The sequence below is a fragment of the Mesorhizobium sp. M0174 genome (genome assembly GCF_040322275.1).
Taxonomy (GTDB): Bacteria; Pseudomonadota; Alphaproteobacteria; order Rhizobiales; family Rhizobiaceae; genus Mesorhizobium.
In genome coordinates, this window is record NZ_JAMYTB010000003.1 from 168,206 (window position 1) to 280,992 (window position 112,787).

Below are 112,787 nucleotides of genomic sequence, written 5' to 3' on the forward strand. Positions count from 1 at the left end.
CGGTGAAGCGCCACGCCAACCCGGCCAGTATGCCGATGATCAGCGGATTGATGAATACCCTCCTGAGAAAGCTCCTGACGACGCGGAGCGGATGCACAGGCTCGCTGCCGCCGCGGCCGAACATCTCGAACAGGATGATCGAGGCCATCATCATCACCGGCAAGTGAATGGAGACGAGCAGTGACAGCACTTCGAACCCGGCCGGCCCGAACACGCCGATGATGAAGGGCGCGCCGAGCAGGACAACGTTGGAGAAGGACGACGATACGCCGCCGACGACGCCGGCGCGGGCGTCCCGCCCGAAGATGCGCGTAATAACCAGATGGCCGGTGGCCCAGGTGAGCGCGACCGCCGCGAAATAAGCGCCCCATAGCGGCCACGGCGCCACGCCGTGGAAATCGGCCTTTACCATGGTCTGGAACAGCAAAAGCGGCATTGCCACGTTGATGGCGAATTCGGATACGCCCTCGCCGCTCGCCGGCTTCAAATAGCCGGTCAACCCGGCAAGATAGCCGAGCCCGACGAGACTGAAGACGAAGAGGACGGTTTCGGTAAGCGGAGACATTTTTCCCGTGATAGGCGAGGCCGGGCGGCGGCGCAATCGCCCTTCCCTCGCGAATGTACCGGCCAACAATCCGGCTGCTCGGATCTTGCCCGAATTTGCTCATGGTTGGATGCCAGCGCTATACAGGGTTGTCGGGGGACACGCGGCGAATGGGCCTTGTCGGAAATCAGTACTTCTTCAAGCAGGCGTGGCTGACGGCTTTCGTCGGCGCCATGCTTTGCCTCGTGGTGACCTCGGCTCATGCCGCGGAGCCGGAGAGCCTCAAGGGCGTGGCGCTGATTGTCGGCCAGTCGAAATACCGACACATAGCGGCTCTTCCCAACCCCGCCAACGACGCCCGCGACATCGCCAAGATGCTGACCGATCTGGGCTTCGACGCGCGCAGCGTCACCGACCGCGACGCGGCAAAGCTGAAGCGCGACCTCGAGCGTTTCGCTGAGGATGCCGAGGACGCCGACGTCGCCTTGATCTACTATTCCGGCCACGGCATCGAGGCCGGCGGCGAAAACTATCTGGTGCCGGTCGACGCCGACGTTTCTTCATTGAAGGACGCCGATCAGGCCCTGGTGCCGATCTCCGCCGTCATGGACGAACTGAAGAAGACCGTGCCGGTAACGATCATGCTGCTCGATGCCTGCCGCACCAACCCGTTTCCGGCCGACGCGGTGCTGCGCCGGGCGCCCACCGCCTCGGCCTCGCCGATCGGCGCCGGCGGGCTGGAGCCGATGCGCGGCGCCAGGGCACTGGCGAACGTTACCGCGACGGAAAATCTGGGGACGGTGATCGGCATGAGCCTGATCAATCTCGGCAATCTCGAACGGACCGGCAAATATCTGGACGAAGCCGAAGCCGCCTTCGAGGCGACGCTCAAGGTCTTCACCCGCGAAGGCCAGCCGATGCAATGGGCCTTCGAGCAGAACAATCTCGGCGACGTCCACTGGAACCGCGGCAGCTATGGCGGCGGCAATGCCGAATACCAAAAGGCGATCGAATTCTTCGAGAACGCCAAGCAAGGCTTTACCGAAGCCGGCTACACACTCCCCATCCTGCTGACCGACCGCAAGATCGATCTGGTGAAGAAGCAGATAGCGAAGAAATAGGCGTCTCGGCCACAGGTTGCACTCGGCTTGTCTTTCAGCCGGCTTTGCCGTCCCTATATGCCGGTCACCGGGGACCTGCCTGCCGGTCACCCGAAAAGGATGTCTGATGCTTCGATTTGTGCTGGCGCTGCTGCTGCTTGCCGTTTCCGCCACAGCCCATGCGACGGAAGCCGGCTGGGCGCTGCTCCGCGACGGCGGGCATGTGGTCCTGCTTCGCCATGCCATGGTCACCGGCACCACCGATGCGGCCAATTTCGACCTCGGCAAATGCGCGACCCAGGTCAATCTCTCTGAGCGCGGCAAGCAACAGGCGCGCAAGATCGGCGCGCTGTTTGGCGCCCGCGCCGCACCGGTCGAGCGCGTGCTGTCCAGCCGCTATTGCCGCTGCCTCGAGACCGCCCGCATCGCTTTCGAAAGCGAGCCGGAGCCGTTCGCACCGCTTGACCTGCTGAAGACCGACGAAAAGGAAAAGGCCGACCAGATTGCCGCGATCCTTGCCGAGATCCGCGGCTATTCCGGCTCCGACAATCTGGTCATGGTCACGCATCTCGAAAACATCAAGGAATTGACCGGGATCTCGCCGCGTGAAGGCGAGGCCGTGGTCGTCGAGCCGCAGGGCGACGGCCTGCGAGTACTCGGCCGCGTCACTTTCTGACTGCGCCGGAGCCGGTTGAAGCGTTCGCTAGTAGTGAAATCTAGCGTTTGGTACCTTAAGCGGAATACTGGTTCCGACCCGCGATGAGGTCTTGATCGAGTCCAAGGTCGACATTGACCCTTGGTCAGAACCAACGAGTGCTTTCAACGAAAGCGAATGCGATGGTACGTCTCATCAGGACTTCCGAGCCGTGACAACGGGGGAGGTTTTCGTCCTCTACTTTGCCGGCCGGAGCCTCAGCGGCTGAAAAAAGGCCCGGATGTCCTCGACCAGGAGTTCGGGTTGCTCAATCGCCGCGAAATGTCCTCCTTTCGGCATGTCGGTCCAGCGCTCGACACGGAAGACTCGCTCGACCCAGGAGCGAGGTGGCATAGGAAGCTCTCGGGGGAAGACTGCAACGCCGAGGGGCGGTGTTATTCGCTCCCTTGGCCCGAAGATCAGGGGGCAGAGCCGGTTCTCTTTGTAAATCCGGAGCGAGGCCTCGATCGTGTTACCGAACCAGTAGAGCGAGATGTCGGTAAGCAGCGTGTCTAGAGGGATGGCGCGTTCGAGTTCGCCTTCGCAGTCGCTCCAACTGCGGAACTTCTCGGCAATCCATGCGGCCAGCCCGATTGGGGAATCTGTCAGTGCAAAGGCTAGCGTCTGGGGCTTGGTCCCCTGCAGAAAAGCGTAGGCCCCCTCCGTCGCGGCGAAATTCGCCGCACTGTCGAGGAATGCCTTCTCCTCCGGCGTGACAGGTGGGTCGCCGCGACCGAGGGTCGGGCGGAAACTGCCTGGAATGTAATTCAGGTGCAATCCGATAAGGTCCTCTGGGTAAAGCCGTGCGAGCCAGGTCGAGACTCCGGCGCCGATGTCGCCACCTTGTGCGGCGAAGCGATCATGTCCCAGTTCGCGCATCAGCCCCCGCCACAGCTTCGCGACATGCTTTGAGCTAACGCCGGCCTGACGCGGCGGGGACGAGAAGCCGAAACCCGGAAGCGACGGTGCGACGACATCGAAGGCGTCATCGGCATCCCCGCCGTATTTGGCAGGATCCGTGAGCAGCGGAATGACATGCTCGAACTCGGCGAAGGAGCCGGGCCAGCCATGAGTGAGGATCAACGGCAAGGGCGCTGACCCCTTTCCTTTCTGGTGAACGAAATGGATGTCGCACCCGTCTATCGTGACCCTAAACTGAGGCAAGAGGTTCAGACGTTTTTCGTGATCGCGCCACCTGAAATCGTATCCCCAGTAACGTGAAAGCTTTCTGAGGAAATCAACGTCAGTACCGTCCTCCCATCCGTATGCGAAGATCGACGACGGCCATCTTGTCGCTTGGATACGACGCTGTAGGTACTCGATCTGTTCATCCGGGATGTGGATGTGGAAGGAATGCATGGCCACGGGTGTTGCTCCGATCAGCGGCGAAGAATTGTCCCATCAAGGCACAGAACGAAGGAAAACTCACTGAGCGACCGCTTTGTCCGCTACTTGCTCGTTCCCATCTACGAGACGAAGGTAACATTCCACCTGGTGGCAATTCGTTTAAGTTACCTGGCGTCAGATTTTCACCGCTACCAGCCAAGCGTCGACACGGAGCTTCCATCCCTCGATCATGTCCGCGAACGCGTCCTCCGTCAGTTCGGACAGATACGATGCTCCTGCCGGGCTCAAGGCCGTGAACGCATAGGTAATCGACGCCTCCGTGCCTCCGTTAGTGTCGGTCGGCAGGCCACCTCGACAAATCCGAAACGCGAATCCGGCGTAACGCGAACATAGCGGATGCGATGCGCCAGCCGTCCACCCAGGCTCATGTCGCGATGCTCAGCCAAGGCCTTGAGCACCTTCGCCAATCGTTTTTCCAGGCGCACCCGGTCTGCGAGCGTTTCTGTAGTCATAGATCTTCGTGGTACATTGGTACACGCAATGACCAGAGATGGGACGGTTTGGGCATATCGCCGGGAGGGGTTGCCAGCGACCCCTATTGCTCTGCCAGAACATCAATCCCAGCTGCGGTCGGCGCATCAGGCCTTTTCCTGCCCGGAAAAACCGATTAGACAGCGCCAAACACATGCGGACAGATTCCGCCCGCAATCGAAGGAAAAGCCCTTGTCCACCACGTTCGACAACGTCGCCAAGATCATCGCCGACACCAGCGAGATCGATATCGAGACGATCACGCCCGAAAGCCACACCATCGACGATCTCGGCATCGACAGCCTCGACTTCCTCGACATCGTCTTTGCCATCGACAAGGAATTCGGCATCAAGGTGCCGCTGGAAAAGTGGACGCAGGAGGTCAACGACGGCAAGGCTTCGACCGACGACTATTTCGTCATGAAGAACCTGTGCGCCAAGATCGACGCGCTCGTCGCCGCCAAGAACGCCGCGTGAACACAGCGCCTGACGCGCCCGACCCACAACAGCCCCCAATGAACCCCCACGACGTCGTCATATCAGGCATCGGCCTTGTCTCGTCGCTGGGCGAGGGTCCGGATGCGCATTGGCAAAAGCTTGTCCAGCCGCGCCTTGAGCCGGTTCTGGAGGCCTCGCGCTTCTCGCCCTATACGGTCCATCCGCTACCGGAGATCGACTGGAACCTGCAGATCGCCAAGCGCGGCGACCAGCGGCAGATGGAGACCTGGCAGAGGCTCGGCACCTATGCGGCCGGCCTTGCGCTCGACGATGCCGGCATCAAGGGCAATGACGAACTCTGCGCGACCATGGACATGGTGGTGGCCGCCGGCGGCGGCGAGCGCGACGAGGCGGTCGATGCGGCCATTCTCGCGGCATCGGAAAGCCGCAATGACCGCGACGTGCTGCTTAACGAGAAGCTGACCACGGAATTGCGCCCGACGCTGTTTCTGGCACAGCTTTCCAACCTGCTCGCCGGCAACATCTCGATCGTCCACAAGGTGACAGGCTCCTCTCGCACCTTCATGGGCGAGGAAGGTGCGGGCGTTGCCGCGGTCGAGACGGCGGCCGCGCGCATCCGCTCCGGCCAGTCGACGCATATACTGGTCGGCGGCGCTTTCCAGACCGAACATTCCGACATGCTGCTCGGCTATGAATTGGCCGGCTACCTGCATCGCGGCGCGTGGCGGCCGGTCTGGCAGAGGCAAGGCGCCGAAGGCGGCGGTGTGGTGACCGGATCCGGCGGCGCGTTTCTCGTCCTGGAGCAGCGCGAGCACGCGGAAAGCCGTGGCCGGAAGATCTACGCGGAACTCGGCCCGGTCCTGTCCGGTCGCGCCAGGCGACGGCGGGGCGAACTCGCCGGTGAGATCGCCGCGCTGTTGAAGCAAGCCGCATTGCCGGACGGCGAACTGCTGGCGATCTCCGGCGCTTCGGGCGCCCATGCCGCGACCGCCGCCGAGAAATCGGCACTCGAGGCCAATCCGGCGATCGCCGCACGCGGCTTTTCGACGCTGACCGGCCACATGAAGGAAGCGCAGTTCCCCTTTGCCGTTGCGCTGGCGGCCCTGGCTGTCGACCGCAAGGCGGCCTACCCTGTCTTCGACGCCACAGTCGAAAAACCGTTTTCCGGCGTCCCGAAGACCGTCCTTGCAACGGCGATCGGCTATCACCAATTCGAGGGCATGGCGCTGATCAAAGCCGCCTAGAGCATCGGACCGAAAAGTGTGATGCGGTTTCGGGCGATCCGATTGCTGCAAGAGAAACAGGTTTTTGGACAACAAATGGCCAATCTGAACGACCATATGGGCAGGCCTATCGTCGCGGTCACCGGCATCGGCGTGGTGACGTCGCTCGGTGTCGGCAAAGCCGACAATTGGGCGGCACTTACGTCAGGCAAATCCGGCATCCATCCGATCACCCGCTTCCCGGTCGATCATCTCAACACCCGCATCTCCGGCATGGTCGATTTCCTGCCGTCGAGTTCCAAGGGCGCCAGTCTTCTCACCTATGAGCTTGCCGAAACCGCCGCCCAGGAAGCGATGTCGGAGGCCGGCCTCGATGCCGGCGATTTCGGCGGACCGCTCTTCCTCGCTTCGCCGCCGGTCGAGCTCGACTGGAGCGAGCGCTTTTCGCTCTACAATTCCGACACGCACGACACCGGTGCAGAGAGGCTGCTGCGGGTAGCGCGCGGCCTCAGGGAACTCGACATCTTCGAGACCACCCAGTTCGGCTCGATCGCCGACCGGCTTGCCGACCGTTTCGGCACGCGTGGCCTGCCGATCACGCTGTCGACCGCCTGCGCTTCGGGCGCCACGGCGATCCAGCTCGGTGTCGAGGCGATCCGCCGCGGCGAATGCGACAGGGCGCTGTCGATCGGCGCCGACGGCTCGGCGACCGCCGAGGCGCTGATCCGCTTCTCGCTTCTGTCCGCGCTCTCCACCCATAACGACATCCCCGAAAAGGCCTCAAAACCCTTCTCCAAGGACCGCGACGGCTTCGTGCTGGCCGAAGGCTCGGGCGCCCTTGTGCTGGAATCGCTGGAGGCAGCACTGGCCCGCGGCGCCACCGTTCTCGGCATATTGCGCGGCTGCGGCGAAAAGGCCGACGACTTCCATCGCACCCGCTCCAAGCCGGACGGTTCGCCGGCGATCGCGGCGGTGCGCGCCGCTCTTGCCGATGCCGGCTTGAGCGAGGACGGGATCGATTATGTCAATGCCCATGGCACCTCGACGCCGGAAAACGACAAGATGGAGCACTTGTCGCTGTCGACGGTATTCGGCGAGCGGATCTCATCAATGCCGGTCTCGTCGAACAAGTCGATGATCGGCCATACCCTATCGGCTGCCGGTGCCGTCGAGGCCGCATTTTCGCTGATGACGATGCGCGAAAGCGTCATTCCGCCGACCATCAACTATGACAATCCCGACCCGGCGATCGTGCTCGACGTGGTGCCGAACACCAAGCGCAACGCCGAGGTCGGCACCGTCCTGTCGAACTCCTTCGGCTTCGGCGGCCAGAACACCTGCCTTGTCATGGCGCGGGAACCGGTCTAAGCGACCGTTCCGCTCTAGCACTTTTGTCGTGCGCATGGTCCTTTCCGAAACGGTTCTCGGTCCTGCGCAACCTGGGATCTGGCATGCGCGCATTGCAACTTATCGAGGATCGCCGGCTTGAAACGGTGGACCTGCCGCCACCGCCGCCGCCGTCGCTCGGCGAGGTGACGCTGCGCATCAAGGCCGTGGCGCTGAACCATATCGACGTCTGGGGCTGGCGCGGCATGGCTTTCGCCAAGCGCAAGCTGCCGCTGGTCGTCGGCGCCGAAGCCTCAGGCGAGGTCGAGGCGGTCGGCCCCGGCGTTTCCAGCCTCCTGCCCGGACAGTTGGTGTCGATCTATGGCGCCCGCACCTGCGGGCTTTGCCGCGCCTGCCGCGAAGGCCGTGACAATCTCTGCGAGCATGTTTCGGGCGTCCACGGCTTCCATCTCGACGGCTTTGCGCAGGAAAAGATCAACTTGCCGGCGCGCCTTCTGGTCCCCGCCCCGCCAGGCGTGAGCGAAATCGGCGCGGCGGTGGCGCCTGTCACCTTCGGCACGGTCGAGCACATGCTGTTCGACAATGCCCGGCTGCAGCCCGGCGAGACGATACTGGTCCATGCCGGCGGCTCCGGCATCGGCTCCGCCGCTATTCAGCTGGCCAAGAAGATGGGCTGCACGGTCATCACCACCGTCGGCTCGAACGACAAGATCGACAAGGCCAAGGCGCTCGGCGCCGACCACGTCATCAATTACCGCGACGACCGCTTCGAGGGCGTCGTGCGCAAGCTGACCAAGAAGAAGGGCGTCGACGTGGTGTTCGAGCATGTCGGCGCCGACACCTTTGCCGCGTCCATGCTGTGCCTCAAACGCGGCGGCCGGCTGGTCACCTGCGGCTCGACCTCCGGCGTGTCGACGCAGATCAATTTGATGCAGTTGTTCCAGCAGCAGCTGAAGCTGCTCGGCTCGTTCGGCTGCCGCATGGAAAACATGGCCGACGCCATGCAGAAGATGGCGGCGGGCCTGGTCGCGCCGGTGATCGACACCGAGGTCGGCTTCGACGGCATCGATGCGGCGCTGAAACGCATGGAAGGCCGCGACGTCTTCGGCAAGATCATCCTGCGCGTCGGCTGAGAATGATCGGCAACGCCTTCAAGAAGATCCGCAGGGACCTGGGATTCCGCTATGGCAGGCGGCTTCGCCAGTTCAATTACTGGCTGGTCGCGCGGGTCGCGATGATCATCATCTCCGCGCTGCGCCTGCTGCCGCCCGACAGCGCGCTCAATTTTGCCGACCGCGCCGCCCGCCGCATCGGCCCTTGGGTGGCGCGCCATCAGGTTGCGGTCGACAATCTGCGCCAGGCCTATCCGGAAAAAAGCGATGCCGAGATCGAAGCGATCGCTTCCGACATGTGGGGCAACATGGCCCGCCTGGCCGCCGAATACATTTTTCTCGATGCTTTGTTCGACTACGATCCCACTGCGACGAAGCCAGGCCGCGTCGAGGTCAAGGGCGTGGAGCATTTCGTGCGCATCGCGGGCGAGGACAAGCCGCATATCGTCTTCACCGGGCATCTCGGCAATTTCGAACTGCTGCCGGTGGCGGCGGCGACTTTCGGCATGAATATCACGGCGCTGTTTCGCCCGCCCAACAACCCTTACCTCGCCGACTACATCCTCTCGACCCGCCGCTCGAGCATGGGATCGCTGCTGCCGTCTTCGACCGGTGCCTCGTTCGCGCTTGCGGCCGTCCTGGAGAAGGGCGGCAATATCGGCGTGCTAGTCGACCAGAAATTCACCGGCGGGCTCGAGACGACATTCTTCGGCCGCCCCTGCGAGAGCAACCGGGTCCTCGGCACCCTGGCGCGGCACTACGATTGCGATGTCTACCCGGCGCGCTGCGTGCGCTTGCCGAACAATCGTTTCCGGCTAGAGATCGAGGACAAGCTCACCTTGCCGCGCACCGCCGGCGGCAGTGTCGACGTCCCCGCCACCACCCAGCTTCTCAACGACGTGGTCGAGCGCTGGGTGCGCGAAGACCCCGGCCAGTGGATGTGGTTCCACAAGCGCTGGGAGATCAGCGGCCGCAAAAAGCGTCGGCCGGCGACAATGCGCTACAAAGCCGCCTGAGCGCACCATCTTTTTCGGGCACAAGCCTTATTTTGTTCTTGCTTTGTGCCGGCAGCTATGCTACTAATTTCGCTATGGTGCTATTTGGCTCCGACGAACCCGCCGCTCCGGCGGGTTTTTTGTTGCGGGCCGAGGAGCAGACCCTAATTCGTCACGAGGATCCGCGTATTGCCGAAGCCGGCTTTGCGCACCATCGAATAGAATGCGGCCGCGTTGCTGGGGTGAAGACGCACACAGCCATGCGATGCCGGGCGCCCCAATTGCCGGATCGCGCCGGTGCCGTGGATGGCATAGCCGCCGCGGAAGAACACCGAATAGGGCATCGGCGACATGTCGTATTTGCGCGAATACCACATCCGGGCCGTCCGCTGTGGACGATAGCTGCCGCGTGGCGTGATGTAGCCTTTGCGGGCGGTGGAAACGCTCCACCGGTAATACGACAGCCCGTATCTTACCGTCATCGTCTGCGAGGAAATATCGATGTTCGCGACCAGGCTGGCCGCACGGCTCTCGAACGACGAACCGAACAGCATCGCTACTAATGCAGCTGCCATGAGAACAGTGTTTTTCATGCAATCAAACCCCTTTGATGCCCCTTGCCTGCCTGCCCTCACGCTGTTCCCCAGCGTTTTGATGGCAAGCCAGCGAGCTAACACTTACTCCCTGACGATTTCACCAATCCCAAGCAGCGAATTTGAACGATTTCCCGCAATAGTTGCCGTAACGACACGCAATCGCCTGGCAATTCGCCATCGGGCTTGCAAAACCCCCTCATCCGCTGCTCAATTCGCCGAATGAACGAACCGAACGAACGGCTCCTCAAGGCTATCGATGACCGAGCCGATGATCTGGTTGCACTGACTGCGGATCTGATCCGCTTTCCGACCATCAATCCGCCCGGCGAAGCCTATCGGCCATGTGCCGAATATATCGGCGCGCGGCTGAAGAAGCGTGGTTTTGAGACGGAATTCATCCGTGCCGAGGGCACGCCTGGCGACACTGACCATTACCCGCGCGTCAATGTCGTCGCCCGCTTCGATGGCCGGGCGCCGGGTGCTTGCGTGCACTTCAATTCGCATATCGACGTCGTCGAGCCCGGCGACGGCTGGAGTCTCGATCCATTCGCCGGCATCGTCAGGGATGGCAAGGTCTATGGCCGCGGCGCTTGCGACATGAAAGGCGGGCTTGCCGCCTCGATCATCGCCGCTGAAGCCTTCATGGAGGTCTTTCCCGATTTTCCCGGCGCCATCGAGATTTCAGGCACGGTCGACGAGGAGTCCGGCGGCTTTGGCGGCGTCGCGCATCTGGCCAAGCTCGGCTATTTCTCCAGGCCGAAGGTCGACCACGTCATCATTCCCGAACCGCTCAACAAGGATCGCATCTGCCTTGGCCATCGCGGCGTCTGGTGGGCGGAGATCGAGACCAGGGGCGAGATCGCGCACGGCTCGATGCCGTTCCTCGGCGACAATGCGGTGCGCCATATGGGCGCCGTGCTGCGCGCCTTCGAGGACGAATTGTTTCCGGCGCTCGACCGCAAGATGACGTGCATGCCGGTCGTGCCCGAAGGCGCAAAACGCTCAACCATGAACATCAACTCGGTCCATGGCGGCCAGACGGAGGATTTCCGGCCCGGCCTGCCCTCGCCCAACGTGCCCGATTCCTGCCGGCTGACCATCGACCGCCGCTTCCTGCTCGAAGAGGATCTCGCTACGGTCAAGAGCGAGGTGACCGATATCCTCGAACGGCTGAAGCGCGAGCGCAAAAAGTTCGACTACGAAATCCGCGATCTGATGGAGGTGCTGCCGCTGATGACCGAGCGCGACGCGCCGGTGGTTAAGGCGGTCGCGCAAGGCATCATGGAGATATTCGACCGCGAACCGGATTACGTGATTTCGCCCGGCACTTACGACCAGAAGCACATCGCCCGTATCGGCCACATCTATGACTGCATCGCCTATGGCCCGGGCATCCTCGATCTCGCCCACCGGCCCGATGAATGGGTCGGCATTGCCGATATGCTGGACTCGGCAAAGGTGATGGCGATCGGCCTCGACGTTCTGCTGAGGGACGCCGGCCCGCGATGATCCGGCCTTGGGCGAAAAAACATTCCTCCCGGCGACCGCCGACGGGACGAAACGCAATTTACTCGGCGGCGAATTCACGCTTCTATCCGGCCGGGTTTGAGCACGTGTTTTAGACATGGGGAGTTGCACGATGAAATTGTGGAAAACCATTCTGGCCGCCGCGGCGCTGGCGTTGGCCGCCGGAACCTCGGCGATGGCCGCGCGCACCGACCTGGTCATCGGCATTACGCTCGAACCCCCGCATCTCGACCCGACCGCGGGTGCCGCCGCGGCAATCGACGAGGTACTCTATGCCAATGTCTTCGAGGGCCTGACCCGCATCGGCCCGAACGGCGAGGTGCTGCCCGATCTCGCGGAAAGCTGGAGCATTTCCGACGACGGCAAGGTCTACATTTTCAAGCTGCATACCGGCGTGAAATTCCATGACGGCACCGACTTCAACGCCGACGACGTGAAATTCTCGCTCGACCGTGCCCGCGCCGAAAATTCTGTCAACGCGCAAAAGGGCCTGTTTGCCGCCATCGACAAGGTCGAGGTTGTCGATCCCGCGACGGTAAAGGTCACGCTGAAGAACCCGCAAGGCTCGTTCCTCTACAATATGGGCTGGGGCGACGCGGTTATCGTGGCGCCTGAGACAGCCGACACCAACAAGGAAAAGCCTGTTGGCACCGGCCCATTCAAGTTCCAGAACTGGGCCAAGGGCTCATCGATCACGCTGGTCAAGTCGGACAGTTACTGGGGCGCCCCGGTATTCCTCGACAAGGCCGAGTTCCGCATCATTCCGGATGCCGCCGCCGCCGTTCCGGCGCTGCTTTCCGGCGACGTTCAGGCCTTTCCGTTCTTCGACCCCGACAGCGTCGCCCAGGTGAAGGACGACCCACGCTTCAAGGTGGTGATCGGCTCGACCGAGGGTGAAACCATCCTGTCGATCAACAACAAGAAGCCGCCCTTCGACAAGCTGCAGGTCAGGCAGGCGATTTCCTTTGCGCTCGATCGCAAGGCGATCATCGACGGCGCCTCGGCCGGCCTCGGCGTGCCGATCGGCTCGCACATGTCGCCCGCCAGCAAAGCCTATGTCGACCTCACCGGCCTCTATCCTCACAATGTGGAGAAGGCCAAGGAATTGCTGAAGGAAGCCGGCCTGGAGAATGGCTTCAAGGCGACGCTCAAGCTGCCGCCGCCCTCCTACGCGCGGCTCGGTGGCGAGATCATCGCCTCCGAGCTTCGCGAAATCGGCATCGATCTCGAGATCATACCGGTTGAATGGGCGCAATGGCTGGACCAGGTCTTCACCAAGAAGGATTACGACCTGACCATCGTTTCCCATACCGAGCCTAACGACATCGATATCTATTCGCGTAAGGACTATTACTTCAATTACGACAATCCGGCCTTCGACAAGATCATCGAGGAGCTGAACCTTACCTCCGATGAGGCCAAGCGCACGACGCTGCTCGGCGAGGCGCAGAAGGTCCTGGCAGATGACGCCGTGGTCGGCTTCCTGTACGAATTGCCGAAGGTCGGCGTCTGGGACGCCAAACTGCAGGGCCTGTGGGAAAACGCCCCGATCCAGGCCAACGACCTGACCAAGGTGAAGTGGACGGATTGAGGCGCTGACAGAAGGGGCGAAAGTTGCACTCCGTCACACCCCCCTCTGTGCCGGACATCTCCCCCTCAAGCGGGGAGACTGGCCGTTTCCGCGCTGGCACTGCCCTGGCAACGCCAGTGGTTAGCGAAAGCGGCGATGAGGGCTCAATCTCCCCGCTTGAGGGGGAGATGTCCGGCACAAAGGGTGGGCGGGAACGCAAGCTTCGCCCGGTTTTTGCGTTCGCCAACACAGCGGTTCCTCAACGTCCATGACCGCCTACCTCCTCAAGCGGCTCGCCATCGCCGTCGTCACGCTGGTTCTGGCCTCGATGGTGGTCTTTGCCGTGCTGGAGATCATTCCCGGCGACCCGGCGCGGCTGATGCTTGGCCTGAACGCCAGCGCCGACCAGATCGAATTGCTGCGCAACCAGATGGGTCTCAACGCTCCCGTCGTGCTGCGCTATCTGCATTGGGCCGGCGGCTTGCTGAGCCTCGATTTCGGCCGTTCCTACACCTATTCGGTACCGGTCATCGATCTGGTCCGTGAGCGCCTCGTCGTCTCGCTGCCGCTGGCACTGATGGCGCTGGCGCTGTCCACCGTCATTGCCATTCCGGTCGGACTGTTTTCCGCCAGCAGGCACGGCCGGGCCGGCGACACGATCGCGATGGGTGCCGCCCAGCTTGGCGTCGCCGTGCCCAATTTCTGGTTTGCGCTGATGCTGATTTATCTGTTCGCTGTCTGGCTGCGGCTGGTGCCGGGCGGCGGCTTTCCCGGCTGGAGCGCCGGCGTCTGGCCGGCACTGAAATCGCTGCTTCTGCCGGCGGTCGCCCTCGCTCTGCCACAGGCGGCGATCCTCGCCCGGGTCACCCGCTCGGCGCTGATCGAAGTGCTGAACGAGGACTACATCCGAACCGCCCGCGCCAAGGGCCTGCCCTATCGCCTTGTCTTGTGGCGGCATGCGCTGCGCAACGCCATGATCCCGGTGGTCACCATTCTAGGCCTGCAATTCGCTTTCCTGCTTGCCGGCACCATCATCATCGAGAACGTCTTCTACTTGCCCGGCCTCGGCCGGCTGGTGTTCCAGGCGATCACTCAGCGTGACCTGATCGTGGTCGAGAGCGTCGTCATGTTGCTGGTCGCCGCGGTCATAATCGTCAATTTCGTTGTCGATCTCTCCTATGCGGTGGTCGATCCGCGCCTGAGAGGCCGGCAATGACGCTGCACATCGACATCCCCGACGAGAACCTTGCCGGCATCCTGGCCAAGGCGTTTCGAAACCGTTCGTTCCTCGCCGGCTTCTTCATCACCGCACTGGTGGCGGCGGTCGCGATCATGTCCTTCTTCTGGACGCCTTACGATGTCACCAGGCTGGTCATTTCCGACAAGACCCAGGCGCCGTCGCTGGCGCACTGGTTCGGCACCGACCATTTCGGTCGCGACATCCTGTCGATGATCATGGTTGGCGCCCGCAACTCGATTGCCGTGGCGCTGGTGGCGGTCGGCATCGGCATGGGCGTCGGCGTACCGCTCGGCGCCTTTGCCGCGGCGCGCGGCGGCTTCGCCGACGACGTGCTGATGCGGTTGAACGATTTGGTCTTCGCCTTTCCGGCGCTGCTTTCGGCAATTATGATCACCGCCATCTTCGGGCCGGGCGCGTTCAACGCCATCATTGCCATTGGCATCTTCAACATCCCGGTGTTCGCGCGCGTCGCCCGGGCGGGCGCCCTGGCGATCTGGCCGCGCGAATTCATCCTCGCCGCCCGCGCCGCCGGCAAGAGCAGGACGCTGATCAGCATCGAACATGTGCTGCCCAACATCGCCACGCTGCTGCTGGTGCAAGGCACCATCCAGTTCGCGCTGGGCATACTGGCCGAAGCCGGGCTTTCCTATGTCGGGCTGGGCACCCAGCCGCCAATGCCGAGTTGGGGCCGCATGCTGTTTGACGCCCAGACCCGCATGGTGGTGTCGCCTTGGATGGCGATCTTTCCAGGCATGGCGATCGTCGTCACCGTGCTTGGCCTGAACCTGCTTGGCGACGGCATTGCCGACATTCTCGATCCGAAATCGCGGCGGCAGCGATGAGCCTGCTCGAAATCGAGAAGCTGTCGCTGACCATCGGCAGCACCCGTATCCTCAGAGACATCGAACTTTCCGTCGCGCCGGGCGAAGTGATGGGGCTGGTTGGCGAATCCGGCTCCGGCAAGTCGATGACAGCGCTCACGGTGATGCAGCTTCTGCCCTGGGCGGCGCATACCAGCGGACGCATCACCTTCGACGGCATCGACATCCTTGCCGCCAGCGAGGACCAGATGTGCGCGCTGCGCGGCGACGACATCGGCATGGTGTTCCAGGAGCCAATGACAGCGCTCAATCCGGTCAAAACCATCGGCGAGCAGGTCGCCGAGGGTATTCGCTGGCACACCAGGGCGAGCCGCGCCGACGCCGAGGAACGGGCGCGAAAAATGCTGGACCGGGTCGGCCTGCCGGCAGCACAATTCCCGCTCTCGCGTTATCCGCACGAACTCTCCGGCGGCCAGCGCCAGCGCGTCGTCATCGCCATCGCCTGTGCGCTGAAGCCCAAGCTGCTGATTGCCGACGAGCCGACGACCGCGCTCGACGTGGTGCTGCAGGCGCAGATTCTCGACCTGCTGCGCGACCTCGTAGCGGAAAACCGCATGGGTCTTCTGCTGATCTCGCACGACCTCGCAGTGGTGACCGAGATGGCGGACCGCATCATCATCCTGCGCCATGGCGAGGTGATGGAGGCCGGCGATACCGCGCGCACGCTGTCCGAACAGCTTCATCCCTACACGCGACAGCTGGCGCAGGCCTCCATGCATGTGCCGGCGCGGGCCCGCGCACATGACAGCGGATCGGCCAAACCGCTGCTTCAGGTAGAGAACGTAACGCGGGATTATCCGGGACGGCGCACATCCCTGTTGAAACGCGCGGCTCCAATCCGCGCCGTCGACGATGTCTCGTTCTCGATGGCGCCCGGCCAGTCGGTGGCGCTCGTCGGCCGTTCCGGCTGCGGCAAGTCGACGCTCGCCCGCATGGTCCTGGCGCTGGACGGGCCGACATCGGGAGCGATCCGCTTCCGCGGCGATACCCTCACCGGCAAGAGCGAGGCGGAGCTGAAGCCGGCACGGCGCGACATGCAGGTCGTGTTCCAGGACCCGTACGGTTCGTTCGACCCACGCCAGAAGGTCGAGGGATTGGTGGCCGAGCCGCTGCATGTGCTGGAGAAGAAGCCGGTGCCCGCCGCGCGACGCGAGATGGTGGCGCATGCGCTACACGAGGTCGGCCTCTCACCAGGCGACATGGACAAGTATCCGCATGAGTTTTCGGGTGGCCAGCGTCAGCGCCTTTCGATCGCCCGCGCCATCATCATGCGGCCGAAGCTGGTCGTCGCCGACGAGCCGGTCTCGGCGCTCGATGTCTCGATCCGCGCCCAGATCCTCGACCTGTTCGCCGACCTCAACCAGAAGCTCGGCATCGCCTATCTGTTCATCACCCATGATCTGACCGTCGCCCGCGCCATCACCGACGAAGTGATGGTCATGCATGACGGCAAGATCGTCGAGCGCGGCAGGACGAGCGACGTGCTCGACCACCCGCAATCCGCAGCGGCCAAGGCGTTGGTCGCCGCCGCTCCAGATTTGCACCGGGCGATCGCGAAACGACTGCAGGAACAAGGGTGAGCGGCGACCGTTAGCCTTGCGGCTTGACCACATCGGCAGGGCTGATTTCAAGCAGGTCGAGGGTGCGGCGTAGCAGCTGCATCTCACTCCCGGCAAGTTGCGAATCGGCCTTGGCGATTTCCGCCATGTGGCGGGCGAGCAGCTTGCGCCGCTCGACATCGAGGTCGCGGAATTGCGCGATGGCCTGGGAGCCGTTGGTCTCGTAGCCGAATTCGTTGAGGTATTCGATGACGCTGTCGACGCTGGTTTCGGGAATGCCGAAGGCGTCCCGGCAGATACGCCTGAAGGCGGTCATTTCGCTTTCGCTGATCGAACCATCGGCCAGGATCATGCGGAACAGCATCAGTAGCTCCGCCGACAGCACCGGATCGTCCGCCACCTTGCGCACGCCGGGGTCGCCGTCGAAAATCGAGCGTATCTGGTCCAGCAATCCCATCGCCATCAGCCCCTTCCGATTCGTTCGGAAGGTAGCGCGGAATCGGCCTGGCGCAAACGGGGGTGCGCGTTCTGGAGCCGCCTGTTTTCTCGCCGGAAAGCTGCCGGCCAATCCGGCAAGCCGCTGCGCTCATTGGTGTGTGACCGTGCGACTGATACTATGCCGCTGTACGAATCATGTTGAGGAGGGACGGACATGAATCTCAGTGCACCTACCCAGCTTATTTTTATCATATCCCTTGTCATCGCCATCATCGGCGTTCTCGCCGCGCTTGGCGTTCTTGCGTTTATCCCTTTGCCTTCCGTGTGGATTGTCGTCATCGCCTACATCGTGCTGGCCGCCGGCTGTCTGATGCGCGGCGCTTAAACACGTCCAGACAATTCGGAATCTCAGGCAACTCGGAGCGCCCGGCCAAAAAGCCGGGCGCTTTTGATTCTGCAGAATGGTCTGTTAGAATCCCTGGACCAGGGAAAGCACATGCCCACCAGCGAAGACGGCGGCCGCCACGACAGCCCGGAGCTCGATCGGTTCGAGATGGTGCGGCGCGCGCCGAGCCATCGGCTTCAGGGGGCCGTCACTGACATGTGCGGCTTTCGCGAAACCATGCCAGGCCATTTCCGCGCGATCGAATATGCCTCGCTGACCGTGCCGCTGGTCATCAGCTTTGCCGAACCCTTTGCCATCGGGCTCGGCAGGAACCCCAGCGACAATGACCGCTTCGCCAGTTTTGCCGCCGGCCTTTATGCCGGGCCGGTGGTGATCGAATCCTTCGGCGGCGCCTGCTGTGTGCAGATCAATTTCACTCCGCTCGGCGCTCGTCGCTTCTTCGCCGCCCGATGAGCGAACTGACCGACCGCATGGTCGGCCTGGATGACGTGCTCGGCGTCGAAGGCATCGCGCTTCGCGAAAGGCTTGGCAATGCGCCGGATTGGAGCTCACGCTTTGCCATCGCCGAGGCCTTCGTCGGCGATCGGTTGGCAACCGCAGACCGCACTCAGGCCGAAATGGTCTGGGCCTATGAGAAGATCGTCTCGACGCGTGGGCGGACCCGCATCTCGACGCTGGCCGAAAAGCTTGGCTGGAGCCGCAAGCATCTTGCCGGAAAATTTTCGGACGCAGTCGGCACCGGCCCAAAAACGCTGTCGCGCATCGTCCGTTTCAACCATGCGCTTGGCCTGTCGAGACAGGCCAACAGTGATTGGGCCGACATCGCCGCCGACTGCGGCTATGCCGACCAGGCGCATCTGGTGCGCGAGTTCCGCGACCTCGCAGGCGTCACGCCGACCACTGTCGCCGCGAGGTAACATTTCTTCAAGACGCGCAACCAGCCTTCGCCCAGACTGGGTTGATCGACCAACCCGCTGAAGGAGATCAGTCATGCCGAACATCACCGAGCCACCGCGGTTTTATCCGGCGCTGCGCTACAGGAATGCCGGCAGGATGATCGATTGGCTGTGCGAGGCCTTCGGCTTCAGCGTTCGCGCCCGCTATGGCGAAGGCGACGTGGTGCACCATGCCGAACTCGCTTTCGGCTCCTCGATCATCATGCTCGGCACGGCCCGCGACGATGCCTATGGCAAGATGGTCGGCGCGCCCGGTTCGGGCGGTGGCAAGTCGATCTACGTTGCGGTCGCTGACGCAGATGCGGCATACGCGCGGGCAAAGACCGCTGGCGCCCAGATTCTGGAAGAACTCACCGACCGCGACTATGGCAGCCGCGAATTCATCTGCCGCGATCCGGAAGGCAATGTCTGGTCGTTCGGCACCTACTGGCCGAAGGCTGACGAAGCTGCCAGCTAACGCGCCAGCCCAAAAATCGCGTCGCAGTCGAGGTGGGTTTCCAGCTCGGCGGCGATCTCGTCCAGTGCCCGTTCGACCTCGGCGCGGTAGTCGATGCCGCCGCCCTTGACGCCGAGGCTTTCGAGGAATTTCGCCCGGAAGGCATCGGCGGAAAACAGCCCGTGCATATAGGTGCCCAGCACCTTGCCGTCGGCCGAGATAGCGCCGTCATCGATGCCGTTGATAACGGCGGACGGCCGCAGCGTGTCCGGACCGGTGGTGCGGCCGAGATGGATCTCGTAGCCCTCGAGCGGCAGATCGAACGGCACCGAGCGCGCGCTGACATTGCGCACCGTCTTTTCCGGCTCCATCACCGTTTGGACGTCGAGCAGCCCGAGACCTTGCGTCTCAGTAACGCTGCCCTCGATACCATCGGGATCGCGCACGACATGGCCGAGCATCTGGAAGCCGCCGCAGATGCCGACGATATGGCCACCGCTTTTCCTATGCGCGGCAAGGTCGCGGTCCCAGCCGTTCTCGCGAAATTTCAGGAGATCGCCGATCGTCGACTTCGAGCCGGGAATGACCACCAGCCCTGCATCCTGCGGCAGGCGCTGGCCAGGCGGCACGAACACCACCTCGACCTGCGGTTCGGCCTTGAGCGGGTCGAGATCGTCGAAATTGGCGATGCGCGAAAGCACCGGCACGGCGATCTTCAGCGCGCGCTTCTCACCGGACGCCAACCGTTCGAGCACGACGGAGTCTTCCGACGGCAGCCGCGCCGCCGCCTTCAGCCACGGCACCACGCCAAAGCAGCGCCAGCCGGTGAATTTTTCGATCGCCTCGATGCCATCGTCGAACAGCGAGACATCGCCGCGGAACTTGTTGATGAGATAGCCGACGATCATGCGCCGGTCCTCGTCCGGCAGGATCAGGTGGGTGCCGGCGACCGAGGCGATGACGCCACCGCGATCGATATCGCCGACCAGGATCACCGGCACGCCGGCGCGCGTCGCAAAGCCCATATTGGCAATGTCGCGGCTCCTGAGGTTGATCTCGGCCGGCGATCCCGCGCCTTCGACAATGACCAGGTCCGCGCCCTCGCCGACCGTCGCCCAGGAGTCCAGCACCGCATCCATCAGCCGGCCCTTCAGCGCCTGATAGTCGCGCGCCCGCGCCTCGCCGAACACCTTGCCCTGTACGACGACTTGAGCGCCGACATCGGTTTGCGGCTTGAGGAGCACCGGGTTCATGTGGATGGTCGGCGCCACGCCGCAGGCGATCGCCTGCAGCCATTGGGCGCGGCCGATCTCACCGCCGCCTGAAACGCCTGGAATATCGGCGACAGCGGCGTTGTTCGACATGTTCTGCGGCTTGAACGGCCGCACTTTCAAGCCGCGCTTCTTCGCCGCGCGGCAGAGGCCGGCGACGAGCACCGTCTTGCCGACATCGGAACCCGTGCCCTGCAGCATGATCGCCTTGGCCATATCAGTCCCTGCCCTGCGCAACGGTTGCGGTGATCGTCGACTTGGCTGCCAGTGGCCCGCCGCGCCAGAGATAGAGCGCCAGCAGCGGCTCCTTGCCGGTGCGCATGGCGTGGCTGACGCCAGAGGCATGGTGGATCACCTCGCCCGGCGCTCGAAGGCGAAAACCGCCATCGCCCATGCGCCATTCGGTGCCGCCGGTCAGCGGGATGTAGATCTCCTCCGCGACATGGTGGTGATCGGGGTAGACGATGTCGGGTCCAAGGATCAGCAGGCCGGCCGCGACCTCTTCATTGACGAAATGGCCGCGCGTACCGAACACCTCCAGCCAGCCGTAATTGTCGATGAAAACCTTGCCGAAATCCGCTTCGCCATAGGTCTGGCCCCAGCGCAGATCGCCGCGACGCTCCGCAACCAGCCGCGCCAGCGGCCTGGCCGCAGCGGGAGCGAGTTCGACGATACGGTCGAGCTGGACGAGACAAGGCAGTGCATGCGGTTCGAGCGGCCGGCTTGGCATATCCCAGCCGATCCGGGCCACGGCGTCGCGCACCAGCGCAGCATCGAACGTCTGGAGATAGGCATGGAAGCATCCAAGCAGTTCGTCGAATTTTGTCGTCACACTTTGCTCCAAAGCGCATTCGCGCACAGCGGCTGCGCAGACGGGTCGGGTTGCGCGGCGGCATCATTGGTCTAGATTGGGCGGCGCGCAAAGCCAAAAACGACAGGCCAGCAGGCCGGAAACGTCAGGGAGCACGCCATGGACGCCGCTGTCGATGCTGGCACCGGCCAGTTCGAACTCAACGAGGACCAGCGCGCCATCCAGGAGATGGCCGAGGCCTTCGCCGCCGACCGTGTGGCGCCGAACGCACTCGACTGGGATCGCAACAAGTATTTCCCCGCCGACGTGATCCGCGAGACGGGCCCGCTCGGCCTTGGAGGCATATATGTCCGCGAGGATGTCGGCGGCTCGGGGCTCGGCCGGCTCGACGCCGTGCTGATCTTCGAGGCGCTTTCGCGGGCCGATCCGGCGTTTTCCGCCTTCATCTCTATCCACAATATGGCGGCATCGATGATCGACCGCTTCGGCAGCGACGAACAGCGCCGGCGCTTCCTGCCGAAGCTGACCTCAATGGAATGGCTGGCAAGCTATTGCCTGACCGAACCCGGCTCGGGCTCGGATGCGGCGGCGCTGAAGACGCGCGCGACAAAGAGCGGCGGCGACTATGTGCTGAACGGCGCCAAGCAGTTTATCTCCGGTGCTGGCGACAGCGACCTCTATGTCGTCATGGCGCGCACCGGCGCCGACGGGCCGAAAGGCGTTTCCACCTTCGTCGTGCCGAACGATGCGCCGGGCCTTTCTTTCGGCGCCAACGAGCACAAGATGGGCTGGCACATGCAGTCGACGCGCCAGGTCGTCTTCGAGGACTGCAAGGTGCCGGCGGAAAACCTTCTGTCGGCAGAAGGCGCCGGCTTCGGCATCGCCATGGCCGGGCTCGACGGCGGCCGGTTGAACATCGCCGCCTGCTCGCTCGGGGGCGCGCAATCGGCACTCGACAAGGCGCTCGCTTACACGGCCGAGCGCAAGGCTTTCGGCTCGAAGATCAACCAGTTCCAGGCGCTGCAGTTCAAGCTTGCGGACATGGAGACCGAATTGCAGGCAGCGCGCGTCTTCCTCTACACCGCCGCCTCGAAGCTCGACCGCAACACGCCGGATGCCTCAAAATGGTCGGCGATGGCGAAGCGCTTCGTCACCGACACCGGCTTCAATGTCGCCAACGACGCCCTGCAGCTGCACGGCGGCTATGGTTATCTGCACGATTACGGCATCGAGAAGCTGGTGCGCGACCTGCGTGTCCACCAGATCCTCGAAGGCACCAACGAGATCATGCGCGTCATTATCGCACGCGCGCTGATTGGACGGTAGAGAATTTAGTGAGTAGTGAGTAGTGAGTAGTGAGTAGTTAATAGTGAATGGGTGAATAACTCATATAGAACACGACTAACCCATGATCCCTGATGACTATTCACTATTCACTATTCAATATTCACCACCCCACCCACGGAGCGCCATCATGACCACCATCGCCTTCATCGGCCTCGGCAATATGGGCAATCCGATGGCCGCCAACCTGGTCAAGGCCGGTTATGCCGTGCACGGCTTCGACCTGGTGCCGGAGAACCTCGTCATCGCCAGGGAACACGGCGTCGTCATCATGGCCAACGCCGTTGCGGCGGTGAAAGACGCCGATGCGGTCATCACCATGCTGCCAGCCGGTAAGCATGTTCTGTCGGTTTACGCAGACATAGTGTCCAAGGCAAAAAAAGGCGCGCTGTTCATCGATTCCTCGACCATCGATGTCGAGTCGGCTCGAAAGGCCCATACCATCGCCGCCAAGCACGGGTTGCTGTCGATCGACGCGCCAGTCTCCGGCGGCACGGGCGGTGCGGCGGCCGGCACGCTGACCTTCATGGCCGGCGGTTCGAAGGATGCCTTCGCCAAGGCCGAACCAATCCTCAAGCCGATGGCCGGCCGCATAGTTCATTGCGGCGACGACGGCGCCGGACAGGCGGCGAAGATCTGCAACAACATGATTTTGGGCATTTCGATGATCGGTGTTGCCGAGGCCTTCGTGCTGGCGGAAAAGCTCGGCCTGTCGCACCAGGCGCTGTTCGACGTCGCCTCGACCTCGTCCGGCCAGTGCTGGTCGCTGACCACCTATTGCCCGGTGCCCGGCCCGGTGCCGACATCGCCCGCCAACAATGGCTATAAGCCTGGCTTCGCGGCGGCACTGATGCTGAAGGACTTGAAACTGTCGCAGGAGGCCGCACAGAGCGTCGGTGCAGCAACGCCGCTCGGCGCCGAGGCAGCTCAGCTCTATGCGCTGTTCAACGCACAAGGGAATGCCGGTGCGGATTTTTCCGGCATCATTAATTTCCTCCGTGGTAACCCGGCGTAAGCTCCAAGTTCACAGGTTTTCGATCTGCCCAAAGCGGAAAGTCGGCAAATTTAGGTTTGCTTAAGCTCTTGCTAACCCTGCAGTAACGATATGCGTTTAAAACGGATTGCGAGGCGGACATCCGCCCGGCGCTCCGGATCAGGTCTCGCGTACCGGAGCCCGTAAGTTTCGCCTTCAGTTTCGCAAGTGTATTGTTGGCGAAGCGCCGTGCGTATCTGGCAAAGCCGCGTTCCGATGGAGCGCGGTTTTTGCGTTTCGCTTCCTCGCCCGGCAAGCGCTCGGTCGATCGCCGGGCGCCCGACATGGAGCGCCCGGCGGTCGTTCACCGCTTGCGCAGATCTGCTTCGGCCAGATCGAGCGCCCCGGCGATACGATCGCAGGCCATGTCGATCGTCTCGCGCGTCCAGATCAGCGGCGGCGACAGGATCATCGTGTCGCCGGTGGCGCGTAGCATCATGCCCTGGGCAATTGCGTGGTCGCGAACGGTCACCGCCGCGTTGCCGGCCGGCAGGAAGCGCTCCTTGGTTGCCTTGTCCTTGACGATCTCGATCGCTCCCATCAGCCCGAACGAGCGCACCTCGCCGACCAGATCGTGCCCGCCGAGACGTTCCTGCAAAGCCCTGGCGAAGTAAGGCCCGGTGTCGTTCCTGACGCGCTCGACCAGCCCCTCGCGCTCGATGATCTCGAGGTTCTTCAGCGCCACCGCGCAGGCCACCGGGTGCCCGGCATAGGTGTAGCCGTGATAGAATTCGCCGCCCTTTTCGACCAGCGTCGCCGCGATGCGGTCGCCGACCAGCAGCGCCGACAGCGGCTGATAGCCAGAGGTGAGCGCCTTGGCCGTGGTGATGGTGTCGGGCTCGACATCGAAGGCTTGTGCCGCGAACCACTCGCCGGTGCGGCCGTAGCCGGTGATGACCTCGTCCAGCATAAGCAGGACGTCGTATTTGCGGCAGATGCACTGCACTTCCGGCCAATAGCTCATCGGCGGGATCTTCACCCCGCCTGCCCCCATCACCGGTTCGCCGATGAAGGCGGCCACCTTGTCGGCGCCAGCTTCGAGGATCGCGTCCTCGACCGCTTTTGCCGCGCGCAGGCCGAAATCATGGTCGCTTTCGCCGGGCAGTGCGAGCTCATAGGCATAGGGCATCATTACATGGACGATGTTGGGCACGGCGCCGCCGAGCTGCTTGTGCATCAAATCCATGCCGCCGAGCGAGGCGCCGGCGATGGTCGAGCCGTGATAGCCCATCTTGCGCGAGATGATGCGGTTCTTCTCCGGTTTGCCTTCCAGCACCCAATAGTGACGGACCAGGCGCAGCGCCGTGTCGTTGGCCTCCGAACCGGATGAGCCGTAGAACACCTGGTTGATGTGCCTTGGCGCGATCTCCGCCAGCTTTTTCGACAGCAGAACCGGCGTCGGCGTCGAGCATTTGAAGAAGGAGTTGTAGTAGGGCAATTCCTTCATCTGGGCGTAGGCGGCGTCGGCCAGCTCGTCGCGGCCATAGCCGACATTGACGCACCACAGCCCTGCCATGCCGTCGAGGATTTCCGTCCCTTCGGAATTGTAGATGAACGGCCCGTTGGCGCGAGTGATGATCCGCGAGCCGGTCTCGCGCATCTCTTTGTGGTCGGTGAACGGATGAAGGTGATGCGCGGCATCGATCTGCTGAAGCTGCTTCAGCGAATAATTCTGGTAGGTCATGTCTGATCTTTCCTCTTGAACCAATCCGGCAGCTTTTGCGCCGGGGCGGATTCGTCAGAGGACAGCGGGCGGCGAATAGCCGATGCGGGCGCACAGCCGCAACAGCTCGGCGCGAAGCGTGCGCGGCGACGGCGTCACCGCGACCCCAAATGCGCAACCCGATTTCGCCAGCCGAGCCATGCATGTACCTTAGGCTGCCTCGAGCCCTCAGTTCAAGCCGTGCCGGTCAAGCGACGCCGGTCAATTGGTGCCAGTCAATTGGTGCCAGTCAGGGCCCGCTGCAGGAAGACGTACTTCATTGCCGCCTGTGCGGCCTGCGGCCGCCGATCGCCGCGTCCGCCATGGCCGCCCTCGGTCTCCTCGAAGAACAGCGTCTTGCCGTGGCCGGCCGCCTGCAGCCGTGCCGCCATTTTGCGCGCATGCCCGGGATGGACGCGATCGTCGGCGGTCGAGGTCATCAGCAACACCGGCGGATAGGCTGCGTCCGTGTCTACATGCTGGTAGGGCGAATAGGCGGCGAGCCAGGCTGCCTCTTCCGGCTTCGCCGGATCGCCATACTCGGCCATCCATGACGCGCCGGGCGGCAGTTCGGTGTAGCGCAGCATATCGAGCAGCGGCACGTCGATGATCACTGCGCCGAACAATTCCGGTTGCTGGGTCAGCGAGACGCCGGTCAGCAAGCCACCATTCGATCCGCCCTGGATGCCCAGCGTGGCGGGCGTAGCGATGCCGCGTTTGACCAGATCTTGCGCCACCGCGGCGAAGTCGTCGAAGGCATTCTGGCGATTGGCCTTGAGCGCGGCCTGATGCCAGTTCGGGCCGAACTCGCCGCCGCCGCGGATGTTGGCCTGCACATAGGCATAGCCTTCTCCAGCCACAGCCTGCCGCGCACGCCGGCATAGCCGGGCAGCAGCGGCACTTCGAAGCCGCCATAGCCGTAAAGCAATGTCGGCACGGGTCCATGCAGGTCGCGCCTCCTGACGACGAAGTACGGGATCATCGTGCCATCCTTCGAGCGCGCTTCGAACTGGTCGGAGACCAGCGACGACGCATCGAAACGCGCCGGCTGCGACTTCACCGTTGCCAGGCCCGCGGCGTTGTCGTCCGACCAGATGATCGAGCTCGGCGTCAGGAAATCGGTGAAGGAGAAGGAGACGCTGGAACCGAAATGCTCGGCATGGCTGATGCCGACATTGCCGTTTTCGGGCAAAGCCACGGGCTTGAACTCCCAGCCGCTGTCGCTGCGCTTGCCGGCGACGACCTTGCCGCGCACATTGTCCATCAAATTGATGAACAGCCGGTCCTGCGTGCGGGCAATACCGGCGATCGAGACACGGTGCGCCGGCTCGAGCACGGTATCGAGGGATCCGAATAGCCCGGTTTCGATCCAGCGCTCGAAATCGAGTGAATACAGCCCGTCGGGCTTGCACAGCGTGCCGTCCGGCGCCATCCATGGGGTACGCACGCCGAAGACAAGCTGGCCCTTGAACAGCGCTGTATCGGTGACGTCGTCCGGCAGCGGGATGCGCCTGTTTTCGCCCGATGGCAGCCGCAGGAAACTGTGCGAGGCGAAGAAGTCGATGGTCCGGGCGAGGAAGACATGACGCTTGTCGCCGTCGAATTCGACGGACCCGCCGGCGGCAAGATCCTGCTTCAGCGCCTCGAAGATCGGCGTCGCCGCTTCCAGTGGCGTGCCGCGCCGCCAAAGCTTGACCACGCGCGGATAACCGGACTGGGTCGTGTCGTCCTCCTCGAAAGCGGCGGAAACGATAACCGTGTCCTCGTCCAGCCAGCTAAAGCTCGACTTCGAGGCAGGAGCGCGAAAGCCGCCATCGACGAACGATCTGCTTTCGATATCGAATTCGCGCATCTCGCTGGCATCGCCGCCATCCGGCGACAGGTTGAGCAGGCAGCGGCTGAAGTCGGGGTAGAGCCGACTGGCGCCGCTGAACACCCATTTCACCCCCTCTTGCGCCGCCAGATTATCGAAGTCGATGATTGTCTGCCATTCCGGCTTATCGGTCTTGTAGGAGGCGACCGTGGTGCGCCGCCAGAGGCCGAGTAGGTTCGTCCGGTCCTGCCAGAAATTATAGACATAGCCGTTGATAGCGGCTCCGACGGCGATGTTATCCTCGGCCGTCATCAGGTCGAGCGCCGTCTCGAACGACGTCTGATAGGACGGATCACCCTGCAGCTCCCCGACGGTGATCGCATTTTGGCGATGCACCCAGTCGAGCGCCTGCTTGCCCCTCCTGTCCTCCAGCCAGAGAAACGGGTCTTCGGCCGCCGAACCCGGCTGGCCCTTGGTATTCGATTTGGTCATGAGGTCTCCGGTTGAGTCGGGCGGCGGCATAGCCAAGATCGACATGGGGCCGCTTATATTCAAGTCGTTCGTCAGAAACGGCGGCTTTCTGGCATTCACGCCATCCGTCTTCGAATGACCGTTACAACTGCCAGCGCCAGGCAAATGGCACCGAACGTCATTGGCAGGCCGCCGGCGCCAACAACATCCATGGCGCTGCCCGCCAGCGGCGGTACGGCGATGCCGCCGATGCCCCACATCAAAGAGAAGGCGGCATTGCCGGCGACCAGTGCCGAGCCGGTGAACCGCTCGCCGAGCTCGATGATCGACATCGTGTAGATACCGTACGAAACCGCACCCCAGACGAAGACGCACGGCCAGATCAGCGGCGTCTCGATGAGAACCGGCAGCAGCGCGCATCCCAGCACCGTCATCGAAACACAGATGAACCGCACCAGCCGCGCTGTCAGTCGTTCCGCCAACAAGCCGAGCGGCACCTGCATAGCGATATTGCCGGCGATCATCACTGACAGCAGCGCCGACATGCGCGCTTCCGCAATGCCATAATGTGTTCCGTAGACCGGCAGCAAGGCGAGCACCGCCTGTTCGAAACCGGCGGCCACAATCACCGCCGATAACAGCAGCCACGCCTGCGGCACGAACCCCAGCACCGAAACCCGGTGCCCGCTCTCGTCGACCTTGGGCAGCCGTGCCAGCACCGAGGCGAGGCAGGCGCCGCAAAACAGGAATGCGCCGATGCCGACCAGAAACGGCGGCCATCCCACGGTGCCGACCGCAAGCAGGCACAGCGGCCCCGCCGCAAAGCCCGCCGAAATGATGGTCGAATAGATGCCCATGACGCGGCCGCGGCGTGCCGGCGGGGCCAGTGCGATCACCCAGACTTCGCTCAGCACGTAGAGCGGGTTGGTGACGGCGCCGATCAAAAAACGCAGCGGAAACCACAGATAGACATTTTGGGTCCAGCCGATCAGCGCCAGCACCAGCGCGGAAAGTGCCGCGCACGTAAGCGCGGTGCGCCCTGCCCCGAAACGCCGCGCCAGCGCCGGAACCAGCGGCGACGAGACGATGAAGCCGATCGGCGTCATTGCCGCCGACAGGCCGATTATGGCCGGCGAGACGGCCTGGCGCTGCAGGATGAAGCTCAACAGCGGATAGCTCAGCCCTTGCGCGATGGCGAACACCGAGACGGTGGCGATCACGCCGGTGATCGCCGCCCATTGCGCTATTTCGCCGCTGCTTTGTTCCGCCCGGTCCATGATGCAGGATTAGCGTTTCGGTTCCGTCGCGGTAAGCACCGGCAACGAAAACCGCTTGCGCCAGCCGGAACGCGATCAAGAGGCTGGCGATCCCGCCGGCTGCCCCCAGGGCATGTCGCTTCCCTCGCCCTAGTGGTCGCCGCCTCCGCAATGGCCGGACGGCCGGCGGTCCATTATGCCGCCGCATTGCCGCAGCGTACGAGGACTATCATGACCGCCGCCCTTCAGCCCGCCGAACCGGCACTGGCAAACGACCGCGCCCGTCGCGGCGGCCGCGCGGGGAAGCGTGCCGGCGGCTCGACGGTGTTTGAGCAGCCGCCGTTTCGGCAGTTGAAGAACCCGCTGACGCCGACCCGGCTGGTTTCCGACGACGAGCTGGAATCAATTCACCTCGCCTCTCTGCGCGTGCTGCGGGAAATCGGCGTCGACGTGCTGCATGACGAAGCCCGGCGCATCATGAAGGCGCATGGCGCCGATGTCCGCGAGGGCAGTGAGCGGGTGCGCTTCGACAGCGACATGATCCTGGAACTGGTTGCCCATTGCCCGCCGGAATTCACCATCCACGCCCGCAACCCGGCGCACAATGTGCGCTTTGGTGGCGATAATCTGATCATCTCGATGATGGCGTCGGCACCCAATTGCTCAGACGTCGACCGCGGCCGTCGGCCAGGCAACCAGCAGGACTACCGCAACTTCCTCAAGCTTGCGCAGATGCACAACATATTGAACTGCACGGGCGGGTACCCGGTCGAGCCGATCGACATCCATCCGTCCGTGCGCCACCTCGAATGCATCCGTGACCTCGCCACGCTGACCGACAAGATGTTCCACATCTATTCGCTCGGTAAGGAGCGCAACGTCGACGGCATCGAGATCACCAGGATCGCGCGCGGCATCAGCCATGAGCAGTTGCTCGCAGAGCCGTCGGTATTCACCATCATCAACACCAATTCGCCGCTCAAGCTCGACGTGCCGATGATGGAAGGTATCATCCAGATGTCGAGCAAGGGCCAGGTGGTCATCGTGACGCCCTTCACCCTGTCCGGCGCCATGGCGCCGGTGACGATTGCCGGCGCGCTGGTGCAACAGAATGCCGAGGCGCTGTCCGGCATCGCCTTTGCGCAGATGGTGCGCAAGGGCGCGCCTGTCGGCTACGGCGGCTTCACCTCGAATGTCGATATGAAGTCCGGCGCGCCGGCCTTCGGCACGCCGGAATATATGAAGGCGCAGCTGGTCGGCGGGCAGCTCGCCCGCCGCTACAACATCCCCTACCGCACCTCCAACACCTGCGCCGCTAACACGGTCGACGCGCAAGCCGCCTATGAAAGCGTGTTCTCGCTGTGGGGCGCCATTCAGGGTGGCGGCAATCTGATGATGCATGCGGCCGGCTGGCTCGAAGGCGGCCTGCGCTGTTCCTACGAAAAGACCATCCTCGATATAGACCTGTTGCAGATGGTCGCCGAGTTCCTGACGCCGCTCGATCTTTCCGAGGAAGCGCTCGGTTTCGACGCCATCCAGTCGGTCGGCCCCGGCGGCCATTTCTTCGGCACCCAGCACACGCAGGACCGCTACAAGACCGCGTTTTACGCGCCAATCATTTCCGACTGGCGCAATTTCGAGAGTTGGGTTGAGGCCGGATCGCCGACCGCACTCGAAAAGGCCAATCGCGTATGGAAGGAACGGCTGGCGTCCTATGAAGAGCCTTATATGGACCCGGCAATCCGCGAGGAGCTCAACGCTTTCGTCGACAAGCGCCGGGCCGAAGGCGGCGCGCCGACCGATTTCTGATCATCTGATGAGTAGTCGACCCCCACTCCGTCTTGATGGCAGGCTGGCCGAAAACATCGCTGTATTCGACCTCCGCTTTGTTTTCGCGCCCCGCTCACTCGATTCAATCTCTTCAAAAACGGAACTATCTTCATGAAATCTCATGCAAAAGCGGTTGTCATCGGCGGCGGGGTCGTTGGCTGCTCGGTGCTCTATCATCTGGCCAAGGCTGGCTGGACCGACATCCTGCTGATCGAGCGTTCGGAGCTCACCTCCGGCTCGTCCTGGCATGCGGCGGGCGGCTTCCATACGCTGAACGGCGATCCCAACGTCGCGAAGCTGCAGGCCTATACGGTGCAGCTTTACAAGGAGATCGAGGAGATTTCCGGCCAATCCTGCTCGCTGCACCTGACCGGCGGCGTGATGATGGCCGACACGCCCGAGCGCATGGACTTCTTGCGGCTCGCCCACGCCAAGGGCCGCTATCTCGGCATGGACACAGAACTGATCACGCCGTCCGAGGCGAAGGCGATGTTCCCGCTGATGGACGAGACGAATTTCGTCGGCGCCATGTGGGATCCGGTCGAGGGCCATCTCGATCCTTCAGGCACCACCCACGCCTATGCCAAGGCCGCCAGGAAGCTGGGCGCCGAGATCGTGCTGCGCAACCGCGTCGTCGAACTGACGCAGGAGGTCGACGGCACCTGGAACGTCGTCACCGAGCAAGGCACGGTCAAAGCCGAGCATGTCGTCAACTGCGGCGGCCTGTGGGCGCGTGAGATCGGTCGCATGGTCGGCGTCGAACTGCCGGTGCTGGCCATGGAGCACATGTATCTCCTGACCGAGCAGATGCCGGAGGTCGAGGAATTCAACAAGTCGACCGGCCGCGAGATGATCGGCGTGCTCGATTTCAAGGGCGAGATCTATACCCGCCAGGAGCGCAACGGCATCCTGCTCGGCACCTATGAAAAGGCCTGCAAGCCGTGGTCGCCGGTCAACACGCCGTGGGATTTCGGCCACGAGCTGCTGCAGCCCGACATCGACCGCATCGCGCCGTCGCTCGAGATCGGCTTCAAGCATTTCCCCGGCATCGAGAAGGCCGGCATCAAGCAGATCATCAATGGTCCCTTCACCTTCGCGCTGGACGGCAACCCGCTGGTCGGCCCGGTGCAGGGCCTGACCAATTTCTGGTGCGCCTGCGCCGTCATGGCCGGCTTCAGCCAGGGTGGCGGCGTCGGTCTCGCACTGTCCAACTGGATGGTCCATGGCGATCCGGGCTTCGACGTCTGGGGCATGGACGTGGCCCGCTTCGGCGAATGGGCAACGCTGCGCTACACCAACGCAAAGGTGCGCGAAAACTATTCGCGCCGTTTCTCCATCCGCTTTCCCAACGAGGAATTGCCGGCGGCAAGACCAGCGCAGACAACCCCGCTCTACGACACGATGCTCGCCAACAACGCCGTCATGGGCGATAGCTGGGGGCTCGAAACCCCGCTCTGGTTCGCGCCGAAAGGCTCTGAGCCGAAGGACATCGTGTCCTTCCACCGTTCCAATGATTTTGGCCCGATCGGCGAGGAAGTGCGAGCCACCCGCGAGAGGGTCGGCGTCACCGAGATCGCCAACTTCGCCAAATACGAAGTCTCCGGACCAGGGGCCGAGGATTTCCTCAACCGGCTGATGACCAATCGCATGCCAAAGACCGGCCGCATCGTGCTGACGCCGATGCTGAACGAGTTCGGCCGGCTGATCGGCGACTTCACCATCGCCAAGGCGGGCGAAGAACGCTTCATGATCTGGGGTTCTTCGGCAGCGCAGAAATACCACATGCGCTGGTTCGAGAAGCATCTGCCCAAGGACGGCCCAAGGGCGTCAGAGGTGCGCATCCACCGCTTCGACCAGACGCTGGTCGGCCTCTCCATCGCCGGGCCGAAATCGCGTGACCTGCTGCAGAAACTGGTCGATGTCGACATCTCGACCAAGGCCTTCCGCTTCATGGATTTCCGCGAGATGGCGGTCGGCGGCGCGCCCTGCATGGTCAACCGCATCACCTACACCGGCGACCTCGGCTATGAGATCTGGATGGCGCCCGCCTACCAGCGCCTGGTCTACAAGGCGATCAAGGAGGCTGGCGAAGAGTTTGGCCTTATCGATTTCGGCATGCGGGCTTTGCTCTCGATGCGCCTTGAGAAGAACTTCCCGACCTGGTTCCGCGAGCTACGTCCAATCTACGGACCATTCGAAGGCTCGATGGACCGCTTCATCAAGCTGGAGAAGAACGATTTCATCGGCCGGGAGGCGGCAGCCAGGGAACAGGCGGCAGGGCCGAAGCTGCGCCGCGTTTCCTTCATCGTCGATGCCGCGGATGCCGACGTCATGGGCGACGAGCCGATCTGGGCCAAAGTCGGCGGCAAGGATTACGGCACGGTGGAAAAGCCGCATGGCTACGGTGCACCGCGCTTCGACGCGGGCGGCAAGGAAGTGCGCGGCTCGAACGCCGCCGAAGGCGCGTCTGCCGTGCGCGGCATTGTCGACGGCGACTGGCGCGTGGTCGGCTGGGTCACCTCCGGCGGCTATGCGCATTATGTCGAGAAGTCGATGGCGCAAGGCTATGTACCGGCAGCGCTTGCCGAGAACGAGAGCGCCGGCCTGTTCGAGATCGAAATCCTTGGCCACCGGCGTCCCGCACGCATCAATGTCGAACCGCCGTTCGATCCGAGCGGCGAAAAGATGAGGACGTAGGCGCAGCCAGCCGGTCGCATTGTGCGGAGCATGCTCTTCATGCTAGCGCAGCCGGCAACACTCTGCTGGCAAGGGCGATGAGATTTCATTGAAGTACAATCTGAGATGGGCCGAGTGGCTGGCCGAGGGACGGATCGGCCCGTTCCCGGCGGCGATCGTCATGGTCGCGGCTTACTTCGCCTTGCAGACCATCATACTGTCCCTGTTGAGCTCTTGGGCGGGAACCGGCGTCGGCATCGATGATGCGGAGCAGCTGATCTATATACCGTATCTCTGGGCTGGATATGGCGGCTCGCAACCACCCCTCTACACCTGGATCAACTGGCTGGCCGCGCATGTTTTCGGCACCAGTATCTTCACGCTGAAGCTCGTCAAATACTCCGTGCTGTTCCTCGCCGCCTGCAGCGTGTTCGCCGCCATGCGGCGGTTTGGCTACACCAAAGCGACAGCGGCGGCGGCCATGTTCGGCCTGTTTACGATCCCGCAGATCGTCTGGGAATCGCAGCGCGCCTTGTCGCATTCCGTCGCCGTCGTCGCCTTCTGCTCGCTGCTCCTGCTTGCCATGGCCTATCTTCTCGAGCGGCGAAGCATGGTCGCCTATGCGGCGTTTGGCTTGGCCACGGCGGCCGCAATTCTTGCCAAATATAATGATGTCTTCCTCGTGGTGGCCCTTGTTGCTGCAGTGCTGTCGCTGCGCGAATGGCGCAGCGTAATCCTCGATCCGAAGTTCGCCATCAGCATAGCGGTCGCGATACTGGTGCTGGCGCCAACCACCTATTGGAGCCTCATGCATCCCGCCGATTTATTGTCGAGAGGCGAGAAGTTCGGAATAGACTCGCAACGAGGGCGCATGGCGGCGGCTTTTGTCGGTGCCGGCAAGTTTATCATGGGAACCTTCAATTTCGCGGTCTTGCCGGTGCTCGTTTCCGCGCTGGCTTTCGGGCTGGCCGGGTTTCGTTTCTCCGAGTGGCACCCGAAAGGTCCGCCTCGGGAAATTCTGTTGCGGCGTACCTTGGCGCTCGGCCTGGCCATGCTTGCAATACTGGTACTGGCCACCGGCGTGACGGTGGTCAAAGACCGTTGGCTGCTACCGGTCCTGTTCATGTTGCCGCTGGCCATCGTCGCCACTATGGAACGGCTGGCACCGCACGGCAGGAATGCGCAGCTCCTGGTAATCGCGGCTGGAGCGATCATCGCCGTGCTCCTCGCGCCCGCCACCTGGTACGTCCAGATAAACGGGACCAGTGGTCTGTCGCGGATGATCCGCGTGGATTACCCCGCCCTCTATCGCCAACTGACTGCGGACGGACCGGTCAAAACCGCAATATCTGATGGTGCATGGGTCGGAAACCTGCGGCTGGTCGACGAAAAACTGGTCGCACTTGACCAGGAAGTGCCTAATTTCGAAATGCTGATGCAGGAGCCGGCCGTACTCGTCTGGCTTGACCGCGACGATCCGCGTCCGGTCATTTTGGAGCAGCTCAAAGCGGCCGGCTATGAGCCGGACGGCCAGCCGCGGCAAATGATGGTTCCGCTGTTGCGTGGAACCGACAAGTCCACCCGTCCCGGCGCCTATGTAAGATTGAAGAGAATGGCGGTGGGAGGAGCCACAGCGCCAAAAGAAAGCGTTAGCGGAGGAGCCGAGGGTGGACAGGAACCCGACTGACCGGCCCCGTCATCACCGCAAGATCATGCCGTTCGAGCCGGACGGCTCGAACGATGTGCTGCGCAAAAAATCGCGGCTGAAGGCCGCTGAACTCAACCAGCATGTGCTGGGCTATGGAGCGCTGGCGGAAGCCGAATGGCAGGCGGCGGGAATTGCTGCTCCTGACCTGCTCGCCATGCGCCGATACCGGCTCGAGCGCATCCGCGCCGAGCTGAAGCGCCGCGACTATGCGGGAGCCTTGCTCTACGATCCGGTCAACATCCGCTATGCGACGGATGCGACCAACATGCAGCTCTGGGTCGCACACAATCGGACCAGGCATTGTTTCGTCGCCACCGATGGCCCGGTGGTGCTGTTCGACTATTTCTCCTGCGAGCACCTTTCCGATCATTCCGGGGTCGTCGACGAGGTGCGGCCGGCAGTGTCGTGGGCTTATCTGTACAGCGGCGAGCTGACCGGTCAAAAAGTCCGCCGCTGGGCAGCCGGCATTGCCGAGCTGGTATTGGAACACGGCGGCGGCAATCGCCGTATCGCGATCGACCACATCAATCCCGAGGGCATCGAAGAGCTCGCCCGTCTCGGCATTTCGACCGGCAATGGCGAGGCGGTGATGGAAAATGCGCGGCTGATCAAATCGCCCGACGAGATCCTTGCCATGCGCCGGGCGATCGTCGCTTGCGAGGCAGCGATGAGTGAGATGGAGCAGGCGCTGAGGCCTGGCATCTCGGAGAATGAATTGTGGGCCGAACTCCATCGTGGCAACATCGCGCGCGGCGGCGAATGGATCGAAACCCGGCTCCTGTCGTCAGGTCCGCGCACCAATCCATGGTTTCAGGAGTGTTCGTCGCGGACGATCGAGGCCGGCGAGCTCGTCGCTTTCGACACCGACCTGATCGGTCCTTACGGCTTCTGCGCCGACCTTTCGCGCACTTGGCTTTGCGGTGACGCGCCGCCCTCGCAGGAGCAGCGCGACCTGTTCCGAATCGCCGCCGACCAGATCGCCCACAACACGGAGCTGATGCGGCCGGGCGTATCGTTCCGCGACCTCGTCGAGCGCTCGTCAGTGCCGCCCGGGGACTGCTTCCCGGCCCGTTACGGGGTGCTCTATCACGGCGTCGGTCTTGCCGACGAATACCCGACCTTGCCGCATGCTAGCGACTGGACCGACGACACACCCGACGGAGTGCTCGAACCTGGCATGGTGCTGTGCGTCGAGAGCTATATCGGCCGGCTTGGCTGCTACGAAGGCGTCAAGATCGAGGAACAGATCCTGATCACCGAAACCGGCAATGAGAAGCTTTCGACCTACCCGCTCGACAATCGGCTGCTTGGCGGCTGAGCGACGCTAATGCATGTCGCGTAAAAGCATGCCCCCGGGCTTGACCCGAGGGTGTGCAGCGGTTCTGCGATAACGACATGCATAAACAGGAATCTAAAGTGCTCGCATGAGGCCGACCGAACGCGACGCGGTTATGTGAGCGCTGCGATCGCCTCGCGCATCGTGGTGACGATCGTTTCCGGCGTTGTCCTTGCCGTGATGAACGGCAAGCCTTTGCGACGCCTTGTCCAGCCGACCACCGTCACCTTCTGGGCCGCAGGCTCGAAACGCTGCGCCAGCGCCCAGCTCTCGCAGTCGATCGCCGCGACGTCGGCCCTGCCCTCGGCAACAGCAACGATCGAAGCACGGTGCCCACAGCTTTCGCTCAACGCGGAAAAGATGTCCAGACTCTCGCCCAATGCTTGCAGGTCGCGAGTTGGCGCGATGATGCCCGACATGGAATCCAAGCTGTTAAAGGTGAAACGCTGGCCGCGCAGCAGATCGAGCGGAATGACGGCACCGCCGTCGGCCGGCGACCTTGCCTGCGGTGCCTCGCCCGCTCTCATGATGATGGCGCTCGAATAGAGTTCGCCCTGTCCACCCTCGAAGGCATCATAACGCGGCTGACCGACGAGCTGGACACGTTGCGACAGGCCGAGTTCCATCGGTCCCCAACAGGTTTGCGCAAGGAGCAGCGCCGGGTGCAGCCAGAGCCGGTGAAAATCCAGCTCGTCCGGCGGCAATGTCGCCGGATCTGGCGCGACGGGTTTTCCCTGATCGTCTCGGATACCGCCAGGCACTGGAGGCAAATCGCCATTGCGGCGGATAATCGTCTCCGGCGCATCGATGCCTCTTTGTCTGAAGGTATCGCGCAACCGCGCCCATTGCGCGTCGACCTCGTCCCGCGCTTCCGGCCAGTCATACATCGGCAAAGCCGCAATGAATTCGCTCATGCCGGGGATTTGACCGTTATGCGAGGAAATTGACAAGTTCAGGAAAGCGTCGTCCGCGCGGAACCGCCTGCAACAACGCAAAATTCACTCTTTCGGCGGCTCGGCGGGTACCGGTGCGCTGCCAAGCCCATTGAGGCTGCGTGCCCTGACACGCGGCTTGAATGCGCGTCCCGGTTCCGGCATGCGCCGCAGCACGGGATGGACGACCGGCTCCTTCGCCTTGAAGGCATAGGCCTTGAGCAACGCGAAATAGTTCGGATAGGCGTAGCCATTGTTCATCCGCAGCCACTCGTCGCGGCGGTCGCGAAACAGTTTCGGCAGCCTGTACCAGGCCACCGTCGGGCTCTTATGATGGACGAAATGTAGATTGTTGTTGAGGAACAGGAAGGACAGCGGCGAGCGCTCGACGATGATCGTGCGGCCTTCCGGATGTTCCGACCATTGGTGCTCGGCGTAGGTGCGGATCGAAATCAGCGATTGTCCCAGCCATACCGGCACCAGAACGTAAAGCCACAATGGCATGCCGAAGCCGAACTGCACGATGGGCAGCACGATGGCGAGGCCGATAGCGTGCAGCAGCCAGGCCTTGCGGACGACCTTGTCGCCCGCGGCAACCTGCCTGGCGTCGTCGATGAAGAAGCCTATGCAGGACAGCCAAGGGCCCAGCACGAAACGGCCGAGCATTGTGTTGTTGATCTTCAGCAGGAATTTCATCGCCGACGGCAGTCCCTCGTGCTGCCAGAGCGCCTTGTAATAGCTTTCGGGATCGTCGAGCGGATCGGTCAGGCGCTCGTCTGCATGGTGGCGCAGGTGAATGGTCTTGAACCGGCGAAACGGCCAGACAAGGCCAATCGGCAGGAACACAAACGCTTCGTTGAGCCGCGCGTTCCGGGTTGGGTGGCCGTGCAGGACCTCGTGCATCAGCGAGGATTGCAGCGTCGCAATCAGGGTCAGAAAGGCGAGCGCCAGCAGCGGGTAGGATGGCCAGAGCAGAAAGCCGGCAGCGAGCCAGCCGCCGTAGCAGAGAAGTGCGAGAAATACGGTCGGCCATTCGATGGCTGCTGCGCCGTGTCGCCTATTGCCCATGCTCGTCATGCTATCGACCACTGCCTTCCAGTCGCCGGAACCCGTTTGATTCCTGACAGCATTGTGTCAGGAGTGTTGCATCGAGGCAACGCGATAAAGCGCACAAACTGTTGCGATTGCGCATTTTCAGCTGCATATGTTATGCATTGTAAACAACGAGCCGGATTCATTTACGCCTGAAGCCCGCGTTCGCAGGTTTCAGCGCAAATTTTTCCTCCTATCGAGTGGGACGGCGATTTGGACAAGCGCGACCTGTCGACGATCTTTCGCGAGCGCCTGAAAACGCTCTTGACAAGGTCCGATTTGAACCAATCAGCGTTCGCCGGTGCGGTTGGCATCGACCGTTCGGCACTGTCGCAGCTGCTCTCCGGCGGCTCGACCCGCCTTCCCCGTGCTGAAACGCTGCTTAACATCGCCGCCGAATTCAAAGTCTCGCTCGACTGGCTGCTCGGCCTCAGCCACGACGAGGGCGTCACCGGTGAAATCCGCGAGAGCCTTGAGATCGAGGAGGCGCCGGACGGCTTCGACCGCACGCTGCTGGCTCGCTGGCATGCCGAGGCGGCGGGAACGAAAATCCGCTACGTGCCGGCCGGCATTCCCGATCTTCTGCGCACCGAGGCGCTTGTCGACTATGAAGCCGTCATCGCCAACAAGAGCCGCGAGGCACAGGCCGGCGAAACGCAGTATCGCATTGACTATAACCGACGGCCCGAAACCGACATGGAAGTCTGTATGCCGCGCCACACGCTGGAGATCTTCGCGCGCGGGCTGGGCGTGTGGGACCGCTTTCCGGAAGCCGACCGCCACCAGCAACTCCTCCACATGGCGACACTGCTCGACGACCTCTATCCCACCTTCCGCCTGTTTCTCTATGACGGGCGGATGCGCTATTCGATCCCCTACACGATCTTCGGACCTTATCGCGCTGCCATTTACGTCGGCGACATGTATCTGGTGCTGAACGCCACGCAGCCGATCCGCATCCTGACCAGCCATTTCGACAATCTGATCCGTGCCGCGGACGTCAACGCGCATGAGGCGGCCAGCTTCACACGAAAGCTGGCGGAGATGCGATTTTGACCGGCTGTTTCCCGCGCCGACATTGACGTCACATAAAGAATTCTTTATATCGTTATCTCAATAATTCTCCGGGAAGGCGTATTCCACAATGACCAATCCAATCGACGCGCTGCTTGCCGAAAGGGGCGTCCTGCTCGCCGATGGCGCCACCGGCACCAATCTGTTCGCCATGGGCCTTGAGGCCGGCGAGGCTCCCGAGCTCTTGAACGAGACCGCACCCGATACCATCACCAGCCTGCACCAGAACTTTGTCGATGCCGGCGCCGACATCATCCTGACCAACTCTTTTGGCGGCACCCGCCATCGGCTCAAGCTGCATCATGCGCAGGACCGGGTCTATGCACTGAACAAGCGCGCCGCCGAGATCGCAAGTGCCGTTGCAAAAAAGGCCGGCCGCAAGGTGATCGTGGCCGGCTCAGTCGGCCCGACCGGCGAGTTGCTGGTACCGCTCGGCGCCATGACCTATGATGAGGCGGTCGAGGCCTTTGCCGAACAGATCGAAGGCCTGAAGGCCGGCGGCGCCGAAGTCGCCTGGATCGAGACCATGTCGGCGCCCGACGAGATCCGCGCCGCCGCCGAAGCCGCCATCCGCGTCGGCCTGCCGTATACCTATACCGGTTCCTTCGACACCGCCGGGCGTACCATGATGGGGTTGCTGCCAAAGGACATTCACGGCGTTGTCGATGGCCTGTCGCAGACACCGCTCGGTGTCGGCGCCAATTGCGGTGTCGGCGCCTCCGATATTCTCGCCTCGCTGCTCGACATGACCGAGGCGAAGCCGGAAGCAACGGTGATCGTCAAGGGCAATTGCGGCATCCCCGAATTTCGCGGTGCCGAGATCTACTATTCGGGCACGCCCGAGCTGATGGCCGATTATGTGCGCCTAGCCGTCGATGCCGGCGCCAAGATCGTCGGCGGCTGCTGCGGTACCTCGTTCCAGCACCTTGCCGCCATGCGCAAGGCGCTCGATGCGCACACCAGGTCGGATCGCCCGACCATCGAGCAGATCGTCGAACGCATCGGTCCGATGCGTAACAAGCAGGCGACGGTCAACGTCGCCGAGACCAGCGAAGCCCGCCGCGAACGGCGCCGCGGACGCGCCTGACGCTTTCGTCTGCGACATCGTCCGCGCGAAGCAGTGCGGCCGCGAAAAAAGGCCGGCAAGGTTTCCCTCGCCGGCCTGCCTCACCCGCCCGTAGGCCGGCTCCCCCTATCAGAACGATCCCATCTGAAAGAAACCGGCCGTCATTGCCACTACCGGTTACCGCCGAGCGCCGAGGCAAGGCGCACAAGCGAGAGGAACTCGGACCGGTATCCAAACGGGTCGGCTCCTCTGGCGGCGATGGCAATCTGCATGATCTTGTCGTAGCCGAACTTCGCGGTCGCATCCTCGTCGCGCAGCTTCTGGCCGAAGGCAGCAACGGCAACGGAGAAACGCTGGTCGGTGCTGGCCTGGTCGAACGACGCCACTTCGTTGGCTGACGTCACTGGCGTGGTGATCAGCTTCGAAGTGTCCTCGTTCGGCAGCTTGTAGCGGATCTTGACGAAGGCATATTCGTCGGCATTGGCAACACCGCCATTGTTCACCGAGGCCTGGCCATAGCGCAGTTGATCAATCTGTTCGCCGCCGCTGCCCTTAGGCGTGATTTCGTAGATCGCTGTGACCGAATGGCCTGAGCCGATCTCGCCGGCGTCGACCCGGTCATTGTTGAAATCCTCGCGATTCATGGCGCGGGTCTCGTAGCCGATCAGCCGGTACTCCGAAACCTTGTTCGGGTTGAACTCGACCTGGATCTTCACGTCCTTGGCGATGGTGAACAGTGTCGAGGAGGCATCCTCGACCAGTACCTTCTCGGCCTCCGCCAACGTATCGATATAGGCAGCGGTGCCATTGCCGTTCTGGGCGATGGTCTGCATCATCTGATCGTTCAGATTGTCGCGGCCGAAGCCGAACACCGACAGGAATACGCCTGTCTTGCGCTCCTTTTCGATCAGCCGCTTCAGATCGTCATCGTCGGTCTGGCCGACATTGAAATCACCGTCGGTGGCGAGCATCACCCGATTGATGCCGTCCTTGACGAAGGATTTCTGCGCCAGCCGGTAGGCTTGCCTGATGCCGGCCTCGCCTGCCGTCGAGCCGCCCGATGTCAGATTGTCGATGGCAGCGAGGATCTTGTCCTTTTCCGAAGCCTTGGTGGGCTCCAGCACGGTACCGGCATCGCCCGCATAGGTGACGATCGAGACGGTGTCGTCAGGTCTCAGCTTGTTGACCAGCAGTCGGAAGGCCGACTGCAGGAGCGGCAGCTTGTCCTGCTCGTTCATCGAGCCCGACACATCGATCAGGAAGACCAGATTGGCCTTGGGCTGCTCGGCCGGCTTCACGTCGAAGCCCTTGATGGCGACATGCATCAGCCTGGTGTGCTCGTTCCACGGGGTCGGCATGACGCTGACGGTCGAGTTGAACGGCGCCGAGGCGGAGCCCGGTCCCTTCCACTCATAGGGGAAGTAGTTGACCATCTCCTCGACGCGCACCGTATCGGCTTGCGGAATAAAACCTTCCTTCAGCGAGCGCCGCACGAAGGAATAGGAAGCGGTGTCGACATCGATAGAGAACGTCGAGACCGGATCTTCCAGCGCGGCATGCACCGGATTGGTCTTGAAATTCTCGATGCGATCGCGGTTTTCCTCTTGCGGCAGCATCTGGTCGGCCGGCGCAGCGGCAGGCTGCTGTGCCATCAGCTTGGGCTCGGCAACCGTGCCAGGCATACGTCCGACCCGCGCGCCGCCATCGACCGCCGGAGCCGCGGTGCTGGTGCCGCCATTCAGCGCAAACTCGCCACTCTGCGCCGGTTCGGGAGCATTGCGGGTGAGCACGTCCTGCTGCGTCAACCCACCGACTGCCGTCGATTCCGCTTTCGGCGGCGATGTCGGCGCCACAAGCGCCTCGCCGACGTCGCGATTTTCACTGTCAGCATCCGCCTTCTTCTGCTTGTCCGCTTCGGCCACGACCGGCGGTTTGACGGTCGCCGGCTTGTCGGCCAGCGTTTCGGTGATCTTATCGTCCCCGCCGAATTCGGGCCCGCTGAATGTGGATTCCCCAAGCATGTACATGGCAGCGTATCCGGCGATCGGCAGGGCAACGAGCCCGGCGAGGGCCGGCGTGGCGAAGAGTTTCTTTTGCATGATTTCGCTCCAGAGCCTTTGTGCTCGCTCTGTGAGACGAAGCCCGCTCACCGATCCTTGGGCGGCCGGTAAAGTTCTTTCTTCCATGTCATAGGCGCGCAGCGCGGCCTGGAGGGCACGCGCCTTTGCGTCCGCGTCCGGCGCCGGTGCCGCGATGTCGCGCAGTCTCTTGAGTTCGTTGTCGTCGACCATGGTCACACTTCCCCGGCTGAACGCATCAGCGTCTTCAGCCGTTTCTTCGCTTCATGGATGTGCCAGGAAACCGTCGTCTCCGAGATCGCCATCGCCTCGGCGGCGGCTGCATGGCTCAGCCCTTCGCCATAGACCAGCAGCACCGCGTCGCGCTGCTTGTCCGGCAGCTTGCGCACCGCCGCCCAGAGCGCCTCGGCCGGGTCTTCCGGCTCAGCCGAGATTTCCCCCAAAATCAGGACATAGGCGCCATAGGCATCGGTCTTGACCGTCTCGCGGGCGGTCTTGCGCATCATGTCGCGCGCCGCATTCAGCGTCATGGCGTAGAGCCATGTCGTGAAGGCGCCGCTGCCATGATAGTCGCGGATCGCCCGGCCAAGCCGGACGCAGACTTCCTGGGCGATATCCTCGGCGTCGGCCTTTTTCCCGCACCAGCGATAGGCGGCGCGATAGACGAAACCGTAGTGCCTTCCGAGCAACTTGCCGAAAGCACCCCGATCTCCGCCCTTCGCCCGCCCGATCAGTTCAGCGTCGGAGGCTTCGCTTTCGTCCAGCATCATCGCCATCATTGCCTGTTGGACGAAGGCTAATGGCTGTTCCTTGGGGCGATGGAAAGAATTTTCTGGCGCGCCGTCACGTCGTAACGGTTGGCGTGCCCTGACCGAGCGTCTCCGCGAACAGCGTCGTCAGCCGCTTCCAGTGGCGCTCGCCGCCGGCTGCATCGAAGGCGCTGTGGTCCGGCACGCACCAGCCGTGCGCCATGCCGGCATAGTTCTCGATGACATGGTCGACCTCGGCCGCGCGCAGCGCTTCAGCCAGCCGCGCCGTTTGCGCGGGCGGAAAGCTGCGATCTGTGCCGGCCGTACCGATATAAACCCTTGCCTTGAGCGAAGCGGCCTTCCGGTGCGGACTGTTGGCAGCGTCACCAGCCAGATTGCCGCCGTGGAAACTGGCCGCCGCGACGATGCGGCCGGGATAGCTGGCCGCTGCGTTCAGCGCCCGCGCTCCACCCATGCAGTAGCCGACAATGCCGACCGGCCCGGCGTGCGATAGATACCCGCGGTGACCGTCGCGGCAAGCTGTAGTGAGGCGATCTGCTTCAAGATTTCGTGCGGCATCGGCGACGCTACAGACGCGCGAATGCTGCCATGTGAAAGGCCTGAACTTCGGCCGGATAGCGATAGTCGGTGCCGTAAGGACAGGCGTTGCGATCAAGGCAGCCGCCGGTGCGGCAGGGCGCGCCGTTTTGCCCGCGCACATGGGCCAGACAGGTTTCATGTGCAAAACCATCCGCAGAATAAGCCTTTACCGGACAGGATTTCAGGCAAGGTTTTTCCAGACATGTATCGCAAAGGTGAATTATGTCGCGGGGTTCTTGGAGCGCAATTTCGTCTTCGAACAGCAGCGCGCCGCGATAGGCATGCCAGAGCCCATATTGCGGATGCATGAGAATGCCGAGCGGTGACGGCTTCAGCCCCTCCGCACGCATCGCCCATTGCTGGAATGGCAGATAAGGCCTGTCGGACGGCGACACCGCGCGCGCCCCGAATTTTCCGGCCACCGCGCCGATCACTTCGCGCGACCATCTGTCGAGCGGATCGTCGATCGGCTGTGACTGTTTCTCCAGCCAGCGCATGAAGTGCGGCCAAGGTGCGGCACCCGCCTGCCCCACCAGCAGGATGGATTTGGCGGCAGCGCCGGAGAGATCGGAAGGCGCCTTCTCAGCGCCTGCAAAATTGAAGCCGCCGCAAAGCACGAGACCGTGTGCGGAAAGTGCCGCCGCGATGGTTTCGACCATGCTGCGCTCGAGGATCATCCCTTCTTGTCCGGGTCGGAGAAGGCGCTCCGCCAGACTTCCTTGTGGATGATGTTGGCGACTTTAGCCCCGCCTGATTCGGGCTCCTTTCAGGTGAAGGCGTCGGCCATCGACGCCTTCTTCCTGGCAATGAAGTCCTTCAGCCCGTCGTCGATACCCGGATCGAGATGCGGCGCCTCGTAGCTTTCCAGCCAGCGGCGGGCGAGCTCGTTGGCGCGCTGCGGCGCGGTTTTTTCGCCTTCGGCCAGCCATTGCTCGTAAGAATTGTTGTCGGCGATGTTGGAACGGTAGAACGCGGTCTGGAAATTCGCCTGGGTGTGGTCGCAGCCGAGATAGTGGCTGCCCGGGCCAACCTGGCGGATGGCGTCCATCGCCTGGCCGTTTTCCGACAGGTCGACGCCTTCGGAGAACTTCTGCGTCATGCCGAGCTGGTCGATATCCATCATGAACTTTTCGTAGCAGGAGGCGAGACCGCCCTCGAGCCAGCCGGCCGAATGCAGCACGAAATTGGTGCCGGCCAGGATCGTCGAGTTCAGCGTGTTGGCGCTCTCGTAGGCGGCCTGCGCATCGGGGATTTTTGAAGCACAGAGCGAACCGCCGGTGCGGAACGGCAGGCCGAGCCTGCGGGCAAGCTGTGCGGCGCCATACGAGACCAGCGACGGCTCCGGCGTGCCGAAAGTCGGCGCGCCCGACTGCATCGAGATCGACGAGGCGAAGGTGCCGAACAGAACCGGCGCACCCGGCCGGATCAGTTGTGTGAACGATGCCCCGGCCAGAACCTCGGCCAAAACCTGTGTCAGCGTGCCGGCGACCGTCACCGGGCTCATCGCACCGGCAAGGATGAACGGCGTGACGATACAGGCCTGATTGTGGCGCGAATAGACCTTCAGCGCTCCCAGCATGGTCTCGTCGAAGACCATCGGCGAGTTGGCATTGATCAGGCTGGTCAGCACCGTGTTGTTCTCGACGAAATCGTCACCAAACACGATCTTGGCCATCGCCACCGTGTCTTCAGCGCGCTCGGGCGCGGTCACCGAGCCCATGAACGGCTTGTCCGAATATTTGATATGGCTGTAGACCATATCGAGATGCCGTTTGTTGACCGGCACATCGACCGGCTCGCAAACCGTGCCGCCCGAATGGTGGATCGACGGCGCCATATAGGCGAGTTTTACGAAATTCCGGAAATCCTCGATCGTCGCATAGCGCCTGACGCCGTCGAGATCGCGCACGAAGGGCGGTCCATAGACCGGCGCGAACACTGTCGCGTTGCCGCCGATCTGCACCGAGCGCTCGCCGTTGCGGGCGTGCTGGGTATACACGGACGGAGCGGTCTTCAACAGCGAGCGGCAGAGGCCCTTGGGGAAATGCACCCGCTCGCCCTTGACGTCGGCGCCCGCCTCTTTCCAAAGCTTTAGCGCCTCGGCGTCGTCGCGGAAGATGATGCCGATCTCCTCCAGCACCGTGTCGGTGTTCTTTTCGATCAGCGCCAGCCCTTCCTCGTCCAGCACTTCATAGACGTTGATCTTGCGCTTGATATAGGTGAGCTGTGTGCCGGGGCCGCCGCCCGAACGTGCAGCCCGTCGGGCTGCGGCGCCACCGCTGGCAGCGCGCCCGCGCCGCGCGTTTGACGCTTCCTGATCGACCGGCGCGTTCTCACTCATAATCGTTCTTCCCTGGCTTTCGTTCTGGCCTTGATTTACTCCGGCCGGGCTCTTGTACCGGCCTGAAATCCGTTTGCGGCCGCATATTGCGGTCTCTGGCCGGATCGTAGCCATGCACCCTATTCGAAACGGCCCGCCAGCGCCAACGCCTGTCGCAAAATCGACAAGAATTCCAAGAGATTTACGGTCGCTTTCGTTTTGCGGGAAGTCGCAAATCGGCTATGGACAACCGGCCCATGCGGGTTAGGTATTGGCGCGATATTTTTAAGCTGCCGCGATAGTTGTAGCCGGCAAGGAGCCTGAGAAAAAATGGCCGACGACGAGATCATCCTTTCGGAACTCTCCGACGACGAGTTGGTGCAGCAGATGCACGACGATCTTTATGACGGGTTGAAGGAAGAAATCGAGGAAGGCACCAATATCCTTCTCGAACGCGGCTGGGCGCCTTACAAGGTGTTGACCGAGGCTCTGGTCGAAGGCATGCGCATCGTCGGTGAGGACTTCCGCGATGGCATCCTGTTCGTTCCCGAAGTGCTGCTGTCGGCCAACGCGATGAAGGCCGGCATGTTCATCCTGCGTCCGCTGCTTGTCGCCACTGGCGCACCAAAGCAGGGTAAGATGGTGATCGGCACCGTCAAGGGCGACATCCACGATATCGGCAAGAACCTGGTCGGCATGATGATGGAAGGCGCCGGCTTCGATGTCATTGACCTCGGCATCAACAATGCGGTCGAAAAATATCTCGATGCCATCGAAAAGCACCAGCCCGACATTATCGGCATGTCAGCGCTACTGACGACGACCATGCCTTACATGAAGGTCGTCATCGATACGATGAAGGAAAAGGGCATTCGCGACGACTATGTTGTGCTGGTCGGCGGTGCGCCGCTCAACGAGGAATTCGGCAAAGCCGTCGGTGCCGACGCCTATTGCCGCGACGCCGCGGTGGCGGTCGAGACCGCCAAGGACTTCATGAAGCGCAAGCACAACGTCCGCGCTTCGGCCTGAGGTCAATAAGTCCGGCACCAACGAGAAAAGCCGCGCCTTGCAGTGCGGCTTTTTTATTCCCAAATGTTTAGAGCCGTGCGGATCAGGGTTTCTTGACGGTATCGTCAACAGCTTTAGCAGTGGATTTGATATCCTTACCGACGCCGCGCACCGTGTTGGCGCAGGCCGAAACAGCCAAGGCGCAGGCGAGAATAGCGATTGGCGCAACGCGGAACAATTTCATGAATGGTGTCTCCCTCAGCATATAAATTCGCTGGACAGCAACGAAGATGGATTAGACTGGTTCCATGACTACCGCGCGAAAACAACAATCCGATCAGGGCGACAGGCTGCTCGTCATCGCCTGCGGGATGATTGCGCGCGAGGTTTTGGCGGTCAAGGAGCAGCTTGGGCTCGACCATCTCGACCTGACCTGCCTGCCAGCGGAGTTCCACTTCTATCCGGACCGCATCGCGCCGGCCATGGACAAGGCAATCGAGAAGGCCAAGACCGACGGCTACAGACACATCTTCGTCGGCTATGCCGATTGCGGCACGGGTGGCTTGCTCGATCGGATCTGCGAGAAGCATGGCGTCGAGCGCATGGCCGGGCCGCATTGCTTTGCTTTCTACCAGGGCATGGATACCTATGCGAAGGTCGCCGATGATGACATGATGTCGTTCTACATGACCGATTTCCTCTGCCGGCAATTCGATGCCTTCTTCATGAAGCCGCTCGGCCTGGACAAGCACCCGGAGCTGATCAAGGACTATTTCGGCAACTACGAGAAGCTGATCTATATCGCTCAGACTGACGACCCGGAACTCGACAAGGTCGCCGAAAAGGCGGCGAAAATGCTCGGTCTCGCCTATGAGCGGCGCTCGACCGGCTATGGTGACCTGACGAAGGAACTGGCCAGCGCTGCAATCCTGGCTTGACGGTACTTCTAGGCAAGGCCTTCTTCAGCTTCGAGCCCGGCGAGCACATCGGCAAAGCTCGTCTTGCAGACGAAACCCAGCCGGTCCCTCGCTCGCGACGCATCGTAGACCCGGTCGATCGACGAAAAAATCGTCCAGCCTTTCTTCGCGTAGAGTGCCGGATAATCCGGAAAATAGCGTGCGACGACCGAGGGTGCATCGGCGATCAATGCCGCGCAATCCTCGGGCTGGAACGGTGTCGGTGCCGAAATGATGAAGATGTCGAAGCCCAATTGCGGTGCTTTCTCCAAGGCAGCGATATGGGCATCGGCAGCATCCTCCACCGTCAGCCGGCGAAACAAAAGCTCATTGGCTTTGGTGTTGGCGTCCGACTGTTCGATCACGTGCGCCATATCGTCTGCTTCGGGAAAGAACCGAGCGGTGCGCAGTACGATCGACGGAAGGCCGAACTGGAGCTGGTAAAGGCGACAAAGATGTTCCGCGGCAAGCTTGGTGACGCCATAGATGTTGCGTGGCTCCGGCGACATGTCTTCCGTCAGCCATGCCGCCTTGCGCGCGCCTCCCGTGAAACCGGCGCGTATGGCCTCGGAAATCATCAGCGATGTCGTCGACGTAAACACGAAGCGCTGAACCGCGAATGCAGCGGCCGCATCGAGCAGGTTGAGCGTGCCGCGCACATTCGTCTCGACGAAATCCTCGTTGCGATAACGTTCGATGTCGGGCTTGTGCAGCGCGCCGCTGTGGATGATGGCCTCGATGCGGTTCTCCTCGACCGCCTGCATGACCAGGTCGCGATCGGCGACTGAGCCGACGATTGGAGTTTCCGAAGACGGAACGGGATCGAGGCCGGTGACGTCATGGCCGAGGGCCCGCAGGCGCGGTGCCAAGGCGCTGCCCAGCCAGCCCGACGATCCCGTCAGCAAGATCCGCATTCTTTCCACCTCGTTTCCGCTGTCGATGCCCAAGCACGGATGACAGAACGTGGCGAAACATTAAGGTATGCGCCAGACAAGAAAACGGGCTGCTCTAGCCATCAACAGGGAAACGCCACCGATGATCGCTCGCCTCATGTTTGCCGCAGCAACTGTCCTCTGCTTGACCATGCCCGCGTTCGCCGACGGCGAGGTGCAGAAGTTGATAACGGCTGCCGACAAGGCGCGGCTCGACAAATATGGCGAGACGCGCAAGGCAGCGCTTGACGAGGCGAAGGCCGGCGATCCAGCCGAGGTCAAGCAGCTCGACGCCTTGCTGGCAAAGCCGCTGGTTTCCTTCTCCGACAACGACCTGACCGGCAACTGGCAATGCCGCACCATCAAGGCCGGCGGATTGAGCCCGCTCGTCATCTATGGCTGGTTCAAATGCAAGGTGAGCGACGATGGTTCCGGCTGGAGACTGGAAAAGATCACCGGCTCGCAGCGCACCAAGGGCCGCTTCTTCGACGATGGCGAGAAACGCGCCATCTATCTTGGTTCCTTCTACGTCAACGACGATCCGGCAAAGCCCTACGGCAGCGGCCCGGAAAGCGATCAGGTCGGCTATGCCTTCCGCAACAGCGCCAGCGAATGGCGCATCGAGTTCCCGGCGCCCTATTACGAATCGAAGCTCGACATCCTCGAACTCAAGCGCTGAGCCCCGATCACCAAGGGTTAACCCGGTCAGCCTAGCATTCGCGCGCAAAGAACAGGTCTTTGCGGAGGTCGCGAACCATGGCACGGTCGAAACCAAACCAACGACCGATCGTCGTCGTTACCGAAGGCGGCTCGCATATCTGGGCGATCGTCAACGCGGTCGCCGATCAACTCGGGCCGGTCAGTGTTATCCTCGAAGCACCTGAATCCAAAAAGCAATTGCTTCTCGGACGGGCGCGACGGCAAGGCTGGGCCTCGGCCATCGGTCAACTCGGCACGATGATGCTGACCCGGCAAAACCGCAGCCGGGCGACACAATTTCAAGCTACGCGTTGCGGCAGGCGGCGTTCTCGCGCGACATCTGCGTCGAGGCGGTCAGAGATGCGCTGGCCGGCAAGCTCGGCACGGTCGAGCCCGGCCTGCCTTCGAAACAATGGTATCACCCGACGGTCTGGTCCTATTTCTGGACCGGGATAACGAACGGCGTCTGGTGACGCGCCGATTTACCGGATGCCCACCCGCCGCTAACATTGCATCATGAGCGACATCGATCACCGCACCATCATTGCCGGCCTTTCGGTCGAGGACCGTCGCGACCTCACCGCCAGGCTTGACCGGCCAGGCATTTTCCGGCTGGCCGCCCATGGCGGGCTGGTTATCCTGCTGGGCGCGTTGATCGCCGCCCGCATCCCGTTCTGGCCGCTTCTCGTCTTGCCGCAGGGAATCCTGATCGTCTTCTTCTTCACGCCGCTGCACGAGACCATCCATGAAACGGCGTTCAGGACGGCGTGGCTCAATCGCGCTGTTGCCGCCGTGGCCGGCTTCCTGATCCTGCTGCCGCCGGCATGGTTCCGCTATTTCCATTTCGCCCATCACCGCCATACGCACGACCCCGAAAACGACCCCGAACTGAGGGCGCCGAAGCCGGAGACCGTCAGCCAATATCTGCGCTATCTGTCGGGCGGCCCCTATTGGATCGCCATGGGCCGCGTGGTCGCAACCAATGCGGCTGGCCGCAATCGCGACGGCTTCGTACCGGAAAAGAGTCGCGGCAAGGTGGTTGCCGAAGCACGGCTGTTCCTTATCGGTTATGCGGTGTTGCTGGCCGCATCTCTCACCATACAGTCGGCGCTGCTGTTGTGGGTCTGGATCGTGCCGGTGCTGGTAGGACAGCCGTTTTTGCGGGCCTACCTGCTGGCCGAGCACGCGTTGTGCCCGCATGTCGCCAACATGCTCGAGAACACCCGCACCACCTTCACCAACAGGCTGGTGCGCTTCGTGGCCTGGAACATGCCATACCATTCGGAGCACCATTCCTATCCGGCCGTTCCCTTCCACCGCCTGCCGCGCTTCCATGAGATCGTCGCGGAGCATCTAGGCACGACCGAACGAGGTTACGTGCGTTTCCACAGGAAGCTGGTCGGCAGCTTCGATGGCCGCGCCGGCTGACCTGTGCTGAAAGACTCCGCTTTCAACCGCGGCCGTCGATTGCGTCGCTTTTGAAGGCCCCCGCGTCGTCCCATAACAAGCAGCCCAACAGCGCTTCCGGCAATGCTCGAAACCACTGCATTGGCCCAAAACATCGGAATCGATCTTTGGAGGGCACGATGCAGCGGAGTTAGATGGTAGAGCATCGTTTGTGCGTTCGATTGGACGCGCGGCGCTCTGCAGGAGCAGGAATTCATGGCCGATCTGATCGTCGTCTACTGGCGCGACATCCCCGCCCAGGTCATCGTCAAAAAGGGCCGGCAGAACGCCAAGCGCGAACTGCCGCTGCGCTTCACCGAGGCGATCGACATGTGCGCCATGCGCACCGGCGCCGGCGGCACCGACGACTATCTTGCCGAATGGCGCAAGGCAGAACCCATCCTAGTCGGTGACGATCTTGAAGCCGAGGCGGAGAAGGCTCTTCAGGAAATCGATGCGAAATACGACCGCGAGCGGCTGATAGCTCTGGTCAAGGCGGGCGGCAAAGAAAATGTCTGATCCCCAATCAATGCCGGCGACGACGGCTCAGACCGGCCTGACGCAGGCGACCATCGTCAGGAAGGCGGCGCCGAAATCCGACTACAAGCCGGCCGACGTGTCGCCGCAGCGGCGCGTGCAGCGTTCGTTTGCAGTGCGGCTTTGGTCGGTCCGGCATTCGCGGTTGCTCGAATGGTTTTACGCCAAATTCGCCGACATGTTTCTGCTCCTCCACCCGCTTTGGAAGGGCATCGGCTACAGCCGCGTCGAAGGACCGGTGAAATTCGTCGAAAAGCGCGTCAAGGGTTTCATGTTCGACTGCCGCATGTGCGGCCAGTGCATCCTTTCCTCGACCGGCATGTCGTGCCCGATGAACTGCCCTAAGCAATTGCGCAACGGCCCTTGTGGCGGTGTCCGCGCCAACGGCAATTGCGAGGTCGAGCCTGATATGCCCTGCGTCTGGGTTAAGGCCTGGGAAGGCTCGCGGAACATGGTGCATGGCGACAGGATTTTGGAGGTGCAGAAACCGGTCGACCAATCCTTGCGCGAGACCTCCGCGTGGCTGCGCGTCACCGCGCAGGCGGCGGCCGCCCGCGATGCGGCCCGGAACATTACCAACACTGGAGCGTCGGCATGATTGGCCGCCAGCCCGACGAGAATCCGGCCGGCATCCATTTGCCGCTCGATCCCCTGCCCGGCCACACCTCGCGTGGTCGCCTGGAGCGCGTATTGAGACGCGGCGAATTCGCAGTGACGACCGAGCTCAATCCGCCCGACAGCGCCGATCCGGAAGACGTCTACAACCGCGCCAGGATTTTCGACGGCTGGGTCGACGCCATCAATGCCGTCGACGCTTCCGGCGCCAACTGCCACATGTCGTCGGTCGGCATCTGCGCCCTCCTGACCCGCATGGGCTATGCCCCGATCATGCAGATCGCCTGCCGCGACCGGAACCGCATCGCCATCCAGGGCGACGTGCTTGGGGGTGCTGCGATGGGCGTCGCCAATATGCTCTGCCTGACCGGCGACGGCGTGCAGGCCGGCGACCAGCCCGGCGCCAAGCCGGTGTTCGATCTCGACTGCATGTCGCTGCTCGAAACCTGCCGTATCATGCGCGACAACGGAAAATTCCTGTCCGGCCGCAAATTGACGACCCCGCCGCAGCTTTTCCTTGGCGCGGCCATCAACCCGTTCGCGCCGCCGATCGATTTCCGGCCCTATCGGCTTGGCAAGAAGATCGCTGCCGGCGCGCAGTTCGTGCAGAGCCAGTATTGCTTCGACGTGCCGATGTTCCGTACCTACATGCAGAAGGTCCGCGATCTCGGCTATACCGAGAAATGCTTCATCCTGTGCGGCGTCGGGCCGCTGGCCTCGGCCAAGACGGCCAAATGGATCCGCTCCAACGTGCCGGGCATTCACATTCCCGATCAGATCGTCAAGCGCCTGGAAGGCGCTCAGGATCAGAAGAAGGAAGGTAAGCAGCTCTGCATCGACATCATCAATGAGGTGAAGGAAATTCCCGGTGTGTCCGGCGTTCATGTGATGGCCTATCGCCAGGAAGAATACGTCGCCGAGATCGTCGACGAATCCGGCGTGCTGAAGGGTCGCCGGCCATGGAAGCGCGAAATCCGCCGCGACGACCAGCTCGTTGCCGACCGGCTCGACCACATACTGCATGACGACCTCACCGAAACCCAGGTCGACATGGTCAAAACCGCGCATTGACAGCGCGAATCGTCAGCATTCGCTTGATCACAAACAGATAACGATATAAAGAACTCTTTATATCACGATGGAGAGATTTCATGACCCGCACCATCGTCGCCTCGGCGACACGAGAAATCATCATCGGCTTCGATCAGCCCTTCTGCGTGATCGGCGAGCGCATTAATCCGACCGGCCGCAAAAAGCTCGCCGCCGAAATGATCGCCGGCAATTTTGAGACCGTCATCAAGGATGCGCTGGAGCAGGCCGCCTGCGGCGCGGCCATGCTCGACGTCAACGCCGGCGTCACCGCAGTCGACCCCAACGCCACCGAGCCGGCGCTGCTGGTGCAGACGCTGGAGATCGTGCAGGGCCTGGTCGATCTGCCGCTGTCGATCGACTCCTCGGTGACCGCCGCGATCGAAGCGGCGCTGAAGGTCGCCAAGGGCCGGCCGCTGGTCAATTCCGTCACCGGCGAGGAGGAAAAGCTCGAAGCCATCCTGCCGCTGATCAAGAAATACAACGTTCCGGTCGTCGCCATTTCCAACGACGAGACCGGTATTTCGATGGACCCCGATGTGCGCTTTGCCGTCGCCAAGAAGATCGTTCAGCGCTGCGCCGACTTCGGCATTCCGGCGCATGACGTGGTCGTCGACCCGCTGGTCATGCCGATCGGCGCGCTGGGCGATGCCGGCCGCCAGGTATTTGCCCTGCTACGCCGGCTGCGCGAGGAGCTCAAGGTCAACACCACCTGTGGCCTCTCCAACATCTCATTCGGCCTGCCGCACCGTCATGGCATCAACGCCGCCTTCATCCCGATGGTGATCGGCGCCGGCATGACCTCGGCGATCATGAACCCGGTGCGGCCGCAGGAAATGGAAGCGGTGCGCGGCGCCAACGTGCTGAACGGCACCGACGAGAACTGCACCAACTGGATCAGGACATACAAGGACTACAAGCCTGCTGAAGGCGGCCAGGCCGTTGCCGCCCGGACGCAGGTCAACGCGCCGGGCGATGGCAATGGCAATGGCGGACGCAGGCGCGGCGGCCGCGAAGCGCGGATGGCCCGGGGTTGAGCCATGGCTTGGCCGACACGATATGGGTTTACGACTGGGAGGAACCGAAACACAGCGGCATCGCTGCCGTGGCCAAGACCCGAGCAGCGTAGAACGTAAAGTCTGGAACGAATGAACTCTCCCGTCAACATCACTGATCCGCTCGTGCTGTTCATGCCGTCGGGCAAGCGCGGGCGGTTTCCGGTCGGCACACCGGTTCTGGATGCCGCGCGCCAGCTTGGTGTCTACGTCGAGAGCGTGTGCGGCGGGCGTGCCACTTGCGGGCGTTGCCAGATCGAGGTGCAGGAAGGCAATTTCGCCAAGCACAAGATCGTCTCCTCCAACGATCACCTCTCGCCCAAGGGCGCCAAGGAAGAGCGCTACGAGCGCGTTCGCGGGCTCCCCGAGCGGCGCCGCTTGTCCTGCTCGGCACAGATCCTCGGCGATCTCGTCGTCGACGTGCCGCAGGACACCGTTATTAACGCGCAGACTATCCGCAAGGACGCCGATACCAGGGTCATCGCCCGCGATGCGGCTATCCGCATGTGCTATGTCGAGATCGAAGAACCCGACATGCACAAGCCGCTCGGCGACCTCGACCGCCTGAAGATCGCGCTGATGAAGGACTGGGGCCTCAAGAGCCTAGATTTCGATTTCCATCTGTTGCCGCAGGTGCAAGGCATTTTGCGCAAAGGCAACTGGACCGCGACGGCCGCCATCCACAAGGACACCGACAGCGAGACCGCGCGGGTCATCGCTCTGTGGCCTGGCCTGAAGAACGAGGCATACGGGCTTGCCTGCGATATCGGCTCGACCACGATCGCCATGCATCTGGTGTCGTTGCTGTCGGGTCGGGTCGCCGCCTCGTCGGGCACCTCCAATCCGCAGATCCGCTTCGGCGAGGATCTGATGAGCCGCGTCTCTTACGTGATGATGAACCCGGACGGCCGCGAAGGCATGACGGTCGCCGTGCGCGAGGCCATTTCGGGCCTCGTCGACAAGGTCTGCGCCGAAGGCAACGTCCAGCGTAACGATATCCTGGATTCCGTTTTCGTCGGTAATCCGATCATGCATCATCTGTTCCTCGGCATCGATCCGACCGAACTCGGCGGCGCTCCCTTCGCGCTAGCCGTCTCCGGCGCCGTGCACATCAAGGCATCGGATATCGGCTTGAAACTCAACCAGGGCGCCAGGCTTTACATGCTGCCTTGCATTGCCGGCCATGTCGGCGCTGATGCGGCTGCAGTGACGCTGTCGGAAGGCCCGCATCGGCAGGACGAGATGATGCTGATCGTCGATGTCGGTACCAATGCCGAGATCGTGCTCGGCAATCGCCAGCGGGTCGTGGCGGCCTCCTCGCCAACCGGCCCGGCCTTCGAGGGTGCGGAAATCTCCGGTGGCCAGCGCGCCGCACCGGGTGCAATCGAACGCGTCCGTATCGATCCCGAAACGCTGGAGCCGAAATACCGCGTTATCGGCTCGGAACTCTGGTCCGACGAGCCGGGCTTCCTCGACAGCGTGCAGGCGACCGGCGTCACCGGCATTTGCGGCTCCGGCATCATCGAGGTGGTAGCCGAGATGTACCTCGCCGGCATCATTTCCGAGGACGGCGTCGTCGATGGATCGCTGAGCGGCCACTCGCCTCGCGTCGTCGCCAATGGCCGCACCTTCTCCTATGTGCTGAAGGAAGGCGAGCCCAAAATCACCATTACCCAGACCGACGTGCGCGCCATCCAGCTTGCCAAGGCGGCGCTTTATGCCGGAACCAAGCTTTTGATGGAAAAGCAGCACACCGAACATGTCGACCGTATCCATTTTGCCGGCGCGTTCGGCTCGTTCATCGATCCGAAATACGCAATGGTGCTGGGCCTGATCCCGGACTGCGACCTCGACAAGGTCTCGGCCGTCGGCAATGCGGCCGGCGCCGGCGCCCGCATGGCGCTCCTGAACCGCGGCTATCGCCGCGAGATCGAGGAAACCGTCAGCAGGATCGAGAAGATCGAGACGGCGCTGGAGCCGAAATTCCAGGAACATTTCGTTTATGCCATGGCGCTCCCAAATAAGATCGACCCGTTCCCCAAGCTGTCGGCGGCGGTGAAACTGCCGCCGCGCAAGACGGTGAGCGAAGACGGCATTGCCGGCGACGCTGCCCCGCGACGGCGTTCGCGCGAAGGCCACGCCGCGCGGCGCGGGCGGGGATGACTCGCCTCCGCTCGGCTGTCAGCCTTTCTATTTTCATTTGTATGCAAATGTTTCCAGATCGCGCCGATCTGGAAACGAAATCGCGTTTTCGTGAAATCCGCCAGATACATGTGCGGAGCATTTAACCGGCATCGAACGGCAGGCAGAAACAGTTGTCGGCCACCGCAACGCTCCAAAGGAGATCAAGATGTCGATGTTCGGAAGCCTCGGCCGCTATGGTGCGGCCTTCAAGAAAACACGCGAAGCGCGCAAGTCGCTGCGCATCCTCAACAGCTTGCCGCCTGAGATCCAGAAGGACATTGGCTGGCCGGTGTCGCCGCGTTCGAGCGAAAGGCAGCTTTCGGTCGGCTGGGGCATGCAGCGCGGATGAACTTCATCGACAAATGCAAGCTGCTTGGTATTCGCCGGGGCCGCAATGCGGCTCCGGCTGCACCCAGCAATTGGCTGCGCGCCGCACTGCCGCCCGCGGCGCTGAGCTGCCCAGGTGGGCTAGCGACTTCATGGACCTGAGGCTTTATCGCCAGCTGGAGTCAAACCACCGTGTTGAGATTGCATAAATATTGACTTTTTTGGTGGCGACACAATCTTCAAAATAGTCGGGGGTTCTCTTAGTCGGCTCAGCCGAAGTCCGTGTATCTGCATGCCCAGTCTCAAAAGCCACGTCGTTTCGTTCGTGCTCAGGTACAGCCGTAAGAAGGCGTTTTCCAGCCCGGAGAACCTGCAGCGCTGGATCGCCTATGCGCGCAAGACGGAAAACCATCGGCCGCCTGCGTCGCTGCGGTCGCGCCTGGAGATCACAACCCGCACGATCAACGGCTTTCCCGTCTACGAGATCGCGCCCAAGGCTGGTGAGCGGAGGCGGATTCTCTACCTGCACGGCGGCGCTTACGTCTTTGAAATCACCCCCTATCATTGGCGGCTGATCGCCGACATGGCCGACCGCCTCGGGTTCGGTATCACCGTGCCGATCTATCCCATTGCTCCCGAACACGATTTCCACGCCATGTTCGGTATGGTCGGCGCCGTCTACCGCCAGATGTTTGGCGAAACCAGGGCAAATGACATCATCTTCATGGGCGATTCCGCCGGCGGAAACATGGCTGTCGTGCTGACCATGATGGCTGCGCAAGACGGCCTGCCCTTGCCATCGCGCCACGTGCTGATTTCGCCCGGCCTTGACGTGTCGCTCGCCAACCCAGAAATGTATGAGGCCGAACGCAACGATCCATGGCTGGGCATTGCCGGCGGCCGCGAGGCGATCCGGCTTTACAGCGCCGGCATAGATCCCACCGACTGGCGCATCAGCCCGGTTTACGGCGACCTGTCGGTGCTGCCCAAAACGCTGCTGCTGACCGGTTCACGCGATCTGCTTACACCCGACAATCTGATCTTCGCGGAAAAGGCACGCGCGGCCGGCGTCGACATTGAGGTCGTCCACGAGCAAGGCATGTTCCATGTCTGGCCGTTGATCGACATGCCGGAGGCGCGACGCGCGCGGGACAGCATAGTGGCTTTCTTGACCAACGAAACTGACAGTTATCATGCCAAGGCAGGAGAGTTGTCGCTGCAAAGGGCAGACCGCGACGGAACCCCTCGCGATCTGGTTGCGCCGCTCAGGTCGTAGTTTGGCTCAGAACTTCCCAGTTTCCCTGAACATCTCAAACGTCGCTCGGATATGGTCGGCGACTGCCTTCACCGGCGCGCTGGCGTCCGGCGTCACCACCATGGCGAGGTTGTAGGTGCCTATGTCTGGCATGCCGTCCTTCGGGCACAGCTCGACCATGTCACTGCCGAGGAAGGATTTCGGCAGCGGCGCGACTGCAAGATCCGCCATGATCGCGGCGCGCTGGCCGGCCGTGTGCGCGCTCATATAGGCGATACGGTAGTTGCGGCCCTCGCGGCCAAGCGCCTCCAATGCACCCGCCCGCCAGGCGCAGCCTTCTTCCCACAAGGAGACCGGCAGCGGCTCGCGCAGATGCGCACAGCCCCCCTTGGCGCCGGCCCAGACGATAGGCTCGGTGAGCAGTACTTCGGCGCCGATCGCGCTGGTCTTGTATGAGTTGGTGAGCAGCGTGATGTCGAGTGCCCGATCGTCCATGCGACGGCGCAGGTTGACGCTCTGGTCGATGGTGACGTCGACCGCGATGGAAGGATGCGACTGTGCGAATCGCTTCAGCACATGCGGCAGCACACGTTCGCCATAATCGTCCGGCGAGCCGAGCCGCACCACCCCGACAATGTCTGGAATGATGAACTTCGACACCACCTCGCGATTGATCGACAGCAGCCGGCGCGCATAGCCGAGCAGCATCTCGCCATCGGTGGTCAGCGTCACCGAACGGGCGTCGCGCGCGAACACCGAGCGGCCGAGAATGTCCTCCAGCTTCTTGATCTGCATGGAGACGGCCGACGGCGTGCGGAAGACCGCATTGGCCGCAGTGGTGAAGCTGCCGGTCTCGGCGATTGCGACGAAAGTGCGCAGAACGTCGAGATCGAGCAGCGGCAGCGGATGATTGAGTGGGGCGTTCATGGCAAGCGACCTTCAATTTTTCTGATGCAAACCATCATTCCATTTCGTTTGATTGAACATCAGTTTGGGAGGATAGTCAACTCCATCGAAGGCAGGACGCATCGAAGTGGTCCCGAAACAACTATGACACGGACCTGCAATCGACACGAAATGAAGCTGAAACAAACCCGGTGTACCGCCTGACGCTGCAAGCGCCGGGACATCCCGGCCAACGCGAAGGAGAATGAGATGTCTATCCTGTCATCCATCGGTCGGATCGCGACCGAGTTCAGCGAGGCCCGTGCCCGCTACCAGACGGAACGCGCCATCCGCGCGCTGCCGATTGAACTGCAGAAGGATATCGGCTGGCCCGAAGCTGCCGATGCCAAGACCGGCACTCGCCATGGTGTGGGATCTTGGGCTGGAGCAAAGTAAACCGTGTGTATCAACAGCTGAAGGCCTGCCGCGCAGATCAGCCCGGCAGGCCTTTTTGTTTGTATTCAAATGATTTTCCCGAGCCATGTCGCCGTCGCATGCCGCATATGAGCAAGTCGCATAGCAGCCCGCACTGGCAATCAACACATTGTAAATAATCGAAAATCCTAGGCAGATTGCCCAAATTTGTCGCATTCGGTGTCGCTTTTCATATCAAGTGCTTCGCTTTTGCGATTTAGTTTCCCCTCACGTAAGCCTATATCATCATCAACAAACGAGCTGCCCCACTCCATCAAGCGAAGGCGACCCGTCTGAGCAACCGAATGGAGATGATCATGAAGCTTTTTGCCCGCCTCTTTGCCCGCCGCGAAATGAACCTGACGACCGCGCTCGAGCGCCAGCGCCTGGCCAACACCATGCCCGGCCAGACCGGGGCCATGGCTGCCGCGCGCCTCGGCTTCGTCGCCTGAGACAGCAATCCTGGCGGAAGCAGCCCAGCGCTGCTTCGAAGTCGATCCAGCGCCGCCTTGGTTTTGCCGAGGCGGCGTTTTCGTGTGCGCAGACTGCGTAGGCTCGTTGGTCGATCCGGCGGCCTGTCACGTCCTTCGCCGCACAGCGATTGCCCATTTGCGACCCGTGTCGCAAATAAAGTCGCTCCGTTGCCATCTAGCCAATTGACAGGAAACGTCTTTCCTGATGTCGCTATGCTGATCGCGACATCCTGTTCGCGCCATTGCAGCGTGAGGATCTACCCGTGAACGTCGTAAAGCACCCGATCCGGCGATCGTTCGTATTCTTCCTGGTCCCCGATTTCACCATGATCGCCTTCGCGACGGCGCTCGATCCGTTGCGTTCGGCCAACCGCATGCTCGGCTATGAAGCCTATCGCTGGCGGCTCGCCAGCATCGACGGCAAGCCGGTGCGCGCCTCGAACGGCGTCGAATGCGCCGTCAACACCTCGCTGGAGGAAGAGCGCAAGAAAATGTCCGGACCGGACCGGCCGAACATGGCCATCGTCTGCAGCGGCATCAATGTCGAGCGCTACCAGAACAAATCGGCCTTTGCCTGGTTGCGCGAAGAGTACAATCGTGGCGTTGCCGTCGGCGGCCTGTGCACCGGCGCGCATATCCTGGCCGCAGCAGGCCTGTTGTCCAACAAGCGCTGCGCCATCCATTGGGAGAACCTGCCGGGCTTTTCCGAGGCGTTCCCCAAGGCCAATGTCTTCGCCGACCTCTTCGAGATCGACCAGAACATCTACACCTGCGCCGGCGGCACCGCCGCCCTCGATATGATGCTGAAGCTGATCGGCGACGATTTCGACGAGAGCCTCGTCAACCGCGTCTGCGAGCAGGTGCTGACCGATCGCGTGCGCAGCCCGACCGACCGCCAGCGCCTGCCGCTGCGCGCCCGCCTTGGCGTGCAGAATTCCAAGGTGCTGACCATTATCGAGCTGATGGAAGCCAATCTCTCCGAGCCGCTCTCGCTGATCGAGATCGCTGACCATGTCGACCTGTCGCGCCGGCAGATTGAGCGCCTGTTCCGCACCGAGATGGGGCGCTCCCCTGCCCGTTACTATCTGGAGATCCGCCTCGACCGCGCCCGGCACCTGCTGATCCAGTCGTCGTTGCCGGTGGTCGAAGTGGCGGTCGCCTGCGGCTTTGTTTCCGCCTCGCATTTCTCCAAATGCTATCGCGAGTTGTACGCCCGCTCGCCGCAACAGGAACGCGTCGACCGCAAGCAGCTTCTGGCGGCTTGATCGGGCCATCGGCTGAACGAAGCCCGCCGAGTCAATGCACTTCGGCCGTGCGCATCGCCTCGACGCGGATATCTTCGGTCAGCCGCGCCTTCAGTGCCGAAAACTCCGGGCTGGTCTTCAGCGTGTAGTGGCGCGGATGCGGCAGGTCGACGGCAACGTCCGACTTGATGCGGCCGGGGCGCGCCGTCATCACCACCACGCGCGACGCCATGAAGATCGCCTCCTCGATGTCATGGGTGACGAACAGCACCGTTTTTTGCCGGCGCTCCCATATGCCGAGAAGCAGCTCCTGCATCAGCCCTCGGGTCTGGTTGTCGAGTGCTCCGAACGGCTCGTCGAGCAGCAGGATCTCCGGATCGTTGGCCAGTGCCCTGGCAATCGCGGTGCGCTGCTGCATGCCGCCGGAAAGCTGCTTCGGCCAATGGTTTTCAAAACCTCTCAGCCCGACGAGATCGACGTAAGAAGCGACGATTTCGCTGCGCTCGTGCTCGGCCATTCCACGTTCGCGCAGGCCGAAGCCGATGTTCTCGGCGACCGTCAGCCACGGAAACAGCGTATAGGACTGGAAAACCATGCCGCGGTCTGGACCGGGCCGGTCCACCACCCTGCCGTCGAGCATAACACGTCCCCCACTCGGCGCTTCGAGGCCGGCGACGATCCTGAGCAGCGTCGACTTTCCACAGCCGGATGGCCCCAGGATGGTGATGAAGTCGTTGGCGGCGACCGCCAGATCGATCGGCATCAGCGCCTTGACCGGCTGCCCACCGCCGACACCGGCGAAGGTGCGCGAGACGCCTTCGATGACCAGCTTGCTCACGCCAGGCTCCATGGAAACAGCCAACGGTTGAGCGCCTTGAAGGCGAAATCGGACAACAGCCCGATCAGGCCGATGACGATGATGCCGAAGATGATCTGCCCTGTCGCCAGCCGCGACTGGCTGTTGATGATCATGTAGCCGATGCCCGACGACGAGCCGATCAGCTCGGCGACGATGACATAGGTCCAGGCCCAGCCGAGCACCAGCCGCAGGGTCTCGGCAATCTCCGGCGCATTGGCCGGCATGATCACGCGCCGCACGATGCCGTTGTCGGACGAGCCAAGCGTGTAGGCCGCCTCGACCAGGTCGCGCCGTGTGCCGCCGACCTTGACCGCGATGATCAGGATGATCTGGAACACCGAGCCGACGAAGATCACCAGCAGTTTTTCGAGCTCGCCAACGCCCGCCCACAGAATGAGCAGCGGGATGAAGGCCGATGCCGGCAGATAGCGGGCGAAGGAGACGAACGGCTCCAGGAACGCCTCCACGGGCTTCCAGGCACCCATCACGATGCCAAGCGGCACGGCAACGATGGCCGCCATCAGGAACCCGCCGAAGACGCGCCAGATGGTGATAAGGATGTCGAGCCAGAAGCGGTCCTCGACCAGCAGCCGCCAACCGTCTCTCACCATCGACAGCGGATCGGCAAGGAAAATGCGATTGACGTGGCCGCCAAGCGTGATCCACGCCCAGAACGCCACGGACAGCACGAAGAACGAAATGCCGAGCACGGTTCGAATGCCCGGCGAGACCGGATGCAAGGGGCGCGGCATCTTCGACCGTCCTCTGATCGGAATGAAAAAGCGGCGGCGCGCGCGCCGCCGCCGGGCGACAATCCTGCCGATTAGTCGGCGACGGCGCTGGTGTCGGCCAATGTCGATACGTCGGGCGCTTCCTTGATCAAGCCCATCTGCAGCAGAAGCTCGCCGGCGGTCTTGGAAAAGTCCTGGAATTCCTTGGTGAAGAACTGCTTGTTTTCAGCCTTGTCGGCCCATTTCAGGTATTTTGCCGACTCTTCGAACTCCTTGGCCGACTGCTTCACGTCGGCGCCCATGGTCTCATAGGATTTCGCCGGGTCGCTCTTGATCAGGTCAAGTGCCTCGAAATAGCTGTCGGCAAGCGCCTTGGCCGCATCCGGATTGGCCTTGAGGAACTCCGGCGTGCAGCCGACCGTGTCGAGCACCATCGGATAATCGAGAGTGGTCACAAGGATATGGCCCTGGTCGGACTTTTCGCGCACCGCCGAGATGAACGGCTCATAGGTGACCGCCGCATCGTTCTGTCCGGCGAGAAACGCCTGCGCCGCCGCGTCCGGCTCCAGGTTGACGACCGTCACGTCCTTGGTCGACATGCCGTTCTTGTTGAGCACCCAGGCCAGCATGAAATAGGGCGACGTGCCCGGCGCCGAGGACGCGACCGACTTACCCTTGAGATCGGCGACGGTCTTGATGTCGTTGCGGGCGACGATGCCGTCGGCCCCGTAGGACTTGTCGAGCTGGAATATCTGCTTGGTCGTCACGCCGTTAGCGTTCCAGACCAGCCAGGTCTCGACTGTAGTGGCGGCGCATTGCAGGTCGCCGCTGGCGATGGCGAGGGGCCGACTGGCTTGCGGCACCTTCTTCAAGGTGACGTCGAGGCCGTGCTTTTCGAAGATGCCGGCCTGCTTGGCGAGCGTCAGCGGCGCAAAGCCGGTCCATCCACTGATGCCGATGCTGACCGATGTAGCGGCGGTGGCCGGCGCGGACAATCCGACGGCAAGCGTCAAGCTTGCTGCAAGAATTCCGATCTTGTTCATGTCGGTTCCCCTTTTTTGTTCGGATGGAGAATTGTGTCACAGACGCGCACAGGCTTGTCAATGAAGCAGATGCTGCACTGCGGTATGTCACCACCGGCAGCAAACTTCGCCATTAGCGGGTGTTGTACATCCAGCTGCGGTCGCGCCACATTTTTTCGCCGACCAGGCAGTCGGTGACGGGGATGTCCTGTGCCAGCACCAATGGCGGATGCGCCGCCTCTTCCGCCGCTCGCTGCGGCGAGGCCGGACCGGCAAGCTCCAGCACCAGCTTGCGGCGGATGGCCTCCGGAAACTGCGTCCAGTCATTGACCGGGATCATGAAGGAGCCCGGCCCGCCGATGACGCAGTCGCTGTAGTAGCGGTCGAGATTGTTGACATCGTAGGCGCTGGTGAACCCGCCCCTGGTCATCAGCGGCAGGCCGTTGACGGTGATGCCCTGCTTGATCACGGCGTCGCGGGTGATATCGACAGGTGCGCCCTGGTTGTTGGGGCCGTCACCCGAAATGTCGATCACCCGCTTGACGCCCTGGAAGCCGCTTTCGGCAAAGAGATCGCTGGCGAATTCCAGCGCGCCGGAGATCGAGGTGCGCCTGGCACTGGCCGGCGGATGAGCGGAAAGCTGCGCTGCCAGCCGTTCGGCGTCGGCACGATTGGCGATCACCGTCCACGGCACGACGACCTGCTGCCAGGTCGCGCCAGCCCATTCGACATAGGTGACGGCAATCTTGCCATGAGCGCCTTCGCCGATTGCCTGCAGGACATCGTCATGCGTCAGCGCCGCCGCATAGCCATGACGCTGGATTTCGAGCTCGTCCGGCGACATGGACAAGGATACGTCGACTGCCAGCACCAGTTCGACATCGACCGGCTCGGCGGCGCGGGAGATTGCCGCTGGCCATAGCACCGACGCCAGCGCGGCGGCACCCGAGACGAAATGTCTTGCACTGGCAAAACCAGACATGCCGCACGTTAAGCGAAAATCGCCGATCGACAAAGAGAAAGCCCGGTGGAGAGCCGGGCTCATTCGGTCACATTTTTGCGACCGTCCCAATGCTTAGCTGCGCGGATTGAGGTTCTCCGGGTCATAGAGCGGCCTGTAGCCGACGGCGGCCACTTCGACCGGGTATTTCTCGCCGAAATATTCGACGTTCAGCTTGCGGCCCTCCTGGCAATACGCCCAGGGCAGGTAGGCGAGCGCGATGTTCTTGCCGAGGGTCGGACCATAGGCCACCGAGGTCGTGAAGGAGCGGCGGCCGAGCTCGTCGACGAGCGTCTCACCGGTTTGCGGGTCCATCACCGGCATCGTGCCGACCGGATAGCGCGGAACGCCGTTGGAATCGGTATTGTCTGTCATGATAAGCGTGCAAAGCATGGCCGGCTGGTGCACCCGGGCGCGATATTCCAGATGCTTTGCCTTGCCGCAGAAATCGGCCTCCTTGACCTTCGGTCGGGCAAGGTCGGCTTCCAGCAGATTATATTCGGTCAACAGATCCGCGTTTTGCAGACGCAGGCTCTTCTCCATACGGCGGCTGTTGGCATAGGTCTCGACGCCAAAGGCCATCACGCCGGTCGACCGCAGCGCGTCCCAGACGGCGAGGCCGTCCTCGTAGCGCATGTGCAGTTCCCAGCCTTGCTCGCCGACATAGGAGATGCGGAAGGCGGTCACGTCCTTGCCGGCGATCCTGACGGGCTTGATCGCGGCAAAGGGAAAATTCTCCGGCGTCAGCCCGTCGGGGTTTTCCACGCACTTGCCCAATGTCGCCCGCGCGTTCGGACCCCAGATGCCGATGGTCACGTACTTCTCGGTCACGTCGGTGACGGTAACGTCGAAGCCTTTGTCTTTTGCCGTCCGGCGCATGTACTGGAAGTCGCGCGGCCCGGCATCAGCGCCGTCGATGACGCGGCAGCGGTCGGCCATGCGGATGACGGTCAGGTCGGCGCGCACCATGCCTGCCTCGTCGAGGAAATGGGTATAGATGCCCTTGCCGATATTGCCGTCACCGCCGATCTTTGCCGCGCACAGCCATTCCATCAGCGCGACATGGTCCGGGCCTTCGACGTCGTACATGGCGAAATGCGACAGGTTGACGATGCCGCAATCCTCGCTCATGGCTAGATGCTCGGCGTTCGAGACGCGCCAGAAGTGGCGGTTATCCCATTCGTTTTGGCGCACCGGCACCCGGTTGCCGTATTTCTCGAGCAGATGCTCGTTGGCGGCGTAGCCATGGGCGCGCTCCCAGCCGCCGAGCTCCATGAAATAGCCGCCGAGTTCCTTCTCGCGCTCCCAGAACGGCGAGCGGCGGACATTGCGAGCCTTGGAGAAGGGCTCGCGCGGATGGACCGCCGGATTGTAGACCTTCATCGCCGTTTCAGTGCAGCGGTCCCAGATGAACTGCTCTTTCGTCTGGTGCGGATAGAAGCGCGAATAGTCGATGGCGTGATGGTCGATCGCCGTGCGGCCGTCTGTCATCCAGTCAGCGATGAGCTTGCCCATGCCGGGACCGTCCTTGACCCAGATCGCCACGGCATACCAGAGGCCCCTCACCTTCTGGCTTTCGCCCATCGAAGGGCCGCCGTCCGCCGTCACCTGCAGCAGCCCGTTGAAGGAATGGCTCTCATTGTAGCCCAGCTCGCCCAGGATCGGCGTCAGTTCCATGGCCCGCTCGAGCGGCGCCAGGATCTGCTCCATGTCGAGATCGCGCTGCGACGGCGAAAGCCGTGCCTCGTTTTTCTCGAGAATATCGCGCGGATGGCAAAGGCGCGGATTGGTCTCTTCGTAATAACCCCATTCGATCTGCCCGCCTTCGGCGGTCTTGGGATCGCCGGTATCGCGCATATAGGCCGAATTACCCTGGTCGCGCAGCAGCGGCCAGCCGATCTCCTTGCCGGTGCCGGCGAACTCGGTGTACGGCCCGAAGAAGGTGAGCGGGTGGTCGATCGGCATGACCGGCAGGTCCTCGCCCGCCATTTCCGCGATCAGCCGCCCCCAAATGCCCGTGCAGACCACGACGTAGTCGGCCTGGATGGTGCCGCGGTCGGTCACCACGCCCTTGATGCGGCCGTTCTCGATGACGAGCGACCTGGCCGAGGTGTTGGCAAACGCCTTGAGTTTGCCCGAGGCTTCCGCCTGGTCGACCAGCTTGCCGGCGACTGTCTGCGAACGCGGGATGACGAGGCCGGCATCGGGATCCCACAGGCCGCCCTGTACCATCTGTTCTTCGATCAGCGGGAATTTTTCCTTGATCTCGGCGGGATCGATCAGGCGGGCGCGTGTGCCGAAGGCCTTCGCCGAGGCGATCTTGCGCTTGATTTCCGCCATGCGGGCGTCGTCGCCGACGCGTGCGACCTCGAGGCCGCCGATGCGGGCGTAATGACCCATCTTTTCGTAGAAATCGATGGAATAGAGCGTCGTCCAGCACGAAAGGAAATCATGGCTGGTCGTGTAGCAGAAGTCGGAGGCATGCGCCGTCGAGCCGATATCCGTCGGGATGCCCGATTTGTCGATGCCGACAATATCGTCCCATCCGCGCTCGATCAGGTGATGGGCGACCGATGCGCCGACGATGCCGCCCAGCCCGACGATGACGACCTTCGCCTTTTCCGGAAACCCTGCCATTGCCCGCGACTCCAAGATGCTATTGCGAGCAGACTATAGGTCGGCGCGGCGGCGCGCTTGCAGCCTGTTTGCGACATCGCCAAAAAAGCCCGCGCCACCAGCTCGTCGAATGCAGTTGGACCTACGCCTTCACCCTGCTCGGTACGAAAGCGCTGCTAGAGCCCGTTCTGCGCAGCTTCGAAGAAAAGTGAATACCTTCATCGCCGATTACTGGAAGTAAATAAAAGGCCGGGCGTTTGCCCGGCCTTCAAAAATCATGGCGTCGACTTTACTTGATGCGCGCGACGCCGCCCGAGATCTCGACGGTTTCCGAACCCGTCAGCGCCTCGAGGTCGCCATTCGGCAAGGTAACAAAACAGCCGCTCGGGCAAAATTCCACGGTTTCGCCGGCGGCCAGCGCCAGCTCGGTCTTGCCGCCGCCTTCCGTCACGATCAGCGTGCGGGTCTCGGCGTCCTTGTTGACCGCGCTGGCGGCATGGGCCGAACCGCCCACGGCCAGAAAAGCGATGGCGGCGACGAGAGACTTCCACATTTTGCAGTATCGGTGTTGCCACCGCCTCTGTTGCATTTCGCAAGGCATTCTCGCCGTTTGCAGGTGAGCTTATATGCAATGCAAGCTGAACAGCAACTGAATGCCGCATTCATGCCGCAATTGATTTCCGAAGCTTGAAGGCAAGCTCCAAACGCTAGTCAGGATCGGGCTTGCGTACCTTGCGTCCCGACTTGGCGAGACGTTTCGCCTCGACCGCCGCTAGAGCTTTTGCTTGTTCCCGTTCGGCGAATTCGACTTCGATCTTGTCGTCGTCGATCGGCCACGCCTCGTGCTTTTTGGTCTCGACGACGGCGCGCGGTGTCGACGGAATTTCGATATGCTGGTCGGCGAACACATCGAAGATGGCAAAGCGGATGTCGTTCTGGACGATATTGCCACTAAGAACGTCTGCCAGGAACACGCGGATCTCGAATTCGAGCGCGGCCGGGCCGAAATTGGAAAACAACACAAAGGGTTCCGGGTTCTTCAGCACCAGCGGATGGCTGCGTGCGATCTCCAACAGGACGCCATGCACGTGCTTGACGTCGCTGCCATAGGCAACGCCGACCTTGATGTCGATGCGGCCGAGCTTGTTGCGGTGCGTCCAGTTGCCGACCGCATTGTTGATCAGGTTTGAATTGGGCAGGATCACCGATTGCCGTTGAAACGTTTCGATCTCGGTGGCGCGCACGCTGATCTTCTTGACCGTGCCGCTGATGTCGCCGGCGACGATCCAGTCGCCGACCTTGAACGGCCGCTCGGCCAGCAGGATCAGGCCCGACACGAAATTCGAGACGACATTTTGCAGGCCGAAACCGATGCCGAGGGACAGGGCGCCGGCGACCAGCGCAAGATTGGAGAGGTCAATACCAGCCGCCGAGATGCCGACCAGTGCCGCGACCGCGACGCCGGCATAACCGACCGCCAGCCGGATCGAATTGCGCACGCCGGTGTCGACCCGGCCGCGCGCCATCACCGAGCCGTCGAGCCAGCCCTGGAACCAGCGCGTGAGGAAATAGCCGATAATGAAGACGACGACGCCGGTGAGAATGCCGGTGACCGAGATCGTCACCGAACCGATGGTGAGGCCGGTCGCCAGCTTGTAGGCCCAGGCCTGGATGTCGCCGGGCTGGAAACCCCACATCAACAGGATCAGCGGCAGGAACACCAGCACAATCATGATGTTGATGGCGGCGCTGACGACAAGCCCGAGCTGGTCGAGGGCGGTCTCTTCGTAGCTTGAATTGGCCGCTAGCCAGCGCCCGATCGAAGTTTTGGCGAACCCGCCTTCCTCGCCGATCGCCCGCGCCGACAGGAAACCGATATAGGCGGTGACCAGGATCGTGCCGGTGACTACGACCTGCAGCGAGACGAAAATTGCAAGGCCGATATAGCCAAGCAGTGCCGATGCGATGGTGAAAAGGCCTAGCGCGATGGCGGTGTAGCGCAGCCACGCCGGCCATGGGCGCCAGCTTCCGTCGGGAGCCTTGAACGGCTTCAGCAAGCCCATCAGGATCAGGATGATGCCGACGATGATGGTGGCGATGAAGCTTCTGGCGATGGTCAGCGACAGTGGCGAGCCCATCTTGTCGTTCACGACCGACAGGAAATAGTTGATGCCGATGGCGACGGCCATAGCGGTCGTCAGCCGCACCAGCCAGCGCGCCGGGCCGGTTTCGACCGGGATCAGACGCCAGTTCGGCAGTCGGGGCTCGAGCGCTGCGTTGGTCAGGCGGTTGACGCAGAACACCACCGCGACAACGGCAACCAGCGAATTCAGGAAGATGCCGATGTCACCGCGTAAAACGTTGTAATAATTGAAGAAGAAGATCGTCGAGACAAGGAAGGCGCCGACCGCCAGCGTCGGCAGCAATGTCGACCAGAACGCCACCGACAGCCGGCTGAGATAGGAGGGGTCCTCGACGGAGGGATCCGCTTCGAAGACGCGGCCGAACAGGCGTCGGCCGCCGATAAAAAGCACTGCAGCGAATGCGAGCGCCATCAAAGTCGCGGCAAGAATGGCCTGGAACTTGAACTTGAAGGCGAAGCTCAGCCAGGACGAGACCGCCTTATAGAAGCCGGAAAACTCAGCGTTGGCGTCGGAAAAGACTTCGGGGCTGAGCGCATCGGACAGCACGTAGCGCTTGGTAAGCACATTGCGAAACAGCTCGCTGCGCATGTTGCCGATCTTCTCGATCAGCCCACTGATGCGGATCGACAGGTTCTGCGCGCTGGCAATAACGGCGTTGATCTCGGCTTTTTCGGAAGCCAAGGCCTGGCGTTCACCGGTTACGATGTCTGGCTCGGCCGGCTGGCCCGCGGCCGGCGGAGGTCCCAGCACCTCAATCCGATCGTTGATATCGCCGAGACGCGAGCGGAACGCTAGCGCGCTGGTGAGCGCCGCCCGCGACAGATCCTCCAATTGCAGACGGATTTCCACCAGGGTGGCATCGTCTTGGCCGTCCTGCTGTATCTTCTTCTCGAGACCGTCGGTTTTGGCGGTCAGACTCTGGATGACCTTCTGCTGGTCTGCGATCAACCCGGCGGCGCCCTGCCCGAGTGCCTGCGCCATTGCAACGAACGACGGCGGCGCCGAGACGACAAGCGCAAGAATCAAGACCAGGCGGAGTAAACGAAAGAACATGTTTTTTCTGGTGACTCGCGGGCGGCATCGGCAGTTTTGAAGCACGTCCTTGATAAAGAGGCTCATATCACGGGGCAAGTCACCCCAGGCGTCTCGTTTTTCGAAGTCGGCCAATCGAACTCGGCCAATCGGAGTCGGTCAATCGAAGTCGGGGAGTCGAAAAGCGATGGCGCAATCTTGGCTTTGCGTTGGCCACCTGCTCTATAGTCTGCCGCCAAGCCTGAAATGGATGACAATAAGAATGGCGGAATATTCGGCCTTTTCGCTTCTCAAAAACGCGCTGACCGGAAACAAGGATTGGAGGCCGGCCTGGCGCAAGCCCGACCCGAAGGCGTCCTACGACGTGATCGTCATCGGCGGCGGCGGCCATGGCCTGTCGACCGCTTACTACCTAGCCAAGGAGCACGGCATCACCAATGTCGCGGTGCTGGAGAAGGGCTGGCTCGGCTCCGGCAATGTCGGCCGCAACACCACGGCGGTCCGTTCCAATTATCTCCTGCCGGCCAACACGCGCTTTTACGAGCATTCGATGAAGCTGTGGGAGAACCTGGCCCACGACCTGAACTATAACGTCATGTTCTCGCAGCGCGGCTGCCTGAACCTCGCCCACACACCCGCCCAGCTCGACGACTATGCCCGGCGCGGCAACGCGATGCGCCATCTCGGCGTCGACGCCGAACTAATGACTACGGCGGAGATCGCCCGCCTGGTACCGGCACTGGACGTCTCGGCCACCGCGCGCTTCCCGATTGTCGGCGGCCTGATGCAGCGGCGCGCCGGCACCGCCCGCCACGATGCCGTCGCCTGGGGCTATGCGCGCGGTGCAGATCGCCGCGGCGTCGACATCATCGAAAACTGCGAGGTCACCGGCTTCCTGCGCGACGGCGACCGTATCACCGGCGTCACGACGACGCGCGGCGAAATCCGCGCCAAGAAGGTAGCCGTCGCAGTGGCCGGCAGCACCGGGCAAGTCATGCGGCTCGCCGGGATCGAGACGATGCCGATCGAGAGCCACGTGCTGCAGGCCTTCGTCACGGAATCGCTAAAGCCGTTCATCGATACGGTCCTGACCTTCGGCATGGGCCATTTTTATATGTCGCAATCGGATAAGGGCGGCCTTGTCTATGGCGGCGATCTCGACGGCTACAACAGCTACGCCCAACGCGGCAGCCTGCCGATCGTCGATGAGGTGATGAGCGAGATGCTGGCGCTGTTCCCTGGGCTGGCCCGTGTCCGCATGCTGCGCTCATGGGGCGGCGTCTGCGACATGTCTATGGACGGTTCGCCAATCATCACCACCGGTCCGCTGCCGGGCATGTATCTCAACTGCGGCTGGTGCTATGGCGGCTTCAAGGCGACGCCGGCTTCCGGCTGGTGCTTTGCCTGGACCATTGCCAAGGACGAGCCGCACGATCTCAACGCGGCCTTCACGCTCGACCGCTTCTATCGTGGCCTGGTGATCGACGACAAGGGCCAGGGCGCCACGCCCCGGCTGCATTAGGCCATGATCCCGAACCTCAGGTCCGCGTCAGCGAAAAGTGGAAACCGGTTTTCGGACAAGATCATGGTCAAACGAGAAGTTTAAGAGATCCATGCTCATCACCTGCCCCTATTGCGGCCCGCGCGACGTGATCGAATTCACCTATCAGGGCGACGGCAATCGCCAGCGCCCACAGCCGGCCTCGCAGAATCTCGACGCCTGGAACGCTTATGTCTACGACCGGCTGAACCCGGCCGGTGACCACAATGAGATCTGGCAGCATTCCGGCGGCTGCCGCGCCCATCTCAGGGTCGTGCGCAACACGCTGACGCACGAGATCTCCAGCACCGCGTTCGCGCGCGGCGATCACAATTCGGTTGCGCGGCACCGGGCCGAGGACAAGCCATGAGCCCGCGCCGTACCGAGGCCGGCGGCCTCATAGACCGGCTGCGGACCATTCGTTTCACCTTCGACGGCGCGCCCTATACCGGCCACGCCGGCGACACGCTGGCTTCGGCGCTGCTGGCCAACGGCGTCACCCTGTTCGGGCGTTCGTTCAAATATCACCGTCCCCGCGGCGTGCTGACCGCCGGCGTCGAGGAGCCTAACGCGCTGGTCACCGTGTTGAGGGGCGAGGTTCGCGAGCCGAACATTCCCGCCACCATGGTCGAGATCTATGACGGGCTGACTGCAATCAGCCAGAACCGTTTCCCCTCACTTGCCTGGGACGTCAGTGCCGTGAACCAGCTCGGCGGCAAGCTTTTGTCGGCCGGCTTCTACTACAAGACCTTCATGGGACCGGTGATCGGTCCGCTGAAGGGCACGCGCTTCTGGATGTTCTGTGAGCATTTCATCCGCCGTGCCGCCGGCCTGGGCAAGGCAGGCACGGCTCCCGATACGGCGCGCTACGAACGCATGAATGCGTTTTGCGATGTGTTGGTAGTCGGCTCCGGCCCGGCCGGGCTGATGGCCGCCAGGGCTGCTTCCGATCAGGGTGCACGCGTCATCCTGGCCGAGCTCGAGCCGCATTTCGGCGGCTCGGCCAATTGGTCGGGCGAGACGATCGATGGCATGCCGGCCGCCGACTGGGCGGGGCGCGCCGCTGGCCAGCTCGAAGGCCGTGACAATGTCCGCCTGCTGCCGCGCACCACGGTCTGGGGCTATTATGACGGCAACACGCTTGCTGCGCTCGAACGCGTCACCGACCACAAGGAAACGCCGGGCAAGGGCGAACCCCGCCATCGCTACTGGACAATCCGCGCCAAGTCGGTGGTGCTGGCCACCGGCTCCCTGGAGCGTCCGCTGGTCTTTCCGGGCAATGATCGACCAGGCGTGATGCTGGCGCATGCGGCCGAACGTTTTGCCAATGAATATGGCGTGCTGCCCGGCGACAGGATCGGGCTGTTCACCAACAATGACAGCGCCTATCGCGCGGCCCTGGCGCTGAAGAAGGCCGGCGCCGTGGTCGTCGCCATCGTCGACGTACGCCCTGAGCTTTCGAGCGAGATGCGCAAGCTGGCCGGCGAAACCGAGGCCGAGATCTTTTCTGGCCACGCGGTGATCGCCACCGAGGGCGGCAAGGCGCTGTCCGGCTTCAAGGTGCAGCGCTTCGATATGGCGAGGGGCGCGCTTTCCGGCGATGCGCGCAGCATCCACGCCGATTGCCTGCTGATGTCGGGCGGCTGGTCGCCGACCATCCATCTGGCCAGCCAGGCCGGCGCCAAGGCGGAATGGAACGAAACGTTGCAAGCGTTCCTGCCGCCGAAACCTACAACACGGCAATGGATCGGCGCCCGCGCCTTCACCGGCAGTTTCTCCACCGCCGAGGCGATCGCCGAAGGCCGCGCCGCCGGTTTTTCCGCGACGGGCGGAACCGGCACGCCGGCGGCCTTGCCGGTTGTCGAAGCCGCTCTCGGCGATCCCGATCCGGCGCCGGTGTTCGAGATCAGGGCCAGTGGAAAGAGCTTCGTCGATTTCCAGCATGATGTGACGGCCGACGACGTGCGGCTGGCGCATCGGGAAGGCTTCGTCTCGGTCGAGCATCTGAAGCGCTACACCACGCTCGGCATGGCGACCGACCAGGGCAAGAGTTCCAACGTACCAGGCCTGGCCATAATGGCCGAGGCGCTGGGCAAGCCGATCCCGCAGGTCGGCACGACGCGCTTTCGCCCGCCCTTTGCGGCGGTATCGATCGGCTCGCTTGCCGCCGAACGCTTCGGCGATCTGAAGCCCGAGCGGCTGACGCCGATGCATGACTGGCACGTCGCCAACGGCGCCACCATGTATTCGGCCGGCCTCTGGTACCGGCCGATGATCTACGGCCATCCCGGCGAGACGATCGAGCAGGCCTATGTGCGCGAAGCGAGAGCCACGCGCGAGAGCGCCGGCATCGTCGACGTCTCGACACTGGGCAAGATCGCCGTGCAAGGCCCTGACGCTGCGGAATTCCTTGACCGCGTCTACACCAACATATTTTCGACGCTGGCCGTGGGCAAGGCGCGCTACGGGCTGATGCTGCGCGAGGACGGTCTCGCCTTCGACGACGGCACAACATGGCGGCTCGGCGAGCAGGATTTCCTGATGACCACCACGACCGCCAATGCCGGCAAGGTGATGCAGCATCTGGAGTATTTCCTCGACGTGATCTGGCCGGAGCTGAAGGTCCACGTCACCTCCGTGACCGATCAATGGGCCGGTGCCGCCATCGGCGGGCCGAAGGCAAGGCAGATATTGGCTGCTTGCGTCAGCGGCACCGCCGTCGACAATGCCGCCCTGCCCTTCATGGGCATCGTCCACGGCGAAATCGCCGGCGTGCCGGTGATGATCTGCCGGCTGTCCTTCTCCGGCGAAATGGCCTTCGAGGTCTATTCCGGCGCCGGTTACGGCACCCATGTCTGGGAGGCGCTCATCGAAGCCGGCAAGCCGTTCGGGCTGGTGACCTACGGGCTGGAGGCGCTGGGCACCATGCGCATCGAGAAAGGCCACGTCACCGGTGCCGAGATCGACGGCCGTACCACGGCACGCGACCTGCATCTCGACTGGATGCTGTCGAAGAAGAAGCCGTTCATCGGCTCGGCGATGATGGATCGCGAGGGGCTGATCGCACCCGACCGCCTGGAACTCGTCGGTATTGTTTCGCTCGACAACCAGCCGCTCAATGGGGGCGCACACATCGTCGAGGAGCTTGACGAAGCCAATCCCCACGGCTCGCTTGGCCACATCACCGCCTGCTGCTATTCGCCGGCGCTCGGCAAATATATCGCGCTTGCCCTGGTCAAGGGCGGCAAGGCGCGGCGCGGCTCGCGTGCCTACGTTTCCGACCCGTTGCGCAACCGGTTCGGGCCGGTCGAGATCGTCTCCAACCATTTCTTCGATCCGGACGGGAGCCGCATGCATGGTTGAACGCCAGTCGCCGCTTGAGCCGGTGCTGCATCCGGGCTCGCATGGCAATTTCGAGCACGGCGTCGAAATCATCCTCTCCGAAACCAGGCCGGGGTCGATTCTGCAGCTCGCCGCCTGGCCCGGCGAGGAGAAGACGTTGATGGCCGGCATCCATACGGTCACCGGCCTGACTTTGCCCGACGGCGCCGGCGGCGGTGTGACGAACGGCGCCAGGTCGGTGTTCGGCTTTGCGCCGGGAAAATTTACGGTTGTCGATGAAGCCGAGGGATTGGCGACGGCCTTTGCCGATGTCGTCACTCCGGCCATCGGTACGGTCACCGACCTTTCGCACGGCCGCTCCGCGATCCGTATCGCCGGGCCGAAGGCCGAGTGGGTGCTGGCGAAATTCTTCGCCATCGACTTCGCGCTGCCGGCCTTCCCGATCGGCGCCGGCCGCTCGACCATGCATCACGACGTCTTCGCGCAGATCCAGCGCACCGCGGCCGATCAGTTCGACATCTACGTGTTCCGCTCGTTCGCACGCTCGTTCTGGAAGGCACTCTGCCACGCCAGCGAGGAAGTCGGCTACGACGTGCAATAACTCAGGCGGCGTCGCCACGTTAGCTGGCGAACGTCACCCACTCTTCCAGCGGCGCGCGGTCGGTGCGGAATGCGTTTTCGGGCTTGGACGTGTCCTCATGGCCGAGCGCCATGCCGCAGACGACGATCTCCTCGTCGGGAATGTTGAGCACCGGCCTGATCTGCCGGTGATAGGGCGCGAAGGCAGCTTGCGGACAGGTGTGCAGGCCCCTGCCCCGCGCCGCGACCATGATGTTTTGCAGGAACATGCCGTAGTCGATCCACGACCCCTTGTTCAGCCGCCGGTCGACGGTGAAGATCATGCCGACCGGCGCATCGAAGAAGGTGAAGTTGCGGTCGTGCTGCGCGCGCATCCTGTCGACCTCGCGCCGGCCGATGCCGAGCACGCCGTAGAGACCGAAGCCGTTGGCCCGCCGCCGCGTCAGATAGGGTTCGAAGAACTGGTCGGGATAGTAGCGATATTCGTCCCACTCCGCCTTTTCGGCGCGGATGCCCGAGCTGAGGATGGCATCGGTGATGCGCTGCTTGACCTCGCCCTTGGTCACATAGACCTTCCAGGGCTGCATGTTGGTGCCTGAGGGCGCGCGCGCGGCAACGGCGAGAATATCGCGGATGGTGTCGTCGTCGATCATATCGGGCAAGAAGGCGCGTACCGATCGGCGCGAGGTGATCGCGTCATCGACGATCGCCGCCGCAATCCGGGAGTTGTTTTCCAGCATGGCCGTCCCTTTGCGTATGATCCCGAACCCGATTCTCCGGAAGGATCATGCGCCGACTAGAAGTAATGGAGCATCCTTGCGCGTCTTTTTGAACGCCCGATAAGCCTATCCGCCTCGACCGGACGCCCCACTCGCCGCTCGTGCGCCGAGCCTTTGCCCGAACCGTCAAAATGGCGCAAGTAAATCTTGTGGGCGCATGAAAATCCTCTTGATTTTTTCACAAACGTGCCGTCACATGAAATTTGCTGGGAATTTTTCACCGAAACAGGGACAGCTTTGCCCTCAACCGCGGCCAGATCGGAACAAGACAGCGGCGAACGGCTGCTGGCCGGCGACATCCGCGCGTTGCGCAAGGCGCGCGGACTGACGCTTGCCGAGACCGGCCTCAAGCTCGGCCGCTCCGTCGGCTGGGTCAGCCAGGTCGAGCGCGGCCTGTCGATCCCGTCGCTCGGCGACCTCAGAGCCTTCGCCGAATTGTTCGGCGTGCCGGTCAGCCTGTTCTTCAGCCATGACGTGCCTGTCGAGACCGAGCGCGGCGTGGTCGTGCGCGCCGGCAGCCGACGCGTGCTTGGCACAAGCGATTCTGGCTTGGTGGAGGAGCTGCTGTCGCCCGATCTCGGCGGTAGCTTCGAGATGCTGCGTTCGGCCTTCGCCCCGGGTGCCGAGCTGAAGACCGAGGCGCGCCGGCCGACCGAGGAAGCCGGCTACGTCGCTTCCGGCAGCTTCGACATCGAAATTGCTGGCGTCTGGCACCGGCTTGGCGAAGGCGACTCCTTCCGCTTTGACGGCAAGCCGTTCCGCTGGCGCAATCCTGGAGCCGAGCCGGCTGTCGTCATCTGGGTGGTTTCGCCGCCTGTCTATTGAACGAATGCATGTCGCCCAAAAGTGCGTGGCGGTTTTGGGACAACGACATGCATCAAAACAAATAGTCGGAGAAGAACATGGCCGGTTTGCCGACCACGGCACGCGTTGTGATCATCGGAGGCGGTGTCGTCGGCGCCTCCTCGCTCTATCATCTCGCCAAAGCGGGCTGGATCGACTGCGTGCTTCTGGAGAAGAACGAGCTGACTTCCGGCTCGACCTGGCATGCCGCCGGCAACGTGCCGACTTTCTCCTCGTCATGGTCGCTGATGAACATGCAGCGATATTCGACCGAACTCTATCGCCGGCTGGCCGACGAGGTCGGCTATCCCATGAACTACCACGTCACCGGCTCGCTCAGGCTAGCCCATAGCGCGGAGCGCATGCAGGAATTCCAGCGCGCCAAGGGCATGGGCCGCTACCAGGGCATGGACATCGATATCGTCGGGCTCGACGAGATCAAGCGTCGTTACCCCTTCATCGAGACGCATGAGCTGAAAGGCGCGCTCTACGATCCGAATGACGGCGACATCGACCCGGCGCAATTGACCCAGGCGCTGGCTAAAGGTGCCCGCGACATGGGCGCGAAGATCATCCGCTTCTGCCCGGTCACCGGCGTGCGCCGAGAAAACGACGAGTGGGTGGTCGAGACGGCGCAAGGCGAGATCCGCTGCGAGATCGTCGTCAACGCCGCCGGATACCGCGCTGCCGAGATCGGCAGGATGTTCGGCCGCGAGGTGCCGATGATGGTGATGAGCCATCAATATATCCTGTTCGAGGAAATCCCCGAACTGGCGGCGTGGTCGAAGGAACAGGGCAAGAAGCTGCCGCTGCTGCGCGACGTCGATACGTCCTATTATCTGCGCCAGGAAAAGAACGGCATGAATCTCGGCCCTTATGAGCGCAATTGCCGCGCCCACTGGGTCGGCCACAACGACCCGATGCCCGACGACTTTTCGTTCCAGCTGTTTCCCGACGATCTCGATCGGCTGGAACATTACCTGGCCGATGCTGTCGCCCGCGTGCCGATCCTCGGCACCGCCGGCCTATCCAAGGTCATCAACGGGCCGATCCCCTACGCGCCGGACGGCAACCCGCTGATCGGGCCGATGTCCGGCGTGCCCAACGCCTTCGAGGCCTGCGTCTTCACCTTCGGCATCGCCCAGGGCGGCGGCGCCGGCAAGGTGCTGGCCGAATGGGTAACCGAGGGCCAGACCGAATGGGATATGTGGTCCTGCGATCCGCGCCGTTTCACCGCCTTCGCCTCGGCTCCGGATTATTGCGTTGCCAAGGGCATGGAAATCTACGGCAACGAATACGCCATCCAGTTCCCGCGCCATGCCTGGCCGGCCGGACGCGACCGTAAGCTGTCGCCGCTCCACGGCCGCATCAAGGCACTCGGCGCCCAGTTCGATGCCTATAATGGCTGGGAACGCGCCACCTGGTATGCGCAGCCCGGTGACGACGTCTCCGAAGAAGCCACGCTGACTTTCCGTCGCGACGGGCCGTGGCAGCATCGTGTGCGCCAAGAATGCCTCGCCGTCCGCGATGCCGCCGGCATTCTGGACCTGCCGGGCTTTTCCCGTTTCAATCTCGATGGTCCAGGTGCGGCCGAATGGCTCAGCCTCCAGGTCACAGGCCTGGTGCCGAAACCCGGCCGCATCGGCCTCGTCTATTTTGCCGACGACAAGGGCCGCATGGTCACCGAAATGTCGGTGGTCCGCCACGACGAGAACCTGATGACGCTGATCACCGCCGCGGTGGCGCAATGGCATGATTTCGAATGGCTGAAATCGCGCATCCCGAAGGACGCCGCATTCAAGCTGGTCGACAGGACGGAGGAATACTCTACCCAGATCCTCGCCGGCCCCAACTCGCGAAAAATCCTGGCCGAACTCTGCGCGGCCGACCTCACCCTGCCCTGGCTGACGCATCAGGAGACCAGTATCGCCGGACGTTGGGCAAAGCTGGTGCGCGTGTCCTTCGCGGGCGAGCTCGGCTGGGAAATCCACAGCAAGATCGATGATACCGCAGCGATCTTCGACACCGTCTGGGCAGCTGGCCAGAAGCACGGCCTGAAACCGTTCGGCATGTACGCGCTGGATTCGCTGCGGCTCGAAAAAGGTTACCGCACCTGGAAGGGCGACCTGTCGACCGCCTATTCGATCCTGCAGGGCGGGCTGGAGCGCTTCGTCAGATGGGACAAGCCTGACTTCCGCGGCAAGGCAGCGCTGCAGAACGAGAAGCAGCAGGGCGTCAAGAAACGCTTCGTCACGCTTGTCGTCGAAAACCCCGGTGACTGCGATGCGCCTTATATGTCGACGCTGTGGCGTGACGGCCGGATCGTCGGCGAGACGACGTCCGGCGGCTGGGGTCATCGTATCGACAAATCGATCGCGCTCGGCATGCTGCGCGCGGACCTGACCGAGCCGGGAACGGCGGTCGAGGTCGAGATCTTCGGGGAACGTTTTCGGGCGGTCGTGCAGGAGGACGAGCCGTTATGGGATCCAAAGAACGAGAGGCTCAGAGCATGAAGAAAGTGATCCTCACCGATGGCGGCATGGGCCAAGAGCTGGTCCGCCGCAGCAGCTCCGAGCCGACGCCGCTGTGGTCGGCCAGGGTGCTCATCGACGAACCGGATCTGGTGCGCGACCTGCATGCCGAATTTATCCGCGCCGGCGCCCGCGTCATCACCATCAACACTTATTCCGCAACGCCGGAGCGGCTGGCGCGCGAAGGCGCGGAAGAGCTGTTCAAACCGTTGCAGAAGCTCGGCATAGAACTGGCAAGGCAAGCACGCGACCAGGCCGGCGACGCGGCGATCGCCGGCTGCCTGTCGCCGCTGTTCGGCAGCTATGCGCCAGCGCTGACGATATCCTTCCAGGATACGCTCGACGTCTATCGCTGTATCGTTGCCGAGCAGGCGGACGGCGTCGATCTGTTTCTGTGCGAAACCATGGCGTCGGCCGAAGAGGCGCGCGCCGCCGTCACCGCGGCATCGGAAAGCGGCAAGCCCGTATGGGTGTCGTGGACGCTCGCCGACCACGGCGCACCGCGCCTGCGCAGCGGCGAAGCCATTGCGGCGGCGGCAAGCGCTCTCGACGGCCTGCCCGTCACGGCCCGGCTGATCAATTGCTGCCGGCCCGAGGCGATCGCTGCAGCGCTCCCCGAACTGATCGCCCTCGGCGGGCCGGTCGGCGCCTATGCCAACGGCTTCACCTCGGTCGAGGCACTCAAGCATGGCGGCACAGTGGAAGTGCTGCACGCCCGCCACGACCTCGATCCGGATGCCTATGCCGGCCAGGCGATCGGCTGGGTCGAGGCTGGCGCCGGCATCGTCGGCGGCTGCTGCGAAGTCGGACCGGCCCACATCGCCGCGCTGCGCGACCGGCTCGAACAGGCCGGCTACGAAATTTCGGGAGTAGCATAATGCCTAGGCCATCATCGCGCATTTCCGGCATCGTGCCCTCGGGCAAGGATGGCTGGGAGGTTCATTCCGCTGCCTGGGCGCGCAAGCAGGCTGGCGAAGACATCATCATGCTGTCGGTCGGCGACCATGATTTTGACACGCCGAGCGAGACGATCGAAGCCTGCGTGACGGCCGTCCGCGCCAGCAATCACCACTACACGCCGCTTGCCGGCGTTCCACGCCTGCGCAAGGCGATGGCGGCGGCGTCGACGCGGTGCACCGGGGTTGCGACCAGCCCCGACCAGGTCATCGCCACGCCGGGCGGGCAGGCCGCGCTTTACGCGGCCATTCAAGCGGTTCTCGACCAGGGCGACCATGCCATCGTCGTTGCGCCCTATTACGCCACCTATCCGAATACCTTCAGTGCGGCGGGCGCCGAGTTCAGCGTCGTCGAGACCCCCGCCGAAGACAGCTTTCAGCCGCGCGCCGCCGACATCCGCGCCGCCCTTCGGCCGAACACCCGCGCCATCCTGATCAACACGCCGAACAATCCCACGGGCGCCGTCTATTCGCGCGAGCGCCTGGAAGAGCTGGCGCAGATCTGCCGCGAGCATGACCTCTGGCTGCTGTCGGACGAGGTCTACTGGACGCTGGGCCGCGGCGAGCACGTCTCACCACGCTCACTGCCTGGCATGACGGAACGCACGCTAGTCATCAATTCGATGTCCAAGAGCCACGGCATGACCGGCTGGCGCATGGGCTGGCTGACCGGGCCCGAGGAGATGATCTCGCTGCTGACCGACCTCAATCTGGTGATGACCTACGGCCTGCCGGCCTTCATCAGCCTCGCCTGCGCCGAGGCGCTCGAAAACGGCTACGGCGTCGAGGAGATCGCCGAGCGCTATGCCGCGAGGCGCGCCGTCGTTCTCGATGCCATGCGCGGTATGAACAACGTCACCGTGCGCGGCTCCGAAGGCGGCATGTATGTGATGCTCGACATATCGGCGATCGAGCCGGACGACGAAAAATTCGCCTGGGCTTTCCTCGACCAGGAGAAGGTCGGCGTTATGCCCGGCTCGAGCTTCGGCGCGGCCGCAGCAGGCCACATCCGCTTCAGCCTCTGCCAGCCTGAGCCGGTGCTGATGGAGGCTGCCACACGCCTGCGCCGCTTCGCATCCAGCTATCGCCGCGAGGCCGCATGAGCGCCCCGCCCACCAAAGCCATTCCGACTAAGGCCATTCCTCCCAAAGCAAGGGCGGTCATCATCGGCGGCGGCGTCTCCGGTTGTTCGGTCGCCTATCATCTGGCCAAACTCGGCTGGACCGATATCGTGCTGCTCGAGCGCAAGCAGCTGACGTCAGGCACAACATGGCACGCTGCCGGCCTGATCGGCCAATTGCGCGGCTCGCAGAACATGACGCGGCTGGCGAAATATTCGGCCGACCTCTACGTCAAGCTCGAGGCCGAGACCGATGTCGGCACCGGCATGCGCCAGGTCGGCTCGATCACCGTGGCGCTGACCGAGGAGCGCAAGCACGAGATCTATCGGCAGGCGTCTCTCGCCCGCGCCTTCGATGTCGACGTGCGCGAGATTTCGCCACGTGAAGTCAAGCAGATGTACCCGCATCTCAATGTATCCGATGTGGTCGGCGCCGTGCATCTGCCGCTCGACGGCCAGTGCGACCCCGCCAACATCGCCATGGCCTTGGCCAAGGGCGCGCGCCAGCGTGGTGCGACGATCGTCGAGAATGTGAAGGTGACCAAGGTCCATACCAGGGCCGGCCGCGTCACCGGAGTGTCTTGGGCGCAGGGCGACGAGCAAGGCACGATCGATACCGACATCGTCGTCAACTGCGCCGGCATGTGGGCACGCGAGCTTGGCGCCCAGAATGGCGTCACCATCCCGTTGCACGCCTGCGAACATTTCTATCTCGTCACCGAACCGATCGCCGGGCTTTCCCGCCTGCCGGTGCTGCGCGTCCCGGACGAGTGCGCCTACTACAAGGAAGATGCCGGCAAGATGATGCTCGGCGCTTTCGAACCGGTAGCCAAGCCGTGGGGCATGAACGGCATAAGCGAGGATTTCTGCTTCGACCAGTTGCCCGCGGACATGGATCACTTCGAGCCGATCCTCGAAATGGGCGTCAACCGCATGCCGATGCTGGGCACCGCCGGCATCCACACCTTCTTCAACGGCCCCGAAAGCTTCACGCCCGACGATCGCTACTATCTCGGCGAGGCGCCGGAGCTTTCCGGCTACTGGATGGCGACCGGCTACAATTCGATCGGCATCGTCTCCTCCGGTGGCGCCGGCATGGCGCTGGCGCAATGGATCAATGACGGCGAGGCGCCTTTCGATCTCTGGGAGGTCGACATCCGCCGCGCTCAGCCGTTCCAGAAGAACCGCCGTTATCTCAAGGAGCGCGTTTCCGAAACGCTCGGCCTGCTCTACGCCGATCATTTCCCCTACCGGCAGATGGCGACTTCGCGGAACATAAGGCGCTCGCCGCTGCATGAGCATCTGAAGGCGCGCGGTGCGGTGTTCGGCGAGGTCGCCGGCTGGGAGCGCGCCAACTGGTTCGCCAGGCCCGGCCAGGAGCGCGAATACCGCTATTCCTGGAAACGGCAGAACTGGTTCGACAACCAGCGTGAGGAGCATCTGGCGGTCAGGAACGGCGTCGGCCTGTTCGACATGACCTCGTTCGGCAAGATCCGCGTCGAAGGCCGCGACGCCTGCGCCTTCCTGCAAAGGCTCTGCGCCAACGACATGGATGTGGCGCCGGGCAAGATCGTCTATACCCAGATGCTCAACCAGCGCGGTGGCATCGAGAGCGACCTCACCGTGTCGCGGCTGTCTGAAACAGCCTTCTTCCTCGTCGTGCCCGGTGCGACGCTGCAGCGCGATTTAGCCTGGCTGCGAAAACACCTTGCCGACGAGTTCGTCGTCATCACCGATGTGACCGCTGCCGAAGCCGTGCTCTGCCTGATGGGCCCGGATGCGAGAAAGCTGATTCAAAGGGTGAGCCCCAACGATTTTTCAAACGAAAACAACCCGTTCGGGACGTTTCAGGAGATCGAAATCGGCATGGGGCTGGCCCGCGCCCACCGCGTCACCTATGTCGGCGAGCTCGGCTGGGAGCTTTATGTCTCGACCGATCAGGCCGCCCACGTCTTCGAGGCTATAGAAGAAGCCGGCGCCGACGTCGGCCTGAAGCTATGCGGCCTGCACACACTGGATTCCTGCCGCATCGAAAAGGCCTTCAGGCATTTCGGCCACGACATCACCGACGAAGACAATGTGCTGGAGGCCGGCCTTGGCTTTGCCGTGAAGACGGCCAAGGGAGACTTCCTCGGCCGCGATGCGGTGCTGAAGAAGAAAGAAACCGGCCTATCACGTCGGCTGGTGCAGTTCCGCCTGAACGACACCGAGCCGCTGCTCTTCCACAACGAGGCGATCCTGCGCGACGGCAGGATCGTCGGTCCGATCACCTCGGGCAATTACGGCCATCATCTCGGCGGCGCTATCGGGCTTGGTTACGTGCCTTGCAAGGGCGAGAGCGAGGCGGATGTCCTGTCGTCGTCCTACGAGATCGAGATCGCCGGCGAGCGCTTTGCGGCGGAGGCGTCGCTTAAGCCGATGTACGATCCGAAGGCGGCACGGGTGCGGATGTAGCGCACCTCAGAGCGCGTCCATCCTGGCCGCGACCTTCGCCACGAACCTGGTCCGACTGCCCTCGGTCGACTGGTTCATCGAGTAATGCGCAAGGTAGGAAACCGACCCGCCGGGCTGGATCGTCGCGCGCAGCACCCGATTGACCAGCTTGCGCGGCGGGTCACCCATCAGCATGGCTCGGAACCGGCTGCCGCCATAGGTTGTGACGGCGACTACCTTGCGAATATTGTGCAGTGACGGCTGCACCTTGCCGGCGACCAGCTTGAACGACACACCGGGCAGGAAGACGCGATCGAAAAAGCCTTTCAGAATGGCCGGATAGCCGAAGTTCCACACCGGAAACGACAGCACCAGCGCCTCGGCCCGCAGCAAGCGCTCGACATAAGGCGACGCCGGATCGCCGTCGCTGCGTTCGTCGTGATAGGACATCCGTTCGGCGCGCGTCAGCCTGGGATCGAAATTCTCGGCATAGAGGTCACAGTCGTCTACCACATGGCCGGCCGCCTTCAGGCGCTCGACGATGGTCCGGTGCAGGCCGGCATTGAAGCTGGTCTCCACCGGATGAGCGTAGAGGACGAGGATGTTCAACCCGCGTTCTCCAGCCCCTTGAACAGAAACGACTTGCCCGAGCGATAATCATAGTCCGGATTTTCCCAGGCGATCATCTTGCCCGGATTGAGCAGCCCTTGCGGGTCGGTTTCGCGCTTGAAGGCGAGCTGCACCTCGTCGGTGCGCTTCATGCCGCCTTCTTCCAGCGTGTAGCGGTGCGGGTTGAAGATCCAGCAGCCATTGTCCTCGTGGATGCGGATGATCTCGTCGAGCCGCTCCGCCGTGGTGAAACGCACCAGCGGCAGCCCTGCGATGCCGATGGCGCCGTCGAAGCGGATGAATTCGAGATGCGCCGGCACCTCGTCGCCGAAGCGATCGACCATCGCCTTGACGTGGCCGAGGTGGTCCGGCGAAGGGTAGCGGGTCTGCAGGTAGGTGATCGTCGGATCGACCCGGATGGCACGCAGCGTCGTGTGGTTCCAGGTCAGCTCATAGGCCGGCGGCAACCCTTTGAGATCGGCCTCCTTGTCGGCCCGGAAGACAATCTCGCCCTTGCTGCGCGCCGTGAAGGCAACGAAGGCATCCATCGCATGCGGTGCGATCATCAGGACGACGATGCTTTGGCCGCGCCGGAAAAACCGCTGGTGGCGCTTGAAATAATCGTAGGGGATCGGTGCTGCGATCGGCGTGATCAGTTTCGCCAGTATGCCGTCCTGGATGGCGAGGTCGTTGCCGAACCCGGCCGCATCCATGAAATCGTCGAAGCCGACGATGACGTCGATCCAGTCATAGCTGGCGGTCAGCGGCATCTCGACTTCGGTGATGATGCCGTTGGTGCCGTAGGCATGCATCACCTTCAGCACGTCCTCGCCGGTGAGCTCCATGACACGCGGCTCAGCCTCCATCGTCACGGTCCTCAGCCGGATGACATTGCCGAGGTCGCGCAGTCCGCCCCAGCGGATCGAGCCGATACCGCCGGAGCCGCCGGCGACGAAGCCGCCGATCGACGCCGTGTTGTAGGTCGACGGCGACATGCGGAGCTCCTGGCCGGAATGCGCCCGCGTCGCTCTGTCCATGTCGGCGAGCACGGCGCCGGGGTCGGTGACGACACGGCCGGGGGCGATCGTCTTGACCGCGTTCATCTCGGCGAGATTGAGCACGACGCCGCCGGACAAGGGCATCGCTTGGCCGTAGTTCCCAGTGCCGCTGCCGCGCGGCGTCACCGGCACGCCATGCCGGTGACAGGCGGCGAGAATGCGGACGACCTCGTCTTCGGTTTTCGGCGTCACGATCAGGTCGCCGGTGACGTGATCGAGCTGCTGCTTCAGCACCGGGCTGTACCAGTAGAAGTCGCGGCTCTTCTGCTGGACGATCGCCGGATGGTCGTCGATCTTCAAACCGTACAGGTCGCGCTTGAGCGCCGCAATATCCATCATTCCACCATCAGATCATCGAGTTCGGCATAATCGGGCAACTGACGCTCGATCGCCAGGCCGTCGCGTACAACGATGCGATCCGATTCGGGCCGTGACAGCAATTCCGTCCAGCTCCGCCCCTTGAAGACGACGAAATCGGCCGGCGCTCCGGCGGCAAGCGTGCCGAAACCGTCGAGCCGCATCACCTTGGCCGGCGTCGAAGTCACCGCTTGCGGCCAGTCGGCGACGGGATGGTCGAGATGCAGGATGCGCGTCGCCATCCGGTAAACCTCAAGCATGTCGAGATCGCCATAGGCGTAGAACGGGTCGCGCGTATTGTCGGAAGCGACGGCCACGGCAATGCCGCGCGCCTTCATCTCGTGCAGCAACGTCACCCCGCGCCAGCGCGGCGTGGTGTTGTCGCCGCGCCGGTCCTGCAGATAGAGATTGCACATCGGCAGCGACACCACCGCCAGGCCGGCCTTGGCGACCTTGTCTAGCGTGTCGAGCACGTCAAGATCGGGCTGGCGCGCCAGCGAGCAGCAATGGCCGACCAGGATGTTCCCCTCGAAACCGTTCCAAAGGGCGGCTTCGGCGATTTTCTTCAGCGAGATCGCCGCGATATCGTCGGTCTCGTCCGCATGGAAATCGAGATCGAGGCCGTGCTCGATCGCCTGCGCAAATACCTGGTCAAGTAGTTCTTCGAGATCCGGCACCATATAGGTGACGACGCCGAGCACGCCGTTGGCCGCAGCCACTCGCTTGGCCAGCCTCTCGAACCATTTCCTGTCGCGCACGCCCTCGATGCCGAGCAGGCAGGCCGCCTGCAGCTCGATGCGGCCGCGCCATTTATCCCGCATCGTCTCGAACACCGGCCAGGAGATCTCTTCCTGCGGCGCAACGCTGTCGAGATGCGTGCGCAGCGCCCTGGTACCATGCGCATAGGCCGAGCGCAGCGAAAAATCCATGCGGCGGGCAACGTCGTCGGCGCTCCAGCGCGCCGCCCGGTCGGCGCCCGTTGCGTTCAGCGCGCCCATGAAGGTGCCGTCCGGGTTGGGCGTTCGAGGCCAAATATGGCCCTTGTCGATATGGGTGTGGCAGTCGACGAAGCAGGGCAAGACGATCCGGCCGCCGAGGTCGATGGCGCCTGCCGGTGCATTGGATCGCTGATGTGCTGCAATGCTGGAGATTTTTCCGTTGGCGACGGCGATATCCGTAAGCGCAAAGCCGTCGGCATCGAATGCTGCGGCCAGTCCTGGCGTCAGCGACTGATGAACACGAACGTTTGCAAGATGATAAGGACCAGAGGCTGGTATCAAGCCGCACTCCCCTCTGTCCTGCCGGACATCTCCCCCTCAAGGGGGGAGATCGGCAGCTTCAACCGGGGCACGCGCCTTGCCACGTCAGTAATTGGCGAAATCCGAAATGAGGTCCAATCTCCCCCCTTGAGGGGGAGATGTCCGGCAGGACAGAGGGGGGTAACGGCGCCGACCATGCCTACCGCTCCTGCCTCAGTGCGCTCTCGTGCCAGCGCCGCAAAATGAGATGCGATACAAGCGACAGAACCAGGAAGATCAGGATGCCGGTGAGCGAGATCAGGATCAGCGCGGCGAACAGCCTTGGTGCGTTGAGCCGGTAGCCGGCCTCGATGATGCGCGAGGCGAGGCCAGACGACTGGCCGGTGGCGCCGGCGACGAACTCGGCCACCACCGCGCCGATCAGCGACAGCCCGCCGGCGATCTTCAGCCCGCCGAGGAAATAAGGCATCGCCGCCGGCAGCCGCAGATAGCGCAATTGCTGCCAGCGGGTCGCACCGTTGAGCTTGAACATGTCGCGCAGATTGCGGTCGACCGAATTGAGGCCGAGCGTGGTGTTGGAAAGGATTGGGAAGAAGGCGACGATCCAGGCGCAAAGCAAAAGCTTTGTCGTCTGGTTGTCGACATAGATGTTGATCAGCGGAAAGATCGCGACGATCGGCGTCACCTGCAGCACGATGGCGAACGGAAAGAACGACATCTCCACCCATTTCGACTGAGCGAACAGCACCGCCAGCCCGACGCCGCCGATGACGGCGAGAAGCAGGCTCAAGAAGGTGATCCTGAGTGTCACCAGCAGCGAGGAGAACAGCAGCCCGGCATCGTCATGCAACGTCTGCAGCACCACGCCGGGACGCGGCAGGATGTATTTCGGGACGTCGTTCCAGACGCAGACACGGTCCCACAGCCAGATCGCCAGGATCATGATGGCCAGCGGCAGCAGCCATCTGCCGATGCGCTCGAAGCGCTCCTGGCGGACGCGGCGCGCCTCCTCCGGGTCGAGCGCCAGGACTGGTTCTTCAATGGCCGTCATGATGCGGTCCGGCAGTTGAGTTGATGGCGCCGATCAGCACGTCGGATGCCTGGCGGCAGAGCGCGGCATAGTCGGGCGAGGTGCGAAACGCCTCGTCGCGCGGATAGGGCGCGTCGACGGCAAGCTCCGCGAACACTCGGCCCGGCCGCGCCGCCATGACGACGACGCGGTTGGAGAGGAAAACGCTTTCGAAGACGCTGTGGGTGACGAAAACGACGGTGAAATGCTCATCCTGCCATAGCTCCAGAAGGTCATTGTTGAGCTTGAAGCGGGTGATCTCGTCGAGTGCCGCGAACGGCTCGTCCATCAACAGAATCCGCGGCTTGGTCACCATGGCGCGGGCGATCGAGACGCGCATCTTCATGCCGCCCGACAGTTCGCGCGGCACCGCCTTCTCGAAGCCGGTCAGGTGAACCCGTGCCAGCATCTCCATCACCGTCGGTGCCGCCTTGGCCCGCGACACGCCCTTCAGCCGCAGCGGCAGCCAGACATTGTCGAAGACGTCGGCCCAGGGCAGCAGCGTCGGCTCCTGGAAGACGAAGCCGATATTCGAACGGTCGCCGATATTCGAACGATCGCGGGCGCCGCTGCCGCGCCAGTCGAGCAGGCCCGAGGTCGGCGTCGACAGGCCGGCAATCAGCCGCAGCGCCGTCGATTTGCCGCAGCCGGACGGGCCGAGCAGGCTGAGGAAGTCGCCTTCCCGGATCGTCAGCTCGACATTGCTGAGCGCGGTGACGCCGTTGGAAAAAACCTTGCCGACGCCACGCAGCGCCAACAGCGTCGGCCCCGGTACACTTCCTGGCTGTTGCGCCACTTTCTCCAGCTTCACGGTCTACTTCTTCAGGTCGAGCCCGACGCCCTTGTTGACGAAGGAAAGCGTGTAGGCCTTCTTGATGTCGATGCCCGCCGGCGCGACCTTCGCCTTGACCATCTTGTCGTAAAAACTCTGGATGCGCGCGTCGGTCATGGCGCCGATGCCGAGCTTTTCGCTGTCGCCGGAATCGACCACGCCGAACTTCTTCAACTGCTCGATCGAGAAGGCGATCTGCTCATCCGTCATGTCCGGATTTTCCTTCTTGATCATTTCGTTGGCGGCCTTGTTGTCGCCGTAGAGATAATTGTACCAGCCCTTGGCCGAACCATCGACGAAGCACTGGACCACCTCGGGCCGCTTGTCGATCGTCTCCTGCATGGTCTCGACCGTCGTTGCATATGTGTCCCAGCCATAGTCGGCCAGCAGGAACTGGTTCGGCGTGAAACCGCCCTGCTTCTGAACGGCGAATGGCTCCGAGGTGACGTAACCCTGCTGGATCGACTTCTTGTTGGCGATGAACGGCGCAGGGTTGAAGGTGTATGGCACGCGCTTGGCGGCATCGAAGCCAAGGTCGGTGACCATCCACTGGAAGAAGGTCTGCGCACCTTCGTCGCCGAGGATGTACTGGTCGGCGTTCTTCAGGTCTTCCCATTTGTCCAGCTCCTGGCCGGGATGGGACATGATGACCTGCGGGTCCTTCTGGAAGTCGGCGGCCACGACGCGCATCGGTATGCCTTGCTGCACGGCATCGAAGGCCGACAGCAAATTGCCGCCCATGTAGAAATCGATCTTGCCGGCCAGCAGCAGCGGCCGGCCGCTGACCTGTGGGCCGCCCTGCATGATCGTCACGTCGATGCCGCAGGCCGCATAGGTGCCATCCGCCACCGCCTGGTAGTAACCGCCATGCTCCGGCTCGGCCAACCAATTGGTGCCGAAGGTGACTTTTTCGTTCGCTGCCGCAGCAAGCGTGCCTGCGCCAAGCAGCACGATCGCGCCGGCCGAAATCTTCAGTTTTCCGTACATCCACACCACCCTTTGTTCGCTCCGGCGCATTACGCGGCGGGCTCGACACCATTGTTTCAAGAAGCAAGACACATGCCACCGGCGCGTTGCGCCGGGACCGCCCGCTTGTGCAATGCCCGCCTGTGCAATGGCGGCGCGAAGGCCGGACGGGTCATGCTGTACGAAAGGCATCGTGCCTATTTTTTGATCGCCTGTCCACAATCGCCCTCGTGACATGCACCGCCATCTTGATGCCCGCATCGATCCCGCATTAGAGCGACGTGCGTCCACTTGGACGCACAAAGTACGCTCTAAAACTTCGTATCCTGTCGCATCGTGCTTTCCGAAAATCGATCTCGATTTTCGGGCCGATGCGATAGGCTGCCGTGAACGGAGATTGCCATGTTCAAATTTCTCACGCCGAAGTCGATCAAGCCGCCCTTCGCCCGCTACAGCCACGGCGTCGAGTTGCCACCCGGCAAGCGGCTGGTGCTGTGTTCGGGCCAAGTTGCGATCACAGCGGACGACCAGATCCCGGAAGACGCCGGCGCGCAGGCCGAGCTCTGTTTCCAGAATATATCGGCGATTCTCGGCGAGGCCGGGCTCAGCCTGTCCGACATCGTCCGCATCAACGCCTACGTCACCGACCGCGCCTTCCTGCGCCCCTATATGGAAGTTCGCGACCGGCTGTTCGCCAGCCCTGCGCCGGCTTCGACGCTGATGGTCGTTTCCGGTTTTGCCCGGCCGGAATTCAAGGTCGAGATCGAGGTCATCGCTGCGGGTTGAGCAGGCGCTGGCCAGCGGCTGGAATCGACAGGCCGATGATCTCAAGTTACACGACAAAGGTTGGCGCTGCCCCTCATCCGCCTGCCGGCACCTTCTCCCCGTGTAGTGACGGGGACAGGGCTAGCCGGAACGCTGGCGATCGCCCTCTCCCCCGTCCTTCACGGGGAGAGGCTAAGGGTGAGGGGCAGCGCAAACGCCCATTCAGTCTCTTCGAGGTTCAAAATGGCCGGAACAAAAAAGCGCGTATGGTGGGGTGACTACCGGACCACCGAATACGCGACCATCGATCCTGAGGCGACCATTGCCGTTCTGCCGCTGGCAGCGATCGAGCAGCACGGGCCGCATCTGCCGGTTTCGACCGACACCTCGATCATGAACGGTATGCTGGAAACGGTGATCGCCCGCCTGCCCGGCGATCTCGACATCCGCATCCTGCCGGTGCAGGCGGTAGGCAAGTCGAACGAGCACCTGCATGCGCCCGGCACCCTCACTTTGCCGGCGACGACCTTGGTCGAGGCATGGACCGAACTCGGCCTGTCGGTCGCGCGCGCCGGCGTCCGAAAACTGATTGTCGTCAACTCGCATGGCGGCAATGAAGAGATCATGGGCATCGTCACGCGCGAATTGCGTGTGCGGGCAAAGATGCTGGCGTTAAAGACCAGCTGGCAGCGCTTTGGCCGGCCGGCCGGTATGTACACCGATCTCGAAGACCGCCACGGCATTCATGGCGGCGACGTCGAGACCTCGCTGATGCTGCATTTCCGGTCCGACCTCGTCGATATGGCCAAGGCCGACAATTTCGTGTCCAAGGTTGCCCGCGCCGAAAAGGAATTTTCGCTGCTGCGCCACACCGGAACGCACGCCTTCGCCTGGATCGCCAGCGATCTCAACCCGAATGGCGTGGTCGGCGACGCCAGCATTGCCACCGCCGAAAAAGGCCGGCTCACCGCCGAGCATCAGGCCGACGGCTTCATCGGCTTGGTGAGGGACATGCGCAAGGCCAAGCTGGCGGATTGGCTGGCGTAGGTGTTTGATCCCACCAGCTCAGGCCTCGCTCACGAGGGGCGATTCCATTCGCGCGCGAGGATCCTCACTTCCCCTCTTGAAGCGGCGACACCGTGTAGATTTCGTCCAGTATCTTCACCATCAAGGTGTTGGCGGTCGCCTGGCCGTCGAGCGCGAGAGTCAGGTTGGTCCATATGACCAGGGTGACGTCATTGGCCGGATCGTAGCCCATGAAGGACTGGTAACCGGGCATCTCGCCTTCGTGATAGTAGATTACGTTAGGCCCGAAGGTCAGCGTTAGGATGCCATAGCCGTATTTTTGCATGGCGGGTTCGCCCGGCTCCGGCGCCACAGGGCTTGCAAGCCACTGCCGCTGGAAGTCGGCATTGAAGAGCTTGCCCCCGACCAGCGCGCGCATCCACGTCGCGAGGTCATCGGCGGTGGAGATGACTCCGCCAGCCGCAAAGTAGGCGGACGGGTTCTGCCATGTGTCGTCGTTGGGCTTGAGCGTTCCGGCCCTGGCCGCAGCCTGGAGGTCGTCCGGATAGGGCGCATCAGCCAGGGCGTACGACGTACTGCCGTAGAGGTAACCGTTTGAGTATGGTTCGGGGATGGCGTTCGACGTGCTCGGCGGCAACGCCGTGTTCTTCATGCCGAGCGGCCCGAACAAGCGGTCCCGGAAGATGGTCGAGAGCGGCTTGCCGTCGATCTTCTCGGCAACAAGGCCGAGCAGATAGTAGTTGGTGTTGTTGTACTCGAATTCGGCACCCGGCGCGAAGTCCGGCGGCCGTTTGAACGCCATACCGAGTACTTCATCGGCGGTCCATACCCTGTAAGGATACTTGTCCAGGCTTTCGGCAAGTTCCGGCGCATTTGTGAAGTTAGGGAGGCCGCTCCGCATTGTTATGAGCTGTCGAATGGTTATCTCGTCGCCGTTGAGAACGCGCTGGACGTATTTCGAGATCAGATCGGCGAAGCTCAGTTTCCGTTCCTGCACCAGTTGCACGATAACAGCGGCGGTCATCGTCTTGGTGTTCGAGGCCGCACGGAAGTGGGTATCGGCGCGCGGCGGGTTCGTGGCACCCAGTTCAGTCGTACCGTAGCCGAAGACGAGGTTGCCCCGCGGAGTCTTGAGCAAAACCATAGCACCGGGCAGCATAAGTTCCTTGGCCAAACGCTCGACAGTGGCTTGGAGCGCTGCCAGGTCGATCGACTTGAGAGCCGGCATGGAGGCGGCCATGGCGCTGCCTGTCGTGCAGACCACGCCAACAACGATTGCCAAAATTCTCCCGATCATCATTCGCTCCTTGGCTGTGTCCTAGAACTCCTGCGCTCTTTCCTGGAACTTGTTTTTAGGCTCAGATTTTCAATTCGAACGGTGTGCCTTCGAAAGCATCCGCGCCGCGCCCGATCGCCTGGATCGCTTCGATCATTCGGCCCCTGCGATCGAGCAGCGTGTCGGCGATCGCGATCAGCCGCGGATTGGGTGTCGCCGTCGGCGACAGCCTGCGCAGAGTCTCGGCCAACTCGGCCTCGTCGCGCTTCGGCGCCAGCGCTGCCGCGATGATATAGGCCGAGGCGGTCGAGCGGCTGATGCCGGCATGGCAATGCACCACCAGCGGGCGCGAGCGATCCCATTGGCGGGCGAAATCGAGCAGGGTCACAACGTGCTCCTCGCCCGGCATGGTCATGCCCTCCTGCGCCACCGCAATGTCGTGCATGACCAGATGCAGATGGTTTTCCCTGGTGATCGAGGCCGGTCGCACCACCTCCGTTCCGGCGGCGAGCAGCGAAAGCAGCCGCCCGGCGCCGGTCTTCGCTACCGTTTCCTCGACTTTGGACAGCGAGCAGACATGGATCATTGGGTCGTTTCTCCCTTGGCATCATCGTCGCGCCGCGAGGCCCAGCCGGCAAGTGCGGATTCGAGCCGCCGCCATTCTTCGTCGGCTCCCGGCAGGCCGGCGCGCAGCACATCCGGACGATCGGCGAAATGCCGAAGCAGGATGCCGCGCTGGCCAAGCGCCGAAAACAGGCCGGCAGCGTTCGCCAGCCTGAGATAGCGGAACAGCGTGGTGCCACCGGCGACAGGCACGCCGAAGCGGCCGAACAGCGTGTCGAGCCGTGCGGCGTCCTCGGCCAGACGGCGCCGCATCCCGGCCTGCCAGCCGGTGTCGGCAAGCGCCCTTATGCCATATTCGAGCGCCGGCCCGGCAACCGCCCATGGCCCGAATTGCGCCTCCAGCCGCTCGACCATCAGCGCGTCGGCCAATGCAAACCCAAGCCGCAGGCCGGCCAGGCCGAAGAACTTGCCGAACGAGCGCAGCACGACGATGCCGCCCTGGTCGACGTCGCCGGCCAGGCTCTCGCTGCGCGGGCCGACATCCATGAAGGCCTCGTCGACGACCAGCAGCCCGCCTCTGGCGCGTAATGCCCGGGCAAGTCGAAGCAATCTTTCGCGCTCGACGACGCGCCCGTCCGGGTTGTTTGGATTGACGACGATCGCAAGGTTGGCCGCCGCCAGGGCTTCGAAATTATCGACTTCAGCCGCCGCGTGGCCGGCGATCGCTGCTGCCCGCCGATGCTCGGCATAAGTCGGCCCGAGCACCAGCACCTTGCCCGGGCTGACCAGCGAAGCGACGCGCGGCAACAGGATTTGCGTGCCGGGCGCCGCCGCGACGTTCGCCGCCGACGGCGCGCCATAGGCGCTTGCCGCGACTTCAGCCAAGTCGCGGCTGCGCGCCGTTTCCGGCAATCGCGACAGGGCGGTGGCGGGCAAATCGAAAAGCGGGTAGGAGTGCGGATTGATCCCGGTCGAGAGGTCGACGAAAGGCAGCGGCGCGTGAGGGAAAAGCGCCCTCGCCCGGCCAAGGCTTCCGCCGTGGTCCACTGCCGCCGTCACCCCATCAAGAGACTTCATGTCGATCCTGATCACTTTCCTGTCGCTGGCCATCGAACTTGTACTCGGCTACCCGGCCCGGCTCTTCGATGCCATTGGCCATCCCGTCACCTGGTTCGGCAGGCTGATATCCTTTCTCGACCGCAGGCTCAACCGCGCCACTGATTCCGACGCCGACCGTCGCCGCTGGGGCGTCGTCGCGCTGCTGGTGATCGTGCTGGTGCCGGCCGCCCTCGCCTTCTGGATCGAAGTCATGCTTTGGAGCATTCCCTTCGGCTTGTTGGTCACCGCAATCCTGGCGACGTCGCTGCTGTCGCAGAAGAGCCTGGCCGAGCATGTCGAAGCGGTGGCCGACGCACTCGACAGCGGCGGACTGGACATGGGCCGCATCGCCGTCTCCAGGATCGTCGGCCGCGATCCGGAAAAGCTCGACAGGGCCGCTGTCTGCCGCGCAGCGATCGAAAGTCTTGCCGAGAATTTCTCCGACGGCGTCGTCGCGCCGGCCTTCTGGATCGGTATTGGCGGGCTCGCCGGCGGCGTCGCCTACAAGGCCGCAAACACCGCCGATTCGATGATCGGCCACCGCACGCCGCGCCACGAAGCCTTCGGCTGGGCGGCTGCGCGCTTCGACGACTGGATCAACCTGCCGGCGTCGCGGCTGACGGCGCTGCTGATCGTGCTTGCGGCTTTCCTGGTCAAGGGCGCCGACGCCAAAGCCGCCTGGCACGCCGTGCGGCGCGATGCGAAAAAACACCGCTCGCCCAATGCCGGCTGGCCGGAGGCAGCGATGGCCGGCGCGCTCGGCCTGGCGCTCGCCGGCCCCCGTTCCTACGACGGCGTGATGGTCGAAGACGCGTTGATGGGCGAGGGCGGCCGCCGCGACGATGTCGAGAGCACCGACGTCCGACGGGCGCTGAAACTCTACCAGGTCGCCGACTTGCTGCTGATTGCGCTGTTCGGGGTGGTCGCAGTGGTTGTTATCTTGGCGTGACCTGCGCTCGAGATCGACGGAAACAAAAAACCCGCCAAGCGGCGGGTCGTTGGAGCCAATTAGCACCATAGCGAAATTAATAGCATAGCTGCCGGCACAAAGCAAGAACAAAATAGGGCAACGCCTCAAATAATCGGTTCAGGTCGGCGCTGCCCCTCAGCCTTAGCTCCCCGTGAAAAGACAGGGAGAGGGAGATCGCCAGCGTTGCGGCTAGCTCCTTGTCCCCGTCCTTCACGGGGAGAAGTCGCCGGCAGGCGATGAGGGGCAGCGCTGACCTTGACAAACCAGCAACACCCCTCAGAACTCAATCCCCTGCTGCGCCTTCACGCCGGCGGAGAAGTGGTGCTTGGTCACGGCCATCTCGGTGACCAGGTCGGCCGCCTCGACCAGTGCCGGCTTGGCGTTGCGGCCGGTGACGACGATATGCAGGCCTTCGCGGCGTGACTTCAGCGCCGCGACCACCTTTTCGAGGTCGAGATAGTCGTAACGCAGCGCGATGTTCAACTCGTCGAGCACCACCAGGCTGATCGACGGCTCGGCCATCAGCTCGAGCGCCTTCGCCCAGGCGGCCTCGGCCGCCGCGATGTCGCGTTTCAGGTCCTGCGTCTCCCACGTAAAGCCCTCGCCCATGGCGTGCCAGAGGACACGGTCGCCGAAGGCGGCAAAGGCGTCCTTCTCGCCGGTGTGCCATTTGCCCTTGATGAACTGGACGACGCCGACACGCTTGCCGTAGCCGAGCATCCTGAGCGCCAGACCGAAGGCGGCCGTGGTCTTGCCCTTGCCCGGCCCGGTGTTGACGATCAACAGCCCCTTCTCGACCGTCTTGGCTGCAACCTCGGCGTCCTGCACCGCCTTGCGCTTGGCCATCTTGGCGCGGTGGCGTTCCTCGTCCCCCTGTTCAATGGTCTTGGGATCGATAGTATCAGCCATGTCATTTCACCTTGAGCGGCAGCCCCGCCACCATCAAAAGCACGGTGCCGGCGACCGCCGCGACGTCCTGGTTCAGCCGGCCGGCGGCATCGCGAAACCGTCTTGCCAGCGCATTGTCCGGCACGATGCCCTGGCCGACCTCGTTGGACACCACGAACCACGGGCCACGCGGCCGCGACAGCACATCGGCCAGCCTTTGGCATTCGGCCTCGACATCATGGTCGGCCAGCATATGGTTGGTCAGCCACAGCGTCAGGCAGTCGATCAGCACCGGCTGGCCGTCGGGCAGTGCCTCGATCGCGCCGGCAAGGTCGAGCGGCGCCTCGATGGTCGTCCAGCCATCGCCTCGCCGCGAGCGGTGCAGCGCGATGCGCTGACGCATCTCCTCGTCATAGGCTTGCGCTGTGGCGATATAGCTCCACGGCGCCGGACAGGCGCTCACCAGCCTCTCGGCATGCGCGCTCTTGCCGGAGCGCGCACCGCCGATGACCAGGGTCAGCGCCCCGGCAGCGCGGTCAGGCAAAGCTGTCGCGCAGGCTGGTTGCCGCGCCGGTGAAGCGTCCGCGCACCAGCCCGACGACCATACCGAGCACCAGCCAGAACACCAGATTGGTCAGCGTCACCGCCACCACGAACTGATGATGCAGGCCTTCCGGGATCGCCGTCTCGAAACTGTCGGGCTGCGGCGCGCCGACAATATGCGGCGCAACGATCAACGCCACGGCAAGGATCGCCAGCGGCAGCGATCTGCGGAAGGCGATAAGGCCGAGACCGGCCGCTGTCGCCACCACTGTTGCCCACCACCAGATCTGGCGTTGGACAAGGTCGGCCGCCGGCATCGCCGGCAGTTCCGGCGCCAGGCCGAGGCCGGGCGCCAGCGTGAACACGGCAAAGCCGGCAAGCCCCCAGAACAGGCCCTGGCGCCAATTGCCGATGCCGCCGGCGAATTCCGAAACCGCGACCAGGACCAGTGCGAAGCCAATGCCGGTGACGATATTGGCAACGACGCTGAAGCCAAAGCGCTCGAAGCCGTCGGCCGGCGCCCAGCCTTCGTCTTCAGCCGGAGCCATTGCTTCAGCCGGTGCCGGCGCGGCGCTGCTCATAGCCATCGTGCCCGCTGCGTTTTCGGCCGGTGCCGCAGGTGCCGCGGCATGGTCATGGCCGCCGCCGGCCTGTTCGTAGACTTCCGCTTTCAGGATGAGCGGCACGGTGGCGTAGGCCTGCATGCAGGCGAGAACGACGCCGGCCACAAGCCCTGCGATCGCCGCGATGAACACGACGTTGCGAAACAGTGTCATGATGTCAGCCCCTTGTCAGTGGCAGGGAAAGCCCATCGAGTGGCGATAGTCATGCGCGGCATTATGGACCGCATCGATATGCGAGAAGCCGACAAAGCCCATGACGAAAATGCCGAGGAATGCAGCAAGCGCCAGCTGCATGAGACGCGACTGCGAGGAGGCGGAAGCGCCGAGCGAAACGGAAGCGGTATTCATGTCTTGTCCTTTCGCCCTCCACCCGAGGGCATAGAAGTCAGTTTCCTGTCGCCGGCAGGTCTCCTGGCTCGCGGATCAGCACCCTTCCCCACCTTCCCGAAGGCGAACCTTCAGTGGCATATGGAGAGGACTACCGCACACAGTTGCGGGGGCAGCCACGGCATTGGGCAAACAATTTCGCCCGCACCGCATTCCCTCTTGGTTCCAAACGGAACCGACGACATCAGCGACTATAGGCAGAATCGCCGCGCCCGGCAAACCAAATTCCGCCGGATCGTGTGGCGAATGCGCCGCCTCGCCAAACCGGAGAACTGGCGCCGCAGACGTCGCGATCTGCGCGGTCAAACAGAACGGCCTGCGTTCGATGCGGCACTGCACCGCTTCCACAATTGGGTGTTCGAGCGCCATGCGGCGCTCGAACATCAAAGCGATTTGGGCAGATAGCGCCAGGTGACGAAGCCGCAGATCGCCGCCAGCAGGCCGAGTGTCGCGAAAACCGCGCCCAGGCCGAAGAACGCCAGCACCACGGAATAGACCAGCGGCGGCGTCAGCTCGGAAAAGTCGAGATAGGTGCGGTAGACCGCCGCCATCTGTGCCCGCTCATACGAGCGCACCGAGCGCATGAAGGCGGTCGAGCCCAGCGCATCGAGCGCGATGGTGAAGAAGGCACCGCAAAGCAGCAAGGCGCCGGTGATGAGCGGTGCGGCCTCGCCGACGGCGCCGGCCGCCAGCAGCGTTGCCGACATCGCGAAATAGGCGAACGTCATGGTGCGCCGGCCGCCGAAACGCTTTCCTGCCCTGCCCCAGAAGATGGCCATGAACAAAAGCGCATTGCCGGCCGAAACCAAGAGGCCGCCGGCGAGCTTGCCCTCGCCGGTGATCACCATGAACAGCGGCCCATAGACGAAGAACGTCGTCCAGAAGCAGGAGCGGCCGAAAGCGATCAGCCAGGCCAGCCTCAGCCTTGGCTGCGCGACGAAGCGGCCGATATTGGCCAGCGGATTGACCGGCCGCGTCTTGCCGGGGCGGATCGACGGGTTATCGCCAAGCCGGTAAGTCCAGAACAGCGCCAGTAAAGCCATGGCGAAGACGGCCACCGCGCCATGCGCGGCATAGATGCCGAAACGCGTGTAGAGGTAAATTCCGAGGGTCGGCCCGGTGGTCCAGGCAAGCATCGACCACGCCATGCGCAGCGACTCGGCCTGCATGAAATCGGTCTTGCGGATATGGTCCATGATGTAAAGGTTGAGCGTGATCGCCAGCGCGCCGGCGCCGACGATGCGGCAGAGCATGCCGACCACCTGGCCAGCCAGCGTATGGGTGACGAAGAACAGCGAGCCGGCGGCCAGCAGGCAGGCGCCGGCGGTATAGACCCAGCGCCGGGCAAAGCGGGCGATCAGCATCGGCATGAACAGCGTCGCCGACAGGCCGAGCATCGCCACGATCGTGTAGAGGATCGAAACAATCTGCTCGTTGTGCAGTATCTCATAGGCCTGGATCGGGATGACGCTGGACACGGTGGCGCGCGCGAAGGATTCGACCGCATAGAGCGAGGCGAAGGTGCGGGCATCCGCCGGCCGCAAGGCCGCAAGCCAGATCGGATGGCGCACATGGGTAGCCATTGTGTTCCCCGAAGCCGAATCGCCCGAAGCAGGGTTGGAGCACAAATCTGCCGCGGCGATTCCTGGCCGCGTAACATGAAACCGACGCCTTCACGGCAAAAAGCGAAGCCGGCCAAAGGCTTTCCGGCTCTGGCCTAAAGCAGCCCTGATGCCGCCGTCACCAACGCAAAGCAAGGCCCTGCTTCTTTTGACGGTGGCAACCGTGATAGTCGTCTTGCCGGGGCTGAACCAAGACAGCGAGACCAATGAGCATCGACACGCCGAGCGCAGCCGTTCAGGATCAACCGAAGTCGAAGCGCATCGCCGCTATCGACATTGCACGCGGCATCGCATTGCTTGCCATGGCGAGCTATCATTTCACCTGGGACCTCGAATTCTTCGGCTACACCGATCCCGGCCTCACCGCCTTCGGCTGGTGGAAAATCTACGCGCGCTGCATCGCCTCGAGCTTCCTGTTCCTGGTCGGCATCAGCCTCTATCTCGCCCATGGCAAAAAAATCCGCTGGACCGGCTTCTGGAAGCGCTTCGCCATGGTTGCCGGGGCAGCGCTCGCAATATCGCTGGTCACCCGCATCGCCACGCCCGACGGCTTCATCTTCTTCGGCATATTGCACGAGATCGCGCTCGCCAGCTTGCTCGGCCTGGCGTTCCTGCGGCTGCCGGCGCTGCTGACGCTTGCCGTGGCGGCCCTCGTTATCGCCGCGCCTTTCTACTTGCGATCCGAGCTTTTCGATCATCCGGCTTTGTGGTGGGTCGGCCTGTCGGCGACCAACCCGCGCTCCAATGACTACGTTCCGCTGCTGCCCTGGTTCGGCGCCGTACTTGCCGGCATCGCGGTTACCAAGCTCGCCGCCACCTCCGGCGCACTGACGCGGCTGTCGGCCTTGGCGCCCGGCCGCTGGGCAAACCCGCTGGTCTTCATCGGCCGGCACAGCCTTGCCTTCTATTTGATCCATCAGCCTGTGCTGATCGGCTCGGTCTGGCTGTTTTCGCAATTCATGCCGGCGCCGGCCGAAACCAGGGAGGTGAGTTTTCTGAAATCCTGCCAGATATCCTGCGAGCAGGCACGCGACACCGAGTTCTGCTCCAGCTATTGTGCCTGCATGCTGGACACTCTCCAGGGCGAAGCCTCGCTTGACCGGCTCTACAGCAACGACCAGTCCCTGGAGTGGAAGGCGCATATTGGCGAGCTCGCCGGCACCTGCACCGCCCAAGCCGAGGCGGCGGAACTGGGAACGCGCTAATCGAGGGAGGACAATAATGAGCGACAGTCACCCGAAACCCGTGCAGCAAAATCCTGGGCAGCCGAAGCTGGGGCACATCCCATGGCCGCCGCTGATCTATATCGCCGCCATCATCGTCAGCGTCGCGCTAGGGCTGTTCTATCCGCTGCCGTGGATCGGCGATCTTCTCGGCGACATCCTGTTCGCCGCCGGCCTTGTGGGGTTGGTGGCGGTTGCCGCGCTCTGGTTCACGGCAATTCGCACCATGATCCGCGCCAAGACGACGCTCAACCCGAACGGCGTGCCTGACCATCTGGTGACCACCGGACCCTTCGCCGTCAGCCGCAACCCGATCTACCTCGCCAACACATTGCTGCTGGTCAGCCTCGCCTTTGTCACGGGGATCGCCTGGTTCCTGCCGCTGGCGGTCATCGCGGCGTTCTTGACGCAGAAGCTGACGATCGAGAGCGAGGAGAAGGTGCTGACCGCCAAATTCGGCAAAAAGTACCGGGACTACGCCAAAAGGGTGCGGCGCTGGATTTGAGCCGAGGCTGACACCGCGCCTATGTGGTGACGCCGAGTTCCACCAGCCGCTCGACGCAGGATTCCTCGGCTTGGTCGAGTTCGGCCAGGGTCTCTTCGAGGTCGCGGCGTTTCTGGCGCAAATGCTCACGCTTTTCCTCGATTCGCTTGATCATCAATTTGAGTTGGCCGACCTCGCCGGGCGGCTCCCTGTACATCTGGATGATTTCGCGGATCTCGTTGATCGAGAAGCCGAGCCTTTTTCCCCGCATGATCTGGCGGATCAGATGCCGGTCCGATGGCCGGAACAGCCGGGTGCGGCCGCGCCTTACCGGCTGCACCAGCCCTTCATCCTCGTAGAAGCGCAACGTCCGCGTCGACACGTCGAATTCCCGGGTCAGTTCCGTGATCGAATAATATTCCCGCATCGTCACTCCAATGCCCCGACCACGCCGCGAGTTCCAACTGGCCGGCGCCGCCGGCGCTCAGGCGCGTACCAGAATCGGCGGACAAGGCGCTTTCCAAAGCCTCGCACGGCATTTACGTAAAAGTCAATTGAGGTGCCGTTCAGCGCACGCCGAACCACCATGTGGCGAGCCCGAGAAAGGCAAAGAAACCGACGACATCGGTGACCGTGGTGACGAAAACCGCCGAAGCCACAGCCGGATCGATCTTGAAGCGGTCGAGCAGCAGCGGGATAAGGATGCCTGCCAGAGCCGCCACGAACATGTTGATGATCATCGCAGCCGCAATGATGCCGCCGAGATTGCGATCGTGGAACCAGGCAGCAGCCACGAGGCCGATCAGGATGGCGAAAATGATGCCGTTGATGAAGCCCACCCCGATCTCGCGGCGGATGATGCGGCCGGCATTGTAGATGTCGAGGTCCCTGGTCGCCAGCGCCCGCACCGTGACGGTCATGGTCTGCGAGCCGGCATTGCCGCCCATGCCGGCGACGATCGGCATCAGCACCGCCAGCGCCACGATATGCTCGATGGTGCGGTCGAACAGGCCGATCACCGAAGCCGCCAGGAAAGCCGTCAAAAGATTGACCAGCAGCCAGGGCACGCGCGAGCGCGAGGTCGAAAAGATGCTGTCCGAGAGTTCTTCGTCACCGACGCCGCCCATGCGCAGCAGATCTTCCTCGGCCTCCTGCTGGATGACGTCGACGACGTCGTCGATGGTCAGCACGCCGACCAGCCGCTCGTTCTCGTCGACGACGGCGGCGGACAGAAGATCGTATTGTTCGAATTCGCGCGCCGCCTCCTCCTGGTCCATGGTGGCCGGGATGGCATGCCTGGTCTCATGCATGACCTCTTCGACCTTGACCGAGCGCTTGGTACGCAGGATCTGGTCGAGGTCGATGGCGCCGAGCAGCTTGAAGCTCGGATCGATGACGAAGATCTGGCTGAAACGGTCGGGAAGATTGTTGTCCTCGCGCATGTAGTCAATCGTCTGGCCGATCGTCCAGAAGGGCGGCACCGCGACGAACTCCGTCTGCATGCGGCGGCCGGCGGTCTCTTCGGGATAATCGAGCGAGCGCCGCAGCCTGATCCGCTCGGTGAACGGCAGTTGCGACAGGATCTCGTCCTGGTCCTCCTGGTCGAGGTCTTCGAGAATGTAGACGGCATCGTCGGAATCGAGATCCTGCACCGCCTGGGCGATCTGCGCATTGGGCAGACTGTCAACGATGTCGCGGCGGATCGCCTCGTCAACCTCGGTCAGCGCGGAAAAATCGAAATCCTTGCCCAGCAATTCGACCAGCGCGCGTCGCTGTTCCGGATGCAGCGCCTCGAGCAGGTGGCCGAGTTCCGACTGGTGCAGATCGTCGACTTCACGCTTCAGCGTCAGCGTATCGCGATCGGCGATCGCGGCCCCGATCTGGGCGAGGAACGACGACAGGATGACGCCGTCCTCGTCATAGATGTCGGCGCGGCGCTCCTCGGCGGCCCTGGCGCCGGTCATCTGTTCGTCCTGGCCTTCCACCAGCGCCTCCCGCCATCGGATTTCCGGATAAGGTGCCTGTCAGGTCTAACGCATGACCCTGACAATCGGAATCGATTTTGCGAAAGGACCATGCGCAACGGCAAATTGCTACAGCGCCGTTCGCGCGTCCAAACGACGCAACGCATACCGGATGGTAGGAGGAGAGGACGTTCTACAAACCTGCGGCGCTGCAAAACCTTTGCGGCGCCAGGTAAAGGGCAGCGTATCTCCCCGCCCGGTCAACCAGATGGGGAGATCGACACTGATTCAAAACGGCGAGGCCGGCAGTGCGAGGGCCTCGCTGGTATTGGACTGGAAGGCTTCCCGATCAGGCGGCGTGGCGCTTCGCCTCGGCCGCATAGCGGTCCAGGAGACCGCTCCAGCCACCCTCGGATTCGAAGGCCTCGCGCATCGCCTCTGCGGTTTCGCCCATGTTCTCCAGAAGCCTGTGCTCGAGTTCCACACGCGTCGCGTTCTCACCGAGCGCGACAAAGCGGATCTCGACTTCGGTCAGCAGTGCCGGATCGTAGCGCCAGCCGGCTCCAATGCGCCAGGCGAGCGTCAGCCTGGACGGCGGATCCCAGGCGAGAACCTCGCCCCAATCGCATTGTGACCCATCCTCGCCAATCTCGTACCAGCGGCCGCCGGCTTTCGGTTCGATCACCGCGGTCGTCAGGGCGGATTTGCCGATCGAGTGCGAAGCCGGCCACCAGCGCCCGAATCCTGTGGTGAACACATCGAATGCCTTGTCGAGCGGCACCTCCACGGTCACCGACTTCCTGACCGGCGCGGGCTTGATCATGGTCGTCATTTCCTCTTCTCCTTGCTGTTGTCGACTTCCCGTTTGAAGGCGTCGAGCGCATCGCCCCACATGCGGTCGAGCCAGGCGCGCATCTCGCCAAGTCCATGCGGGTCGAGATGATAGATGTTGCTGGCACCTTTCGGCTCTGCGCGGACCAGCCGGGCTTCCTTCAAAACCTTGAGGTGCTGCGATACGGCCGGCTGCGAGACCGGAAGCACTCGCGTCAGATCGATGACCGAGCGTGGCCGATCGGCGATGAGCTCGAACACCTTGCGGCGTGTCGGATCGGCCAAGGCCACCATGCCTGCGTAATCATAAATCATGACTTATGATAAGCTAAAACTTATGATACGTCAACAGGAGGCGGCAGGCCGCGTTAAGCACCGACCAGTTCGGTTTCCAGCCCCCGGGGCAATCCCTTCACGCAGGGGCTTGGACAGCAAATGCGGATGCAAGATTACAGGGAAACAATCCGTCGCATGCGAGCCGGCGGCAAATGTCGACCACCGGGGAAAAGTAAACCTGGCGGCAAGGTTTTTACCTTATCGGTATATGTGTCTCTCCGGCGAAACGTTAAGAACGGGTAAATTGGTTTGGCCCTAACCACGGAAGCCTCTCGCTACAGGCCCTCCGCCATATGGCAATTGCGCCTCTCATTGTTCATGGCGACATATGTTTTAGGCGCATCCGCACTATACCCAGAAGTATTCTATACGTCTGCCTCAATCTATTCTCACAAATTTCTTGTTGGGATCCCGGTGTTGTTTATCGGTGGCGTCTGCTGTGCCGCGCTAATCCATGGCCGGCGGCAACCGGTTCGCTACGCACTGGATTTGGCTCAAGGGCGCTGGCGTGGTTGTCTGCTGGTGCTGCTGTTCTTCTTTGCCAGCTTGACCGCGTTCTCTACCTACAAGATCGCCATCCCGTCCGTCGTCCCATACTATGCCGACAACTGGTTGGCCGACGCTGACGAATGGCTGCACGGGATGCCGCCATGGGAGATCGTCCATAAGCTCGACAGCAACGATTGGTCGTCCGTCGTCTTCAACAGCTATGAAGTCATTTGGTTTTACCAGTGGTTCGGCACCATCCTTTTCGTGTCGCTCTGGTCGGACGAGATTGCCCGCATCCGCTATCTCTGCGCAGCAGCGCTGACGTTGTCCGTCCTCGGAACGGTCTTGGCCCTGGCGCTGGCATCGGTCGGACCGGTTTACTACCACCACTTTGTCGGCGTGGATCGCTTCCACGGATTGAATGCGGCCCTGGACAGGCTGGACCATAGTTACATGGTGCGGGACCCCGCGGCATATCTCCTGATGGCTTACCAGAGCGGCCGGCCAAGTCTTGGCGGCGGCATCTCGGCCATGCCAAGCATGCATGTCGCCTTTGCCGTATTGAACGCCTATTTGCTGTCATCGATCAATCGCTGGCTTGGCGTTCTGGGTTGGACCTTTGCAGCCCTGATCCTGTACGGATCGGTGTTCACTGGCTGGCACTATGCCGTGGACGGCTACGCATCGATCGTTGTTGTATCGGTGATCTGGTGGGCGACCGGACGCCTGGTGCGCGAATAGCTATGTGCGCTTGTCGATGGATGGCCATGGCCGCCGATGGCCAGTTCGCATAAGCCAAACTCGCGACCGCAATCAGGCACAAAGCACGTGCCCCGACAAGGACGCTCCCCGCCGTGCGAGAATTCAACGAGGAAGAGATTCCGCTTTCGAATTTAATGGTGCGGTCGAGATGCAGCGCCGCAACGCCTCCCGCGTTGATTTTAAAGCATTTCTCTACGATTCCGCGGCGATTTGTATTGAGGGCGGTTCGGCAGCGGCAGAGCATGTAGTTCCAGCCAGCCACTGTCGGCGGGCAATTGGCCGCCCTGGCAGCGCATCCTCCTCCTGACAAACACCTAGTGCGGTCAACCCTTAGGCGCCGCGCCGCGCCGCTCGAGCGCGGTTTTGCGAATGATTTCTGCGATCTCCGGGCTGCTGCTGCACAGCATCTGGAAATCCGCCGAGTGTAGCGACAGGAGTGAGACCACCGTTGTGGCGCTGACGGTCGCCGAGCGCGGTTCGCCGGTGATCAGCGCCATCTCGCCGAAGAAGGCGCCAGGGCCCAGCTCCACCGGGTTCGGCGTCGCGACGCTGACGCGCCCCTCCACGACGAAGAACATCTGATCACCGGTCTCGCCCTTGCGGCAGATCACAGCGCCAGCCGGCACGCTGCGAGGTCGTAATGCGCGCACGATCTCGACTAGTGTGGCCGGGCCGAGCTTCTGAAACAACGGCACGGCGGCGACCAATTGCCAATTGCGGACGAAATCCTCGCGACGGACTTCTTGATAAAAGCCGGTGGCAAGAATGCCAGCCCAGAGCGCGAAGATGCCGATGCCACTCATCATGACCGCCCCGGCAAGGACGCGGCCGGCGAAGCTTTCCGGAATAGCGTCGCCATAGCCGGTGGTGGACAGCGTGACCACCGCCCACCACATTGCCTGGGGGATGCTGCCGAACTTTTGCGGTTGGACGTCGCGCTCGATTACATAGGCTGCGAGCGCAACACCGAACAGAACGATGCCGAAGACCGTGGCGACGCCGATCAGGTTGCGCGCTTCGTTGGTCAGGATTCTGCCCAGCAGCGGGAAGAAAGTTGAATCGCGCAGCGGTTTCAGCAGCCAGACAGCACAGTAGAGGCTCCGATCGGGCGTGCCGACGAGCAGAAATGCGGCGAGTGGAACCAAAACCGCGAGCATATCAATGGCGATTGCCGGCGTCCTGTCCCGAACGTCTCCCGCCCGGCGCTTGAGCAGTTTCTCGGCCAATTCCAGGAGATAGACGCCCCAAATGACCGCGAGCACGGCAGCCAAAGCCAGTCTGCTTCGCCCGGACATGTCCGGTGTCGTGAGCGCAGCCACCGCCACAAGCCCAGTCGCAGCCAGCACCGCGTTGAGCGGCGCGTAAATTCTTAAGAAAGGCAGTACCGACATTCTATGCCTACGAGCGGATGCTACCCTCCAGAATAGGATGCCTTCAAGGCAAGCGCAAAGGTGCTTGCTTTCGCTGCGATGCCCATCACCAACCGTGAACTCAGATGTCCGGGAAAGTGAACAGACGGCATAGGACGCGAATTAACAAATTACGGTGACAGTGGGCTTTTTGCCGTATTTGCACGGCTGTGCGACAAGCCTGAAAAATCGCAATAACTTCCACAGCCAAAGACTGAACAGCCAGAAGACTGATTGGTGCGGTCGAGATGCACCCGCACCTATGTGTGCTTTTGATATCATTAGCGAAATCGGCTCGAAGGCCTCTTTTGTGGCACAATAGGTGGCGCAATTGGGGGTACGCCCAGGTGCGGCCCGCGTCGGCGGTTCGGTGCAGCCATCTCATGGTTAGGTGCAGCCGTTTTGAGTTCCGACCATGTGCGGTGTAAACGAGCATTAAAACGTGTGGCCAAGCGGAAGGCGGAGCGGACGGCATGACGATAAGCAAATCAGTGAATTACGATCTGAGACAATACGCCCTCTGGGTGGAGGCATGCGTGAACGAGCATGGCGGGTCGGCTGCGCTGGCAGCGTGGGAGCAAATAGAAAAGGTGGTCAATGCCCATGACGCGCTCCTGTCAGCGCTGGAAACCGCAAGGGCGAGCGTTGCCGGAGAATGGGGCGAGAATCATCCGGAAGTCAAAGATATAGACGCTGCCCTTGCGCTGGCGCACGGAGGGAAGCCGCCGGCATGAGGGACAAGACTTCCGACATGTTCGGTGTAAACGAGCGTTCAAACGCCAGAAATGGCGGCTTTCCGGGCTTTTCTGTGCCGTTTGTGCCCAGCTATTTCCCCTGAAACTGGGCGCTTAGGCCCCGTATCTGGGCGGTTTCTGGGCGCGCGGTCCGTCGATGCGATGGCCCATGCCGGAGACTTTAATGTTGTCCGGTGTATAGGTCAGGCCGACGGCTTTGCCGCCGCACTTCGCACACCTCAGCTTCGGAATGAGATCATCAGCCATCGCCGGCGCATCCGGACCGAGCTTCGCCTTCAGCTTCTCTAGATTGAGCGTCTGATTATGGTGGCATCGCGAATTGTGGCAAAACGCGACCAGCCGCATCTTGCCATCGATCAAAGATTGTAGTGTCCAGCCTTTCGCCATCCGGTCGATATAGCGCTGGCCCTTGACGAATGCCAAGTAGGCGCCATCATCGGGTGATGGAAGCATCCCCAGCGAGCGCGACGGCCTCCCCAGCCGGTGCGCGCATGGAGCAACCCGAAAGGGCATGTTCGTTATGAAGCCTGGAATCTTTGAGGAAGTTCCGTGGTCCGACACCATCACGGGTTACGACAAAGAGAATTTCACCATCTACATGCGGATCCTGGACGCCTGCGCTGACAATGCCAGCCAAGAGGAGATGGCCAAGCTCATTCTCGGTATCGACCCCGTCCTTGAACCGGTCCGCGCTCGCAAGGCTGTTCGCAGCCATATCGACCGGGCGAACTGGATGGTGACGACCGGCTACAAGGAACTGTTCGCCGGTTGACTGCTATTCCTCATCGCCAAAACCCAGCAGCGAGGCATGGCGTATGTGGCTGTGATCGCCACGGAGATGCTTGACGCGCAGCTTTACGCCAGGCTTGACCCACTGCGTCGCCGGCCGCTTCTTCATGGCCTCTGGCGGCGGGCCGGCGTGCTCCCGGACGCGCTTCAACAGCCTATCTTTCATGTCGCGGCCCAAGGTGATGAAGGCGGTACCGAGATATTTGCCGGTGCCGGGATCAGCCAGCAACGCGAATGCCGCCTTGCCCGGCTCGCGCTCGACGCCGAGCAGTTCGAATTCGTCGATGGTCCAGCTCTTTGTCTTCAGCCAGTTCGATGTCGGGCCGCTGCGATACTTGCTGTCGGCGCGTTTTGATACGACGCCCTCGAGTCCGGCCTGGTCGGCCAAGTAGAAGATCGACTTGGCGTCACCGGGTATGGCCTCGCTGAACTGGATCCTGCTGTTCGGCTTGATGATGCTGTAGAGCATTTCCCGGCGCGCTTTGCAGCCGATGTCGCGCAGGTCGTGGCCGTCAAGATGCATGATGTCGAAAGCGCCGAGGTACATGGCATAGGGATCGCTGTGGACGGCTTTCTGGAGCGCGTTGAAATCGGGCAGCCCGGCTTTGTTGGGGACGACCGCCTCGCCCTCGATGATGGCGTTCTCAACCTCAAGCTCCCGCGCGGCTTCGGCGACGCCCTTGAACTTGCTCGTCCAGTCGGCACCGGATTTGGTGAAGACACGGATGTCGCCCGGGCCATTGATGACGACCTGGGCGCGGTAGCCGTCGAGCTTGATCTCATGAATCCAGTCGTCACCCCCCGGCGGCTTGGCGACCAGCTTCGGCTCCATCGGAGGAATAAACGCCAGCCTGGCCCCGCTCATACAAACCCCACGCAATGCACCTATTCAATAAACTTTGAACGTTTCGGTTCCTTGAACGCAAAAAGCCCGCCGCACCTTTCGGCACGGCGGGCGATCATAATGCTGGCGCTGGGAGAATGATCAGCTGGTCGTGGAGGCCTTCGCAGCTTCGATCTCCTCGGGCGTGGCCTGGCGCTCGAACACCTCGAACACCGAGGGGCCGCCGTTGTTGTGCGGAAGGCCGAACGACTTTTCAGCCGGGAAGCCTGGACCGACCGTGCCGGACTCCACGCCGTTGATCTTGATGGTCGAGACGTAGTTGCCGTTGGTGTTCACCTTGATGGTCGTGGTCATGTAAGTGTTTCCTTTGGGAGATTGCCCGGAACCGCCGGGCGCGGACTTAAGGCTTCAGCTCGGGCGTGAGTGGCATCAATGGCGCCGGCGCTGGCACGATGTCGAAATAGACGGTCGGCGCCGTCACCACGATCGGGAAGGCCAGCTTCTGCAGGATGTTGCAGGTGTAAGTGAAGCGCGCCTCGTAATGCGCCCGGCCGAGCGACGTCGCCAGCGGGATGGTGATGGAGCGCTGATAGGTCTCGCGGCCCTCCGGCGGGTAGCCGTCGATCAGAGGCCGGCGGCCGACGGTGTAGGTCGACGGCACATGCACGATGCCATCCGAATCTGTGACGTAGCGCTCGACTGCCGCCGCGCAGATGCGGTTCTGGATCACCGTGTACTGGACGTCGAGCACGCCGCCCTGCGGCACCTGCGGCGTCAGCACGCTCGCCGTCTCGAAGACGATGGGCGGCTCGCGGTCGATCAGAATGGTCACCAGCCATGCCAGGAGCACGGCAAAGGGCGAAGCGACCAGCGCCGAGCGCCAGTCGAAGGCGCGCGTTCGTTCCAGCACCGTCATCTGGCCCTCATTTGATCGACCTCAGATAGGGCGCCAGCAGCGCCCATAGTTGGTTCAGCGCCACCAGCACGGCGGCAAGCCCGAGCACGAATTTGGGCGCCGAGCGCAGCGTCTTGTTGAAGATCACCGAGCGGGTGACGATCCTGAAGCCTGCCTCCCATTTGTCGTCCGGCAGCTTCAGGAACTGGTCCAGCCGGTCCATCTGCTTCTTCGACAAATGACTGATCTGGATGATACGTTCGCGCTCTTCCTCGTTCCATCGCGCCACCATTTCGATGGTGCGCTTGTCGAGCTCCCGCCAACGCTGCGGCAACGCCAGCGGATCTGTTTCCGGCATCGGTTCTCCCGCCCAATCAGGATTTCAGTTCGGCGCGGCGCGCACCGCTCGCCTTTGAGTGGCGATCGCATTCGCCGGGCTTGTAGAGGCCGATGGCGCAGCCAGGCGCCATCGTGCGGTCGATCCTGTTCTGATCTTCGACGGTCTTGCCCTGCGCACCCGCCAGGCTGCTACCGAGGGCCGAGCGCAGCGCCGGAACACCGCTGACGCCGGAAGTCCCACACCCCGCCAGCAGCAATGCAGTCGTCAAGAGACCGGCTGGCTTCAATGCCGTTGTGTATCGCATCCTGGTTGTCCTTTTCGATCTGGTCGCGCACTTCCTGCGCTCCCCAATGCTTGATGAGCTCGTAGCCGCCAAAGGCGGCGCCAGAGATCGCGAGCAGCATGACGGCCCATGCCAGGATGCCGGCGAGCGGGCGAGGAACGCCCACAAGACCGGCGACGATTCCGATGAGCGCGGACATCAGCAATCCCTCAGGACGCCGTGATGCAGGAAGCCGTGAAAGCCGGGCACCGCTATCGAGCCTGCCCCAGCCGCGCAGGTGTTTCCGTCCTTGTCGACATGCAGCGTGCCATCCTCAGGGCGGCCATGGCGGACCCAGCAGGAATGCTCGCGTTCGTCCGGCATGGTGCAGTTGCTGGCGCGGCTGTCGATATACCAGTCGTGATTGCCAGGCAGTTTCACCACGAGCGACCGATGATCAGGACCAACCATATAGCCGGATCCGGTCGGACCCTCCCTGCGACGCTCGGAAATCCACCATGCATCCCAGCAAGCGCCGACGGGCGCCCTGTCGAGCGTAGAGCGTTCGCCTGTCGCCTCGCAGATGTAGATTTGTTTGCCGAAGAGCTGGTGCGGATCGTCGGCGCCGAACGGACGACCGCAGGCCTCGCAGGCCTTGGGCCA

The 112,787-nt window shown here is 62.8% G+C and carries 104 protein-coding genes, 4 pseudogenes and 1 riboswitch (2 of these 109 running past the window's edge); of the genes and pseudogenes, 55 read left to right on the forward strand and 53 right to left on the reverse strand.

Going from position 1 to position 112,787, the window contains the following annotated elements:
• On the reverse strand, window positions 1-565 hold the 5' portion of the coding sequence (locus NKJ13_RS07235; protein ID WP_352737192.1) for an AEC family transporter. It extends 386 nt beyond the left edge of the window; the window shows 565 of its 951 coding nt (coding positions 1-565); the start codon lies at window positions 563-565; its stop codon lies beyond the left edge, outside the window.
• A gap of 149 nt (window positions 566-714) precedes the next feature.
• Between NKJ13_RS07235 and NKJ13_RS07240 the strand changes: the two genes are divergently transcribed.
• Both NKJ13_RS07240 and NKJ13_RS07245 read left to right on the forward strand, forming a co-directional pair.
• Entirely contained in the window at window positions 715-1,665 is a 951-nt protein-coding gene (locus tag NKJ13_RS07240; RefSeq protein WP_352777468.1) for a caspase family protein, read from the forward strand.
• Between the two features lie 106 nt (window positions 1,666-1,771).
• Window positions 1,772-2,320: a histidine phosphatase family protein gene (locus NKJ13_RS07245; RefSeq protein WP_254818209.1), complete on the forward strand. Its 549-nt coding sequence runs from the start codon at window positions 1,772-1,774 to the stop codon at window positions 2,318-2,320.
• Between the two features lie 216 nt (window positions 2,321-2,536).
• Here NKJ13_RS07245 and NKJ13_RS07250 read toward each other — a convergent pair whose 3' ends face one another.
• Window positions 2,537-3,697 (reverse strand): epoxide hydrolase family protein, encoded by a 1,161-nt coding sequence (locus NKJ13_RS07250; RefSeq protein WP_352737218.1) that lies wholly within the window; start codon window positions 3,695-3,697, stop codon window positions 2,537-2,539.
• 711 nt (window positions 3,698-4,408) lie between these two features.
• On the opposite strand from NKJ13_RS07250, the gene NKJ13_RS07255 reads away from it, so the two are divergent.
• The 5 genes from NKJ13_RS07255 (at window position 4,409) to NKJ13_RS07275 (ending at window position 9,373) form a co-directional block, all read left to right on the forward strand.
• Complete coding sequence (locus tag NKJ13_RS07255; RefSeq protein WP_352737194.1) at window positions 4,409-4,693, forward strand: acyl carrier protein; 285 nt, start codon at window positions 4,409-4,411, stop codon at window positions 4,691-4,693.
• A gap of 38 nt (window positions 4,694-4,731) precedes the next feature.
• Window positions 4,732-5,919: a beta-ketoacyl-ACP synthase gene (locus tag NKJ13_RS07260; protein ID WP_352737195.1), complete on the forward strand. Its 1,188-nt coding sequence runs from the start codon at window positions 4,732-4,734 to the stop codon at window positions 5,917-5,919.
• A 75-nt stretch (window positions 5,920-5,994) separates the two neighbouring features.
• Window positions 5,995-7,266: a beta-ketoacyl-ACP synthase gene (locus NKJ13_RS07265; RefSeq protein WP_023676464.1), complete on the forward strand. Its 1,272-nt coding sequence runs from the start codon at window positions 5,995-5,997 to the stop codon at window positions 7,264-7,266.
• 83 nt (window positions 7,267-7,349) lie between these two features.
• Complete coding sequence (locus tag NKJ13_RS07270; RefSeq protein WP_352477635.1) at window positions 7,350-8,378, forward strand: zinc-binding dehydrogenase; 1,029 nt, start codon at window positions 7,350-7,352, stop codon at window positions 8,376-8,378.
• Between the two features lie 2 nt (window positions 8,379-8,380).
• On the forward strand, window positions 8,381-9,373 hold the full coding sequence (locus NKJ13_RS07275; RefSeq protein WP_352737196.1) for a lipid A biosynthesis lauroyl acyltransferase: 993 nt from the start codon (window positions 8,381-8,383) through the stop codon (window positions 9,371-9,373).
• Between the two features lie 143 nt (window positions 9,374-9,516).
• Here NKJ13_RS07275 and NKJ13_RS07280 read toward each other — a convergent pair whose 3' ends face one another.
• Window positions 9,517-9,945 carry a L,D-transpeptidase gene (locus NKJ13_RS07280; protein ID WP_254818202.1) on the reverse strand — a complete coding sequence of 143 codons (429 nt, stop codon included), beginning with the start codon at window positions 9,943-9,945 and terminating at the stop codon, window positions 9,517-9,519.
• A 222-nt stretch (window positions 9,946-10,167) separates the two neighbouring features.
• Here NKJ13_RS07280 and NKJ13_RS07285 point away from each other — a divergent pair, with 222 nt between their 5' ends.
• From NKJ13_RS07285 to NKJ13_RS07305, 5 genes are all read left to right on the forward strand, one after another.
• Entirely contained in the window at window positions 10,168-11,457 is a 1,290-nt protein-coding gene (locus tag NKJ13_RS07285; protein ID WP_352737197.1) for an acetylornithine deacetylase/succinyl-diaminopimelate desuccinylase family protein, read from the forward strand.
• 130 nt (window positions 11,458-11,587) lie between these two features.
• Entirely contained in the window at window positions 11,588-13,066 is a 1,479-nt protein-coding gene (locus NKJ13_RS07290) for an ABC transporter substrate-binding protein (protein ID WP_352737198.1), read from the forward strand.
• A 247-nt stretch (window positions 13,067-13,313) separates the two neighbouring features.
• A complete protein-coding gene (locus tag NKJ13_RS07295; protein WP_352777471.1) occupies window positions 13,314-14,261 on the forward strand; it encodes an ABC transporter permease in 948 nt (315 codons plus the stop codon).
• Window positions 14,258-15,127, forward strand: coding sequence for an ABC transporter permease (locus NKJ13_RS07300; protein WP_352777473.1), 870 nt, complete (start codon window positions 14,258-14,260; stop codon window positions 15,125-15,127). The genes NKJ13_RS07295 and NKJ13_RS07300 overlap by 4 nt, the downstream gene beginning before the upstream one ends.
• Complete coding sequence (locus tag NKJ13_RS07305; protein WP_352777474.1) at window positions 15,124-16,746, forward strand: ABC transporter ATP-binding protein; 1,623 nt, start codon at window positions 15,124-15,126, stop codon at window positions 16,744-16,746. Before NKJ13_RS07300 ends, NKJ13_RS07305 begins: the two co-directional genes overlap by 4 nt.
• A gap of 10 nt (window positions 16,747-16,756) precedes the next feature.
• Here the strand turns inward: NKJ13_RS07305 and NKJ13_RS07310 are convergent, their stop codons facing one another.
• On the reverse strand, window positions 16,757-17,188 hold the full coding sequence (locus NKJ13_RS07310; RefSeq protein WP_352777476.1) for a tellurite resistance TerB family protein: 432 nt from the start codon (window positions 17,186-17,188) through the stop codon (window positions 16,757-16,759).
• A 189-nt stretch (window positions 17,189-17,377) separates the two neighbouring features.
• Here NKJ13_RS07310 and NKJ13_RS07315 point away from each other — a divergent pair, with 189 nt between their 5' ends.
• The 3 genes and pseudogenes from NKJ13_RS07315 (at window position 17,378) to NKJ13_RS07325 (ending at window position 18,982) form a co-directional block, all read left to right on the forward strand.
• Window positions 17,378-17,548 carry a hypothetical protein gene (locus NKJ13_RS07315; protein WP_352777477.1) on the forward strand — a complete coding sequence of 57 codons (171 nt, stop codon included), beginning with the start codon at window positions 17,378-17,380 and terminating at the stop codon, window positions 17,546-17,548.
• 111 nt (window positions 17,549-17,659) lie between these two features.
• A pseudogene (locus NKJ13_RS07320) lies at window positions 17,660-18,486 on the forward strand (helix-turn-helix domain-containing protein).
• A gap of 73 nt (window positions 18,487-18,559) precedes the next feature.
• Window positions 18,560-18,982: a VOC family protein gene (locus NKJ13_RS07325; protein WP_352777478.1), complete on the forward strand. Its 423-nt coding sequence runs from the start codon at window positions 18,560-18,562 to the stop codon at window positions 18,980-18,982.
• Here NKJ13_RS07325 and NKJ13_RS07330 read toward each other — a convergent pair.
• Both NKJ13_RS07330 and NKJ13_RS07335 read right to left on the reverse strand, forming a co-directional pair.
• Window positions 18,979-20,448, reverse strand: a complete 1,470-nt coding sequence (locus NKJ13_RS07330; protein ID WP_352777479.1) for a cobyric acid synthase — start codon at window positions 20,446-20,448, stop codon at window positions 18,979-18,981. The two genes, NKJ13_RS07325 and NKJ13_RS07330, sit on opposite strands and share 4 nt — an antisense overlap.
• Window position 20,449: 1 nt before the next feature.
• Window positions 20,450-21,064: a dimethylsulfonioproprionate lyase family protein gene (locus NKJ13_RS07335; RefSeq protein ID WP_352777482.1), complete on the reverse strand. Its 615-nt coding sequence runs from the start codon at window positions 21,062-21,064 to the stop codon at window positions 20,450-20,452.
• Window positions 21,065-21,202: 138 nt separating this feature from the next.
• On the opposite strand from NKJ13_RS07335, the gene NKJ13_RS07340 reads away from it, so the two are divergent.
• Window positions 21,203-22,369 (forward strand): isobutyryl-CoA dehydrogenase, encoded by a 1,167-nt coding sequence (locus tag NKJ13_RS07340; protein ID WP_352777484.1) that lies wholly within the window; start codon window positions 21,203-21,205, stop codon window positions 22,367-22,369.
• A 148-nt stretch (window positions 22,370-22,517) separates the two neighbouring features.
• Window positions 22,518-23,402 (forward strand): 3-hydroxyisobutyrate dehydrogenase, encoded by an 885-nt coding sequence (gene mmsB / locus NKJ13_RS07345; protein WP_352477621.1) that lies wholly within the window; start codon window positions 22,518-22,520, stop codon window positions 23,400-23,402.
• Window positions 23,403-23,724: 322 nt separating this feature from the next.
• On the opposite strand, the gene NKJ13_RS07350 is transcribed toward mmsB, so the two are convergent.
• The 3 genes and pseudogenes from NKJ13_RS07350 to NKJ13_RS07360 all read right to left on the reverse strand — a co-directional run bounded on the left by NKJ13_RS07350 (window position 23,725) and on the right by NKJ13_RS07360 (window position 28,683).
• Window positions 23,725-25,104, reverse strand: coding sequence for an aspartate aminotransferase family protein (locus NKJ13_RS07350; RefSeq protein ID WP_352777486.1), 1,380 nt, complete (start codon window positions 25,102-25,104; stop codon window positions 23,725-23,727).
• A gap of 254 nt (window positions 25,105-25,358) precedes the next feature.
• Window positions 25,359-27,427: pseudogene (locus NKJ13_RS07355) on the reverse strand (prolyl oligopeptidase family serine peptidase).
• Window positions 27,428-27,522: 95 nt separating this feature from the next.
• Window positions 27,523-28,683 carry an MFS transporter gene (locus NKJ13_RS07360; RefSeq protein ID WP_352777489.1) on the reverse strand — a complete coding sequence of 387 codons (1,161 nt, stop codon included), beginning with the start codon at window positions 28,681-28,683 and terminating at the stop codon, window positions 27,523-27,525.
• Window positions 28,684-28,893: 210 nt separating this feature from the next.
• Here NKJ13_RS07360 and NKJ13_RS07365 point away from each other — a divergent pair, with 210 nt between their 5' ends.
• The 4 genes from NKJ13_RS07365 to NKJ13_RS07380 all read left to right on the forward strand — a co-directional run bounded on the left by NKJ13_RS07365 (window position 28,894) and on the right by NKJ13_RS07380 (window position 36,194).
• On the forward strand, window positions 28,894-30,471 hold the full coding sequence (locus NKJ13_RS07365; RefSeq protein WP_352706019.1) for a trimethylamine methyltransferase family protein: 1,578 nt from the start codon (window positions 28,894-28,896) through the stop codon (window positions 30,469-30,471).
• Window positions 30,472-30,603: 132 nt separating this feature from the next.
• Window positions 30,604-33,189, forward strand: coding sequence for a GcvT family protein (locus tag NKJ13_RS07370; protein WP_352737202.1), 2,586 nt, complete (start codon window positions 30,604-30,606; stop codon window positions 33,187-33,189).
• Window positions 33,190-33,277: 88 nt separating this feature from the next.
• On the forward strand, window positions 33,278-34,855 hold the full coding sequence (locus NKJ13_RS07375; RefSeq protein WP_352737203.1) for an ArnT family glycosyltransferase: 1,578 nt from the start codon (window positions 33,278-33,280) through the stop codon (window positions 34,853-34,855).
• A gap of 25 nt (window positions 34,856-34,880) precedes the next feature.
• Complete coding sequence (locus tag NKJ13_RS07380) at window positions 34,881-36,194, forward strand: M24 family metallopeptidase (RefSeq protein WP_352777685.1); 1,314 nt, start codon at window positions 34,881-34,883, stop codon at window positions 36,192-36,194.
• Window positions 36,195-36,325: 131 nt separating this feature from the next.
• On the opposite strand, the gene NKJ13_RS07385 is transcribed toward NKJ13_RS07380, so the two are convergent.
• Both NKJ13_RS07385 and NKJ13_RS07390 read right to left on the reverse strand, forming a co-directional pair.
• Window positions 36,326-37,126, reverse strand: coding sequence for a phosphate/phosphite/phosphonate ABC transporter substrate-binding protein (locus NKJ13_RS07385; protein WP_352646897.1), 801 nt, complete (start codon window positions 37,124-37,126; stop codon window positions 36,326-36,328).
• A gap of 84 nt (window positions 37,127-37,210) precedes the next feature.
• Window positions 37,211-38,221: a fatty acid desaturase gene (locus NKJ13_RS07390; protein WP_352737204.1), complete on the reverse strand. Its 1,011-nt coding sequence runs from the start codon at window positions 38,219-38,221 to the stop codon at window positions 37,211-37,213.
• 228 nt (window positions 38,222-38,449) lie between these two features.
• Here NKJ13_RS07390 and NKJ13_RS07395 point away from each other — a divergent pair, with 228 nt between their 5' ends.
• Window positions 38,450-39,292, forward strand: a complete 843-nt coding sequence (locus NKJ13_RS07395) for a helix-turn-helix domain-containing protein (protein WP_352737205.1) — start codon at window positions 38,450-38,452, stop codon at window positions 39,290-39,292.
• Between the two features lie 88 nt (window positions 39,293-39,380).
• Window positions 39,381-40,397 carry a betaine--homocysteine S-methyltransferase gene (gene bmt, locus NKJ13_RS07400; RefSeq protein WP_352737206.1) on the forward strand — a complete coding sequence of 339 codons (1,017 nt, stop codon included), beginning with the start codon at window positions 39,381-39,383 and terminating at the stop codon, window positions 40,395-40,397.
• A 149-nt stretch (window positions 40,398-40,546) separates the two neighbouring features.
• Here bmt and NKJ13_RS07405 read toward each other — a convergent pair whose 3' ends face one another.
• From NKJ13_RS07405 to NKJ13_RS07425, 5 genes and pseudogenes are all read right to left on the reverse strand, one after another.
• The gene (locus tag NKJ13_RS07405) at window positions 40,547-42,667 is read right to left on the reverse strand and encodes a vWA domain-containing protein (RefSeq protein WP_352737207.1); all 2,121 of its coding nucleotides are present in this window, start codon (window positions 42,665-42,667) and stop codon (window positions 40,547-40,549) included.
• A 2-nt stretch (window positions 42,668-42,669) separates the two neighbouring features.
• Complete coding sequence (locus NKJ13_RS07410) at window positions 42,670-43,230, reverse strand: RNA polymerase sigma factor (protein ID WP_352737220.1); 561 nt, start codon at window positions 43,228-43,230, stop codon at window positions 42,670-42,672.
• Window positions 43,231-43,297: 67 nt separating this feature from the next.
• Window positions 43,298-43,705 (reverse strand): annotated as a pseudogene (locus NKJ13_RS07415) (dienelactone hydrolase family protein); the annotation flags it as partial.
• A gap of 85 nt (window positions 43,706-43,790) precedes the next feature.
• Window positions 43,791-44,480, reverse strand: a complete 690-nt coding sequence (locus NKJ13_RS07420; RefSeq protein WP_352706034.1) for a hypothetical protein — start codon at window positions 44,478-44,480, stop codon at window positions 43,791-43,793.
• Between the two features lie 89 nt (window positions 44,481-44,569).
• Window positions 44,570-46,144 carry a trimethylamine methyltransferase family protein gene (locus NKJ13_RS07425; protein ID WP_254818174.1) on the reverse strand — a complete coding sequence of 525 codons (1,575 nt, stop codon included), beginning with the start codon at window positions 46,142-46,144 and terminating at the stop codon, window positions 44,570-44,572.
• Between the two features lie 309 nt (window positions 46,145-46,453).
• On the opposite strand from NKJ13_RS07425, the gene NKJ13_RS07430 reads away from it, so the two are divergent.
• Window positions 46,454-47,152, forward strand: coding sequence for a cobalamin B12-binding domain-containing protein (locus NKJ13_RS07430; RefSeq protein ID WP_023676506.1), 699 nt, complete (start codon window positions 46,454-46,456; stop codon window positions 47,150-47,152).
• 82 nt (window positions 47,153-47,234) lie between these two features.
• On the opposite strand, the gene NKJ13_RS07435 is transcribed toward NKJ13_RS07430, so the two are convergent.
• Window positions 47,235-47,375: an entericidin A/B family lipoprotein gene (locus NKJ13_RS07435; protein ID WP_023676507.1), complete on the reverse strand. Its 141-nt coding sequence runs from the start codon at window positions 47,373-47,375 to the stop codon at window positions 47,235-47,237.
• A 64-nt stretch (window positions 47,376-47,439) separates the two neighbouring features.
• Here NKJ13_RS07435 and NKJ13_RS07440 point away from each other — a divergent pair, with 64 nt between their 5' ends.
• On the forward strand, window positions 47,440-48,069 hold the full coding sequence (locus NKJ13_RS07440) for a DUF1638 domain-containing protein (RefSeq protein ID WP_254818173.1): 630 nt from the start codon (window positions 47,440-47,442) through the stop codon (window positions 48,067-48,069).
• 8 nt (window positions 48,070-48,077) lie between these two features.
• Here the strand turns inward: NKJ13_RS07440 and NKJ13_RS07445 are convergent, their stop codons facing one another.
• Window positions 48,078-49,001 carry an NAD-dependent epimerase/dehydratase family protein gene (locus NKJ13_RS07445; RefSeq protein WP_254818172.1) on the reverse strand — a complete coding sequence of 308 codons (924 nt, stop codon included), beginning with the start codon at window positions 48,999-49,001 and terminating at the stop codon, window positions 48,078-48,080.
• A gap of 121 nt (window positions 49,002-49,122) precedes the next feature.
• On the opposite strand from NKJ13_RS07445, the gene NKJ13_RS07450 reads away from it, so the two are divergent.
• The 10 genes and pseudogenes from NKJ13_RS07450 (at window position 49,123) to NKJ13_RS07495 (ending at window position 58,247) form a co-directional block, all read left to right on the forward strand.
• Window positions 49,123-49,698: a DUF4893 domain-containing protein gene (locus NKJ13_RS07450; protein ID WP_352706036.1), complete on the forward strand. Its 576-nt coding sequence runs from the start codon at window positions 49,123-49,125 to the stop codon at window positions 49,696-49,698.
• Window positions 49,699-49,775: 77 nt separating this feature from the next.
• A pseudogene (locus tag NKJ13_RS07455) lies at window positions 49,776-50,191 on the forward strand (hypothetical protein).
• A 43-nt stretch (window positions 50,192-50,234) separates the two neighbouring features.
• Window positions 50,235-51,146, forward strand: a complete 912-nt coding sequence (locus NKJ13_RS07460; protein ID WP_352505749.1) for a fatty acid desaturase — start codon at window positions 50,235-50,237, stop codon at window positions 51,144-51,146.
• A 234-nt stretch (window positions 51,147-51,380) separates the two neighbouring features.
• Window positions 51,381-51,683: a virulence factor gene (locus tag NKJ13_RS07465; protein WP_352505748.1), complete on the forward strand. Its 303-nt coding sequence runs from the start codon at window positions 51,381-51,383 to the stop codon at window positions 51,681-51,683.
• Window positions 51,676-52,299 carry a methylenetetrahydrofolate reductase C-terminal domain-containing protein gene (locus NKJ13_RS07470; protein WP_352505747.1) on the forward strand — a complete coding sequence of 208 codons (624 nt, stop codon included), beginning with the start codon at window positions 51,676-51,678 and terminating at the stop codon, window positions 52,297-52,299. Before NKJ13_RS07465 ends, NKJ13_RS07470 begins: the two co-directional genes overlap by 8 nt.
• Window positions 52,296-53,387, forward strand: coding sequence for a methylenetetrahydrofolate reductase (locus tag NKJ13_RS07475; RefSeq protein ID WP_352477600.1), 1,092 nt, complete (start codon window positions 52,296-52,298; stop codon window positions 53,385-53,387). Before NKJ13_RS07470 ends, NKJ13_RS07475 begins: the two co-directional genes overlap by 4 nt.
• An 80-nt stretch (window positions 53,388-53,467) precedes the next feature.
• The gene (locus tag NKJ13_RS07480) at window positions 53,468-54,442 is read left to right on the forward strand and encodes a methyltetrahydrofolate cobalamin methyltransferase (RefSeq protein WP_352737208.1); all 975 of its coding nucleotides are present in this window, start codon (window positions 53,468-53,470) and stop codon (window positions 54,440-54,442) included.
• A 111-nt stretch (window positions 54,443-54,553) separates the two neighbouring features.
• Window positions 54,554-56,623, forward strand: a complete 2,070-nt coding sequence (locus NKJ13_RS07485; RefSeq protein WP_352688163.1) for an ASKHA domain-containing protein — start codon at window positions 54,554-54,556, stop codon at window positions 56,621-56,623.
• A 187-nt stretch (window positions 56,624-56,810) separates the two neighbouring features.
• The gene (locus tag NKJ13_RS07490; protein ID WP_352477599.1) at window positions 56,811-56,993 is read left to right on the forward strand and encodes a hypothetical protein; all 183 of its coding nucleotides are present in this window, start codon (window positions 56,811-56,813) and stop codon (window positions 56,991-56,993) included.
• A gap of 270 nt (window positions 56,994-57,263) precedes the next feature.
• On the forward strand, window positions 57,264-58,247 hold the full coding sequence (locus NKJ13_RS07495) for an alpha/beta hydrolase (protein WP_352737209.1): 984 nt from the start codon (window positions 57,264-57,266) through the stop codon (window positions 58,245-58,247).
• Between the two features lie 6 nt (window positions 58,248-58,253).
• On the opposite strand, the gene NKJ13_RS07500 is transcribed toward NKJ13_RS07495, so the two are convergent.
• A complete protein-coding gene (locus NKJ13_RS07500) occupies window positions 58,254-59,153 on the reverse strand; it encodes a LysR substrate-binding domain-containing protein (protein WP_023676521.1) in 900 nt (299 codons plus the stop codon).
• Window positions 59,154-59,381: 228 nt separating this feature from the next.
• Here NKJ13_RS07500 and NKJ13_RS07505 point away from each other — a divergent pair, with 228 nt between their 5' ends.
• The 3 genes from NKJ13_RS07505 to NKJ13_RS07515 all read left to right on the forward strand — a co-directional run bounded on the left by NKJ13_RS07505 (window position 59,382) and on the right by NKJ13_RS07515 (window position 61,323).
• Entirely contained in the window at window positions 59,382-59,567 is a 186-nt protein-coding gene (locus NKJ13_RS07505; RefSeq protein ID WP_023719925.1) for a hypothetical protein, read from the forward strand.
• A gap of 335 nt (window positions 59,568-59,902) precedes the next feature.
• Window positions 59,903-60,037, forward strand: coding sequence for a hypothetical protein (locus NKJ13_RS07510; RefSeq protein WP_013894968.1), 135 nt, complete (start codon window positions 59,903-59,905; stop codon window positions 60,035-60,037).
• Window positions 60,038-60,384: 347 nt separating this feature from the next.
• Entirely contained in the window at window positions 60,385-61,323 is a 939-nt protein-coding gene (locus NKJ13_RS07515) for a GlxA family transcriptional regulator (RefSeq protein ID WP_302895626.1), read from the forward strand.
• A 31-nt stretch (window positions 61,324-61,354) separates the two neighbouring features.
• Here the strand turns inward: NKJ13_RS07515 and NKJ13_RS07520 are convergent, their stop codons facing one another.
• The 7 genes from NKJ13_RS07520 to NKJ13_RS07550 form a co-directional block, all read right to left on the reverse strand.
• On the reverse strand, window positions 61,355-62,140 hold the full coding sequence (locus tag NKJ13_RS07520; RefSeq protein ID WP_352737210.1) for an ABC transporter ATP-binding protein: 786 nt from the start codon (window positions 62,138-62,140) through the stop codon (window positions 61,355-61,357).
• Entirely contained in the window at window positions 62,137-62,913 is a 777-nt protein-coding gene (locus NKJ13_RS07525) for an ABC transporter permease (protein ID WP_352737211.1), read from the reverse strand. The genes NKJ13_RS07520 and NKJ13_RS07525 overlap by 4 nt, the downstream gene beginning before the upstream one ends.
• A gap of 71 nt (window positions 62,914-62,984) precedes the next feature.
• Window positions 62,985-63,935 (reverse strand): ABC transporter substrate-binding protein, encoded by a 951-nt coding sequence (locus NKJ13_RS07530; protein WP_352738689.1) that lies wholly within the window; start codon window positions 63,933-63,935, stop codon window positions 62,985-62,987.
• Window positions 63,936-64,047: 112 nt separating this feature from the next.
• A complete protein-coding gene (locus NKJ13_RS07535) occupies window positions 64,048-64,896 on the reverse strand; it encodes a DUF1194 domain-containing protein (RefSeq protein WP_352738691.1) in 849 nt (282 codons plus the stop codon).
• A 93-nt stretch (window positions 64,897-64,989) separates the two neighbouring features.
• A complete protein-coding gene (locus NKJ13_RS07540; protein ID WP_352738693.1) occupies window positions 64,990-67,551 on the reverse strand; it encodes a GcvT family protein in 2,562 nt (853 codons plus the stop codon).
• 268 nt (window positions 67,552-67,819) lie between these two features.
• Window positions 67,820-68,083, reverse strand: a complete 264-nt coding sequence (locus NKJ13_RS07545) for a hypothetical protein (RefSeq protein ID WP_254818157.1) — start codon at window positions 68,081-68,083, stop codon at window positions 67,820-67,822.
• A gap of 154 nt (window positions 68,084-68,237) precedes the next feature.
• Window positions 68,238-70,727, reverse strand: coding sequence for a mechanosensitive ion channel family protein (locus tag NKJ13_RS07550; RefSeq protein ID WP_352738695.1), 2,490 nt, complete (start codon window positions 70,725-70,727; stop codon window positions 68,238-68,240).
• Window positions 70,728-70,968: 241 nt separating this feature from the next.
• On the opposite strand from NKJ13_RS07550, the gene NKJ13_RS07555 reads away from it, so the two are divergent.
• The 4 genes from NKJ13_RS07555 to NKJ13_RS07570 all read left to right on the forward strand — a co-directional run bounded on the left by NKJ13_RS07555 (window position 70,969) and on the right by NKJ13_RS07570 (window position 76,189).
• A complete protein-coding gene (locus tag NKJ13_RS07555) occupies window positions 70,969-72,228 on the forward strand; it encodes a sarcosine oxidase subunit beta (protein ID WP_352646938.1) in 1,260 nt (419 codons plus the stop codon).
• Between the two features lie 91 nt (window positions 72,229-72,319).
• On the forward strand, window positions 72,320-72,616 hold the full coding sequence (locus NKJ13_RS07560) for a sarcosine oxidase subunit delta (protein WP_023676536.1): 297 nt from the start codon (window positions 72,320-72,322) through the stop codon (window positions 72,614-72,616).
• A complete protein-coding gene (locus tag NKJ13_RS07565; protein ID WP_352777490.1) occupies window positions 72,613-75,609 on the forward strand; it encodes a sarcosine oxidase subunit alpha in 2,997 nt (998 codons plus the stop codon). Before NKJ13_RS07560 ends, NKJ13_RS07565 begins: the two co-directional genes overlap by 4 nt.
• Window positions 75,602-76,189, forward strand: a complete 588-nt coding sequence (locus tag NKJ13_RS07570) for a sarcosine oxidase subunit gamma (RefSeq protein ID WP_352738698.1) — start codon at window positions 75,602-75,604, stop codon at window positions 76,187-76,189. The genes NKJ13_RS07565 and NKJ13_RS07570 overlap by 8 nt, the downstream gene beginning before the upstream one ends.
• Before the next feature lie 19 nt (window positions 76,190-76,208).
• Here the strand turns inward: NKJ13_RS07570 and NKJ13_RS07575 are convergent, their stop codons facing one another.
• The gene (locus NKJ13_RS07575; protein WP_352738700.1) at window positions 76,209-76,907 is read right to left on the reverse strand and encodes a nitroreductase; all 699 of its coding nucleotides are present in this window, start codon (window positions 76,905-76,907) and stop codon (window positions 76,209-76,211) included.
• 276 nt (window positions 76,908-77,183) lie between these two features.
• Between NKJ13_RS07575 and NKJ13_RS07580 the strand changes: the two genes are divergently transcribed.
• From NKJ13_RS07580 to NKJ13_RS07600, 5 genes are all read left to right on the forward strand, one after another.
• A complete protein-coding gene (locus NKJ13_RS07580) occupies window positions 77,184-77,771 on the forward strand; it encodes a helix-turn-helix domain-containing protein (protein WP_352505733.1) in 588 nt (195 codons plus the stop codon).
• A 77-nt stretch (window positions 77,772-77,848) separates the two neighbouring features.
• Window positions 77,849-80,302 (forward strand): GcvT family protein, encoded by a 2,454-nt coding sequence (locus NKJ13_RS07585; RefSeq protein ID WP_352738703.1) that lies wholly within the window; start codon window positions 77,849-77,851, stop codon window positions 80,300-80,302.
• Window positions 80,299-81,198 (forward strand): homocysteine S-methyltransferase family protein, encoded by a 900-nt coding sequence (locus tag NKJ13_RS07590; RefSeq protein WP_352688157.1) that lies wholly within the window; start codon window positions 80,299-80,301, stop codon window positions 81,196-81,198. Before NKJ13_RS07585 ends, NKJ13_RS07590 begins: the two co-directional genes overlap by 4 nt.
• Entirely contained in the window at window positions 81,198-82,379 is a 1,182-nt protein-coding gene (locus NKJ13_RS07595; protein ID WP_352738705.1) for a pyridoxal phosphate-dependent aminotransferase, read from the forward strand. The genes NKJ13_RS07590 and NKJ13_RS07595 overlap by 1 nt, the downstream gene beginning before the upstream one ends.
• Window positions 82,376-84,850, forward strand: coding sequence for a GcvT family protein (locus NKJ13_RS07600; protein ID WP_352505729.1), 2,475 nt, complete (start codon window positions 82,376-82,378; stop codon window positions 84,848-84,850). The genes NKJ13_RS07595 and NKJ13_RS07600 overlap by 4 nt, the downstream gene beginning before the upstream one ends.
• 6 nt (window positions 84,851-84,856) lie before the next feature.
• Here the strand turns inward: NKJ13_RS07600 and NKJ13_RS07605 are convergent, their stop codons facing one another.
• From NKJ13_RS07605 to NKJ13_RS07630, 6 genes are all read right to left on the reverse strand, one after another.
• Window positions 84,857-85,438: an NAD(P)H-dependent oxidoreductase gene (locus NKJ13_RS07605; RefSeq protein ID WP_352738707.1), complete on the reverse strand. Its 582-nt coding sequence runs from the start codon at window positions 85,436-85,438 to the stop codon at window positions 84,857-84,859.
• On the reverse strand, window positions 85,435-86,835 hold the full coding sequence (locus NKJ13_RS07610; RefSeq protein WP_502901890.1) for an FAD-binding oxidoreductase: 1,401 nt from the start codon (window positions 86,833-86,835) through the stop codon (window positions 85,435-85,437). Before NKJ13_RS07610 ends, NKJ13_RS07605 begins: the two co-directional genes overlap by 4 nt.
• A complete protein-coding gene (locus NKJ13_RS07615) occupies window positions 86,832-88,133 on the reverse strand; it encodes a cytosine deaminase (protein WP_352505728.1) in 1,302 nt (433 codons plus the stop codon). The genes NKJ13_RS07610 and NKJ13_RS07615 overlap by 4 nt, the downstream gene beginning before the upstream one ends.
• 178 nt (window positions 88,134-88,311) lie before the next feature.
• Entirely contained in the window at window positions 88,312-89,163 is an 852-nt protein-coding gene (locus NKJ13_RS07620; RefSeq protein ID WP_352505727.1) for an ABC transporter permease, read from the reverse strand.
• A complete protein-coding gene (locus NKJ13_RS07625; protein WP_352505726.1) occupies window positions 89,150-89,992 on the reverse strand; it encodes an ABC transporter ATP-binding protein in 843 nt (280 codons plus the stop codon). The genes NKJ13_RS07620 and NKJ13_RS07625 overlap by 14 nt, the downstream gene beginning before the upstream one ends.
• A gap of 3 nt (window positions 89,993-89,995) precedes the next feature.
• Complete coding sequence (locus NKJ13_RS07630; protein WP_352505725.1) at window positions 89,996-91,000, reverse strand: ABC transporter substrate-binding protein; 1,005 nt, start codon at window positions 90,998-91,000, stop codon at window positions 89,996-89,998.
• A gap of 381 nt (window positions 91,001-91,381) precedes the next feature.
• On the opposite strand from NKJ13_RS07630, the gene NKJ13_RS07635 reads away from it, so the two are divergent.
• Together NKJ13_RS07635 and NKJ13_RS07640 are read left to right on the forward strand one after the other, a co-directional pair.
• On the forward strand, window positions 91,382-91,765 hold the full coding sequence (locus tag NKJ13_RS07635; protein WP_352505724.1) for a RidA family protein: 384 nt from the start codon (window positions 91,382-91,384) through the stop codon (window positions 91,763-91,765).
• A 222-nt stretch (window positions 91,766-91,987) separates the two neighbouring features.
• Window positions 91,988-92,791 carry a creatininase family protein gene (locus NKJ13_RS07640; protein ID WP_352505723.1) on the forward strand — a complete coding sequence of 268 codons (804 nt, stop codon included), beginning with the start codon at window positions 91,988-91,990 and terminating at the stop codon, window positions 92,789-92,791.
• A 64-nt stretch (window positions 92,792-92,855) separates the two neighbouring features.
• Here NKJ13_RS07640 and NKJ13_RS07645 read toward each other — a convergent pair whose 3' ends face one another.
• The 3 genes from NKJ13_RS07645 to cobD all read right to left on the reverse strand — a co-directional run bounded on the left by NKJ13_RS07645 (window position 92,856) and on the right by cobD (window position 95,687).
• The gene (locus NKJ13_RS07645) at window positions 92,856-94,067 is read right to left on the reverse strand and encodes a serine hydrolase domain-containing protein (RefSeq protein WP_352777492.1); all 1,212 of its coding nucleotides are present in this window, start codon (window positions 94,065-94,067) and stop codon (window positions 92,856-92,858) included.
• A gap of 61 nt (window positions 94,068-94,128) precedes the next feature.
• Window positions 94,129-94,632 (reverse strand): tyrosine phosphatase family protein, encoded by a 504-nt coding sequence (locus tag NKJ13_RS07650; protein WP_352505720.1) that lies wholly within the window; start codon window positions 94,630-94,632, stop codon window positions 94,129-94,131.
• Window positions 94,629-95,687 (reverse strand): threonine-phosphate decarboxylase CobD, encoded by a 1,059-nt coding sequence (gene cobD, locus NKJ13_RS07655; RefSeq protein ID WP_352505719.1) that lies wholly within the window; start codon window positions 95,685-95,687, stop codon window positions 94,629-94,631. Before cobD ends, NKJ13_RS07650 begins: the two co-directional genes overlap by 4 nt.
• Between cobD and cbiB the strand changes: the two genes are divergently transcribed.
• A complete protein-coding gene (gene cbiB / locus NKJ13_RS07660; RefSeq protein ID WP_352505718.1) occupies window positions 95,686-96,657 on the forward strand; it encodes an adenosylcobinamide-phosphate synthase CbiB in 972 nt (323 codons plus the stop codon). The genes cobD and cbiB overlap by 2 nt on opposite strands.
• Before the next feature lie 297 nt (window positions 96,658-96,954).
• Here cbiB and cobO read toward each other — a convergent pair whose 3' ends face one another.
• From cobO to NKJ13_RS07685, 5 genes are all read right to left on the reverse strand, one after another.
• Window positions 96,955-97,587: a cob(I)yrinic acid a,c-diamide adenosyltransferase gene (gene cobO, locus NKJ13_RS07665; protein WP_352477569.1), complete on the reverse strand. Its 633-nt coding sequence runs from the start codon at window positions 97,585-97,587 to the stop codon at window positions 96,955-96,957.
• Between the two features lies 1 nt (window position 97,588).
• Window positions 97,589-98,110 (reverse strand): bifunctional adenosylcobinamide kinase/adenosylcobinamide-phosphate guanylyltransferase, encoded by a 522-nt coding sequence (gene cobU, locus NKJ13_RS07670; protein WP_352505717.1) that lies wholly within the window; start codon window positions 98,108-98,110, stop codon window positions 97,589-97,591.
• Window positions 98,103-98,885 carry a CbtA family protein gene (locus NKJ13_RS07675; protein ID WP_352505716.1) on the reverse strand — a complete coding sequence of 261 codons (783 nt, stop codon included), beginning with the start codon at window positions 98,883-98,885 and terminating at the stop codon, window positions 98,103-98,105. Before NKJ13_RS07675 ends, cobU begins: the two co-directional genes overlap by 8 nt.
• A 15-nt stretch (window positions 98,886-98,900) precedes the next feature.
• Window positions 98,901-99,080 (reverse strand): CbtB domain-containing protein, encoded by a 180-nt coding sequence (locus tag NKJ13_RS07680; RefSeq protein WP_023676561.1) that lies wholly within the window; start codon window positions 99,078-99,080, stop codon window positions 98,901-98,903.
• Between the two features lie 36 nt (window positions 99,081-99,116).
• Window positions 99,117-99,314: riboswitch (cobalamin riboswitch) on the reverse strand.
• 188 nt (window positions 99,315-99,502) lie between these two features.
• The gene (locus NKJ13_RS07685; RefSeq protein WP_352505714.1) at window positions 99,503-100,702 is read right to left on the reverse strand and encodes an MFS transporter; all 1,200 of its coding nucleotides are present in this window, start codon (window positions 100,700-100,702) and stop codon (window positions 99,503-99,505) included.
• A gap of 245 nt (window positions 100,703-100,947) precedes the next feature.
• Between NKJ13_RS07685 and NKJ13_RS07690 the strand changes: the two genes are divergently transcribed.
• On the forward strand, window positions 100,948-101,946 hold the full coding sequence (locus tag NKJ13_RS07690; protein ID WP_352505713.1) for a heparan-alpha-glucosaminide N-acetyltransferase: 999 nt from the start codon (window positions 100,948-100,950) through the stop codon (window positions 101,944-101,946).
• Between the two features lie 16 nt (window positions 101,947-101,962).
• A complete protein-coding gene (locus NKJ13_RS07695) occupies window positions 101,963-102,469 on the forward strand; it encodes a methyltransferase family protein (RefSeq protein WP_352454650.1) in 507 nt (168 codons plus the stop codon).
• 19 nt (window positions 102,470-102,488) lie between these two features.
• Here the strand turns inward: NKJ13_RS07695 and NKJ13_RS07700 are convergent, their stop codons facing one another.
• The 4 genes from NKJ13_RS07700 to NKJ13_RS07715 all read right to left on the reverse strand — a co-directional run bounded on the left by NKJ13_RS07700 (window position 102,489) and on the right by NKJ13_RS07715 (window position 105,558).
• Window positions 102,489-102,875: a MerR family transcriptional regulator gene (locus NKJ13_RS07700; RefSeq protein ID WP_254818129.1), complete on the reverse strand. Its 387-nt coding sequence runs from the start codon at window positions 102,873-102,875 to the stop codon at window positions 102,489-102,491.
• 139 nt (window positions 102,876-103,014) lie between these two features.
• Window positions 103,015-104,412 (reverse strand): magnesium transporter, encoded by a 1,398-nt coding sequence (gene mgtE, locus NKJ13_RS07705; RefSeq protein WP_502894205.1) that lies wholly within the window; start codon window positions 104,410-104,412, stop codon window positions 103,015-103,017.
• Between the two features lie 349 nt (window positions 104,413-104,761).
• Entirely contained in the window at window positions 104,762-105,244 is a 483-nt protein-coding gene (locus tag NKJ13_RS07710) for an SRPBCC family protein (protein WP_254818127.1), read from the reverse strand.
• Entirely contained in the window at window positions 105,241-105,558 is a 318-nt protein-coding gene (locus NKJ13_RS07715) for an ArsR/SmtB family transcription factor (RefSeq protein WP_023676569.1), read from the reverse strand. The genes NKJ13_RS07710 and NKJ13_RS07715 overlap by 4 nt, the downstream gene beginning before the upstream one ends.
• Window positions 105,559-105,993: 435 nt before the next feature.
• On the opposite strand from NKJ13_RS07715, the gene NKJ13_RS07720 reads away from it, so the two are divergent.
• Window positions 105,994-106,809 (forward strand): phosphatase PAP2 family protein, encoded by an 816-nt coding sequence (locus tag NKJ13_RS07720; protein ID WP_352703661.1) that lies wholly within the window; start codon window positions 105,994-105,996, stop codon window positions 106,807-106,809.
• A 344-nt stretch (window positions 106,810-107,153) separates the two neighbouring features.
• On the opposite strand, the gene NKJ13_RS07725 is transcribed toward NKJ13_RS07720, so the two are convergent.
• Window positions 107,154-108,221: a cyclic nucleotide-gated potassium channel gene (locus NKJ13_RS07725; protein ID WP_352505710.1), complete on the reverse strand. Its 1,068-nt coding sequence runs from the start codon at window positions 108,219-108,221 to the stop codon at window positions 107,154-107,156.
• A gap of 491 nt (window positions 108,222-108,712) precedes the next feature.
• Here NKJ13_RS07725 and NKJ13_RS07730 point away from each other — a divergent pair, with 491 nt between their 5' ends.
• Entirely contained in the window at window positions 108,713-108,973 is a 261-nt protein-coding gene (locus NKJ13_RS07730; protein ID WP_352777494.1) for a hypothetical protein, read from the forward strand.
• 114 nt (window positions 108,974-109,087) lie between these two features.
• Here the strand turns inward: NKJ13_RS07730 and NKJ13_RS07735 are convergent, their stop codons facing one another.
• Window positions 109,088-109,417, reverse strand: a complete 330-nt coding sequence (locus tag NKJ13_RS07735) for a hypothetical protein (protein WP_352777496.1) — start codon at window positions 109,415-109,417, stop codon at window positions 109,088-109,090.
• Window positions 109,418-109,514: 97 nt separating this feature from the next.
• Between NKJ13_RS07735 and NKJ13_RS07740 the strand changes: the two genes are divergently transcribed.
• Window positions 109,515-109,766, forward strand: coding sequence for a DNA -binding domain-containing protein (locus NKJ13_RS07740; RefSeq protein ID WP_352777499.1), 252 nt, complete (start codon window positions 109,515-109,517; stop codon window positions 109,764-109,766).
• A gap of 3 nt (window positions 109,767-109,769) precedes the next feature.
• Here the strand turns inward: NKJ13_RS07740 and NKJ13_RS07745 are convergent, their stop codons facing one another.
• The 6 genes from NKJ13_RS07745 to NKJ13_RS07770 form a co-directional block, all read right to left on the reverse strand.
• On the reverse strand, window positions 109,770-110,648 hold the full coding sequence (locus tag NKJ13_RS07745; RefSeq protein WP_352777501.1) for an ATP-dependent DNA ligase: 879 nt from the start codon (window positions 110,646-110,648) through the stop codon (window positions 109,770-109,772).
• A gap of 120 nt (window positions 110,649-110,768) precedes the next feature.
• The gene (locus tag NKJ13_RS07750; protein ID WP_352777503.1) at window positions 110,769-110,981 is read right to left on the reverse strand and encodes a hypothetical protein; all 213 of its coding nucleotides are present in this window, start codon (window positions 110,979-110,981) and stop codon (window positions 110,769-110,771) included.
• Window positions 110,982-111,027: 46 nt separating this feature from the next.
• Window positions 111,028-111,543 carry a hypothetical protein gene (locus tag NKJ13_RS07755; RefSeq protein ID WP_352777505.1) on the reverse strand — a complete coding sequence of 172 codons (516 nt, stop codon included), beginning with the start codon at window positions 111,541-111,543 and terminating at the stop codon, window positions 111,028-111,030.
• 7 nt (window positions 111,544-111,550) lie between these two features.
• Complete coding sequence (locus NKJ13_RS07760; RefSeq protein ID WP_352777507.1) at window positions 111,551-111,880, reverse strand: hypothetical protein; 330 nt, start codon at window positions 111,878-111,880, stop codon at window positions 111,551-111,553.
• A 170-nt stretch (window positions 111,881-112,050) separates the two neighbouring features.
• Window positions 112,051-112,344 carry a hypothetical protein gene (locus NKJ13_RS07765; protein ID WP_352777508.1) on the reverse strand — a complete coding sequence of 98 codons (294 nt, stop codon included), beginning with the start codon at window positions 112,342-112,344 and terminating at the stop codon, window positions 112,051-112,053.
• Window positions 112,344-112,787 carry the 3' portion of a hypothetical protein gene (locus NKJ13_RS07770; RefSeq protein WP_352710741.1) on the reverse strand. Its footprint extends 213 nt past the window's final position, so only the last 444 of its 657 coding nucleotides appear in the window; its start codon lies off the right edge, out of view — the gene reads right to left on this strand; the stop codon is at window positions 112,344-112,346. Before NKJ13_RS07770 ends, NKJ13_RS07765 begins: the two co-directional genes overlap by 1 nt.

Bases quoted from the DNA above. Each gene is read 5' to 3' on its own strand.
- NKJ13_RS07360 (WP_352777489.1), bottom strand. From the start codon at position 28,683: ATGGACCGGGCGGAACAAAGCAGCGGCGAAATAGCGCAATGGGCGGCG.
- NKJ13_RS07290 (WP_352737198.1), top strand. From the start codon at position 11,588: ATGAAATTGTGGAAAACCATTCTGGCCGCCGCGGCGCTGGCGTTGGCC.
- NKJ13_RS07595 (WP_352738705.1), top strand. From the start codon at position 81,198: ATGCCTAGGCCATCATCGCGCATTTCCGGCATCGTGCCCTCGGGCAAG.
- NKJ13_RS07325 (WP_352777478.1), top strand. From the start codon at position 18,560: ATGCCGAACATCACCGAGCCACCGCGGTTTTATCCGGCGCTGCGCTAC.
- NKJ13_RS07340 (WP_352777484.1), top strand. From the start codon at position 21,203: ATGGACGCCGCTGTCGATGCTGGCACCGGCCAGTTCGAACTCAACGAG.
- NKJ13_RS07300 (WP_352777473.1), top strand. From the start codon at position 14,258: ATGACGCTGCACATCGACATCCCCGACGAGAACCTTGCCGGCATCCTG.
- mmsB (WP_352477621.1), top strand. From the start codon at position 22,518: ATGACCACCATCGCCTTCATCGGCCTCGGCAATATGGGCAATCCGATG.
- cobD (WP_352505719.1), bottom strand. From the start codon at position 95,687: ATGAAGTCTCTTGATGGGGTGACGGCGGCAGTGGACCACGGCGGAAGC.
- NKJ13_RS07760 (WP_352777507.1), bottom strand. From the start codon at position 111,880: ATGCCGGAAACAGATCCGCTGGCGTTGCCGCAGCGTTGGCGGGAGCTC.
- NKJ13_RS07285 (WP_352737197.1), top strand. From the start codon at position 10,168: ATGAACGAACCGAACGAACGGCTCCTCAAGGCTATCGATGACCGAGCC.
- NKJ13_RS07650 (WP_352505720.1), bottom strand. From the start codon at position 94,632: ATGATCCATGTCTGCTCGCTGTCCAAAGTCGAGGAAACGGTAGCGAAG.
- NKJ13_RS07405 (WP_352737207.1), bottom strand. From the start codon at position 42,667: ATGGTCGACGACAACGAACTCAAGAGACTGCGCGACATCGCGGCACCG.
- NKJ13_RS07590 (WP_352688157.1), top strand. From the start codon at position 80,299: ATGAAGAAAGTGATCCTCACCGATGGCGGCATGGGCCAAGAGCTGGTC.
- NKJ13_RS07470 (WP_352505747.1), top strand. From the start codon at position 51,676: ATGTCTGATCCCCAATCAATGCCGGCGACGACGGCTCAGACCGGCCTG.
- NKJ13_RS07570 (WP_352738698.1), top strand. From the start codon at position 75,602: ATGGTTGAACGCCAGTCGCCGCTTGAGCCGGTGCTGCATCCGGGCTCG.
- NKJ13_RS07475 (WP_352477600.1), top strand. From the start codon at position 52,296: ATGATTGGCCGCCAGCCCGACGAGAATCCGGCCGGCATCCATTTGCCG.
- NKJ13_RS07545 (WP_254818157.1), bottom strand. From the start codon at position 68,083: ATGTGGAAGTCTCTCGTCGCCGCCATCGCTTTTCTGGCCGTGGGCGGT.
- NKJ13_RS07505 (WP_023719925.1), top strand. From the start codon at position 59,382: ATGTCTATCCTGTCATCCATCGGTCGGATCGCGACCGAGTTCAGCGAG.
- NKJ13_RS07440 (WP_254818173.1), top strand. From the start codon at position 47,440: ATGACTACCGCGCGAAAACAACAATCCGATCAGGGCGACAGGCTGCTC.
- NKJ13_RS07585 (WP_352738703.1), top strand. From the start codon at position 77,849: ATGGCCGGTTTGCCGACCACGGCACGCGTTGTGATCATCGGAGGCGGT.
- cbiB (WP_352505718.1), top strand. From the start codon at position 95,686: ATGTCGATCCTGATCACTTTCCTGTCGCTGGCCATCGAACTTGTACTC.
- NKJ13_RS07530 (WP_352738689.1), bottom strand. From the start codon at position 63,935: ATGAACAAGATCGGAATTCTTGCAGCAAGCTTGACGCTTGCCGTCGGA.
- NKJ13_RS07370 (WP_352737202.1), top strand. From the start codon at position 30,604: ATGAAATCTCATGCAAAAGCGGTTGTCATCGGCGGCGGGGTCGTTGGC.
- NKJ13_RS07690 (WP_352505713.1), top strand. From the start codon at position 100,948: ATGAGCATCGACACGCCGAGCGCAGCCGTTCAGGATCAACCGAAGTCG.
- NKJ13_RS07425 (WP_254818174.1), bottom strand. From the start codon at position 46,144: ATGAGTGAGAACGCGCCGGTCGATCAGGAAGCGTCAAACGCGCGGCGC.
- NKJ13_RS07250 (WP_352737218.1), bottom strand. From the start codon at position 3,697: ATGCATTCCTTCCACATCCACATCCCGGATGAACAGATCGAGTACCTA.
- NKJ13_RS07710 (WP_254818127.1), bottom strand. From the start codon at position 105,244: ATGACGACCATGATCAAGCCCGCGCCGGTCAGGAAGTCGGTGACCGTG.
- NKJ13_RS07240 (WP_352777468.1), top strand. From the start codon at position 715: ATGGGCCTTGTCGGAAATCAGTACTTCTTCAAGCAGGCGTGGCTGACG.
- NKJ13_RS07610 (WP_502901890.1), bottom strand. From the start codon at position 86,835: ATGATGGATATTGCGGCGCTCAAGCGCGACCTGTACGGTTTGAAGATC.
- NKJ13_RS07445 (WP_254818172.1), bottom strand. From the start codon at position 49,001: ATGCGGATCTTGCTGACGGGATCGTCGGGCTGGCTGGGCAGCGCCTTG.
- NKJ13_RS07685 (WP_352505714.1), bottom strand. From the start codon at position 100,702: ATGGCTACCCATGTGCGCCATCCGATCTGGCTTGCGGCCTTGCGGCCG.
- NKJ13_RS07740 (WP_352777499.1), top strand. From the start codon at position 109,515: ATGAAGCCTGGAATCTTTGAGGAAGTTCCGTGGTCCGACACCATCACG.
- NKJ13_RS07295 (WP_352777471.1), top strand. From the start codon at position 13,314: ATGACCGCCTACCTCCTCAAGCGGCTCGCCATCGCCGTCGTCACGCTG.
- bmt (WP_352737206.1), top strand. From the start codon at position 39,381: ATGACCAATCCAATCGACGCGCTGCTTGCCGAAAGGGGCGTCCTGCTC.
- NKJ13_RS07385 (WP_352646897.1), bottom strand. From the start codon at position 37,126: ATGAGCGAATTCATTGCGGCTTTGCCGATGTATGACTGGCCGGAAGCG.
- NKJ13_RS07500 (WP_023676521.1), bottom strand. From the start codon at position 59,153: ATGAACGCCCCACTCAATCATCCGCTGCCGCTGCTCGATCTCGACGTT.
- cobO (WP_352477569.1), bottom strand. From the start codon at position 97,587: ATGGCTGATACTATCGATCCCAAGACCATTGAACAGGGGGACGAGGAA.
- NKJ13_RS07680 (WP_023676561.1), bottom strand. From the start codon at position 99,080: ATGAATACCGCTTCCGTTTCGCTCGGCGCTTCCGCCTCCTCGCAGTCG.
- NKJ13_RS07645 (WP_352777492.1), bottom strand. From the start codon at position 94,067: ATGATCGGGAGAATTTTGGCAATCGTTGTTGGCGTGGTCTGCACGACA.
- NKJ13_RS07490 (WP_352477599.1), top strand. From the start codon at position 56,811: ATGTCGATGTTCGGAAGCCTCGGCCGCTATGGTGCGGCCTTCAAGAAA.
- NKJ13_RS07435 (WP_023676507.1), bottom strand. From the start codon at position 47,375: ATGAAATTGTTCCGCGTTGCGCCAATCGCTATTCTCGCCTGCGCCTTG.
- NKJ13_RS07575 (WP_352738700.1), bottom strand. From the start codon at position 76,907: ATGCTGGAAAACAACTCCCGGATTGCGGCGGCGATCGTCGATGACGCG.
- NKJ13_RS07525 (WP_352737211.1), bottom strand. From the start codon at position 62,913: ATGCCGCGCCCCTTGCATCCGGTCTCGCCGGGCATTCGAACCGTGCTC.
- NKJ13_RS07465 (WP_352505748.1), top strand. From the start codon at position 51,381: ATGGCCGATCTGATCGTCGTCTACTGGCGCGACATCCCCGCCCAGGTC.
- NKJ13_RS07495 (WP_352737209.1), top strand. From the start codon at position 57,264: ATGCCCAGTCTCAAAAGCCACGTCGTTTCGTTCGTGCTCAGGTACAGC.
- NKJ13_RS07725 (WP_352505710.1), bottom strand. From the start codon at position 108,221: ATGTCGGTACTGCCTTTCTTAAGAATTTACGCGCCGCTCAACGCGGTG.
- NKJ13_RS07410 (WP_352737220.1), bottom strand. From the start codon at position 43,230: ATGGCGATGATGCTGGACGAAAGCGAAGCCTCCGACGCTGAACTGATC.
- NKJ13_RS07365 (WP_352706019.1), top strand. From the start codon at position 28,894: ATGACCGCCGCCCTTCAGCCCGCCGAACCGGCACTGGCAAACGACCGC.
- NKJ13_RS07755 (WP_352777505.1), bottom strand. From the start codon at position 111,543: ATGACGGTGCTGGAACGAACGCGCGCCTTCGACTGGCGCTCGGCGCTG.
- NKJ13_RS07480 (WP_352737208.1), top strand. From the start codon at position 53,468: ATGACCCGCACCATCGTCGCCTCGGCGACACGAGAAATCATCATCGGC.
- NKJ13_RS07280 (WP_254818202.1), bottom strand. From the start codon at position 9,945: ATGAAAAACACTGTTCTCATGGCAGCTGCATTAGTAGCGATGCTGTTC.
- NKJ13_RS07560 (WP_023676536.1), top strand. From the start codon at position 72,320: ATGCTCATCACCTGCCCCTATTGCGGCCCGCGCGACGTGATCGAATTC.
- NKJ13_RS07450 (WP_352706036.1), top strand. From the start codon at position 49,123: ATGATCGCTCGCCTCATGTTTGCCGCAGCAACTGTCCTCTGCTTGACC.
- NKJ13_RS07485 (WP_352688163.1), top strand. From the start codon at position 54,554: ATGAACTCTCCCGTCAACATCACTGATCCGCTCGTGCTGTTCATGCCG.
- NKJ13_RS07715 (WP_023676569.1), bottom strand. From the start codon at position 105,558: ATGATTTATGATTACGCAGGCATGGTGGCCTTGGCCGATCCGACACGC.
- NKJ13_RS07510 (WP_013894968.1), top strand. From the start codon at position 59,903: ATGAAGCTTTTTGCCCGCCTCTTTGCCCGCCGCGAAATGAACCTGACG.
- NKJ13_RS07745 (WP_352777501.1), bottom strand. From the start codon at position 110,648: ATGAGCGGGGCCAGGCTGGCGTTTATTCCTCCGATGGAGCCGAAGCTG.
- NKJ13_RS07540 (WP_352738693.1), bottom strand. From the start codon at position 67,551: ATGGCAGGGTTTCCGGAAAAGGCGAAGGTCGTCATCGTCGGGCTGGGC.
- NKJ13_RS07555 (WP_352646938.1), top strand. From the start codon at position 70,969: ATGGCGGAATATTCGGCCTTTTCGCTTCTCAAAAACGCGCTGACCGGA.
- NKJ13_RS07600 (WP_352505729.1), top strand. From the start codon at position 82,376: ATGAGCGCCCCGCCCACCAAAGCCATTCCGACTAAGGCCATTCCTCCC.
- NKJ13_RS07640 (WP_352505723.1), top strand. From the start codon at position 91,988: ATGGCCGGAACAAAAAAGCGCGTATGGTGGGGTGACTACCGGACCACC.
- NKJ13_RS07260 (WP_352737195.1), top strand. From the start codon at position 4,732: ATGAACCCCCACGACGTCGTCATATCAGGCATCGGCCTTGTCTCGTCG.
- NKJ13_RS07330 (WP_352777479.1), bottom strand. From the start codon at position 20,448: ATGGCCAAGGCGATCATGCTGCAGGGCACGGGTTCCGATGTCGGCAAG.
- NKJ13_RS07765 (WP_352777508.1), bottom strand. From the start codon at position 112,344: ATGTCCGCGCTCATCGGAATCGTCGCCGGTCTTGTGGGCGTTCCTCGC.
- NKJ13_RS07315 (WP_352777477.1), top strand. From the start codon at position 17,378: ATGAATCTCAGTGCACCTACCCAGCTTATTTTTATCATATCCCTTGTC.
- NKJ13_RS07675 (WP_352505716.1), bottom strand. From the start codon at position 98,885: ATGACACTGTTTCGCAACGTCGTGTTCATCGCGGCGATCGCAGGGCTT.
- NKJ13_RS07310 (WP_352777476.1), bottom strand. From the start codon at position 17,188: ATGGCGATGGGATTGCTGGACCAGATACGCTCGATTTTCGACGGCGAC.
- NKJ13_RS07550 (WP_352738695.1), bottom strand. From the start codon at position 70,727: ATGTTCTTTCGTTTACTCCGCCTGGTCTTGATTCTTGCGCTTGTCGTC.
- NKJ13_RS07380 (WP_352777685.1), top strand. From the start codon at position 34,881: ATGCCGTTCGAGCCGGACGGCTCGAACGATGTGCTGCGCAAAAAATCG.
- NKJ13_RS07635 (WP_352505724.1), top strand. From the start codon at position 91,382: ATGTTCAAATTTCTCACGCCGAAGTCGATCAAGCCGCCCTTCGCCCGC.
- NKJ13_RS07700 (WP_254818129.1), bottom strand. From the start codon at position 102,875: ATGCGGGAATATTATTCGATCACGGAACTGACCCGGGAATTCGACGTG.
- NKJ13_RS07620 (WP_352505727.1), bottom strand. From the start codon at position 89,163: ATGACGGCCATTGAAGAACCAGTCCTGGCGCTCGACCCGGAGGAGGCG.
- NKJ13_RS07460 (WP_352505749.1), top strand. From the start codon at position 50,235: ATGAGCGACATCGATCACCGCACCATCATTGCCGGCCTTTCGGTCGAG.
- NKJ13_RS07750 (WP_352777503.1), bottom strand. From the start codon at position 110,981: ATGACCACGACCATCAAGGTGAACACCAACGGCAACTACGTCTCGACC.
- NKJ13_RS07350 (WP_352777486.1), bottom strand. From the start codon at position 25,104: ATGACCTACCAGAATTATTCGCTGAAGCAGCTTCAGCAGATCGATGCC.
- mgtE (WP_502894205.1), bottom strand. From the start codon at position 104,412: ATGACCGGCGCCAGGGCCGCCGAGGAGCGCCGCGCCGACATCTATGAC.
- NKJ13_RS07305 (WP_352777474.1), top strand. From the start codon at position 15,124: ATGAGCCTGCTCGAAATCGAGAAGCTGTCGCTGACCATCGGCAGCACC.
- NKJ13_RS07630 (WP_352505725.1), bottom strand. From the start codon at position 91,000: ATGTACGGAAAACTGAAGATTTCGGCCGGCGCGATCGTGCTGCTTGGC.
- NKJ13_RS07270 (WP_352477635.1), top strand. From the start codon at position 7,350: ATGCGCGCATTGCAACTTATCGAGGATCGCCGGCTTGAAACGGTGGAC.
- NKJ13_RS07265 (WP_023676464.1), top strand. From the start codon at position 5,995: ATGGCCAATCTGAACGACCATATGGGCAGGCCTATCGTCGCGGTCACC.
- NKJ13_RS07730 (WP_352777494.1), top strand. From the start codon at position 108,713: ATGACGATAAGCAAATCAGTGAATTACGATCTGAGACAATACGCCCTC.
- NKJ13_RS07275 (WP_352737196.1), top strand. From the start codon at position 8,381: ATGATCGGCAACGCCTTCAAGAAGATCCGCAGGGACCTGGGATTCCGC.
- NKJ13_RS07565 (WP_352777490.1), top strand. From the start codon at position 72,613: ATGAGCCCGCGCCGTACCGAGGCCGGCGGCCTCATAGACCGGCTGCGG.
- NKJ13_RS07390 (WP_352737204.1), bottom strand. From the start codon at position 38,221: ATGACGAGCATGGGCAATAGGCGACACGGCGCAGCAGCCATCGAATGG.
- NKJ13_RS07245 (WP_254818209.1), top strand. From the start codon at position 1,772: ATGCTTCGATTTGTGCTGGCGCTGCTGCTGCTTGCCGTTTCCGCCACA.
- NKJ13_RS07535 (WP_352738691.1), bottom strand. From the start codon at position 64,896: ATGTCTGGTTTTGCCAGTGCAAGACATTTCGTCTCGGGTGCCGCCGCG.
- NKJ13_RS07515 (WP_302895626.1), top strand. From the start codon at position 60,385: ATGATCGCCTTCGCGACGGCGCTCGATCCGTTGCGTTCGGCCAACCGC.
- NKJ13_RS07420 (WP_352706034.1), bottom strand. From the start codon at position 44,480: ATGATCCTCGAGCGCAGCATGGTCGAAACCATCGCGGCGGCACTTTCC.
- NKJ13_RS07430 (WP_023676506.1), top strand. From the start codon at position 46,454: ATGGCCGACGACGAGATCATCCTTTCGGAACTCTCCGACGACGAGTTG.
- NKJ13_RS07695 (WP_352454650.1), top strand. From the start codon at position 101,963: ATGAGCGACAGTCACCCGAAACCCGTGCAGCAAAATCCTGGGCAGCCG.